Genomic DNA, 111597 nt, shown 5'->3' with positions numbered 1-111597 from the left:
TCATTATCAACCCGTATCGACCGTCATCGGCCGCTGTGGGCCGATGACCGGGAGTTTGCCGACCAGCTCCATCCCCGACGCCGTCGTCGGGAACCGATAGCTAAATGATAGACCTCGCGCGTACTGCCAGAAGGATCGATAGCGACCGACGAGAACCACGAATCCAATACTGTCAGAAATAGTTATTATGACTGATGTCAATACTACGACCGCGTGGCAATATGAGTGATCACATATGAGTGAGGCTGGCGACGAACCGACCGACCAGTTCACACAGCCCGACAGCGGCGGCCCCACAGTCGAGTTCTACGGCGGCCGCGGGATGAGTGCGTTCCCGATCGCCTTCTTCATCGTCTGGGCCATCGTCCAGACTGCCCTCTGGCGGATCGGCGATACCGGCGGACTCATCGTGGGCATCCTGGTCGGGCTCATCGTCGGGATGTTCTTCGCCCGAGGCGACTGGAAGCACTACGCCAACACGATCTTCGAGGGGATGACCCAGCCCGTCGCGGTGACGGCGATCGTCGCGTGGATCTGGGCCGGTATGTTCGCCCAGCTCCTGCAGGACGGCGGCTTCGTCGGCGGACTCGTCTGGTTGGCCGACACTGCCGGCGTCGGCGCGGCGCTGTTCCCCGCGATCACGTTCGTCCTCGCGGCCGTCTTCACGACGGGGATCGGGACCGGCTACGGTGCAAGCATCGCGTTCGTCGGCCTCTTTTTCCCGGCCGGCGTGTTGCTCGGTGCGAACCCCGTCCTCCTGTTCGGTGCGATCCTCTCGGGGGCGATCTTCGGTGACAACTTAGCGCCCGTCAGTGACACCACGATCGTTAGCGCTGTCACCCAGGACGCCGACATCGGGGGCGTCGTCGCCTCCCGGTTCAAATACGTCATCATCGCTGCCGTCCTCGCCTTCCTCGGCTACGTCGTCGCCGGCGGTGCGATGGACGGCATCGAGGTCGGCGCACAGGCCCAGGAGATCTTCCTCGAGGAGAGCGACGCGATCGGGCTGGTTCACGTCATCTCGATGGCCGCCGTGATCGGGACGGCTATCGCCGGCCGACACATCGTCGAGGCGATCTCGTGGGGGATCGTCGTCGCCGTCGCCTTCAACCTCGTCTTCGGCCTCGCGGGCCTCGGCGACATCGTCATGTTCAACGCCCCACAGGATGCGCCGCTGGCCGGTCCGCTCGAGTCCCTGCCGATCCTGACGATCGTCGAGGACCCCGACGCTGTCGGCGTCGGCGGCAGCCTGATGAACGGCGTCGCCGGCTTCCTCGAACTCTCGATCCTCGTCTTGCTGATCATCGGCGCGGCCCAGATCATGATCCGCGGCGGGGCCTTCGACGTGTTGCTCGAGTGGTCGATCGAGAACCTCGCGACGAACGTCCGCAACGCCGAGTTGACGATGGTCGGGACCGCGGCGCTGATCAACGCGATCATCACGATCAACACCGCTGCCGAGGTCGCGATCGGCCCCTACATCTCGAAGATCGGCGAGCGGTTCAACCTGAACGGCTACCGCCGGGCGAACATCTTAGACGGCCAGACCGCGGCCATGGGCTACATCTTCCCGTGGTCGGGCGGGGTGCTGGCCGGCTACTCGGCGATGCAACAACTGCCCGACGACTACAGCTGGTTCGAACAGTCGATGCTCGTCACGCCGATCGACGTCGTCCCCTACGTCTTCCAGGGCTGGCTACTGGTGGCGGTGTTCATCGTCGCGGCGTTGACCGGCTTCGGCCGCGAATACCTGATCGACCGCGAGAGCGAGGAGGTGGCACGCGTATGAGCATCTTCGGAAAGTACCTCACAGGCTGGACGTTCCGGGCGAACCGACCCTCCCTCGAGGTAGGGAGCGAAATAGACGTCTTCATCTCCGAGACCAACGGCTCGGCAGGACGGGCCTACATCGGCGACACCGAACTGCTCGTCGAGGGAGCCGGACCCGAGACCGTCGAGAAGCAAGTCCGTGTTCGCGTGACCGACTTCGACGAGACCACGGCAACGGGCGAGGGCGACCTCGTTGAGGTCGTCGGCGAAAGCTCGTACAGCGGCTAACCGTCCGGCTCGAGCGTGACGGCCTCGTCGGCCGCGTTTCGCAGCGCATCCGAGCGGCCGTACGACCCCGGCGCGATCGCGTACGTTTTGACGCCGCGGGTACCCGCGTGTTCGAGGACGGGTTTAAAGTCGGTATCGCGTGAGGCGATCGCGAGCCGGTCGATCGTAGCGTCGCCGGCCAGCGCGGTCGCGTCGACCGCGAGTTTGACGTCGACGTCGCCGCTGGTGACGATCACTTCGAAGCCGCGGGCTTCCGCGGCCTGAATGAGGCCGGGTGTCGCGTGTTCGTCGAGGTAGAGACGGATGACGCCGACGCGGCCGAGTTCGCCGGCGGCGTCCCGGAGGTCGTCGAGATCGACGTCGAACTCGTCGCGGAAGACGTTCGGCCCGTCGACGAACAGCCCGACCGTCGGCTCGGTTTCGGTATCGGGCGCGAGACGGGTACGAACGCGGTCGAACATAGTCAGTTGCCCGCTCTTTCCCGTGCCTGGAGATAGGTGTGGCGAAACGCGACCGTCGCCGCTATTCCCATCGACTCGAACGGCGTCCCGATCGCGATCGGTTCGAGATCGTGAACGGGAGAAAAATACACTGCCCGTCAACCATAGATAAACCCTGGTTGGGTTTATAATCTGCCACAACGGGGAGACAAACGGACCGCGATGGTGGTTTCTACCAGTAATAACTCCCTCATGAGAAGTGGTATTAGTATATTTATAATTTATATTAACTCCTAATAGATTTAAAAATCATTTAGTGCAAGAGTATAATCTCATCAGTTGCGTCATGACAGAAGATAACTACTCTGGCGTGAATCGACGATCAGTCCTCGAAGCAGCCGGTGCGTTCGGTGCGATTCTCGGCCTCAGCGGCATTACGTCCGCAACGCCGGGTCGTGAACCGGGGCCGAAAAAAGACGAACTGATCGTCGGTGTCGATGCCGATGTATCGGACATCGAAGCGGCAGTCGATCCGAAACTCCCGAGCAACGCGACCATCGTACACACGAACGAAACGCTCGGCTACGCGTCGGTAGAGATAGCCGACGAAGCCTCCATACAGGCCAAGGAAAACGTCCAGCGAAACCTCATGGACGTCAACGAGGTACAGTACACGGAGGACAACGTCACGTATCACGCACTCGAGGCCGAGCCGCTCGGGTCGGGAACCGACGACGAGACGACAGACGCACGAGGGAGTGCATCGCCACTGTACACGCCGAACGATCCGAGCTTCGGGAGTCAGTACGCGCCACAGCAGGTCAACTGTGAGGAAGCCTGGGAAGAGACCCTCGGCGATCCGAACGTGACGATCGCGATCGTCGATCAGGGGATCCAGTACGATCACCCGGATCTCGCGGAAAACATGGACGACAGCGTCTCGAACAACGGCAAGGACTTCGTCGACGGTGACGGTGATCCGTATCCGGCAGACGCGAGCGAGAACCACGGGACGCACGTCGGCGGAATCGCCGGCGGCGGTACCGACAACGGAACGGGTCATGCCGGCATTTCGAACTGTTCGCTCCTCTCGGCCCGCGCGCTCGGGTCCGGTGGCGGCGGGTCGCTCTCGGACATCGCCGACGCGGTCCAGTGGTCGGCCGATCAGGGTGCCGATATCATCAACATGTCCCTCGGTGGCGGCGATGCGACGAATCTCATGCGACAGGCCTGTGAGTACGCACAATCGCAGGGCTCGTTGCTCGTTGCGGCTGCCGGCAACGATTCCGGCAGCCCCGTCTCGTATCCGGCCGCCTACGACACCGTGCTGGCCGTCTCCTCGCTCGACGAGGGCGAAACGCTGTCGGACTTCTCGAACGTCGGCCCGGAGATCGAACTGGCCGCACCCGGCGGTAACGTCCTCTCGTCGATCCCCTTCGACGACTACGACACCTTCAGCGGCACCTCGATGGCGTCGCCGGTCGTCGCCGGCGTCGCCGGACTGACGCTGTCGGCCTGGCCGTCCCTCTCGAACGACGAGTTGCGGACACACCTCCACGAGACGGCCGTCGACATCGGTCTGGACGCTACCGAACAAGGAAACGGTCGCGTCGACGCCGCGAACGCCGTCACCACCGAACCCGGGACGACTCCCGATCCGGATCCGGACCCCGAGCCCGGCGACTGTGGCGACGAAGTGAACACGGCCAGTAAGGACGGCCAACTCAGCGGTGGCTGGTGGGGCAATCCGAGCGACACCTACACCTACACACTCAAGACGGCGAACCCCTGCAGCGCTACCGTCACCCTCGAGGGGCCGGCGAGTGCGGACTTCGATCTCTACCTGACTCTCGACGGACGGACGCCAACGCGGCAGGACTACGATAAACGGTCGGCCAGCAACGACTCGAGCGAATCGATCGACGTGGACCTCAGCGGCGACGAGGAGTTCGGCATCCTCGTCAGGCGATACAGCGGCAGCGGTTCCTACACGGTTGGCGTCGAAGAACTGGGCAAATAGAGCCGCTCAGGACGGAACCGCGATCAGAACGCCGTTCGACGTCACCGATCGAGACCGGCCGCTGACCGGTCGGAGTCCGTCGAAACCGCGACGGCGTTTCTCGCGTGCCGGTCGGTTCGCGTAACCGGCCGACTTCATATATTCGATCACTATTAGCAGATATTGTTTCATCCAATCATTATCGCCGCGGTTATTTCGAGAATAAATCAGACGAAGTTCGATAAGAGTTTACTAATTTCAGGGAGTGATGACTGTCGTCCCATGACACCGAACGGTCCCCCGGACGACACCGCAGAGCCGACCTACGACCGCCGGTCGATCCTGTCCGGCACCGGCGCGATCGGTCTCGCCGGCCTGCTCGGCTCGAGTACCGTCACGAGCGCGACGCCGGGTCGCGATCCCGGACCGCGGACGGACGAGATACTCCTCGGCATCTCGGCGGGTGCCGACGACGTCGCCGCCGAGGCACGCAGCGCCATCCCCGGCGACGCCGAGGTGGTCCATACCAACGAGACGATCCGCTACGCCGTCGTCGAGTTCCCGTCTGCGGCCCCCGACCGTGCCCGCGAGCAGTTCATCGACGCGGTCACCGCCTCGCCGGCGGTCGAGTACGCCGAACCCAACGCGACGCTCCAGTCGCTGCTCGAGCCCAACGACCCCTACTACGGCTATCAGCACGCCCCCGAACTGATCGGCTGCGAGCGGGCCTGGGAGACGACCCGTGGGGACGAGGACGTCGTCATCGCGGTCGTCGATCAGGGGATCCAGTACGATCACCCGGCGCTCGAGGAGACCATGGACGAGCGGATCGGCAGGGACTTCCTGAACGGCGACGATGATCCCTACCCCGGCCGCGGCGGGGACCACGGCACCCACGTCGGCGGGATCGCCGCCGGCGGGACCGACGACGGCACTGGCCACGCGGGGATCAGCGACTGCTCTCTCCTGTCGCTCCGGGCACTCGATGCGGACGGCGTCGGCTCGCTGTCGGACATCGCCGACGCGATCCAGTGGGCCGCCGACGCCGACGCGGACGTCGTCACCCTCTCGCTGGGCGTCGACGGCTCCTACCGAACCCTGACCGCGGCCTGCGAGTACGCGGCCGATCGGGGCGTCCTGCTGGTCGGTGCTGCCGGCAACAACGGCAGCGACCGGGTCTACTCGCCGGCCGCCGAGGACAGCGTCGTCGCCGTTGCCGCCGTCGACGACGACGATTCGATCGCCTCCTTCTCCAACACCGGCCCCGAGATCGAACTGGCCGCACCGGGCAGCCGCATCGTCTCGAGTACGACCGGCGGCGACTACGGCCGGATGTCCGGCACGTCGATGGCGACCCCGGTCGTCGCCGGCGTCGCCGGCCTCGCGCTGTCGGCCCATCCCGACCTCTCGCGATCACAACTCCGCGATCATCTCCGCGAGACGGCCGTCGACGTCGGCCTCGCGGACGACCAGCAGGGGTACGGTCGGGTCGACGCGGCCGCCGCCGTCGAAACGGACCCCTTCGGGGACGACGGCGGCGGCAGCGAGGACGAGCCCGAATCCGACACCGGCAACTGCGGCGACGAGACGGTTACAGCGAGCGCGAGCGGCTCCCTCGACGGCAGCGGCTGGTGGGGCGAGAGCAAACGGTACGGCTATTCGCTTCGCACCGACGACCCCTGCTCGATCACGATCGATCTCGAGGGCCCCGCTCGGGGCGACTTCGACCTCTACGTAACCACCGACGGCAGTAGACCCACTAGATGGAGCCACGACGAGGCGGCCGCGGGTGCGGGGACGAGCCCATCGCTCACGCTCGCCCTCGAGGGCGACGAGTCGTTCGGGATTCAGGTCCACGCTGACAGCGGCAGCGGGGCGTACACGCTTCAGGTGGAAGAACGGGGTCGATAAGGAGCGCCCGCGAACGACCGCCTCGAGCCGAACTGGAACGCAACGGGCGCCTCCGCCCGGTTTCGGGCGCTACTCGAAGACGAAGTAATCCCGTTCCTCGCCCTGCACGGAGATCCACTTGGGCTCGGTGAGTTCCTGCGTGATCCACTCGCCGTGGTAGCGTCCGAGGCCGGACTGCTTGACGCCGCCGAAGGGCGCGTTGTGGTCCTCGTTGATCGGCTGGTCGTTGATGTGGACCATGCCCGCTTCGACGCGGTCGGCGAGGTCGCGAGCCCGCTCGGCGTCCTCGCAGAAGACCGACGCCGAGAGGCCGTACTCGGTGTCGTTCGCCAGTTCGATGGCCTCGTCGTCGTCCGAGAACGGAATGACCGGCGCGACCGGCCCGAAGTGTTCGTTACAGGCCGTCGGCATGTCGTTGGTACAGTCCGACAGCACCGTCGGCTCGACGAACAGCCCGTCGGCCTCGCCGCCGGTCTCGAGGGTCGCGCCGTCCTCGAGCGAGCCCTCGATGAACTCGACTAAGTCGTCGCGCTGGGTCTCGTTTTGCACCGGGCCGAAGGTGACGTCCTCGTTCTCGGAGGGATCGCCGATGACGAGCGACTCGGCGTGGTCGACCAGCAGGTCGACGTACTCGTCGTAGACCGACTCGTGGACCAGATGGCGGTTGATCGAGATACAGACCTGCCCCTGATGGAAGAACGACCCGAACGCGCCGGCGCGGGCGGCCCGCTCGAGGTCGACGTCGTCGGTGACGATGAAGGGGGCGTTCCCGCCGAGTTCGAGGGCCGGCAGCGCGAGGTTCTTGCCGGCCTGCTCGGCGACGCCCTTACCGACGGGCGTCGAGCCGGTAAAGGAGACGACCCGCGGCGTCGGGTGGCTGGCGATCCGGTCGCCGATCTCCGAGCCGCGGCCGGTGACGACGTTGACGACGCCGTCGGGGACGCCCGCGGCCTCGCAGAGCTTCGCGATGAGCAGCCCGCCGGTGATCGGCGTGTCCGTCGCCGGCTTCAGGACGACGGTGTTGCCCAGCGCGATCGCGGGTGCAACGGCCCGCAGGGAGAGATGCAGCGGGAAGTTCCACGGCGAGATGACGCCGACGACGCCGACCGGCTCGTAGACGATGTGGTTGTCCTTGTCGTCGACCGACGGGGAGGGGCGGACCTCCTCCTCAGGCGGCTCTAACTCCAGGGCCATCTCGACGTCGCCGGTCGCAGTGGCGAACTCGCCCATAGCGCGATAGCCCGGGGTGCCGGCCTCGGTCGCGAGCAGGCCGGCAATCTCCTCGAAGCGCGCGTTGAGTTCGTCCAGCAGGTTCTGGACGATCTCGTTGCGCTCCGCTCGAGGGGTCGCCGCCCAGTCGGACTGGGCCGCCTCGGCCGCCTCGTAGGCGGCGTCGACGTCCGCTTCGGTCCCCGCGGGTACTTCCGTAAACACTTCCTGTTTCGCCGGGTTCTCCACGGGGATCGTCTCGCCGCCGGTGGCGTCGCGCCACTCGCCGTCGATATACAGCTGGTTCCAATCGGCCTGCGGCTCGAGTGTCGGCGCACTCATACTGTACCTCGGATACGTTATTTCCGAACATATGTTTTCGGCAACCGGAGACAGTAGCTCGTATCGTTGTAACCCGAATCGGTTACCTGTCCGGACCGGGGTCGGTTTCGACGCCGAGCCGGCGTCATGCGTCTCCTCGCGCCGCGGGCGATCGGCCGCGTGTTCGGTCGACGAAAAGACATTACTACTCCGCGGATGACGGTGTAGATATGCCGCTTCAGACGCCGCCGTTACGTGGGTTACACGACGAGTACGGGGCGAAGTTCACGGAGTTTGGCGGCTGGGACATGCCGGTCGAGTTCGAGTCGATCCGGACCGAACACGCGGCCGTCCGGGAAGGCGTCGGGATCTTCGACGTCTCACACATGGGCCAGCTGCACGTCACCGGCCCGGACGCGACCGAGCTGATGCAACGGCTGACGTCGAACGACGTCTCGCGGCTCGCGGTCGGCGACTCCCAGTACGCGACGATCACCGACGAGGACGGGATCATCATCGACGACACCGTCGTCTACCGGCTCCCCGACGGTGACGGCAACGCGACGGACGACGCCGACGGCGACCCGACGTACCTGTTCGTTCCCAACGCCGGTACCGACGAGGCCACCCACCAGCGCTGGATCGACTACCGCAACGAGTGGGACCTCGAGGCGACCGTCGACAACCGGACCGACGAGTACGCCATGTTCGCGGTCCAGGGACCCGAGGCGGTCGCGTTGGTCGATGACGTAACCGAGGAGTCGGTCGCCGATCTCGAGCGCTTCGAGGCCCGGTACGCGACGATCGAGGGCGTCGACTGCTGGACGGCCCGGACGGGCTACACCGGCGAGGACGGCGTCGAACTGATCGTCCCCTGGGCGGCCGCCGAGGAGATCTGGACCGCGTTCGACTGCCAGCCCTGCGGACTGGGCGCTCGGGACACGCTCCGCATCGAGGCCGGCCTGCTGTTGGCCGGACAGGACTTCCACCACGACGACGACCCCCGGACTCCCTACGAGGCCGGCATCGGCTTCACCGTCGCGCTCGAGACCGAGTTCGTCGGTCGGGACGCCTTGGCAGAGGTCCACGAGCGGGGCGTCGAAGAGCGACTGGTCGGCTTCCAGTTGATCGACCGCGGCGTCCCCCGGCACGGCTACGACATCACGAACTCCGAGGGGCGGGTCATCGGCACCGTCACCAGCGGCACGATGAGCCCAACGGTGGAGCAGCCGATCGGGCTGGGGTACGTCCCGGTCGAGTACGCCGAGCCGGGGACGACGCTACAGGTGGTCGTCCGTGGCCAGTCGAAAAAAGCAAGAGTTGAAACCACACCCTTCATCGATACAGTATGAGCTTCGACGTTCCCGACGACAGACGGTATTTGGAATCACACGAGTGGGCGCTCGAGACCGACGGCGTCGTCCGCGTCGGTATTTCCGACTTCGCACAGGACGAACTCGGCGACGTGGTCTTCGTCGAACTCCCCGACGAGGGCGACGACCTCGCCCAGGAGGCGGAGTTCGGCGTCGTCGAATCGATCAAGGCCGTCTCCGACCTCTATGCTCCCGTCGGCGGCGAGGTCGTCGCGATCAACGACGACCTCTTCGACGCCCCCGAACTCGTCAACGAGGACCCCTTCGGCGAGGGCTGGATGCTCGAGATCGAGCCCGACGATCCCGACGCCCTCGAGGCGCTGCTGACCGCCGACGAGTACGAAGCACAGATCGCCTGAGACGGGGGCGTTCGGCGACCGGGAGCCCGCGCTATTCGATCGAAACCAGACTGTCGAGGACGCCGTCCAGTTCCGCGTTCGTCACGGCCAGCGAGTAGCCGTCGATGCGGGCGAGTTCCTTCGCGTGATCCCAGAGGTCGTCCTCCTCGAGCCCGTGGAGGATGACGGCGTTCGGCGTCGGGTTGACCACTCGCAGGGCGATTCCGACGCCCTCGCCCTGCGTGACGTTCGTAAAGACGAGAACGCGGTTCGTACTCTGGCCGTAGAGCCGAAAGAACTCCTCGCTCGAGAGCCGCGTGATCGCCTCGATGCTGTCGATGACGGTGTGGCCGCTGACCCGGTCGGTGCCGCTCGAGGCGACCTCCGTCGCCTCGAGGTCGTCATGCAGCCGCTCGAGGGGGATCGAGGTGGCGTACTCCCGGAGGTCGTAGACGACGTCGCTCTCGAACCCCGCCGAGAGGACTCGACCGTACTGGCGGATACGCTCGCCGCCGCGGCGCTCGTCGATCGCGAGCAGTCCCTCGACGAGCCGGCCGACGACGCCGATGCCGGGGCTCTCCCGGCGGCCGCTCTCGTAGTCGGAGATGACCGAGGAGGAGACCTCGAGTTCGGTCGCCAGATCGGTCTGGGAGACGTCGAAATCGGTGCGCCACTTGCGCAGCGTCGCGCCGGGGTCGTCGCTCAGCGTGATCTCGCCGGCGATCTTCTCCGCGAGTTCCCGTTTGGGTCCGCGTCCGCTCATACCCGACGGTCGCCCGGTCGGTCCAAGTAGCTACCGGAGACGACCGCGGGCCGGCCGCTCGTTCCCTCGAACCGGAGTCGATCGACCGACTACGCGATACCGGGAGCGACCACGGACGTATTTGTGGCCGGTGTTCGAAGACGGGGTATGAGCTGTCGACCGATCGATGCCCCGCCGACGAGCGAATGAAGGGGTACTATCTCCGATACCTGCAGGTCCTCGTGCGGTTCCTCCCGATCGCGGTCGCCTTTCTCCGGGACCGCCGGCGGTTCCTCGTGTTCGGACCGCCCAGACGGGTCGCTGAGGCCACCCACCGGGAGCGTGCCCGTCGGTTGACCGAGACGATGGTCGATCTCGGACCGGCGTTTATCAAGATCGGCCAGGTGCTGTCGACCCGTCCCGATCTCGTGCCGCCGATCTACGTCGAGGAGTTCGCGACGTTGCAAGACGAGATCCCCGAAGACGCCGGCGGCGATCCGCTGACCGTCGTCGAAGCGGAACTCGGCGACGACCTCGATCTCGAGACGCTCGAGCCGGTCGCCGGGGGATCGCTGGCGTTCGTCTACACCGTCGACTACGAGGGCGAACGGATCGCGCTGAAGGTCCGCCGGCCCGGCCTCGAGCCGATGATCGAGCGGGACCTCCGCGTCGTCAGGGGGCTCGTCCCGCTGCTTCGGGCCGTCGCCGACGAGGACCAGCGCTACTCGATCGAGAACGTCGCCGACGACTTCGAGGCGATCGTCCTCGAGGAACTGGACTTCGGACGCGAGGCCGAGATCATGCGGACGATCGCGGACAATTTCGCCGACGACGACCGGGTCCGCATTCCGGCGACCTACGATGCCCTCTGCTCGGACCGGATCGTCGCGATGGAGTACATCGAGGGGACGAAGATCACCGACGAGGACGCGCTCGCGGAAGCCGGACGCGACCGGACCGAGATGGCCACGCTGCTGGCCCGCACGTATCTGAAGATGGGGCTGGTCGACGGCGTGTTCCACGCCGATCCACACCCCGGCAATCTCGCGGTGACGGCGGAGGGCCGACTCGTCGTCTACGATTATGGCATGAGTCGGCGACTCACCGAGGCCGAACAGGAAGACATCACGAGCCTCTACCGGCACCTCGTCCGCCGCGACATCGACGGCCTGCTGAACACGCTGATCGCGCTCGAGGTGTTAGATCAGTCGGTCGATCGAGCCGCGGTCAGGCAGGTCCTCGAACTGGTGATCGACAACCTCGAGGGGCGGTCGGAGATCACCTGGCGGCGGATCATCACCGAACTGTTCTCGACGCTTCAGGAGTTCCCGTTCCGGATCCCGCCGAACGTCATGTTGCTCGTCCGGGTCGGCACGGTCGGCGAGGGGGTCTGCCGGAGCCTCGACCCCGAGTTCGACTTCATCGCGGCCACGCGCTCGTTCCTCGTCGACCACGGGTTCATCGAGAGCGAGGTCGACGCGCTGCTTGCGGACGTCCGGACCGACCTCCGCGAGTCGGCCCCCGTCCTGGCGCGGGCTCCGTCGCGGTTCGATTCCGTCTTCGGCCAACTCGAGCGCGGCGAACTGGTCGTCAGGACCGAGCCGGTCGAGCCCAGCGACGGCGGCGATCCGGCCGTCGGGTACGCCGTCGTCGCCGGTTCTCTGGTACTTGCAAGCGCCGTCTTGACGTTCCACCCGGCACCGCTCGAGATCGGAAGCGCCGTTCTCGCGCTCGTCTTCCTCGGGCAGTACGTTCGCCACCGACGAGCGGGGTAGGGACGACCGAGGCAACGGCGGCGACACCGGCCAAACAATCAAGCCCCCGCGGTTCGAGTCGCCGAGATGTGCCATCGACGGTCGTCCACGTCGCGTTCGCGGGACTGATCGGGATCGCCTTGCTCGGCGACGAGTTCGATACGAAGGCGATCCTGCTCGTGATGGGCACGAGCGCGCTGCTCGATCTCGATACGCTGATCGGCATCGTCGTCCCGGGGACTCACCGCGCGGCGTTGCACAACCTCTGGATCGTCCTTCTCCCCGCCGCTGCCCTGTTGTGGGACACCCGATACCGCGAGGAGTCGCTCGTCCGGAAGCGGTGGGGCGTGTACGGCCATCGCCTCGCGTGGACGACGCTCGCCGCGTTGCTGTTCGCGCACGTCCTCCTTGACGCCTTCTTCAACGGCGTCAACCTCTTCTGGCCGGTCCACGACCGGTTCTACGATCTCTCGGGCGAACTCCTCGTCACGGATCAACGCGGCCTCGTCCAGACGTTCGTCGAACTCGAGGGCAGCGGCATCGCCGAGACTACAGCGCGGGGCACGACCGAGGACACCCACTACCGGACCGGCGTCGATCCGACGCGAGACGAGCCCGCGACCGGGGTCGAACGGATCTTCCCCATCGCGGCGACCGGCGAGCGATTCGTCCTCACTATCGCGGGGCTCACCGCAGTCGCCGTCCGAATCCTCGAGGACCAGCAGGCGGACTGACCGGGCGGCGGCCCGACGGGACCCGACGCCGCCGAGGGCTCGATGCGATGTCGCCAGTCACTCGTGTTCGGACGGCGGCTCCGTCGTCTCGACGCGGTCGCGCAGCCACTCGATGGCCGCGTCGGCCGTCTCGAGGTCGGTACTCGAGACGCGGATCCGACCGGGACGGTTCTCGCTGCGCGGGTAACTGCCGACCGCCACGTCGAACCGCTCGGCCACGCCCTCGAGGGCATCGTGGAGCGAGCCCTCGGGCGCCGGCGTGTAGATCGTCCGAGCGACGGCGTCGCCCTGAAACTCGTCGGCGACGGCCTCGAACATGGCCTGCATCTCGTCGGGGATGCCCGCGAAGACGTAGACGTTCTCGACGATACAGCCGGGGGCCCATCCCTCGTCGATGACGATCGGCGTCGCGCCCTCGGGGATCGAGGCTGCCGCGTCGATGTCGAGTTGCAGGTCGTACTCCTCGACCAGGTCGGGGTTCTCGTCGCGGAACGCGGCGGCTTTGTCGACCAGCCGCTCGCGGATCTCGCCGTGGACGACGAACGCCCGGTTCAGGCCGTCGGCGACGGCCTCGACGGTCACGTCGTCTGGTGTGCCGCCGATACCGCCGGTGACGATCACGGCGTCGAACGCGTCGCTCCAGCGGGCGACGGTGTCTGCGATCAGGTCGCGGTCGTCGGGAATCGTCAGGATCCGCTCGACGCTGCTGCCCCGTTCGGTGATCCGCGCTGCCAGCCACGACGCGTTGGTGTTGGTCGTCGACCCCGCGAGGATCTCGTCGCCGACGGTAACGATCGCGACGTTCATGGGCGGCGTTGGGACTCCGTGCAGTTAGCCGCTCCGGGATGTGACCGCCGGGCCGGCGGCGGGCGACCGCCCTCGAGTAGCGGGCCCGTCTCGCCCGTAGCGCCACGGTTTTGACAGCCCTGTTCCAAGTGTCCGTATGGTAGTATTCAGCGGCGATCGGACGCCGACGGAACTGGCTCGCTTGGAATCGCACGGGTGGAACCGATGGTAGACCTCGCCTTCTCGGTCGGACGGCTCCTCTTCGCGTTCTTCCTGGTCTTCCTGAACGGCTTCTTCGTCGCGGCCGAGTTCGCCTACGTCCGGATCCGACCGACCCAGATCGAGGCCCTCGTCGAGGAGGGACGGCGGTCGGCGAAACTCCTGCAGGAGGCCGAGGAGAACCTCGACGACTACCTCGCGACGACCCAGCTGGGCATCACGATCGCCTCGCTGGGGCTCGGGTGGGTCGGCGAACCCGCGATCGCCTCGCTGCTCGAGCCCGTGCTGGGGCCGGTCCTGCCGGCCGGAACGTTGCATCTCGTCTCGATCGCGATCGGATTCAGCGTCATCACCTTCCTGCACGTCGTCTTCGGGGAACTCGCGCCGAAGACGCTGGCCATCGCCGACGCCGAACGCATCGCCCTGCTGGTCGCTGCGCCGATGAAGTTCTTCTACTACATCTTCATCCCGGGAATCATCGTGTTCAACGGGACGGCGAACTTCTTCACGCGCCTGCTCGGCGTCGCGCCGGCCTCGGAGCGCGACGAGAGCCACAGCGAGGAGGAGATCCTACGGATCGTCGCCAAGTCGGGCGAACAGGGCGTCGTCGACACCGACGAGGTCGAGATGATCGAAGCGGTGTTCGATCTCGGCGACACGGTCGCCCGCGAGGTGATGATCCCCCGACCGGACGTCGTCACCGTCCGCGCCGACATGCCCCTCTCGGAACTCCGCGGGGTCGCCGCCGGCGGGAACTACACCCGCTACCCCGTCGTCGACGACGACGCCGACGAGCCCGTCATCGGGTTCGTCCACGCCAAAGACGTCCTCCAGGCCATCGAAGCCGCCAACGGGGAAGACACGACGGCGGCCGAACCGACCGCACGCGACCTCGTGCGGGATGCGATCATCGTCCCCGAAACGCGCCGGATCGACGGCATCCTCGCGGAGTTTCGACGGCAGGACGCCCAGTTGGCCGTCGTCATCGACGAGTGGGGCGCCTTCGAGGGGATCCTGACGATCGAGGACGTCATCGAGGAAGTCATCGGCGACATCCGCGACGAGTTCGACGCCCCCGACGCGGAGGCGTCGATCGACGAACTCCCCGACGGCCGTTACGCCGTCGACGGCGGCGTCACGCTCGAGACGGTCAACGAGACGCTGGGCACCACGCTCGAGGGCGAGGCGTTCGACACCGTCGGCGGCCTGGTCCTGAGCCGCCTCGGCCGCGCGCCCGAGGTCGGCGACTCGGTCGCGACCGACGGCTACGAGGTCACCGTCGAGGAAACCGAGGGGACGCGGATCTCGCGGGTGATCGTCGAGGCGACCGCACCGGCCGAAGAGTCGGCGGGCTGATCGGCCGCCGGCCGATTCGATCCCGTCCGATCCGGGGACCGTCATCGAATCCGACCGACGCCACTCCTTTTGCTTCCGACGTGGTGGCCTCCGTATGAGCTACCCGACGCGCGCCGTCGTCAGTCGAGGTGTCTCGCGATGAGCCACGACACGAACGACGGACCCGGATCCGTCGACGACTCGAGCCACGAAACCCGATCACCGACGGTCGACGGGCGGGACAACGACGACGAACCAACGACGATCGAACGGGCCGACCGAACGATTACGTTTCACTCCTGTTCTCGAGCGACGGTGACCGGCGACTTCGAGGACGGCGATATTGCCTACGCGAACACCGGCTTCTACGACGACGGGCTGTTCGGGGACACGATCCTCGAGGACGGCGTCGCGTTCGGCGACGACGTCGACGCGCCGTTTTCGGGGACGGTCGTCTTCGAGATCGGCGACGAACCGGGCGTGACCGTCGAGTCTGATCGCGTCGTCGTCGGGGTCCCGGACTACGGGAGCGACGGGACCGCAATCACGTCGCTGACGACCCAGCGGGCGGACTACCGGATGGGCGCGCCGACCCACGAGCATCCTCGGGCAAGTGAGTGCCTCGAGGCGATCGGCCCCGAGTAGGCGAGGGCGGCCCGGACCCGGAAACCGATCGGCGACGAGTACCGCTCCGCAACCACTAAACGCGACTCACCCCAACCACGGGGCAATGACCGACTGGACGGAGAAGTACCGCCCGACGACGCTGTCGGAGGTACGCGGCAACAACAAGGCCCGCGACCAGTTAGCGGAGTGGGCCGAGACGTGGGACGACCACCGCGAGTCGGTGATCGTCCACGGCAGTCCCGGCGTGGGGAAGACCTCCGCCGCCCACGCGCTGGCCAACGACATGGGGTGGCCGGTGATGGAACTCAACGCCAGCGACAGCCGGGGGGCCGACGTCATCGAGAAGATCGCGGGCGAGGCGTCCAAGAGCGGTACCCTCACCGCCGGCGAGTCGGGACGACGGCTGGTCATCTTAGACGAGGCCGACAACTTCCACGGCAACGCCGATTACGGCGGCTCGCGGGAGGTCACCCGCGTCGTCAAGGACGCCAATCAGCCGATCGTTCTCGTCGCGAACGAGTTCTACGAGATGAGCCAGTCGCTTCGCAACGCCTGCGAGACGATCGAGTTCCGCGACGTCTCGAAACGCTCGATCGTCCCCGTCCTGCGGGACGTCTGCCGGCGGGAAGGCATCGAGTTCGAGGAGGAAGCCCTCGAGAAGATCGCCGAGTCGACCAGCGGCGACCTGCGCTCGGCGGTCAACGACCTGCAGGCGGTCGCCGAGGAGGCCGAACGCCTGACCGTCGACGACGTGGTGACCAGCGAGCGCGACACGACCGAGGGGATCTTCGACTTCCTCGACGAACTCATCAAGGAGAAAGACGCCGAGGGCGCGCTGCGGGCCTCCTACGACGTCGACGAGACGCCCGACGACCTGCTCAACTGGATCGAGGACAACGTCCCGAAAGACTACGCAGGCGCGGAACTCGCCGACGCCTACGAGTTCCTCTCGAACGCCGACCGCTGGCTGGGGCGGGTACGCGCGACCCAGGACTACTCCTACTGGCGCTACGCGACCGACAACATGACCGCCGGCGTCGCCGCCTCCCGCCGAGGCGACAAAGGTGGCTGGACCCGCTACGGCCCGCCGAGCTACTGGTCGAAGCTCGGCCGGACGAAGGGGACCCGAAACACCCGCGATTCGATCGCCGAGCGTATCGCCGAGCGGGAGGGCGCAAGCGTCGCCACCGTCCGTCGGGAGATCCTCCCGTTCCTCTCGGCGATGACCCACCACTGCAAGAACCGCGACCTGACCGTCCGGATGGCCGCCGCCTACGACCTCGACGAGTCGGAGGTCTCCTTTATCACCGGCAGCGGGAAAGACACCAACAAGGTCCAGTCGATCGTCGCGGACGCCGAGGAACGCAAGGCCGAACTGGCCGTCGAACACTCCGGCGACGCCTTCTTCGAGGCCGAGCGCTCGAGCGGGGACGCGCCGGCGGAGGCCGACGCCGACGACGGCGAGAGCCAGCAGCCCCTCGCGGCGTCGGACGCCGAGGACGAGAGCGAGCAGGCCGGTTCCGAGGGCGGCGACGACACGGCGACGGTCGACGAACCCGACGACGATCAGTCGGGACTGAGCGACTTCATGTGACCGCTCGCGGCCGGCTGCGGCCACCGACGACGAGCCGTACTCGTCCCGATATATCAATCAGACGACTAATCGATACTATTAGGTCGATAAACGGTGAGACCCTCTCTTGGTGATCGGTCGAATGACAGACCTCAACAGCTGCCCGCTCTGTGCCGAATCCTACGACGACCGCAACGGGCTTCGAGTCCACCTCGAGGTGGAACACCGGAAATCCGAGATCGTCAGCCGCCTCGTCGATCTCGACGCGGCGGTCGCCGACGGGTCTCCCGACGAGCGAGCGACCGCGGCCGACGACGAACCGCCGGCGCCGACGGCCTGAGAACGTCGTCCCGATCAGTCGTCGACGGGGAGCCGGTCGCGAAACGCCGGTGACAGCGCATCGCAGACGCCGGCCGCGAGTTCCTGCGGGGTCGCGGTTTCGTCCCCGAGCGGCGGCACCGTCTCGACCGCGTGGCCGGTCATCCGCGCTAATTCGTCGGGATTCGTCCGTTCCGCGAGCGTCTCGCCCGCGTACTCGTTGACGACGACGCCGCGGACGTCGATTCTCCGGTCCTCGAGGGCGTCGATCGAGAGCGCGGTGTGGTTGAGCGTGCCCAGCCCCGAGCGCGTGACGACGATCGCCGCCGCGTCGAGGTCGTCGACGAGGTCGATCACTTCCTTGTCGCCGGCCAGCGGCACCCGGAGCCCGCCGATCCCCTCGACGATCGGGACCGGCGTCGCTTCGATTTCGCGCTCGCAGGCCTCGCGGATCGGCTCGTATGCGAGGTCCTCGTCGGCGACGTCGGCCGCGACGCGCGGGGCCAGCGCCGGCTCGAGAAAGCGCGGACAGGTGGCGGCCTCGGGGTCGTCACAGGCCGCGGCGACGAACTCGGCGTCGTCGTCGGGCGGGTGGCCGGTCTGGGCGGGCTTGATCGCCCGCGCCTCGTGTCCGTCCTCCCGGAGCAGCCGGGTGAGGCCGGCCGTGACGACCGTCTTTCCGACGCCGGTGCCGGTGCCGACGACGGCGAGTGGCCGACTCATAGCAGCCCCACCTCTTCGCCCGCGGCCTGAAAGGCCTCGAGGCAGGCGATGATGTCGTCTCGATCGTGTGTAGCCATCGGGACGACGCGGATCCGGCTCGTCCCCTCGGGGACCGTCGGCGGCCGAATCGCCGGCGCGACGACATCGCGTTCACGGACCCCGTCGGCGAGGGCGATCGCGTCCCGCCGGTCGCCGACGACGACGGGGAGGATCTGGGAGTCACCCCAGACCTCGAACCCCATCGACTCGAGGCCGTCCCGGAGGTGGGCGACGTTCTCCCAGAGGCGCTCGCGCGCGTCGCCGTGACGGGCGACGTGGAGCGCCTCGCTGGCCGCCGCGGCAGCCGGCGGCGCGAGGCCGGTCGAGAAGACGAACGACCGCGCGTCGTTTAGCAGGCACTCGATCAGCGCCGAGCTGCCGGCGACGTAGCCGCCCTGGCTCGCCAGCGCCTTCGAGAGCGTCCCCAGCTGGATCTGGACGCGGTCCTCGAGTCCTTCGGCCTGGACGACGCCGCCGCCGTCGGCGTAGAGGCCGGTCGCGTGGGCCTCGTCGACCATCACCCATGCGCCGTACTCCTCGGCGGCGTCACAGATCGCCGACAGCGGCGCGACGGTGCCGTCCATGCTGAACACCGAATCGGTGACGATCAGCCACGACTCGTCGGCCGGCTCCCGGCCCTCGCGAGTCGCACGCTCGACTCGTTCCTCGAGTCTCGCTCGCAGGTCCGCGGCGTCGCAGTGGTCGTAGACGACCGTCTCGGTGTCGGCGAGCCGGCAGCCGTCGATGATGCTGGCGTGGTTCAGCTCGTCGGAGAAGACGACGTCCGGCTCGAGGGCGGCGATCGTGCCGACGTTGGCGGCATACCCCGAGGAAAAGGCCAGCGCGCGCTCGGTCCCTTTGGTCTCTGCGAGCTGGCGTTCCAGGTCCCGGTGAACCAGCGTATCGCCCGTGACGAGCCGGCTCGCACCGGCACCGGTGCCGACGGTCGCGGCCGCCTGCCGGGCGGCGTCCTGGACCCGCTGGTCGTCGGTCAAGCCCAGGTAGTTGTTCGAGGCGAAGACCAGCGCCTCCGCGCTGTCGAGGACCGGGAGGTCGCCGCCCGAGGGCTCGGCGAAGTAGCCGCGCTCGGCGACCCGGTCGACGGGCGAGAGGGCGCGCTTCAGATCGTGTTCCTCGAGGGCGGCGAGTCGCCCCTCGAGGTCGAACCCGCGGTCGGCCATTCGGGTGGATGGACTCAGCGCCACGATTTGACTCTCACGGTTCGGAACGGACGTCTGGTTCGGCTCGGGGACGGCTCGAGCCGGTTGATACACGGCAGTCTCGGGAATCGTCTCGTCTCATTCATAAAAACGGTCGGAGCGAACGTCGGCGTTCAGAAGCCGGGCATTAGATCTGCAGGGCCGAAGACGCCGTACTCGCCGGCGCGATTACGCCGGACGCCCGCTTTCAGGTACCCCAGCGCGGGCCCGTTGACGTTTGCCTCCATACTCGTCTCGTCGCCCAACTGGAAGGTGTTGGTCGCCGTCTCGCCGTCGAAGGTACGACCGGTCACGCGGACCGTCGTCGTCGTCGGCTTCTCGTCGTTGCGCACGTCGAGGATCCCGCCGACGGTGACGTCTTCGGCGTCACAGACGCCCGCACGCTCGAGGAGGACGTCGTCGGCGTGTTCCATGTCCTCGAACTCGATGACGCCGTCGTGGTCGTCGATGATCGCCTCGATCTCCGCCTCGGAGAGGTCGCGGGCGGTCTCGATGTCGTACTCGGGGAGGTGTGCGATGTCCTCGCGGACGGTCCCGCGGTTGTCCTCGTAGCCCGATTTGAGGCCGACACCCCAGTGGATGTCGACGTCGGTGACCTCGACGAACGACTGGGCGGCCAGCGCGGCCGCACCGGTCAGCAGGCCAGGGGTCGCGCCCGCCCCGCAGATGAACGTGATACCGCTCTCCTCGAACTCGTCGCTGCGGTCGTCGAGCATATCGATCACGCGCGAGCGCTTGAGGACGTCGATCATCACGCCGGCGTAGCCGCCCTCGGCGAACCGGTCGGCGGTCCGCGGGATGAAGTCGTGTTCGTAGTTCGGCAGGGCCAGCAGGACCGCGTCGATCCGGTCGCCGTGGTCGATGATCTCCTGAATGGAGTCCTCGCTGGGGCGGGCCTGACTTGAGGCAACGACGCCCCTGTCCTCGCCGTGTTGTTTGATGCCGCCCTCCGCTGCGGTTGTGCCACCGTCCGTCGCCACTTCGTTGTCGATGTTGCCTTCCGTCGCCGCCAGCAGTTCGTCCACGTCGAGGCCGTCGAAATCGACGGCGACGCCGTGGCGGTCACACGCCGCGACGGGCGTCAGTGCGTCCTTGTGCTGGCTCACTTCGAGCGCTCGTCGGCCGATGCCTCCGGTTCCGAGTACCGCAAACGTGATTTCGTCCATAGGTGTCGATGTGCTGAATTCGTCGTGCCGTTAGTCGTCGCTCGGTTCCGCTCCCGTACTCGCCGTTTCACTCGAGGAGTCGGCGGCCCCGCTGTGGCGGGCCTTGACTTCTTCGGGGTCGAAGTCGTTGGTGCCTCGGTTGGGCTCGAGTCCCGCACGCTCGATGATCTCGATGTCGTCGCCGGGCGACTGGCCCTCCGTCGTGAGGTAGTCGCCAGTCAGGATGCCGTCCGCGCCGGCCTCGAGCGGCAGGTGCTGCTCATCGGGTGCCAAGTTGACCTCGCGGCCGCCGGTCAGGCGGACCCGCGACTCGGGGTGAAGCAGTTTGTAGACCGCGACCGTCTTGACGATCTCTTCGGTCGTGATGTCGACCCCCTGCTCGGCCAGCGGCGTCCCCGCGACCGGGTTGAGGACGTTGACCGGCAGCGAGGAGATCCCGATGTCTTGCAGGGCGATCGCGGCCTCGACGCGATCGGTCGGCGTCTCGCCCATCCCGAGGATCACGCCCGCACAGAGGTCCATCCCGGCCTCCTTGGCGACCTCGAGGGTCTCGACCCGATCCTCGAAACTGTGGGAATCGACGATCTCGGGGAAGTAGTTCGGGGAGGTCTCGATGTTGTGATTGTAGTGGTTGATCCCCTCGTCGGCGAGGATCGCGGCCTCCTCCTCGGTGAGTATCCCGAGGGAAGCGTCGACCTCGAGGTCGCACTCGTCGCGGACGAGGCGGATCGACTCGAGGACTTCCTCCCACTCCTCAGGGCGGTGTTCCTTCGAGACGCCCTTCTCGGCGACGACGATGCCGAAGCGCTGGGCACCGTCGCGTTCGGCCCGCTTTGCGGCCTCGAGGACCTTCTCGGGCCCGAGGAAGCCGTAGGTGTCGATGCCGGTGTCGAAGTGGACCGACTGCGCGCAGAAGCCACAGTCCTCCGCGCAGTTGCCCGCCTTCGCGTTGACGATCGAGCAGGCGTCGACCGTGCCGTCACCGAAGTGATCCCGCACGGCAGCACCGGCCTCGGCGAGCGCGTCGGTCGGCTGGGCCATCAGCGCGAGCCCGTCGGTCCGATCGAGGCGTTCGCCGGCCATGACCCGCTCGAGTGCGTCGTCGACCGTCTCGTTGCCAGTCTCGTAAACCACGATTCGAATAGCGGTTGACGAGACTATAATGATTGTGGATTCTCACCGTGGGTGAAACGTACGCCCTCCCCTCGAAGCGACGCGACCGATCGGTGAGCCGCTCGTCCGGATTGCTGGAACGATTTCCCGGCGTAACCGCGACCTGGGCGGCGGTTGCGCCGGAAACGACCCACAGTAACCCGTCTCAGTCGTCGTCAATGACCCGGGCCGAGATCGCGTACGCCTCGCCGTCGTAGTGGTAGTAACGGGTGTCGTCGACTCCGAATATCGGCGTCACAGCGTTGTACTCCTCGAGTCGAACCCGGTCGGCGTCGTACTCGCGGGCCAACACGATGGCGTCCCGTAACTGATCGTTCCGCAGGAGCGTTTCCCTGATCAGTTCGGTTCCCTCCACGTCGTCGTCCGTCCGGACGAGTTCGTACGCACCCAGTCGTGTGTCGTCGTCCTCGGGAGCCACACGATCCGAACTCGCAACGATGACGTCGCCCGCCCACTCGACGCTCGTGATCGCGTCCGTCGTCGTCAGCGACAGGGAGTCGGTCTCGAGGTCAAATCGGGCACAGAACCCGACCGAGCCCTCAGCGGGGCCGTCGTCGAAGTCCACGTCGGTGCCGAAGACGTACTCGCCGCCACCGAGACCGGCGATCGGATCTGGCTCGGCGACGCCGTGGCCGCCGATCGATCGCCCGTCCTCGATCCCATCGTTATCGACGCTGAGGTCCCAGGCGAAGTTGTCGCCCGGTTCGAGGGTGTGTGCCGGCTCGTTTATCCCTCGTGGCGCGACGTAGTGCCAGCGGCCGTCGACGCGTTTGTGGAGTTGCCACGCGTACGGGTTGTACGAGAACCCGCCGCTCGACTCGTTGAACAGCGTGAACGTCAGTCGCTCGGACTCGGTGATCGACGCGGCCGACGGCTCGAGGTAGATCGCGGTCTCCCCGGGGTCGATCTCGTCGAACGCGACGAGCCGATCGACGTCGTAGTCGGGATAGCCGTTGGGATCGGTTCCCGACGGTGGGAGCGTCCGGTCGTCGTCCGGAAGCGGCGTGAGGTCGTCGTCCGGACTCGAGTCGTTCACGGGCGACTCGTCGTCACCGGCGAGACAGCCGGCGAGTGCCATGCTACCGATCGCAGCGAGGAGGGAGCGGCGCGGGCGGAGCATGACCGTTCCTGCAGACGGAACTGGTAAGTGTTTTGTCGTTATTCGGCAGTGGTTTCGGGGCGTCGTCGCGGCCAGGAGTCGGTCGACGACCGATCGGTCCCACTCCGACGGGGCGACCCGCGTCGGATCGATGACGGTGTCCGAGCGCAACAGCGACCGCAGCGTTCACATCGATTTCCCAACTTTTGTATAGTGATGCATGGTGACATGCAGTATGGTTGTTAGTGTCTCGGAGGAACACTTCGAGGACGTACCGGATTTCGACTACGAGCCCCAGTACGTCGACGTCGGCGAGTTGGACATGGCCTACGTGGAAACGGGCGGTAGCGAGGGCAACGGCGATGCCGAGGAGACCTTTCTCTGTCTGCACGGCGAGCCGACGTGGTCGTTTCTCTACCGCAAGATGATGCCGACGCTGGCCGAGCGTGGCCGCGTCGTCGTCCCCGACCTGATCGGCTGTGGCCGCTCGGACCGGTACGAGGACCGCGACGACTACACCGTCGAGATGCACTACGACGCGCTCCGGACGTTCGTCGAGGAACTCGACCTGACGGATATCACGCTGGTCTGTCAGGACTGGGGCGGCCTGCTCGGCCTCTCGCTCGCCGCCGAGCAGCCCGAGCGGTTCGCTCGCCTCGTGCCGATGAACACCGGCCTCCCCGACGGGACTCAGGAGATGACCGACACCTGGCACGCGTTCGCCGAGATGGTCGCCACCGCCGAGGACCTCGACATCGGCGAACTCGTGGCCAACGGCTGTTATCGGAACCTCTCCGAGGACGTGATCGACGCCTACCGCGCGCCGTTCTCCGACGAGCGATACATGGCCGGCGCGCGGACGTTCCCCGGCCTCGTCCCGCAATCGCCCGACGATCCCGGTGCCGACCTGTTCGCCGACGCGCGGGACCGACTCGCGGAGTGGGAGAAGCCCGCGTTCGTCCTGTTCGCCAGCGAGGACCCGATCACCGCCGACAACCGCGATCCGCTGCGCCGGCTGCTCCCGACCGCGAGCGACCAGCCCGACGTCTGGATCGACGAGGCGGCTCACTTCCTGCAGGAGGACGCCGGCGAGGAGATCGCTGACCGCATCGTCGAGTTCGTCGATCGGACCTGACTCGGCCACCGAACCCGGGTCGATCGCGCGAGAGCGGTTCCGGCCCGACGGCCGACGACTACTGACGGTCTTCGAAGAACTCCCGGAGCAGCGGATACCACGCACCGCAGACCGCTCCGAACACGAGCAGCGCGTAGAACGCACCCCAGTGTCGGTACGGAACCGGAGGCGCGTTCGCGGTGACGAGTCCGAACGCGAACGGCGCTCCGTAGGCGATGACGGCGACCCACAGCACGACGCCGTACGCAGTTCCCAGACAGGCACAGAGGAACGAGTTCCGATAGCTCTCCGCGAGCGGACGCGGAACGCGCCGTCCCATCCGCAGGCGGTTCACGAGCGCGACGAACGGCCCGGCGGCGAGGACGCTGTGACCGAACACGAGCGTCCACTCGTTGACGACCCCCTCGAGTCCGTAGACGGCGGCGACCGTTCGAAGGTTCCCGGTCACGTGTAACACGCCACCGAGAGCCACGCCGGCGATCAGCGCGGCCGTCACCGTCGTGAGAACGGTGACCGGTGAGAGAACCCCACCGCGCCGTGATCGTCTATAAGCCATGAAAACCAGTCGAAACTACACCCATAATAATTTTCCTGATTTCTAGACAAATGTCTAGTTTTATGACGAAACATAGCCAACCATCGAACAGGGTCGAACCGCTATCGCGGCGTCTCCGATCCCCACTTCTCGAGGGCCGTCGCCAGTTCGGGGTGGTCCTCGGTGTAGTCCTCGAGAGCCGTGCCGGCCATCGACGCCTCGACGGATTGGCGGAGCGCTTTCGCGCCCGCGTGGGTACCGTCAGGGGTACCCGTGAACGCCGCCGGCCTGGACGATGATGTCGGTCCCCAGCGCCTCGAGCAGTTGATCGACGACGCCGGGATGGAGCCCACCGGAAGCGACCGGCAGGACCGGCCGCAGGTCGTGACAGTCATCCGTGAGCCACTCGTTGATCCCCGGCGTGTCCTCGTTCGCGAGTTTCCCCAGCCCTGCAGTGCCGGTGTGGATGTTCGCCGACGGCGAAGGGACGGCCGAATCCACGTCGATCACTCCGAACCCCTGATTCTTCGAACCAGATCCCGAACTGGCGTTTCACTGGACGATTGTCCACCCCGCTTCCGTCAGACGCTCCCGACGGCCAGTAGAGTAATCAGACAGCAATATCGTCCGCCGTGACTGAAAAAATTCCAAAAATTAAAGTCGCGTGATAATCCATTGATAGAGAGCGAGCGTATGTACGATAGTACGACGGACATCACTCCGGGCGAAGGCGCGTTCGAGACGGGCTCGAACGCCGACGACCACCTCGGAGACCTCGAGGCGGCAGCCGAGTCAGGCGACGAACACGCGTCCGGAATCGACGCCGCCGAGGACCGGACGGCGGCGGATGTCTTCGATCAACTCCGAGACGACGCCGACGTGGGTGGGACCGACGACATCCTCGCCGACGAGAGTCCGGACGACATCATCGCGAGCGCGAACGACCCCGAGCCGGAGACGGAGACGGTCGACGACGCGCTGCTGGCCGACGACGACGAACTCACGGACCTCCTGCTGACCGGCCGCTCGACCGACGGCGAGGGCGAATTTCACTGGGTCGATCCCGATGGCTCGGGGGGGTCGACGGCGACTGCTGGTTCCCAGTCGGCGTCGGATGCGGAGTCGACACCGGCCTGGGAAGCCGGCGGGACGGACCTCGACGACGTCTTCGGCGATGCGGTCGACGATAAGGGGGCCGCGTCCGAACCCGACGACGCGGCCGAATCGGGAGCTGCCGACGGCGCGGCGGACGAGTCCGAGACCGGGGCAGACACGGCCCTCGAGTTCGACGATGCGTCGACCGCTCCGGAGACGGACACGTGCATCGAGGACGAGCCCGACGCCACGATGTCCACCGAATCCGAACCGTCGTCCGAGGGCGACTCGGCTCCCGGGACAGACGACGCGAGTTCGGACGACGACGTCGCGGTATCGCCGGCGGACACCGAGACCGAGGTCCCCCTCGAGGACGCTGGCGCCAATACCGCCACGAGCGAGAGCGACGCCGAGAACGGTGCCGACCCCGACCTCGCGGACGGCCTCGAGGGGACCGCGACCCGCGCCGACGATGTGCCCGACGCGATCCCCTCTCTCGGGACCGACGACCGGGATACCGCCGCGAACGAGGGCGACGGTCCGACGGACGACGCCGACGAATCCACGGCCGAGGACGACGGATCGACGACGGATTCCGACGGCTCGAGCGGACCGCTCGCCCGGCTCCGATCGGCGCTGAACGGGTTGTTCTGATCGCTCGCTGCCGTCGCTTCGCCCGCACAGTCCGGCGGATCGTCCCTTTTTCGGATCGGAAGCCGGCCTCGAGCGAACCGACCGTCACGGATCGGGATGCCAGTCGAGTCCCGACCGTCGAACCGAGAACGCCCGTTCGCCACACGACGGGCAACGCGTCCCGCCGCCGGGTACGACGTCTCGCTCGGGGATCGTCCCTTCGAGGCCGCAGTCGTCGCATTCGATCCAGACCGGCATAGCCGTGACTGCGGGCCCCATCAGTCTGAAGCTATTGCAGGAATTCGACTGCAGTCGACGCTCGAGCCGGTCGATCGCGACACGAAGAGAAGAACGCAAAGAGAGAGTCACCACGCCGGTCACGGACCGACGCGGGGGCCGACGGCGTTAGTCGAGGAAGCCTTCGATGTGGTCGGCGACTTCCTCGGGGGTGTCACCGACGGGGACGCCGGCGTCGTTGAGCGCCGAAATCTTGCTCTCGGCGGTCCCGGTGCCGGAGCCGGAGACGATCGCGCCGGCGTGGCCCATCCGCTTGCCCGGAGGTGCGGTGCGGCCGGCGATGAAGCCGGCGACCGGCGTGTCGACGTTCTCGCCGATGAACGCGGCCGCTTCCTCCTCGTCTTCCCCGCCGATCTCACCGCACATGACGATGGCGTCGGTGTCGGGGTCGTTCTCGAACAGCTCGAGGGCGTCGACGAAGTCGGTGCCGATGATCGGGTCGCCGCCGATGCCGATGGCGGTGGTCTGGCCGATGCCGCGGTTGGTCAGGCTGTCGACGACCTGGTAGGTCAGGGTCCCCGAGCGGGAGACCAGACCGACGTTACCCTCGGAGAAGATGTTCCCCGGCAGGATGCCGAGTTTGGCCTCGCCGGGCGTGATGAGGCCGGGACAGTTCGGCCCGATGAGACGGGTGTCGGTCTCGGAGAGGCGCTTGTTGACTCGCGCCATGTCCTGGGTCGGGATGCCCTCCGTGATCGCGACCGCGAGGTCGAGATCGGCGTCGAGCGATTCGAAGACGGCGTCGCCGGCGAACGCCGGCGGGACGAAGATGACCGAGGTGTCGGCGTTTTCCTCCGCGACCGCTTCGTGGACCGTGTCGTAGACCGGGACGCCGGCGGCCTCCTGCCCGCCCTTGCCGGGGACCGCGCCGGCGACGACGTTGGTGCCGTACTCCATCATCTGTTCGGCGTGGAACTTCCCTTCCCCGCCGGTGATGCCCTGTACCACGACGCGCGTGTCGTCGTCGACTAGTACGCTCATTGTTCGTTCACCTCGTCAGCGTATTCGACAGCACGCTGGACCGCGCCCTCGAGGGTCTGATCGACCGTCACGAGGTCCTCGTTCAGAATCTCCATGCCTTCCTCCCAGTTGGTGCCGGCCAGTCGGACGACGACCGGCTTGGGAATCTCGTCGAACTGCTCTAGGGCCTCGTTGATCCCGCGGGCGACCTCGTCGCCGCGCGTGATGCCGCCGAAGATGTTGAAGACGACCGAATCGACGTTGTCGTCGGAGAAGACCATATCGAGCGCGTTCGCGATGCGGGCGGCCTTCGCGCCGCCACCCACGTCGAGGAAGTTGGCGGGTTCGCCACCGTAGTAGTCGACCAGATCCAGCGTCGTCATCACGAGCCCGGCACCGTTGCCGATGATGCCGACGTTGCCGTCGAGTCGGACGTAGTCGAAGCCGTACTCGTCGGCCTTCTGCTCGAGTTCGTCGCCGCCGGCCGCTTCCTCTTCCATCTCGGCGAGTTCGGGCTGGCGGAACAGCGCGTCCTCGTCGATGTTCATCACGGCGTCGGCCGCGATGACCTCGTTATCGCTGGTGACCATCAGCGGGTTGATCTCGGCGTCGGCGCCGTCCTTCTCGTCCCAGAGTTCGTACAGCGTCGTCAGGACGCTCGAGACGTCGCGCGCGATCGACTGATCGACGCCGGCGTCGTAGACGGCCTTGCGGGCCTGGTAGGGATGCATCCCGAACGCGGGGTCGATGTGTTCGCGGGCGATCGCCTCGGGGTCCTCCTCGGCGACCTCTTCGATGTTGACCCCGCCCTTGGTCGAGACCATCGCGACGGGTTTGCCCTCGCCGCGGTCCATCGTGATCCCGACGTAGAGTTCGTTCACGAAGTCGACCGCTTCCTCGACGAGGACCCGGTCCACGTGATAGCCCTTCAGGTCCATCCCGAGGATAGACTCGGCGGCCTCGCGGGCCTCGTCCTCGTCCTCGGCGAGTTTGATTCCGCCGGCCTTCCCCCGGCCGCCGACCTGTACTTGCGCCTTGACCGCGACTGGATAGCCGATCTCCTCGGCCGCGGCGACGACGCCGTCGACGTCGGACGCGAGCTGCGAGTCCGGCGTCGGTACCCCGGCATCGGCGAAGACCTGCTTCGCCTGGTACTCGTGTAATTTCATACCATTCGAACGGCCGTTCCGGCCTTGCTTAAATCCTGCCAGTTTCCACTCGCCACGGGTGATCCATCGACGTGCATTAACGACACTGCCGCCGGATTCCCCCGACCGTCGTTTCAGTCCCCTTCTTTGTGTGGGTTCTCAACTGAACTGACCGTCTACGGGGGGACACGTTCGAACTCCGACCCGAAGCCTCGGCACGACTGGTCGATTTTCAACCCGCCGGCCGACACGCCCTTGGCACAGCATTCAACCCTCGGCTCTTCTAACGGTCGAGACGAACACCGCTGTGACGAATCCCACCGCGACCCGGCGTCCCTCGAGTTGGGCGTCGTCGCTCGCCGCCGTGGCCCGATTCCTGGTCCACAGTAACCTCTTTATCTCGCTGGCGACGGTCAGCGTCGTCGTGACGACGACGCGGCTCGCGGACCTGCCCCTCGAGGCGCTGCCGGTCTTCATCGTCTTTGCGGCGACGATGTTCGTCTACACGGTCAACCGGTTTACCGACCTCGCGGAGGACGAGCAAAACGTCCCGCGGCGTGCGGCGTTTACGAAGCGGTACGGCCGGTACTGGCTGCCGATCGGGGTCGGCCTCTACGTCGTCGCGGTCGCGGTTGCCATCGCGCTCGGGCTCTCGGGCGCACACTATCTGGTTCTTCCGCTCGCGGTCGTCCTGTTGTACTCCGTCGGCGGGATCAAGCAGGTCTTCCTCGTGAAGAACCTCGTCGTCGGGTTCGCCTGGGGCGCCATCCCGCTGGGCGTCGGCTACTACTACGGACGGGTGTTCGCCCCCGAGATCCTGTTTCTGGCCACCTACGTGACCGTCATGATCACGATCGCCGCGGTGGTCTTCGATGTGAAAGACATCGAGGGCGACCGCGCCGAAGGGATCCCGACGGTACCGAACCTGTTCGGACCGGCCCGGACGCGCCAGCTGTCGCTGCTGGCGACCGCAGCCGTCGCGGCGGCGGTCGTCGGCGGCGTCGTCAGCGGCGTCGTCCCCGGCGAGTTCCTCGCGGTCCTCGCGATGAACGCCTACGTCTGTGCCTACATCCCCTTCGCGACGCCCGATCGGGGCCCCCTCTACTACGGCTTCGTCGTCGACGGCGAACACGTCTTCCTCGCGGCCGTCGTCCTCGCCCTCGAGTGGCTGGTCTGGTGACCGCCTCGCGCCGGTCGAGGGGGCACCATGCCTGTCCCGGCCGGATCGACAGCCCCTCGACCTACGTCCCAACGTTTATTCGGCTGTCGTGACTTGCAGGAAAAGAGATGGGTGTACTCGATTCGTTCGGCATCTTAGCCGCAAGTATCATCACGGCGTTGGTCATGCTCCTCTTCGCCGTCCTCAGTTTCTTCGTCACCGTGTTCATCGTCCAGGCGGGCGCCGGACTGGCCGGCTACTCGCCGGGCGCGGACTTCGTCGTCCTCTCGGCCGCGATCCTCTCGACCGGGGCGATCGTCGCGGGCGCGTCCCCGGTCTCGGGACTCGCGAACACCGATCAGTAACGCGTTCGACCCCTGATACAGACCGATAGCGCATACCTCCGTCTTCAGGCGGAGGTCAAGCGATAGGCATAGTGCGTCAATCCACGAGTCCTGCCATTACTTGATTTCCCACGCTTCACCGAAGGTATTAACACGCCGACGAACTACAATGTGCAATACGGATGAAGACCACACGGCACGCGACCTACAACCTCAACTACCACATAGTGTGGTTGCCGAAATACCGCAACTCGGTACTCAAAGGCGAGGTCGCCGACCGTGTGCGAGCCATCCTCCACGAAATCGCCGACGACAAAGGCACAGAGATAATCGACCTGACCGTTCAACCCGATCACATCCACCTGTTCGTCAGTAGCCCACCGAAACACGCCCCCTCGCTTCTCGCCAACTGGTTCAAAGGCATCAGTTCGCGGAAATACAACCACCGCTACGCCGACAACAAAGGTGAGAAGATTCGATGGGCGCGAAGCTACTACGCAGGAACGGCGGGACACGTTTCCAGCGAGACGGTGCAGGACTACATTCAGCGTCACGAGGCGGGCGACCAATGACCGAACTCACCAAGACGCTGGAACTCAAACTGGTAGACCCGAACGCGCACAAACGGCGGAAACTCCGCGAGACGCGGGAAGCCTACCAGCAGGCCCTTCGAGATGCCTTCGACGCTGGCTGTCGCACACAGACCGAAGCGAACGACGTGGTAGTCAACTACGACCTGTCGGGGTACGCGAAAAACGCCCTCAAGAAGTACGTTCCGCAGTTGACGACGACGTACAACGCGGGCGACTTACACGACGACCACCCTGTTCGATTCACGAACGAAGGGCTACAGATCGACCACAAGCCCGAGAACGCTATCGAGTGGTACGTCAAAATCCCGCACCATGAGGACTACTACCTCTGGATGCCAGCACAGCCGAATCCCGACCAGCGAGACTGGTTGGAAGCGTTGAACGCTGGTGATGCGGAGATGGGTGAGAGTCGCCTGTTCGAGCGGGACGGGACGTGGTATCTCCACGTCACCGCGACCCGCGACGTGGAGGAGTGTTCCGAAGCGTCTAACGATGAACGGACGCCTATTGGAGTAGACATCGGGGAAGCGTCACTCGTCACGGTGTGTCACCGTGACGACCACGGTTCTCCGACTCGCCCCGAACTATGGGCCGACGAGGGCAAGACCGTTCGTCAGCTACGCAAGACCTACTTCACCGCTATGCGACGGCTTCAAGAACGCGAAAGCGACCGTATCGTTGAGTCGTTCGGTGACGACCTGTGGAACCAGATAGATGACGTGTTCCATCGTGTCACCCGCGAAGTCGTAGAGTACGTTGAATCCGTCGAGAATCCTGTACTGGTTCTGGAAGACTTGACGGACATTCGGGAGTCGATGGACTACGGCGAGTACATGAACCGCCGTCTTCACGGCTGGGGATTCGCCAAACTCCACGCCCAGATACGGTACAAGGCCATCGAGAAGGGGATTCCCGTCGAGACGGTGAATCCGCGCAACACGTCGAAGGAGTGCCATGCGTGCGGTGGAGTCGGGTATCGCCCGAAGCAGGCGACGTTCAAATGCACGAACGACGACTGCTGGATGGGCGAGTACCAAGCGGACGTGAATGGGGCGATAAATATTGCAGACCGCTACCGCAGCGGAGAGAGTCGTTCCAGAGAACACGAGAACGACGATGACTCGGCTGCGGATGGGGCGCGTTTGACCGCGCCACAAGACAGCCACGCCGATGCTGAAACTCAGCAGGTGACGCGTGGATCGTATGCGTCTTGAAACCACAGGGTCGTTGCACTCGGCCTGGAATCCCGTGGCGGGATTCCCGCGTCTTCAGGCGCGGGAGGAGGTCAATTTCGAGCCGAGATACGGCTCACGGAGCCACCGTCGATAGCTGCAGTGTCCAGTCGACCGGTCGGTCCCGGGCCTAGTCCCGGTCCGTCTCGCTCCAGTCGCAGTCCTGGCACTTCCAGCCGGTAACGAGTTCGGTCACGGAGGGCATGTACACCACCTTCAACGCGTTGCCCCCGCAGTCCGGACACGGCTCGTCGGCCTCCTCGATCGAGTCGACCTCCATCACCGACTCGCCCTCGATCAGTTCCGCGAGTTTTCCTGCCGTCACCATTCGTCCCTGAACGACGCGGTTCTCGCTCACGGTCGGACTACCGTCCGCGATCGACTAAGCGTTTCCTGATACGGGTTGCTGTAACGGTTTCCCGGTGGGACCGCAGGGCGGTCGCGGTCCCACCGGCAATGACTGACAGTAGGCCGTCTGAACGGATCGCGCCAGCCGTCGCTCGAGGCAGTCGAGTCAGTATCGAAAGAGCGTTCGGCCGATCGGCGATCGCTCACGAGTCGGCGTCGCCGATCGGCGAGTCCCAGTCGATCGGTGCGGCCCGCGTGCGTGTACTCCCCCATCCGTGGGCCGTCAGCGCGGTCGTCGATCCACCTACCGCGATCGAACGGACGGGTGCCGCGGATATCAGTGTATTCCGCACATCGTGTGCGTGCCATGCACGGCCCGCGCCGCTATCGTCTCCCCTGTGTCGCTACGGCTCCAGTTCGAACGGCCGCGCCTCCCGGCGGAGGGTGTCGAACCGCGCTATCGCCCACTCCCTGACGCGGTCGTCCGTCGACTCGAGCAGCGCCGTTGGCAGGCCGGTGTCGTCGTGGACGCCGATCTGGACGGCCCGATCGACGACGCCCAGATAGACGGGAACGTCCCGATCGACGACGGACACGGAGACGGACGGCTGGTCGACGATCGACTCGAACGCGGCGGCGAGTGTCGGGTCCGTCCGGACGCTCTCTACGACCGGTTCCGCAAGTAGCATCTCGAACTCCGCGCCGTTCTCGATCGCCTCCGTCGAGGCCTCGAGCGGGTCGGCGCCGGCCGCCGGCAACACCGCCCGCACGCGATCGGCCTCGGCCAGCGTCGTCGCGTGGTGGGTAACCGGCGCGTACGGGTTCGCCATCGTGGCCTCGACCACCGTCGCGTCCGTCAGCCTGTCGGGATCGACACCGAGCCACTCCTCGTCGAGCCGCTCGAGGACCGGCCGCAGGCGGATCGCCGCATCGGTCCGTTCCAGCGCCGCGGTCACCCCGTCGGCGACCAGCGCTCCGGCCGCCGTGATCTCGTAGCGTTGCCCCCGTTCGCGGATCAACCCCCGGTCGACCAGCGCGGACAGGCTCCGACTCAGCGTCGTCCGCACGACGTCGACCTCGGCCGACAGCGCGTCCCGCGAGACCGCCCCCTCGGCGTCGAGTCGCTCGAGGATTCGGACTCTGCTCGGCGACCGGGTCACGAACTCGAGGGTATCGACCGCCGCCTCCGTCCGCTCGGACATCACATCGACCCTCTCGTCGCCCCTACTTTATCGCACTGGCCGTCCGGGGAATCGATCCGGCTCCCGGAGCTGAATTCGGCCCGAGCATGGTTCTGCGCGCACAATCGTATAGCAAGTCCGCTCCGAACGGTCCCACATGGAGACGCGCTGGGCGACCGTCGACGGCGTCACCCTCGAGCTACCGGACGACAGTACCGTGAGCGAGCTTCGGGACGCCCTCTACAAACCCGACGACGCAGTCCTGATCGCAGTGACCGGCGACCTCGTCTCGGTAGTCCACGACGAGGACCGGCCGCTCTCGGAGCTGGTCGCCGGCTGTGCGGACACCTACTACTTCTATCGCCCCGGCGAGCCCGACCGCAACGAACTGCTGGCCGCGACTGAACTCGAGGCGGCGCTCGAGTCGGGAACCGGCGGTCGATCGGACGCCGAGACGACGTTCCAGCGGCCCGGCATCGATCACTGACGGCGGGTGTCGACCGGATCACCGACCTCCAGAGCGCGGCCGCGGTCGCGCTCGGGAACGCGCGTGATGATCATCAGCGTGTAGTAGTGATCGAACGCGTCCCGGTCGGCCCAGTCGGGGAACGTTTCCTCGCGCCGTTCGACGAACCGCCGTCGGAACTCGTCGGTCGGCTCGCCGGTGTCGGGATCGCGCTGGGGGACGACACACCGGCCACAGGGCGTGACTCCCTCGAAGCGGACGTCGCCGATCTCGAACGCCGGGGCGTCCTCGCCGACGAAGCGATCCTCCCAGAAGGGGTCGACGCCGCCGATCTCGACGTTGGCTCTGAGCCGCCGCCGTGCGCCGTCGACGGTCATCCCGTCGAACCACGAGGCGACGGTCTCGAGCGTCGCCGTGCTGATGACCGACGGCCCCATCTCGCGGCGATCGACGAAGCCAAGCGACGCGTCACGCTCGAGCGACAGCTCCGCGTCGAAGAAGTCACCGAACCAGTCCGCGGCGGCCTCGCGGTCGGTCTCGAGGTCGAACTGCCGGCGCTCGCCGTCCGGTGCCGTGACCGAAAGCGTCGCCGTCGACGGCTCGAAGTCGGTCTCGAGGTCGTGGACCCGGTCGGTCCGCTTGCCGTTTACGACCTCACCGTCGGCGTCGAACAGGGCGAACTCCCTGTCGTGAGCGAGCGTGCCACCCGCGAGGACATCGGTCGCCTCGAGGTCGATGCCGTCCAGTCCCTTCACCGGATACACGGTGAGCCGGTCGAGTCGTGTCATTGCGAGGAGCTATCCGCCGATGATCCATTAGTCTTCGTTCGAACGGAACCGCGTCGCAATAGAGCGGCGATCCGATCGGGCGGTCGTCACGTCGAGAGCCGCAGTCAATCGATCGTCACGACGGGGTCACCGCGTTCGTCGAACTCGACACGGACCTCGTGGCCCGCGTACGTGAAGCCGACGTGACCGGCCCGGCGATTGCCCGATTCGGTGGTCGCGAAAAGCGCCGCGAGCGCGTCGGGGTCGACCGCGTCGAAAAGCGGCGGTAACGCCGTCGGGTCGGCTCCCTCGAGCGCCGCGATACCGGCGACGATCCGTTCGTGTACCGCATCAGTATCTGCCGCCATATGGTGGGTCTGGTCCATTGCCGACTACGGCCACACCGCCACATTAATAGGTTTTGGAATACCGGCGTGTTCTGGGCGCGGTCAGAATACCTGTTCAGCAGTATTCGGCCGTCACGTCTCTGAACCTGATGGACCAGGACCGATGCACTCGAGCGTCGATATCGATCGCTGTTTCTGCGCTCGGCTCCGTCCGCTCGGTCGACGCACCGACGTGTGAACCGATCGGTCGTCCCTCGGACACCGACTCCAGCACCGGCTTTTTCGGTCCTAATCGTCGAATTAACGCCGTTTCTCGAGGTCGTGACGACACCGCACCGACACCCGATTTAAGCCGGTCGGCGTGGAAGCCCGCCCGATGGACGTCCGGACGTTCCCGGTCCTGACCGACGAGGACGAGCCGGTAGTCGACCGGCTGTCCCTCGGGACGGGCGAACGGCAGGCACGGGTGCTAGCGTACCTGTTGTGTCGGCGGGCGGATCCGGACCTGTCGGACGCGGCGAGCCGGACGGCTGCCCACATCGGGGCCGGACTGAGCAAGCACGCGACCGCGGACGCGCTGACCGAACTGGCGGCCGCGGGGCTGATCGCCGAGACGACGGCGACGACCGGTTCCCCCGGTCGGCCGCCGAAAGCGTGGCACGCGGTCGCCCCCAAAGCCGAGACGGTCCGGCGGGTCGACGCCCGCCACGCCGACCGCCTGCTCGAGCAGGGCGAGCGATACGCCGGCCTCGAACCAGCGGGGGCCGAATCCGCCGACGACGAACGGAACGGGGGCGGTACCGACGGGCCGGCGTCCGAATCGGCCGAGCGATCGGACCAGGGGCGGGTCACCGTCGCGCTCAACTGGCGGCCGAACGGACTGCACCTGCCGCTGCTGGCCGCGCGAGACACCGACGGCGGCGTGTCGCTCGCGCTCGAGTCCGCCGACGGCTCGCGGGCGGCCGCGCTGGCCGTCGCGTCCGGGGAGTGTGCCGTCGGCGTCGCCGGCGCGGCGACGGTTCTCCGGGCGCGCTCGCTCGGCCACCCCGTCGTTCCGATCGCGGTCTGTTTCCAGCGGTCACCGGTCGTCCTCTACACCACGCGGTCCGCGTTCGGCGACCCCCTCGAGGCCGTCGGACAGCTCCGCGGGCGTCGGATCGGGATGCCGAACGGGACCGAAACCGGCCTGTTAGGGCGGCTCCTCCTCGAGCAGGCCGGCATCCGGGACGCGGTCGAACTCGTCGCCGTCGACGGCGAGGAGTGGGCGGCGCTGCAGTCGGGCGTCGTCGACGCCGTGACGGGAATGGCACCCGATCCGGTCCGGCTCGAGGCGGCGGGCCGAACCGTCGACTCCCTCGCCGTGTCGGCGGCCTACCCGGCGTACGGACCGGCACTGATCGCAGCGGAAGATCGACTCCGGCGGGATCGGGACCGCTTCGCGGCGTTCCTCGAGACGACGCTGGCAGGCTGGGCGGACGCCGTGTGCGCGCCCGAGTCGGTCGCTCGGACGGCCGCGAGCGAGACCGACGAGTCGGCCGACCGCCTCGCCCGGACCTTCGAGCGGGCGACCGAGCGCTTCGCTACAAGCGAGGGGGCCCGGCGACACGGCTGGGGCTGGCACTCGCCCGACGCGTGGCGAAGCCTCCGGGACGCACTGGCACAGGGTGGCCTGCTCGAGGGCGAGTGATTCCGCGAGAACCACCGCTACCGGACGGAGAGGTCCTCGCCGCCCGCCGGGGCAGTGAACTCGAGTTCGACCTCGAGTTCCCGGTCGCGCTGGTCGCCGAACTCGATCTCGACCTCGATCGGGTCGTCGTACTCGAAGGGGATCTCCCACTCCGAGGCGGAGATCGTAAACGAGGATCCAGCCTCGAGTTGCTCGGCCAGTTCGTGGAGGAACGCCGCGGTCTCCTCGCTGGAGAGGTAGACCTCCTGTTCGAAGAAGCCGCTGGTGATCGTCCGCCGGTCGCCGGTCCGATCGTCGGGGAAGTCGACGCGGTCGCTCATGGTCCTCGCTCCCACGCCGACACCGATAAAACCGCAGTCAGGGACGTCGATACGTTCGAAGCGGCCGAACGCGGCGGGTATCTAGCCGAATCGAGGAAACCCTTCTTGTGGCCGGCGAGTGAAAACTAGTGGCATGGATCTTCTCGAGGCGCTCGGTAACGGCACTCGCCTGGCTATCCTCAGGCAACTCTCGCGGGAACCGATGTACGTCTCGGAACTCGCGGAGGCGACCGGGATGGACGGCACGACCGCCGTCCATCACCTCTCGACGCTGGAGGAGGCCGGACTGGTGACCCACTACAGACGCGGCAACAGGAAATACTACGAACTCGTCCAACGGGTCGAGTTACGGATCGCGCCGCCACCCGAGCGGACCTTCGTCCTGCAAGCCGACGAGGCCGACGAACACGACACCGCGGCGGACGACTGACCCGCTCCGCCCGGGCCTCCCGTCGGACGCGAGCGTCACGGACCACCGACCACGATGCGTGTATAGATTTCCAACGGACGTTCCTCCCCGGACTGTTAGCTATATGTGACCATGCACCGTGGACCGATGGTATGATCGAGGCGGCCCTCGAGGGTGTGGTCGACTCCCAGGGAACGTGGTTCGCGTACCTCGTTCTCGCCGTCGGGGCGATCGCCCTGACCTATAGCGTCGAGAAACTCATCAGCTACCTCACGCGGGCGGCGATGGGGCTTGGCGTTTCGATCTTCGCGCTGGCGATCGTCTTCACCGGCATCGAGTTCGACGACACGGTCGTCGCGCTGGTGTTCGGGGCCGGCGACCTAGAGGGGGTGGCGCTGGGCACCGCGCTCGGAACCGCGCTGGCGATCACCGGTATCACGCTGGCCGCCGCGGCGATCTACAAGCCGTTTCCCGTCGAGGTCCCACGGGACTACCTGCTGTTGTTCGCGATTGCGCCGCTCTTGCTGGTCCCGTTCGTCGCCGTCGATCGACTCGGGCTCGCCCACGGGCTCGTCCTCGTCGCGATCTTCGTCGGTCTCTTCGGGTATATCGTCGCCCGAGAACTCCAGCGCGACGTGCCGGTGTTCAGGGACTCCGAGATCGCCGAGCGACTCGAGGCCGACGGCGGCGTCCCGCTCGACGACCTCGCCATCGGAGACGTCGACAGTCGGACGGTCTTAGAGGAGATCCCAGAGGACCGGTACGTCGCCGAGCGACGCTACGCGGGGGCCTTCTGGCTCGGCCTCGCCGCCGTCTCGCTGCTCGGCGTGATCGTCGGGGCCATGCTGCTCGAGGCCGGCTCCGAGGCGATCGTCGAGTCGTGGGGGATCGAGGAGACCGTCTTCGGGGCGACGGTGTTGACGCTCGTGTTGACGGTCGAGAACCTGCTGTTGACGATCGAGCCGGTCCGGCGTGGCATCCCGGAGATCGGGATCGGCCACGTCATCGGCAGCGTCGTCTTCTCGGTGACGGCCAACGTCGGCGTCATCACGTTCGTCGCCGACGTGACGATCCCGCGTGCGGTCCTTTATTTTCATCTGCCCGCCGTCGTCGTCCTCACCGCCGTCGCCGCCGTCTTCGTCTCGAGCGGACGGCTCCGACGGCGACACGGGCTCGTCTTGCTGGGCCTCTACGCCGCCTACTGGCTCGTCTCGCTGCTGGTCTTCGGCGGCGTTCCGATCCCGGAGGCACTCTGATCGGGGCGACGCTCCGCCGGAGCGGGGCTGCCCCACACGCCGGTCCAGCGGTCGAAAATTAAGTACTCCGACGATGTAGCTCGGCCGCGATGGTCGTCCCCAGTTCGACGGTCGCGCTCGTGGCCCTCTTCCTGTTCGGGGTCGTCCTCGTGATCTGGTGCGTCGAGGTCTTCATCGAGGCCGTCGCCAGAAGCGCCGTCTCGCTGGGACTCTCGGGCTTTTTCCTCGCGGTCGTGTTGGCCGGCATCGACCTCGAGAACGCCGTCCTCGGCGTGGCCGCGGCGTTCGTCTCCCTCCCCGACCTCGCGCTCGGGACGGTGTTCGGGGAGTCGCTGTTCGTCCTCGCCGTCGCCCTCGGGCTCGCCGGACTCCTCGTGCCCTTTCGAACGGCCGTCCCCCGGGCGTACCTGCTCATGCTCGTGCTGGTGCCGCTGCCCGCGTTCGCGCTGTCGCTCGACGGCCGGCTCACTCCCCTCGAGGGCGCGGGGCTGCTCGTGTTGTTCGTCCCGTTGCTCGCCTACATCTTCCGGCGCGAACGCCGGACCGAGACGACGTTTCTGCTCTCGGCGGAGGTTCAGGAGGCCGTTCCGCTCGAGGGCGGCGCGGAACCGAGACCGGAAACGCCCGATGGCGGAGATCTGACGGCCCCCGAATCCGACGGGCAGACGGCGGCCGACGGCTGGGACCTCGACCTCGACGAGTTCGTCCCCGCCTTCGAGGACCGGAGCGGGCTCTTCAACCTGGGCGTCGCCGCTCTCGCGGTCGTGGGGATGACGATCGGCTCCGGGATCACGGTCGTCAGCGCCGAGGGGCTCTTCCTCGCGCTCGGTATCTCGGGATTGGCCTTCGGGGCGACGGTGTTGAGCTTCATCGCCTCGCTCGAGGAACTCGCGCTTACCGTCGAACCGGTCCGGCGGAACCGGCCGGAACTGGCGGTCGGCAACGTGATCGGCAGCACGGTCTTCTACGTGACCGCCAACGTCGGCATCGTCGCCGCGGTGCATCCGATCGAAACCGGTGGGGACGTGCTGACGATCCACTGGCCGTTTCTGGGCGTCTGTCTGCTCGTCGCGACCGCCATGCTCGCCCGCGGACGCGTCGGCCGCGTCGGCGGCCTCCTGCTGTGTGGACTCTACGCCGCGTACTGGGTCGCGAACTACCTCTGACGGGACCCGCCGTCGGACGGCCGGACGGCCGCGATTCTCAGTGTGAGGGGATACGGTAACGATTCACGTCTAGAGGCGGCCGGATCGAAAGGAGTAATTAGGCGATGGCAAGCCGGTGTTGGAACCGCTCGCGCCGCCCAAGTCGACCTTGAGCGGGGAACGATCGGACCGGTTTATTGCGCACTACCGAGACCCCGTATCCAGTACGCGGGCGGGAACGGATCGCTACCCGGCGTACTGGTTTACTATGACACGGAACGACGATCACGCGTTCTCGAGGCGGTGGCTCCTTCGATCATCGGCGGCACTTTCCATAGCCGGCGTCGCGTCGACGGCGCTGGCACAGGAGGCGCTCCCGAGCGAAATCGAACTCGGCGGCCGAGTCAGTAGCTGGGTCGGGCAAACGCCCGACGCCATCGCCGACGAGCGGAACCCGACCCTCCGGCTCGAGGCGGGCCAGGAGTACACCCTCACGTGGGAGAACCTGGACGGCGCGGCCCACAACTTCGTCATCGTCGACGAGAACGACGAGCGGCTCCTCGAGACGGATCTCGTGGCCAGTTCGGGCGAGACCCAGACCGTCGAGTTCACCGCCGAGGAGGGCATGGTCGGGTACTTCTGTGGCCCGCATCGCTCCTCGATGAACGGCGAGATCGAACTCGTCGGAGGCGATGGCGGCGACGGGGCGGCGACCGACGACGGGCCGCTGATCGGCGAGGGACCGACGGTCGGCCTCGAGCCCGTCGCCGACGGGTTCGCCAACCCGATCACGCTCGAGACGGCCGACGAGGACGCCGATCGCCGGTTCATCGTCGATCAGACCGGTACGATCTCCGTCCACGGCGAGGACGGCCTCGAATCGGAGCCGTTCCTCGACGTCTCGGACCGACTGGTCGAGTTGCGGGAGGGATTCGACGAGCGCGGACTGCTCGGACTGGCCTTCCATCCCGACTTCGCGGAGAACGGCCGCTTTTTCGTCCGCTACAGCGCACCGCCCCGCGAGGGTACTCCCGAGGGGTACGATCACACGTTCGTCCTCTCGGAGTTCCAGACGGCGGACGACGACCACGCGAGCGCCGATCCCGACTCCGAACGGACGATCCTCGAGATCCCGGAACCGCAGTTCAACCACAACGCGGGCCCGATCGCGTTCGGCCCGGACGGCTTCCTCTACGTCGCCATGGGTGACGGCGGCGGGGCCAACGATTCGGGCGAGGGACACGTCGAGGACTGGTACGACGAGAACGAAGGCGGAAACGGCCAGGACACCGAGGAGAACTTGCTGGGTGGTATTCTCCGGATCGATGTGGACGGCGGGACGTCGGAGACGTCCCGAGACGGAGACGGCGACGCCGCCGACGAGGGCGACGAGCGTGCCTACGGCATCCCCGACGACAACCCGCTGGTCGATATGGAGGGACACCGCGACGAGTACTACGCATGGGGGCTGCGCAACCCGTGGGGGATGACCCTCACCAGCGAGGGGGCGATCCTCGCTGCCGACGTCGGTCAGGAACTGTTCGAGGAGGTCGACCACGTCGAACGCGGCGGCAACTACGGCTGGAACGTCAGGGAAGGGACCCACTGTTTCAGCACCGAATCACCGACGGAGCCGCCCGAGGAGTGTCCCCAGGAGACGCCCGAGTCGGTCCGTGGGGGCGAGCCACTGCTCGATCCGGTCCTCGAGTACCCCCACGAGGCCGACGGCGAACCGGTCGGCGTCTCCGTGATCGGGGGCTACCTCTACGAGGGCGAGGAGGTCGACCCCCTCGCCGGCACCTACGTCTTCGGCGACTGGAGCAGGGACGGCCAGAGCCCCGGCCGGCTGTTCGTCGCCCGCCCACCGACCGCGTGGCTCGAGGAGAACGCGACGGTCGAGACGGAGGAGGAGGACGACGACCCCTTCATCGATCCGCCGGGCGAGGGCGACGACGGCGATGACGGGGGTGACGGCGGGGAAACCGAAAGCGAGGGCGGACTCTGGCCGATCGAGGAACTCGAGGTCGAGACCGCAAGCGGGGATGACGACGACGGGACCGAGGACGATGACGGCGAGCCGGTCGCTGTCGACGGGAACATGAACCGCCTCGTCTACGGCTTCGGCCGCGACGACGCCGGCGAACTCTACGTCCTGACGTCGGCGACGCCGTCCATCGAAGAGGACGACGGTGCGGTCTACCGGATCGTTCCCCAACAGCGATCCGAACACTGATCACGTCGGACGCGACGCTGGGCGTCGGGGCGATCGCTCGCGTTTCCGTCGACGCGCCAAAAAATACCGGCCGGCCGCTCAGATCTCGAGCGAGAAGACAGCCAGCGTGGTCCCGAGTTCGACGTCGGTGTGGTGGCCGCCGCCGGCGGGCATCGCGATGTACTGTTTCTCCTCGTGTGGGTCGACCCAGGAGATCGGCGCGCCGTCGACGCCGTGGTCGCCGACCTCGAACTCGGCGAGGCGATCGCCCGACTCGACGTCGTAGGCGGCCATCACGCCGTTTGGCGTGCCCGCAAAGGCCAGCCCGGTCGGCGTGGTGAACGACCCGCCGCGGGGGTGGTAGTTGGACCAGTCGTACCATTCCTGCCACTTCACGTCGCCGGTGTAGGGGTCGATCCCGGCGATGACGCCGATCGCACCGTTCCACTCCGGCGGGTAGGCGGGTCGGCCCGACGCGTCGCCGTCTTCGCCGTTAGTGGATTCGCCGTTGTCGCCCTCTCCCTCGTCGACCTCCGCCTCGAGGTGTGGGTCTTCGCCCTCGGCGACCTCTTCGGCATTGAGCGTCGGCTCGTCGGGCTCCTCGATGTCCTCGGGCGGATCTCCACCGACGATGTCCATGCCCATGTATCGCTCGCCGGCCTCGTACTCCTCCTCGTACCACGACAGTGCCATCGGCTCGTTGGCCCCCTTGACGACCATCGTCCGGGTGTTGGGATCGAAGGAACTCGGCTGGGGGTTGGTGCCGCCGGTGAGATGGGGCATCATCCACTCGGCGCTGTCGATGTCGTCGTACGGCGGCAGGGAGAAGGTGTTGACGTGCTGGACGTACTCCTCGCTGCGCTGGTGGAGCTGTCCGGTCTCCATGTTGACCGTGTAGACCCAGCCGGTCTTGCCCGGCCACGCCGCGAACCGCGTCTCTTCGCCGTCCGCTTCCTCGCGGAAGACGATCGGCGGGCTCGGCGAGTCGTAGTCCCACCAGTCGTGGGGCGAGTCCTGGTAGTGCCACTGGTACTCGCCGGATTCGATGTCGATACCGACCTTCCCACAGGTAAAGGGGTTGTAGCCCGGCCGAACGGTCCCGTACCACGGCCCCGGGTTGGCCGACGGCACGATTACCGTCCCCGACTCCGGCTCGATGGCCGCCGAGGCCCAGGCGGTCCCGCCGCCGTGTCGCCACGACTCGCCGACCCACTCCTCCGACGGTGTCATGTTGAACCGCCACTGCGGGTTCCCCTCGAGGTCGATCGCGTCGAAGAAGCCGCTGACGCCGAACTCGCCGCCGAAGCTGCCTTTCAGCAGCGTGCCGTCGTAGATCAGCGGCGGGAACGAGGAGGTCGACCCCCGCTCGCGCACCCACTGCAGCTCCTCGTGGATGAGGTCCTCGGCGACCTCGCCACGGTAGGCCGCCGCCCCGTTGTAGTACCACTCCGTCTCGCCGGTGTAGCGATCGACCGCCAGCACGCCCAGATCGAGCGTACTCTTGTAGACGGTGTCGCCGTAGACCGCCGGGCCGCGCTCGGCCGGTGGCGCGTCCTCCGAATAGCCCACGGCCGGCTCGTAGTAGTGTTCCCACAGCTTCTCGCCGGTCCGGGCGTTGAGCGCGTAGAGCTGGTCGGCCCCGACCGTCGTGTACATGATCGGCGGATCGCCGTCGACGACCAGCGGCGACCCCTGGAACTCGTGGCTCGGGTTCGGCTCGAGCGCCTGCGGCGGCGCGAGGTCGATTCGCCACTCGAGTTCGAGCTGGTCGACGTTGTCCGGCGTGATGTGTTCCGCCGGGGTGTGGCGTTGGTTCTCGTAGGCCCCGCCGAACAGCAGCCAGTTCGTCTCGTCGTCCGCGGTCCGGCTGAGGTCTTCTTGGGTGATTTCGCGCTCGGGAATGGTATCGATATCGCCCTGTGCGACGTGTGATTCGCCCGGTTTCTCGTCCCACGGTGCGTCCGACGGCAGGTCCATGTGTTCGGTATCGAAGGTCATGGGTGACTCACCTCCCGGGGTGCCCGCATCCGATCGTCAATGTGAACCACGTCGTTGCGGAGGAACTCCTGGCCGATGATCGCGATCGCGGCGCTGCCCGTGATCAGCGCCGAGAGCTGTTCGTCGGGGATCTCGCCGCTGGCGAGGTCGCGGGCGGCCGACCCCAACAGGTAGTAGCCGCCGAGCATCGACTTGACGTCCCAGAGCCCGCGGTCGATCATCTCGTCGGTTACCAGCACCTCGTTCTGCCAGAGGAAGTGATCCAGGCCGTCGATCCACAGCAGGGCACCCTCCGCGGCCCGCCGGTGCAGCGGCGCGACGAACTCGTGAACGACCCCGTCCTCGACGGCTTCGGCCGGCGGATAGTCCGGCGTCTTCATCCACCACGAAAGCTGCTCGCGCGAATTGACGATGTTCGTCACCAGCGCCGTCCGCTCGCCCTCGGCGAACCCGACCTCCGCGAGGGTCGCCGGCAGCTCCTCGATGTGGAGCAGCTGTCGGGTCGTCTCCTCGATGTGATCGGGGGTAAACGCCGGCAGGTTCTCCTCCGCGCTCGCGAAGAACCCGACCTCCGCGAGGTGGTCGTTGATCGCCCATGCCGGCGTCGTCAGCTCCTGATAGGCCGACGCCCCCTGCTCGGGTACCCCCATCGACGCCAGCTGGGGCAACAGTTCGAAACTCCCCTCGAGTCCCGTCAGTTCCTCGGCCAACAGCGCGCCGTCCAGCGTGCCGGTCAACCCGGCCCGTACCGCCTCGCCCATCTCGGCGAGCCCGCCCGCAGCGCCGCTTGCGACCTCCCCGCGGAGATCGTGGAGCGTCGCACCGGCAACGCCGCCGCCGGCGACGACGCCCAGCGCCTTCAGGAACTCGCGACGGTCCTCGTCGCTTACCTCCCCGTAACTGTATCGCTCTTCAGGTGCAGTTCCATATGCCATGGTACCAGTTAACGAACACCACACTGGCCATTAGAAGCGTTCATAGTTGCATCGTTTGCAACATATTTATTCCGGTGGCCCCGTGGGCTGCATTTACGGACCGAACACCCAGCATATGATGGGGGCCGGCAACCACTGATTAGAACATCGCTCCGAAACGCAATCACTGGTTTCAATGTCCGTTGTGGCAGTAATCCCTATCCAGAACCGGGGACGAGTGATAAATAACGCTTCGTCGACGACGGCCCGATTCGGTACGGTCCCACGTTTCCCCCGACACGATCGACGGCGAGGACCAGCCCACGTCGCCGGTCTCACGGGGCGGCGTGAGCCAGCTGTGGCAACTCGTCAGGAGACCGCGGGCCGAAGCCGCCGCTGATCGATGCAATCGGTCCCGGCCGTCGGTCGACCGTTAGCTGTCCCCGTCCGTCTCGAGTTCGAACTGCTCGTTCTCGCTGACGGCGTTGAGGACGATACTGGTACTCGACTGGTTGATGTCGGGATCGGTGATCAACTGCTTGATCTGATCGTTCATGTCGTCGGTGTCTTTGAACTTCCCGATGGCGATCACGTCGTAGTCACCCGTGACCTCGTAGACCGAGATCATCTGGCGGTGGTCTTTCAGCGTCTCCGTGATCTCGGGCAGGGCGTTCCCTTCGGCCTTGAGTTGCATCACGGCGGTCACGTCGTAGCCGACCGCGTCGTAGTCGATCTTCGGCGTATACCCCTCGATCACGCCCTCGTCCTCGAGGTCGGAGAGGTGGTTCGAAACGGTCGTCACGGAGACATCGAGTTCCTCCGCGAGGCTGCGGAGACTCGAGCGGCCGTCGTCGAGCAGTTCGTTTACTAGATCGGAATCCAGATTCTCGTACGTCATTGACTGATCTAAACGGCTTCTTATATTAGGAGTTTACGGATATCAACTTCTATCTCGGGCTTGGGTCGGACTGTTTCGGCACCGACGGTTTCGGCTCACCCCCTGTCCACCTACGGGTCGAAAACGCGACCGTTCCGACGACTCCCGCGGCGCTTCGACGGACAGGAACGCTCTAGTGGCGTCGCTCCTAACGGGTCGGTATGACAGAGCCAGCCAAACCGGTTGTCGGCCGCCTCGAGACGGTCGCAGTCAGCGGCACCGACGCGACCGAAACGGTCGTCGCGAAGGCCGACACCGGGGCGGACCGGACGACGATCGACGAAACCCTCCTCGAGCGGATCGGTAGTACCGGCGCGATCGACGACGTCACCGTCAGGTCCGGCGGCAGCGCCGAGAGTCGCGACATCGTCGCGATCAGCGTCGACGTCCGGAGCGTCGACCGGGGGCCTCGAGTCGTCTTGGCCGACGTGGACGACCGCCAGCCGTACACGGGCGAGGTCCTGCTCGGGAGCGATCTACTGGACGGGTTCTACGTCGATTGCGAACTACAAAACACCACCGTGAACGCCGATTAGCGGGGGTTTCGACGAGTCGCCACACGAGCGGGTACTCCGATCGTCCCGCCGCGGTCCGCGACGGCGTATATGACTCGCGAACGATTTCACGGGCGCGGTTACAGTGGCCGAGACGAACTGCTTTCTATGAGCCTCGTACTCCTGGGTGCGGTCCTCTCGCTTTGTCTGCTCCCGTCGCTTTGCTTTCTCGGTCTCTGGCACGGACTCGGCCGACTGCAACGCAGTTCGCTGATCGAACGCGTCACCGACCGTACAGGGAACGCCGATACGGATCCGGTGGTCACGTGGGGCGATGTTCTCGATGCGTACTCCGACCCCCGGAAACGCCTCTTTGCGGCCACCCCGGAATCGCGACCATCGGTGGCTCGTGACGACCAATGTGCCGTCTGTGCCGCGGCGAACGACCCCGTCGCATCGTACTGTCACAACTGCTTCCGGAAACTCGAGTAAGACGGGGTTCCTCCCACGTATCGAGGCGGCTGTGACTGTGGTCGTCGAAGAAGACACTACCTCGATGGACTAGGTGGTCCAGTTCTTCCGCAGCTTATGATGCAATCAATAGTTATAGTTTATACTACCAATAGCGGATGCATCCGCGATCACCGGCGGAGAAGCCGAGGAAAGAGAACTTACTGTACCTGTTTGGATATTCATACTCTGTATTGTACCGGTTCTGGTGGCTGGGTTGATATATTTAATAAGAAGATAGCAAAGGTGTCATCGTATAGTTATCGAAGGTAGATATCAGAAATATTTGTTTTCCATCTTTCGATCATAGCGTTTAGATTGTTGAACCACTTATTCATATTTGTAATGAAATCAGATGCCACTTCCTTAGCAGATTCTATGATGTCCGTCTGCTTCTGGCAGTTCTTCCAAGCAGTGTACTCGGAAAGATATCCTTCCTCTGCGATCCGTTCTACTTGGTCTGATGCTTGCTTCTTAGCACACGACTTCGACATATCTGTCTTTTTAGCCAGGTTTCTAGCTACTGTCTCCGTTGATTCTGAAATCGCTACATCCATAGACTCCGAGTAAATGATGCGGATGCACCAATGGATCTCGCTTAGGAGCCAGGAGTACACATTCCAGCCCACTTTACGGCCGACCTGAGTTATCAACTTTTGATTCACTTTCCCTGTCAATTTGAACGCTAGGCTATATCCTCCGCTGCCGAAGAGAAGCACGATTTCAACTATAAGCAATCCAATATGCTCAAATAATTCTTTGAAACTCCCTTTCTCAATACTCTTACCTTTCTCGTGGTGTTCATGGATACTACAGCATACAGTGAGTAACCCATCTAAGTTCCAAAGAAACGGAACATATCTCTTCCAACCACGTATCTTGGATGCGTCAAAACTTCCTGCTATATTCGTAACTGTATCCGGTAGGAAGTCAAGGTGAGAGACCACTTCGAGAAGATCTTCAAGTCGTTCTAGGATCCAATTTTGTTTTTCCTGGTTCTCATCTAGGTTCTCAAAGTCGATGTCATTGAGTCCTGGGATTTGAGGTAGTTCGTCCGGTAGCTTGTCTGCCAGATCGGATGCTTTTTCAAGGACGTAGCAAGGTATCTTCGCCCAGTCGCTTACTTCTTCTGCGAGTTCTTCACGATTCCATCTTCCTTTGACTAAGTCACCTACTAGGAAGTGTTGAACTGAATCAAGTATTTCCTCCCTCTTTTGGTATTCAACTTTTCCGTCTTCGAATCTACAGTTGTCGGCTCTAACGGGCCGAATAGTAGAAGTTGCGGCGGCGGTGGAGGCTGCTAAGAAACGCCGACGATTCATTTATCAGATCATTCATTCTCCGATGCTAATAATCTACTCCTGGATGCTCGAGCCCGGAGTCACGATAGGATAACGTCGCGCGCCACGGCTCGCCCTCGAATTCGAACTCGGCATGTTGACTCCCGTCGCCGTCCTTGATCCGGCTATCGCACGGGAAAAACGGATCGAGACCATGCTCGGCAAAGAGAAGTGAGCTGCAAACTCGTGGGGTGCGGTCTCGATCAGTTGCACCCGCACTCACCTCCGAAATACCGGTCGTAGGTAGACCGGTTGCTATCGAAGGTCGTTTGGGCATCTAAACCCAGAAGGGTGTGCTCCGTCTGGGATTTGAACCACGCGAAGACGTTCCTGCTCACTCACTTCGTTCGCTCGCGGGCTGCGACTTCTCTACTTCAAATCCCAGAGCGTGCGCTTCCTTCTTCACTCACTTCGTTCGTTCAGAAGAGTGCTCCGTCTGGGATTTGAACCCAGGTCATCGGCTCGAAAGGCCTGATCCAGCCCTCGAGCAAAGCTCTCGGCCTGGACCGCATGATTGGCCGGACTACACCAACGCTGGTCCGTTCCTGGCCCTCTACTCTATACTCACCGTACCCAGCTCCATAAAAACGCGCGTCGTCGGCCTATGGCCTATCGCGGCTCTATGGTCCTATAAAATAGGCCGTTCTAGTCATTGGGTTGATATATGTTAGCGGCCTACCCCTGCTATGGAGGCCGAATGCTGCGTCACCGCCAACACACTCGGGACAACCCACCGACGCCAACTCGAACGGTACTGTAGCGGTCTCCCCCAGAAATCCATGGTCCTCACCTGCTACGACCCAATCCACTCCCTCGACACACTCGAACCATCACTCGACATCCGGGACTGGGAAGATACCCTCAACCTCGGCTGGGAGTACGACGCCATCGCAGACCTGGACTACGGAAAAGAGAGTACCCTTGTCGATGGGCCGACTGGCGAAGACTGGATTACTGACCGAATTATCGCCCTCCACGACGGGGTCTACGCCCGTCGACTCGAAGACCCCGACCAACTCGAGATGATCACCGCCCGGCTCAAGGAGGGGATGCACGGGTCGTCGACGAACGGGCTCGTCGCACAAGTCTTCCAAGAGAAGGACCTCGAACGGGCCTGCGTCCCGCGGCCGAATAGCGACGGCATGGCCTGCATCACACAACTCCAGTTCCACCCGGTCAAAGACAGACTCCACCTCCACCAGACCCTCCGGTCCCAGTACGTCGACCTCAAAGGCTACGGGAACCTCGTCGCCGCTGCGACACTCCTCGCACGGGTCTGTGACGAAACGGGGTACGTACCCGGCTCCATCATCGAACACGTCAACAACGCCACAGCGCTCTCAGAACCGCTCGCAACCAAAATATACCGTACAATGAACGACTATGCCGCCAGCCACGCTTGAACAACTCCAAACCGACCTCGACTTAGACGACCAGACCACGGAACTCGCCGACGTCTTCTACGGCGCGTGCGACGTCTCCGGAATCGGTAACGGCCGGTCGACAGAGGCCATGGTCGCCGGGTGCGTCTACCTCGCCGTCCGTGAACTCGAGCAGCCCGTGAGCCTCTCGGATATCACGGACGCGACCACGTTAGAGATGAATACGATCCTCGCCGCGTACCAAGAGATCATCGGCAAACTCTCGATCCAACTCCAACCGGAGGACCCGATCAAATACGTCCCCGAATTCGTCCAACGACTAGACGAGGAATTCGACGCCCACCTCGGGACCCCCGTCGTCGAACGGGCGAAGGAGATCATCGACATCAGCAAAGGGTTCACGTCATCGACAGCGATCGGGGTCGCCGCCGGTACCGTCTACGTCGCAGCCGACCTCGAGAACAAACGCCTCACACAGGCGGAAGTCGGCGAAGTCGCAAACGTCTCGCCGGATACCGTCCGAGAGAACGCGTTAGCACACAGAGCCCAGCTATGACAGACGGTATTGATAAATTAACTAATTTAGGTAATAGCGCTGATACTAGCGTGGCGCTACATCGACTTGAGGAATTCCTCTGGTTCATGTGTGAACGGCAGCGGATCTACGAACGCCGGTTTATCGACGACCAAGATCCACCGTGGACAGATTCCGACGTCCTACAGGAATACCACTTCTGCAACGTCTACCGGCGACTGGACTATACGACACAGCACCTGCTCGACGAGGTCCTCACTCGAGAGAACGACCGGGACGTCTTCTTCAATACCGTGATCTATCGCTTCTTCAACCGGCCAAAGACGTTCCAATCGATCGGCGGGTTCACCCCAGTCGATCGGTTCGACCCGGACGGGATGTGCCACGCGCTTCGGCTCTACGAAGAGGACCACCCGCTCTTCTCGTCAGCCTACCGGGTCACGACACACTCCTGGGCGGACTCCGACTCCAAGGCCGTCAACATCGTCAAAGGGATCATCCGTGATGACCTGCTCGCGAACTTCGACTACTACTGCGAATCCGTACTCGAGGCCGAGTCGATGGAAGACGCGTTCGAGGTCTTGTGTGAACTGAACGGTGTCGGGGAATTCCTCGCGTATGAGATGGTCATTGACCTGAACTACGAACTACTCCCGTTCTCGGAGAACGACTTCGTCAATATCGGTCCTGGGTCATCGTCCGGGCTGATGATTATCTTCAATGAGGTCCACGAAGACTGGTTGCACTGGATGGTCGATCGACAGGAGGACCTATTCGCGGAGTTTGATCTGACCTTCCCATACTGGGAGAAGCGGCTCACGTTACGGTCGTTCGAACACGCGCTGTGCGAGTATCAGAAATTCGTCGGCATCAAGGAACAGGACGAAGTCCGACGGAAGTTCTCCCCACGAGACCACGCGCAGGATACGCTCGAAGATTTCGCTTAGAAGTTGACCTCAGTGTCGATCTTCGGGTGATTGTTCTTCTCCCGCCAACACGGGATGCAGTCGCCGTTTTGCTGGTAGTCTGGTGGATAGACCTTGTTACATGACGTACACCGTCCTCCGACCTTCTGTTCTACATCAGCACCCACTTCATCTGATAACCGTTTATCGATCTCCATCATTCGCTCAACGATATCCTCCATCTGCAGCATCTTCTTCGTAAACTCGTTCATATCGGTTACAGTCAGATAGCTACAATAAGTGTTGCGTCGATAGCAGTCACTACGGGACTTGTTTCAAAAGGCGAGGTGAGGGACGCCGCAGTCAGGGACGTCTCACCGCGCTCAACCGGTTATAGCTACGTTCGCCTACTACTTAATACCAATGGTACAGAACTCCATTTAGGTACAAAGTGTAGCGAAATCATTAAGTTACCGGGGGCCTATATACTATACGTAAGCGCCGAGGGACGCCGCAGTCAGGAACGCTCATCGCTCTCAACCACTGTTCCTCGGTGCTTTCAACGGGAAATAGCACCAATGACGGAAGTAAACATCAGCGGTGGCAAACGCGTTTGTGTCAGTTGTGGGGACCCACCAGTCCCGGTAGGTGACACTAAGCTACAGTGCTTCAACTGTGGCAAGAAGATGCGTGATATTGACGTTCCTGACGAAACTCACATCTACGTGGGTGGGGCCGGATACGCTGTCTGGACTCGGAACGGGAATAAGAAACACATTCTCCGGAAGGAGTCGTCGGAGTTGACGATCTGTGGACGGGTTCGTGGCGAGCCGGTACATGAGTACACGGAACTGGGCGACAGCGAAATCTGTGGTAACTGTAGAAAGGAACTGAACAAGTAACAATGAACGGATACGAGTGGTATCGGATCGCGAGTCAGTCAATGGTTCCCCACATAGAGCGCAGTGGGGATAATTCGGCGAGAGAACCTTCCGTGTTAGATCTCACGATCGAAGTCGGAGAAAATCCGATTGGGTATAGGAACCTGACACGGTCGCCTTACGCGAAGGGATCATCCCTGATCGATGGTCTAAATGGCACGAGCCAGATATCCATCGACAGTTCGGTTACACCGGACTGCAAGCCCCAGAGCCAAGTCTAAGACTCGACTCGTTGCAACGACAAGCCCTTTCACTCCGAATGGAGTCCCCCTCCATTCTAGAGGGTGGGCGGTCCCCAGCTCTACCATGCCATCCACCACAGGTATTCGCGTCCGGTCGCCCCTTTCGTTCCGGCCCGAAGCATCCTAACCGAAGCGTCCGCCTGAGAAACCCATAAATCGGCTAATCCACCCAGACAAGCTGGGCGGATATATGGACTCAAACAGGTCCCCCATAAGAACCGGTCTTGCCGCACAAGAACCATCACTTATCCGGTAGGAATTTGACGTTTCGGGGCGTATACCTACGTATGAGCCGGGTTCTTGGCGACTACGATATCGATCCGTCTTCTGACCCAATCGTCAGAAACCGGTCTGGGCACAGCGCCAATCCTGGTCTATCTGACCCAGACCAATCGGATCAAGACCCGTTGTCTAAGCCAGTAGACGACTTTGATAGACGATTCCTCCACAGACAAGATTGCTCTCCTCCGGAGAAGACGACCACGAAGGTCGACTATCCGTCTTGGGTCCACCACTCCCTCAAGACCAAGTACTCGGCCGAGACTATCCACTACACGCTCAATTTCCACGACGGGCAAGACCCGCTCCAGATCAGACAGCTCACGAACGTTTCTATCCCGGCCCTTATCGAGTGTCTGACCTACATGAAACTGATCCACGGCGATGATCTGTCTGGTGGGTAGGTCTGGTCTCTCGAAGGTATACGCGGCCGTATCGGTCAGACAGACCCTTGATTTAAGGTAGCAACCCTACGCCGTCTTAGCGTAATGTCCGATAAGATAGAAGTCTACTCCAACTGTGAACGTTGGGGAGACGAGTTTGAGTGTGAAATCTCAGGTGTAATCGACGACCGAGACGACCCTGCTATGAGCTATGCAGTTTGCAGAGGCTCAGACGATCACGAGTGGGTCAGTTCTCGAGGAGATGGACAAGGGTACTGTCGGAAGTTACCTGTTCGTTAGCCTCGAATACCGCAGACCAACTGGTCTCCGATTCCGATATCCTCGTTATTCCGGTACTCGCAGGTCGCGTGCCTGTTAAGACCGACTTCGATTGTATCCGGGGACACCTCAGACCACTCGGTCGCAAACGGGGCGAGGTTGAGGTATTCAACCTCGAGTTCTCGTCCTGGAGCCTCGTCCTCTGTAGTTGGATCATCGATTGTACACCGGAACGTCTCCTCGTCTTCTCGCTCACAGACGATGTTCTCGGTCGGACCGAGCCGTTCGATATGGTCCTGCGTATGATGTTGGTATTCAGCCATACTACGGGCGATACCCTACTATCGGTCGACTTAGTGATACGGGCGAAGTCGACTGTCATCCGGTGTACTGCTCCGTCTGGCGAGCAAGAACGGTCTCGCGACTCTATTCTTAATAAATTAACACTAAGTGGTAGTCGGCCCTACCCCTACTTGGTGGCTACCTAGTCACCAATACAAACGTCGGAGGCGGAATTCCCGTTAGAGGATTTCCGCCAGTACGCTCCATGTGGCCTTCGCCACGGACCACAGTGCCTTGGCAAGCTTGAGTAGTCCGTATGTGCGAAGGACGGTTTGGAGCCACGAGCGGTCTCCGTCGTCGTCGGAATTCACCGGTTTTCACCTCTGGGCCTTTCCTCTTGTACGTGCCCTTCACCGCGGACCACAGTGTCTTGGTGAATACACTGCGTAGTCTGGTCTCTCGAGGGGTATACGCGACCGTATCGTTTCTTGATATAGAGATTTTGCCCCGGCCTCATGACACCATATTTAAAACTCTACAAGAATAACAGACGGCCATGAGCGTCAAGAACGGTTCTACCGTCAATACTGCCGTTTCGATAGTTCTTCTAACTGCTATACTCGGTTACGTGGTCGGTAGTCTATTTACCGTTCATCTTCTGTCTGGTCTGACTGAAGCGGTATGGACAACGACGGTCGTGTTCGCTGTGACAGGGTTGTACCTCTGGGATACCTATGGCTCGTGATTTGACCCTCAGAAACTTCTTGAAGGATTTAGGAATGCGAATTGCCGCTGCAGCCGTTGTTCTGGGTATCTTCTTTGGTCTCGGATACCTCAATGGAACGGATTTCCTCAGCCTTTCTGGTAGCCAATTCTTTGCGATCGCGTTCTTGTTGGTGGGGATCGCCTCTCTTGGTTGGATCGGAATTCAGCGCCACAGAGACTAAACGGCACACGCAGGAACGCATCATTCGACCTCTTTAACGAAATAGGGAGGTTATATTAGCCATTATTTTTCGATGGTACAAAAAGAGGTCAATATACACTGTATAGGTCTATTTATATTCGAGATTTACACTAGTCTATCAAAGCAATTCGAACTGCTTTAATAGGTGTAAACAGACATATGTTTGACTGTGAACAGCGTACCGCCTCCAGAAGGACACCGGACCTTGGTGGATAACTTTCCAAACGGTGTATTAGTCCTCTTTGACGCTGACCTCTACTATCGGATTGTCGGCCCAGAAACCCTCCCGTTCTCAGGACGAACGGCAGCGGATATGGCCGGGAAACAACTCTACGACCTCTTCCCGGAGGAGACTGCAACTGAACTCGAACCGAAACTCGAGGCCACGATCGATGGGGAGCCCCGTTCGTTTGATATTGAATTTAAGGGGATGACTCACCACGTTGAGACGAAACCGGTCCATATCGATAGTGAGCCGTATGGTGTTCTGGTGACCCAAGACGTAACCAATGTCCGTCAGACTGCGGAGGTACTCGAGCAGCAGAACGAACGTTTGGACCAGTTCGCGAGTATGGTCTCTCATGATCTCCGAAACCCACTTTCGATTGCCTATGGGGAGCTCGAGCTGTACCGGGAGACAACGGAGGACACCCATTTGGACGAGGTCAAAAACGCCTTAGGACGGATTGAGGATCTGATTGTCGATCTTACGGCGCTTGCTCAGGCGAATACACTCTCGGAGGAGTACGAGCCCGTCTCGCTGACTGCCGTCGCTGAGGACGCATGGGAACTGATCAATACTCGATCAGCCAGTCTCGAGACGGAGGAGGACGTTATCGTCGGTGACCGGAGCCAGCTCCAGGCACTTTTCGAGAACTTGTTCCGAAACGCAGTGGGCCACGGCGGTGAGGACGTTACTGTTCGGGTCGGCCCCGTAGACGAGGGTTTCTACGTTGAGGATACGGGCGATGGAATCCCACCGGAGAAGCGGGATCACGTATTCGAACACGGGTTCACGACAGGGTACGGCGGCAGTGGCGTCGGGTTGACGATCGTCAAGCGCATTGCTGCTGATCACGATCTGGAGGTTTCCATATCCGAGAGCTCCGAAGGTGGTGCGCGATTCGAGTTCCAAACTGCTCAGTAATTGGCCGGTCGCAGGGTATTCGGGGACGTATCGTCTTATGCTTTGGATCCGGTTGCAGAGCCTCATGCCTTATTGGTAAGCATCATTGCGAGCCCGATAAGGGAGACCAATGCCAGAAATGACCCGAGCTCGGCAAACGGGGATGGAACAAGTAGTGGAAAGACTCCGGGGACGCCGAACCAGAGCCCGAGTCCCACGACGACAACTCCGAAGGTATACTTGACATTCCAGTATTTTGCTCTCGTGTAGATCCCAAGAAGGATGAGAGCAGTTAGTCCAACATAGATCAGCCCGGCCTCTTGCGGTCCATAGACGACTCTGATTACCCCCACAAGTACCAAGAGAGCAATAGGTGGAAGTCCGAATTCCTCGATCGCTCTTCTGATACCATCGAAGAGTGAGGGAGCAGCCATCAGTACGAGAACCAATTGGTTCTCTGACCAGATAAATCTGTATAGCAGAAAGTCAGGTATACTTGAAGAATAGTCTACCAAGTTCTCTCAGCGCTTCGCTGTGATGATCTACTAATCTTGTCGGATAACCACATTTATTGTCTCTTATTGGAATTATCGAGATATGGGTCGCAAAACTAAGAAAAGCCAGAAAACGTGCCCTGAATGTGGTCGCAGCGTCTTGCGACAGAAACGAAAATGCAAGTGCGGGTACGAGTTCTAAGTATGTCTGACGATAAGATACCCGAGGAAGCGCGTCAATGGAAGTGTTCTGAGTGTGGGTCCAGGAATCTTGTCCAGTCTGGTGGGGAAAAGCGGTGTAGTAACTGCGGCCACGAACCGTAGAGATGCTCTCCCAGCTCGGGATTCTGTTCGTCCAATGGTTCCTGTTGCTCCTCTTCACGATTGAGGTCGGTAGCAAACTCTATCTGAACTGGGATCACCAATTCGGAATCGTCGAAGACCCCAGTCTCTATGACGAGATTTCGCAAGATCAACGAGGGACAGCACTCGCAGTAGCCAGCCTGGTCTTCGCGGGATTAGCGATTATTCTCTCTGATAGTCCCGGACAGTACGTCCTGCAGATAGAGATATTCGTAGCTGCATTCGGGATGTTGCTGATCGCCGCGTTTGCTCACGAACTGACGCTTACGTATCGTATCGTCTTGACCCTCCAAGAGATGACGTTAGAGTACGGACTAATGCTGATGGTCTGGGGTATCTTCCTGTTGATCTATGAACTATCGCCAGAGACGGGACCAGTCTTAGCGCTCGTTTCGCTTGCTGTCTTCTTGTTCCGATTCGCGAGTCTGAAGGGCGAACTCGAAGCCCATGCTAACGAGTAACTAATCTTGCCTGATTTCGATATCTTCTCGAGTGAAGCTGTTATAAAGAATCGACACTGCTCCAGAGAAAACCACCAGACTGCGTCGGGGTTTCTCGCTAATGACAAGTATTCTAGTATCCATTTAAAAGTGTTTAGGACGTGACGTTGTTGCGCCATGCAGAGAGATGGCGTGAACGGCGTTGTTGAACAGATCGCTAAGAATATGGAAATCTCCGCAGGGGACGCTCTGGCAGTCTACCATGAACTGAGCGCCGAAAGTGCAGACGAGATAGACATCTCCCCGGCACCATCCCGTTTAGAACGGGTTCTGCTTAAGATCACTCGACAGAAGTTTGATCAAGACGGCGCATACAGCGATCCCCGGCACCTCGCTGTACTCGAGGGAGAAAGCCGTCAGGAACTCCTCCCGATCGTTGATATGAAATCGGATCCGGAGGCCAAGGACGCTGCTGACCCGATCTACGGCGAGATGACCGGCGACCTGTACAATGCAGGGCAGTGGCTTGAGCCGGTCGTCGGGATCGGACTCCCCTACCAGCGGGACATCCGCTATGCGTACATCTACGATGGGGCAGTAGACGAGATCACCGTCGACGATGTCTACGTCCATGAGATCCACTCGGTCGACGTCAACCTCGAGCTGATCTGCGCTCACCCGGACGCGAAGATCCTCCAGCTCTGGTAGCGTAGTCCCTCCCCGACTTTTTGTTAGGGTAGTATCGAGGGACTGTACGAATACGCGATTAGGCTTAAGTAGCGGGTCATACGTTCGGTACGGTAGTAGTCATGTCGGATCAGCCAGCCCTCGAGTACGAGACAGCAGTGCGTAACGCGAAGAAATACCTGGATAACCCCAAGACCGAGTTGTTCGTCTTCGGTGCTGCACAGACCACTGGGACGGCGAAGACGATGATCGCTCGTGACCTGAATGGCGAAATCGACGAGGACGTCTACCTGACGGTGACAGCTGCGATCGTCGCCCGGCTCGCCGATGCTACTGATACCTCCCTCGAGGAGATTGGGGAGAACATCCTAACCCGTGCTAACAGGATGGAGCTGAGACAGGATGTTCCTTGACGCGATTGGCGACTGTGACGAGTGCGGGAGTGACGCATTCTTCGAGTATATGGACACGACGTATTGCGTTCGCCACTCGAGTGCGATCAACAGCGTTGACCCGGACAAAGTCGACCGGATCGCAGACAACCTGGAAGATATCGACGGTGTAGCAACGGTAGAACCGTGGTCAATGGCGTTCATTGTTGTTGTCCCTGCTGGTGACGAGATCCCGTGGACGGTCCACGACGTGGCTGATGAACACGGCTACCGGGTATCTAATGGGGAACCCGAGCAGGGCTCCATAGTAGAACCGAAGGACACTACGTTCCCGTACCGGGACATGGAGGAGTATCTGAGCCGCTGACAGGCTCATGAGAACGCTCCCTGACCGGACTTACGTAAGCGCCCGCGCTACCTACGAGTCACGGTTCAACGGTAATGGTAGGAGTCTCATCGAACTCAATAGTGATAGTGTATCCTGCGTACGAAAATGTGACCGATCCGCTTCGTCCCTTAGCGAAGATCGCCTCGAGCGCATCCGGATCTACTGCATCAAATAGTGGCGGTAATTCGACCGGGTCACTGTTCTCGAGTACTGCAACGCTATTGATGATCTCCTCATTAAGCGTACTAGCGTCGACCCTTTGAGATTGAATCATAGGCTATGGGCCACGTTCCCTCAGTAATACTTTTCGAAAAGTGTATGGCCGTCAGTAATTGTTCTTGGGAGAGCCTTGCTCCACACTGGGAAGAGGGAGGGAAGATACTGCCGATGGGAATAGACGAACGGGCAGATATACGCCCTCAATATCGACCGACAATAGACGTTCATTGACTATCATCGCAGAAATATTGAATACGTTCCAATTGATACAGTGTGGTATGAGTCCAAGCCTCACGCTTGAACAGGTTGATGAGATCCCCAGTGACTCTCGAGTATGCCACTACGACGAACTGGGCGAAGACGCAAAGGAAGAACTCCCGACTCTCACCGGATCCGATTCGGCGTCTGTCGATCGGTCAACTGCAGAGGGGTTCCAGGAGTGTGATCTCGTGAAGTACACCGACTACTACGAGATCTCTGTCGCCTAATCGAGGAACTGGGATTCCCATTCACGTCGTTCCTCGATCACTTCCTCACCCCCGTCCGCAATTGCATAGTAGTTCGTCCGCCGGTTGAGTTGCCCCTTCTCGACGAGGTCCTTGTTGACCAAGGTATCGAGATTGGGATAAAGCCGCCCATGATTGATCTCGCTGTCGTAGTACTGCCCAACCTCGTCTTTGATGTCTTGTCCTGACGGTCTGTCGGCGCCAGCGATCACGTACAGCAGGTCGCGTTGGAATCCGGTGAGATCGTCCATCTCACCAGAAAATCCCAGAACACTGGTATTTGTTATCACTCCCGTATTCGACTGTGAGTCCACGTAACCGATGAGTACAGGTCAGCAATCTCTTCTCCGCCACCATTACGAATTGCAATTGAGACCGTCCGCCAGAGATCAGTGTTTCCTGTTGGAACCTCGGCGACAGTCCCCTCTTCTGGTGAGAGGACGATCCCTGTATGGTTCTTCGAGACGACTACCTTCCCTCCACAGGAGGGACAGGTTGCTCTGTACATCGTACCACCATACCCCCAGTAGTAGCCGCAGTGGGAGCATGTGACAATTGGATCCCCTGCTTCGGCGTTTTTCGGAAGCATGGTCCACCCTGACTGCCCGACTATCTTAAATAATTCGAACAATACGTCGGAGAATGTAATTGTTGCATCTTCTCCGTGCAACGAACTATTGCAATTCTCCTCATTTCGGTTGGTAATGTAGATTCCAATTGGACCCGGTTCTGGTGACCATATACGCCTCCGTATCGCCTTCTAGAGGCCGAATTCATCAGTAGCGGTCCAATTGGAGGCATAACTATTATATCTAAATTGATACGTTCGCCTAAACGGTGACGCGAGTGTCGGAAACAGTCCTACTTGATGATATCGAGATCGAGGATACGGACCCTCGATTCGAAACAATTGGAGCGATCCAGAACAACGCGGAGAACAAGATCGACCACGACCGGGTCTCGATCAAATACACTGACGAGACCCAGTCCGAGGTCGACTCAATTGCAATCCAGCCCTTCGTCGATAAGAACACGCCTCATGGAGGGATGGGCACCCAAATCGACCCCGGCCGGATTGGTGAACTGATCGACCGTCTCGAGATGATCCAATTGGAGGTGTGATTCGATGGACATCGATATCGACTGTGACGGATGTGACGAGAATACGGAGGCTGAGCTAGAGGCAAAGCAGGAGCGCGGTGAGGAGTTGACTGAGGAGGAACAGGCAATTGTAGACGGCGAGGAAGAGGTCCCGACGTTCAATGGTCCGCTGTCTCCTGCCAATGTCGAGTACTGTGACTTCTGCCACACCGTCGGTCAATCTCTCGCCATAGCCTTCGGTGCAATTGGAGGGGGTGCTACATTCCTTTCCACGAACATTCAGACGGGTATCGGAGCTGGACTCGCCATTTGGTTACTCCTTGCCCTTGTCGTAGGATACGTCGGGAATTTCCCGATCCTCGGTCCAGTATTCGGTCCAATTGTAGAACGGATCGCCGCCTCCCAAGGCGTGTATCTGACGGAGAAGGCAAAGCGGAAATACAGGAGAGAGACGGCCACAGACGGTGGAACTGCAGTAGACACTTCTTCTGACGAAATTGAGGACGTTGATCTCGATGACGAGGATGTCGCTCTGGAGTATGACGAGACGGAGGTCAACACCGATGCCCAATTGCAACAGCTCGAGAAGGAGAAAGAGCGATGGAAGAAACTCGCTGAGAAACGGGGAGACGAGAAGGCCGACCTCAAGTCGAAGGTCGAAACGACCCAACAGAACCTCGAACAGTTAGAGGGAAAGAAGGAAGACCTCGAGGACGATCTCAAGAAGGCAAAGAAGCGAAACGAGAAGTTAGAGGGCCGTCTCAACCGGGAAGTCCACAATGGTGTTCTCGGTGGTAGTGACGAGTATATGGCGTTCCACCCACTTCACTCTGAGAATCTCAAATACGCCGATGATACGGGTGGGGCGTTCGTTGGGCCTGTCTTCGTCAAGAAGACGGTCGAGGTCTATATCGAACGGTTCAACCAGACGGTTGAGCTAGCGTACATCGTTACTGATGAAGATGACCTGACGAAGGGTGCACCGGACTATATCGGCTCTGAGGACCTCCCAGAACACAATGACCACCTCTTCCCGAAGCCAGAGACCTTGGATTCGCCGATCACCCACAAGCACCCTGGTAAGGCGGGATACGACCCTGATAACCCGAACCACAGGGTGCTCTACTGGAACAATCTCGGGACAGTCAATGAGACGCGGAAGGCGCTGCTCGGTGACGATAGCGTCGACTACTACCGGTCTCCGGTCGGCATTGCATGGGATAATGAGGGGAACTACTGCCCGCCCCCATACGATCCACGTGGGTTCGAGAACATTCAGGAGCTCCGGAGCAGGAAAGATAAAATCGAACGGTTGCTCCGGCAGACACGGTCCCAGCTTAACAATGAGAAGGACCGGAATGGAGCTCTCCAGCAGAACATAACTGTCCTCGAAAACGAACTCGACAGCGTTCGGACTGAACTGGAACACGCTCGGGAACGGGAAATGGAGGCTATCGAGGCATCCAAAACCCAGGAGCATGCAAACCGGGTCATATCCGACGCAAAACAGCAGAGTGACCGTGAACTCGAGCGCCGTGAAGAGGAGAAACAGCAGCTCAAGAAGGACCGGGATTACCACCGGAAGGAGAAGTACGACGAAACGGACAACATCCAGACAGAACGTGCCGAGGCCGAGGAACGTGTTGCGGCGAAACAGACGCAGGTCGAAGCAGTCGGCTATCTTCTCCGTGTTGGGTACCAACCACCTGAGGCGGATATCGACTACGACCGGCTGAGCGACGATTCCTACGAGTATGATCACGGCGACGTGATCCAGATGGCGTTGGGCGATGATGAGATGCCCAAGAAGATCGAGCAACAGCTCCAGAAAACTCTCCAACCTGAAATGATGGAGGGGATGAACTGATGAAGCGCGTACTCGCGGCCCTCCTTGCCCTGTCGCTTCTCACGCCCGCTGCAGTAGCGGCTGACACGGCGGAGGACTGTACGGGGGAGGTAGGTAACGCGACAGTTGACGACCTCTGTGACCGCGTTGAGAGCCTTGAGGAAACGAACGATGAACTCTCCGACGAGAACGTCGAACTCGAACGGGAGGTCGCGGAACTCGAGACCGAACTGAACGACTCCCGGGGTTTCCCACCGGCGATGAAAGAGGAGATGAAGGCGATGGGGGCGTGGAACCCCTACGAGGACGAACCGGCGACGATCATCGTCCGGGAGACCGGGTTCTTCCCGATGGTCTACCAGTACGTCGGTCCCGGGAATGGCGATGCCAATGGGATCGGTGGTGAGAATACTGGTGGCAACTTCAACGGGATGAACGCCTGGAAGCGGGTTGCCGAAGCGGAACAAGCCAAAAACCAGATCGAGAACAATGGGACGTTCTCCTTCTCGATCGAGTACGGGCTCGCGGGGATGAACACCACATATACGGCGAATACGATGGGCGAATACGAAGCGACCCTCGATAATCTCGAACGGGACCTCAACACGCCGCAAGGGTTCGCTGCGTGGGCCGACTGGGAGAACGACAACCGGCAGTCAGCGGAGACCTGGAGTACAGTTGGTCTCGTTGGTGGAGCCGCTGCCATTGTCGGGGTCGGCATCGCGAGCGCCCATATCGAGTCACGAGTCGGGATCGTCAGCCGCCGCCAACAGAAGAAGAAGCGGGAGAAGGTTACAAAGCAAGCAGCGGGGGCACAGAAACCCTCCCTGATTGAACGGCTCAAGAGGCGGTTTGGGCGATGATTCTGAAGTACCTCTACGCGGAGGACTGCCCGGTCTGTAATGGCCTCAAGAATGAAGGGATCGTCTTCGACATCCAGCGGTTGCTTGAGCCGTTGCCCGACGTCCACTGGGTCTCCGGTCCGGTTGGACAGTTCCATAGCCGGTTCACGCTCACTGATGATGGCGACCTCGGCGATACGTCGATCACTGAAGGACAGATGATGCACGATGTCGCTCGAGACAGCCCAGATGACTACCAGAACCTTGCGACACCGATGCTCCAAGTGACGACAGCCCGCTCTCCAGAGGCCCGTGAGGAATTCTTCCTGAGCAGCGTCCTCGGGGACAACAGCCATGAGATCGGACAGAAGCTCGAGCAGAAGCAGTGGCTCTGTAAACGGCTCATCGCGCGGAAGATCCTCCAGTGCTATCTCCAGTACGAGTTGAGTCTCGACCCGATCCCAGCGGAACAGATCCGTGAGGTCGGTACCCGCGAAGAACCGCCTTTGGAACCGGAACTGAACCACGGCATCTTCCAGATCAATGAGTGGACACATGCATTCATCAGGGCAGACCAGCTACGTTACTGAACGGACCGAGCCCAGTACGGACGAGCAGGCCTACGATGTCCTTGACGGGAAGGCCAAATACGTGGATATCTACTACCTGATGAAAGGTGGGGAGACCTACACGGCCCGCGAACTGTGTAACGAGATCTCGATCTCGTACCAGAAAACCTCGACGTATCTTAACGAGATGGAGGATCGGGGTGTCGTCACCTACGAGAAGGACGGCAATACCAAGATTTGGTTCCTCGACAGGCCATACTCGAAGTATGACCCTGAGCGGATTATCGAGGAGCGCACTGTCGTCGAAGAGATTATCGAGGAACGCACGGTCGTCGAGGAGGTCTCGCCGTACAAGGAATTCGAGGACTTCCTCTGGGCGTACCGGATGTTGGTTCTCCCGAGCGTGTTCGTCCTCCTGTTCGGGGTCTCGCTCTTTGTCTACAAGTACGTCTTCTACGATCTCTACCCGACCGCAATTGGGAGCTGGCCCGAGGTCATTACAACGGCCGGTCTGGTGTGTCTACTGACGATTCTCGTCACTGCAGGTAACGAGGTGAGATAGCTCATGGTTCAATCAGTTCATCCGACGGATCGACATCTGCCCGATCACGACAAGTCCCTGCTCCAACTGTACGATGACAAGCTGCTCGACGCGTTCACGTACTTCTTGGAGGAGGACAACCATGCGTGGTTGAGTGAAGTACTGGCGTCCGAGTACTGGACCGGCGATATCCCAGATAAGATCCAGCCGTACATCTCCCCGGACTTCCAGGAGACGAAGAGTACGACCAACAGGAAGAGTTCGGACTCGAACGCGACGAAGGACGAGTTCGACCAGCTCTCCAAGAAACGGCGAAAGCTCCTCACGACGATCGAGGATGACCTCGAGGACGAGTGGACGGTCAACGAGGCCGCCGATGAGTCGGGGATCTCCGATAACACAGTCCGGAGTTACGTCAACGACTTCAAGGAGAACGGGTGGGTCACGGAGACGGGCGACAAGAAGAACCGGAGCAAGGTCTACACACTCATCAAGTCCCGCTACAAGAAGCCATCAATCGCTGCTGATGGGGGTGTCAATTGGGACTACCGGGAACGGTGGCCCACGGCAGTTCGGCATATCAGGTCAGAGAACTACCTGAAGCTCGCGGATTCCAAGTACCAAGACGAGGAGAACTACGACCGGGACTGGTTCCTGAACCGGAACGTCGAACCAGTCGCGACGATCTTCGAGCATATCAGCGAGGTCAACGACCTGCTCTGGGAGATTCACCAGAACCGGAAGGAGCTGGATGAGGATTGGAGTTGGTTGATGGAGTTCACGCGGAAGGAGATGATGGACGAGATCTGGTCGTCTCTCCAGTCGCTCGCTGATGAGTTCCGGGATATCTTCACGAAGTTCAAGCAGTTAGTGGGAACGGGGTTCGACAACTGCTCGAAGTGGCTCGATTCGAAGACTGGCAAAGGAGCTTCGAACTCGATCGAGAAAGAACACAACCCGGAAGGGAAGAAGCAGAAGTGCAAGCAGCGCCTCGACGCCAAGCAGTACGCGCTCATTCGGACGCATATCCAACCGCTGCTCAAGTTAGATCCTGAGCATCAGAAGAACAACCCCGACTACGTCGACCAGGTGTACGACCTCGAGAAGTCTGTCCGGGCCTTCCTGCACTGGGCGTGGGACTTCTACAAGCACCTCGTCGACGGGACGTCTCCCCCTGCCCCCGAAGAAGAGCAGGAGGACAGTGACGAGGATCCAATTGCGGAAGAAGATCGCCCGGTACCAGAGGTGATGAAAGAGGAGGAAGAGTACTCGCTCCCACAGCCGACGAAAGTCCTCCAGACGACGCTCGAGAACGCTTGGGAGGGGCCGATCTCGTTGGGCGGAGACGGATTCGGTGATGCCCTCTCGTGGGATGAACTCGTCGATGAATACACCGGGTATATCAATTCCCACCGGGTCGACGATACTCCAACGGATACGACAATTGCGACCCGTCTCGAGAAGCTACAGGACTACTACTGGCGGGGAGAAGGCGATCACGTTGGCGTCTACGTCTGGGACAAGAACGAGTTCGACCCGACAGAGGAGCAAGAACTCCAGATCAAACTAGTGAAGTCGGTTGACGAGTCGTGGGCAGCGGACAATGACCGCTACATGGACTGGCCGGAGCATCGCGACCTCGAGATTCCTCCCTTGTAGGTCGTCTTCTGGGCGTCTACTACGCTACCGCCCAAGGCGTACTATACTACCCAAAACCCCCGTACGGGAAGTAGGTAGTATACAGTATTACCGTTACACATACCGCTGCACGTACTGGCAATGGCTGTCCCTTCGTGCTGCCGCCTTCGGAAGTAGTTGACTTCTCAAGTAGGTTTTCTCCTACTTCTCAAGTTCTATACCGGGGGTTTTCCTATAGTAGCGGTAGTTCTATAGGCTTCTACTTCCCCCTTATTCGCCCGCTCAAGGGGGTAGAAGCCGATCGTCTTCCTGAGAAGTTCCTCCCGGCGGGGCGCGGGGCCGCCCGATTACCGCGTAACGCCGGATCTATATGGCAACTGTTCAACACACCACTATGGTTAGCAATAAAGAATGGTTCACTGCCAAAGGATTTTCACAGGAGAATTGGGAGGACAGAGTCCAAACCGATATTGAATATCTCGAAATGCTCCGCAAAAGGCTCGATCTCACAATGAATGAAGTGGGTGAGAGATTAGCTGATTTAGACAGTTGGTACGCAAATCGCCAACGAGAAGGTTCTAGTCACCACTTCACGGTTGCTGATTATTACAAGACCAAGGTCTACTTAGAGATTCAGTATCTTCGTGAATTAGCAGACGTATCTCCTGATGATCTATACAATGCAATAGATGACCCACAGACTCACGACCAGAATGATCCACCGATTGATTGGGAGAACGTTGGATTGAACCTCAAACGATACACACAGGCGAAACTCTTCTTGGTCACGTTGATCGCCAACAGAGACGAGGAACTCGCCAAAGAATTAGTTCATGATGGAATCATTGAGGCAGACACCTTCAATGAGGCCCATCAGAAGCTAGAATAAACACCAGTATAATCAACACGTGGTTGGACGGGGATATATTCTCTTACGGCTATACCCCGCGAAATCGGCACCCGGTAGAAGCGTTGTACCCGCCGTAGAGTAAGGGAAGAGAACGGGGTTGAGATTATTCGGATTCGTCTTCTGGTAGCCGTTGGCGTCGCTTGATGCCATACCATGATTCAAGTTGTTGGGAGGAGAGTGTAGTTGAGCCAAAACCTGCTGCGATCGCACCAGCAGGCCCAATAGCAACAAAGGCGATTGTTCCAATGAGAAGTCCAACAGAAAGCGCTAGACCAAGACGGATTCCTTTCTTTTTCTCTTCGGAGATGTCAGAAGAGAGTTCCCCACTGTCGTGCGCAGATGCTAGAATATAATTCGTGATGAGGATCTGAATCTCAATAGCTTCCTCCCGAACAGGCTCATACGGCTCAACCGTTTGGTTGTAAATTGAAGCTGTGGGACTCGGTGGTTCCACTTCTGGGACACCGGTATTGTCGATTTCCGGTTCATAGGTATTTGTGTGAGTATATCTCGGCGAGATCCGGGCGAGTTCGTCCAGTGAATTCTTGATTGTGGCTGACTGCTCTATCGCGTCGACAAATGCTTGGTTATTGATGATCTCAGTTGTGATGTTATTGTATAGTTTAGCACTTTGAGCAGCTACCTGGAGAACCGACGGTTGATATAATGTCTGTTGTGCAGCGGTGATCTCCTGAATAGGCATTGACTCAAGGAGTTTCTGGGCACGGAATACGCCTGACTCCTCGAGTGTTTTCTCGAGTTCACGCTGCTGCTTAGCTGCTTCAATAACATCGGAATCAAGATATAGTGTGTCCAGATTTTGCTCGATTTCTCTCTTCGTCTCGGCGAATCTCTGGATAGAATCCCAGTAGTTCTGGGAAAACTTCATTTGCAAAAGATCCGGGAAGAGCGTATAAAACGATTTCGCCGCTAGAACTGGACCACAATATCAGAGACATCGAAGTTTTCGTCTTGCCGTCCGTTCTCGAGCGCTTTCCGGTAGTCATCCCTGTTGTCCCACATCCGCTTGATCGTCGACGACGGCGATCCCATCCCCTGCTCTTTCGCGTAGGACCAGAGCCCGTCGGCAGTGCCGTGTTTGCGAGGGTTCCCGACGTCCGCCTGTTCGTTGAGGATAGCAACGGCGATCTCGAAGTTCTCCCCCGGAAGTCGAGTCGTCGACTTCTCGAGGTCATAATAGAGCTTATCGGTCGTAATTCCCCACGGCATGTTTCCGATGCGTTCGTCCCGCTCTTGCTTGGACTGGAGCCCATCACGGGTACGCTTCGAGGTCATGAGCATCTCCCAGAGTGCGGAGTTGCCCTGGAGCATGAAGACTTGCCGAAGGTTATACGCGATTATTGGCTCCTCCTCCTGCTTCAGTTCGTTCGGGAAGACCGGCGGAATCGTTCGGTACGGCGGCATCCAGGGATCGATCTGCAAAATCTCGATCTCCCGACCGACGTGGTAGCGACGGAGCTTGTCCTTGATATTGACCTGCCGGATGGAGTCACGAGCGAGCCGGTCGAACTCCCAGACAACAATCCCGTCAATCGACTTGTCTTCCTCGAGATGATCCACGAGCTTCGGAAACTCCTCTCGCTTGTCCCCGAATGGGTAGGTCGACCCGGACACCTCTTCGGCGTACCACCACTCATCTTTCTCCCCGACGAGCTCGTGTTCTCCCCCGTATTCATACTCATCCGTTTCTGCGCAGAAGTTCTCGATCCGATCCTTCTGATCGTCAAGAGACATGTCCTGCTTACCGGTACTCCGTCGGCCATAGCCGAGTAACCTCATATAAGCGACAATAAATCCATAGAGTAAGTCTGTACCGCCATCGAGTATATTATCTCGCAAATAGAGTGCTTCTATCCCTAAATATCGGCAAAAGCGATACGATTCGTATACGATTTGCTGTTTATCCGTGTTCAGTCCGTAGGGTATGTGGACCAGATTATATGTCATATAACCGATAAGACTAAGTCGTACGGGTACGTACTCGTAGGTACGGGGTAGCACCCTGAGGTAATAGAATGGAAGAGCTACAGCACTCTCGGCTTGACGTCGAGTACAAGGAAGACTCGCTCAGCGTGCTCCGCAGTATCAGCGGTGAACACGGACTCAACCGGAAGCGGGTCTACGGACTTGCGCTCGACTTCGCAGCCGCGAACGAGGAATCGTTTGAAAACTACGCGGAAGAACACGGTGACAACTAATGTACAAAGAAACCTACCGACAGAACTGTGAGAACTGGACGCGGGCAGTGATCGAGAACGTGGACTTCGAATGGCATCAGGGCGACGACGAGGACGAATTCGTTGAGGCCGTAATGAACGACGTAGAATTTGAGATTGAGCGGGAGGGCCGTCTGATTAAGGAGTACGCTCCCGCTGAGGTGACTGCGTATCACCTGTTCATCAAGACCGGTAGCGATGCCGGACAAGATATTGATCCCAATCTCGATGACGCACTAGACTTCTTGCGTGTAAGTCGATCTGACATCAAGGAAGTTGACAAACAGATGTATAGAGATGAGGGGGAGATGACGATCCCCGGTACAATAACGAAACACCTCTGAATAGTCCATAATGACTAACAAGAACACTCAGACAGGTATCGCCAACGACCACTCTACAGAGAACACAATGACGACGAATACAGACTACACGCCGACCGAACCGAACTACAACTGGGACCGGATCATGTCCACCAGCTCGATCAAGACCCACCGCCTGTTCTTGATCAATCTTGAGCGGTACATCCCTGACAAGGATACGTTCTACCAGATTATCAAGGTCTTCAAAGAGAACGAGGACAAGCGGCCACCAAAGACGAGCTTCCGGGAGTTCATCGGAGCGATCGCGTACATGGTCATCTACGAGCAGGACCCACGGATCGCGCCGATTGACATCGTCACTGCTGCCGGGAACGAGTTTTCGAAGGGAGATCTGATGGAGACCGCCGGGAAGGTCCAGTACGAGACGGAGATCCACAACCCGTTCGTCTACCTGGACCGGTTGAAGAACATCGCCGGTGAGGAGCAGAAGGAGGTTGAGGAGGCGATCACCTACCTACCCAGTGAGATCCTCAACGAGTATGACGACCACCACGAAGCGATCGTCGGAGCAGCGATACACATCGCTCTTGACGAGTCGGTCGGTGCGATCTGCTACGATCGACTCAATGGGAACCTGCTCCCCGAAACTCTCGACTCGATCGTTGAACAGCTTGATAACCGGACCTTCGAAGAGAAGTGGGAGGAGTTCGCTTCGGATCTCGACGGGGAACTCCGCCCCGAGTTCGATACTGTGTCTCTCGAAGACGCGAAGCTCGCCGTTGAGATCGAGAAGACGTACGGAATCGGGAAGTGGTTCCCGACGTCCGCGATCGATGACGACAAGCTCCCGTTCCCAGTGGAGGAACACATCCGAGCGCTTGAGAGAATCGGTATGCTCGATGAGGAGAACGATACCTGCCAACTGGTCCAGTCCTGCTTCCAGTAACTGAGGGAGTCAAACCACTCTCTGAGAGGTAGGGAGACCGTCGCTTCGTAGTGTTTGCGGGTAGCTGAGTAGTCGAATTCTGCGGGGTATAGCCCTATGCGAACTCAACCCGTATCACACACGGTTCAATTATACCAATGTATTGCCAATTATGTAGATCACACATCGGGGAGCAAGACCCACGAGTATTGTTCAAGAATAGGCACTTCTGTTCGCTCCAGTGCCGTGATGTCTGGAGTGTGCAGTACCGAGTACCGACCAACGACTGGACAGAAATCGAAATAGAATAGCCTACTCGAGTCCGACTTCTTCAGGATCGGGGCAGCCGTCCGCATCCTCGTAGAAGTCCGCCTTCGAGTCGTATTGTTTCTTGTATTTCGTGTGGTACTGTGCGTCGCACTTCAATTTGGTAGTTCGTTCTCCCATGGTTAGCGTTTGACGTCGAATGTTGCTTCGACTGTCCCGTGATCAGTCTCGATGTCGCACTTGACCCCAAGGCCGTCACGTTCACAGTCGGCGTTCTCAAATTTGTCTGAAACCTGTTCCTTGACCTCGTTCGCTGTATCGATACCTGCCTTTGCGGTTGCACCTCCTGCCGCTGCCTTCGTCGCTCCTTTCTTGAGTCCAATACGTGAGGCCGCTGCGCCAGCGGCTCGTGCGCCTGCGCCGAGTAGTGGAATTGCCATTGTTACGAATACCCCGACGGAAGTGGATCGCCGACACCACTGAGACCAGACGACTTCACGTCGAAGTCACTGTACTGCTCGAGGCACTCCTGTTCTGCCTCGTCGTCCATCATCTTGCACTCGATCTGCATCGCGACAGCGGTGCCAGTCGTTGCTCGAGTCGGGAGGGAGATATCCTCCGTCTCGGCCAAGTCTTCGATCTGGTCCAAGGTCCGATTCACTTCATCCTGGAAGACCCGCTTCTGGTTCTCTTCACCGGCGATGTCGTCGTAGACCATATCACCGCTGTAGATGTAGTCCGGGGTAGTCGCTCGAACTCCCGTCCCAGCCTCATCGACTGCGGTGTAGGCGTCGTTCACTACCCACCCAGAGATATCGTCATCCGGTGGGGTGAACTCTGTCTCGGTGTGTTCCCGATAGTCCAGTCCACAGCCGAGGCTCGTTGTATAGCGGACCTTCTCTTGGACCCGGTTCAGCTGCTCAAGCTTCTCTTGATCAATATCCGTTTGCGCTAATGCGTCCGCCAGATCATCGTAGCTGACATCATCGACCCCTTCGAGTTTCTCACGGACCTCCTCAGTATTGTCCTCGATGATCGCTTGCTTGTTCTCCTCGAGTTTGCTATGGGCCTCTTGGAGTTCTTCACAGGTCGACTCGTCGAGTCCTTCGATTGGTTTCATCACTAATCACATCTGAACGTCACGTCGCCGGGGTCATCGTCCCAGTCGACTTTGGCTGCCCCTTTCATCAACGCCCCATTCCGGGCGACTACTTTGCTACTATTCGCACTGTTTCCTGTTACCTCGCCGATCTTCTCTCCGTCGACGAGAACTTCGCATGTGGCTCTAGCCATGATGGATACCTTCCGTATCCATACACTCCTCGACGCAGTCCTCTGCTTCGTCAGGACATCGAGAATGTATGGCGCATTGTCTTTGACACTCGGTACGCCGGTCGTCCATTAGTTCAGTTCACAGTAGGGACCTTGCTTGGTTCCGTCATCCCTCCGTCCACCGTCGTTCCATTCGCCACCACGATTCTCACACTCTTGCTTCGAGAGCATACTTAGTTGGGGTTCTTCCGGCAGTGTGGTTTCAGCTCGCCGCCATCCGCCCAGTAGTGGTCGTCACTGTTCTCGCACTCATACTTGGTATCAGGATTCTCGCTCATCGGTTTGGCTTGATTCGGCAGTGGTTTTCCAGCTCGTCACTCTTGACCCAGTAGTGGTCGTCGCTCTTCTTGCACTCGCTGTAACTCAGGTCAGTGCTGTCGCTCATACGCTACAATTATCAGTAAAATGAAACCAGACTTAAGCCTACTCCCTCTGGCATTCTCACCGAGACGGCTTACCGTGGGTCAGACTGAAGCAAGTAACTCTCCCTCGAAAAACGCCGACAGGGGGTCGGCGCTAGCCCCCCATCCTTCAGGTGGTGTGTCAATCAGGTGGGTGGCTCGAGATCGGATGGCTATTGACCTGCGATCGTCGATCTCGATGGCGGCAAGGGTGTGTCTCGGAATCGTCTGGTGATCTTATCCCTCGCCAGATGCGAATTTTCACGGTGATTGCATAAGACTACTGGCTAACATCCGAAATTCCCCTTAGAAGCAACTGTACTCGCTCCCAAGTCCACACTCGAGGAGGCCCATTCCGACTACGGCAGCCAGTGTCATCACCGCCGCGAGGACGAACGTCCCAATGAACACCTTTGCCTTGACGAACTCGTTATCCGTCTGCTTCGGGACTCGGAACCACGAGAGGAGTACCCCCGGAATCAGCAGGAACGATGTCTGGAGCAAGACGATGATTGTCCCCTGACTGAGTGATACCAGATTCACGGGATAGTCCGCGATCCACAAAGCCGGGGCTGCCATCAGCACATAGGCGACTGTTGAGACGTTCTCGAGGAGGCTATCATTGAGCCAGAACTTGAGTACACCAAAGACCAGCGACATCAGCGAGAACAACGTCCCGAAATTGAGAACATGTTCCGCGATCTGGGACGTGTACATCCACTCCCAGAGGAAGTAGATCAACGGATACTCCCGGAATCCGAGCTGCCCCATCAAGATCGTGAATCCAGACCCACCGAGGAAGGCAACAGAGACCAGTGGAACGAGATTCGTCTTGAGGGCGCGTTCCGAGAACGTTGTCTCGTCAAGTTCGTCAACGGCGCTCACAGCGGGATCACCTCCGTAAGGGCAACGGGCCGTACCGATGATGGCGATAGCTCCACGGGTCTCACACCCCGTAGAGAATTACCGTGGACACTGCTACTCCGGCCCCGAAGCCGAGGGCGAGCCCGTAACTGGTCTTGAACCGGATGTGCGAGGCAAGGGCAACGGCAGCAACACCGAGTATCCCGACCGTCATCACGAGGAACTGCTGTCCATCGTGCCCGAAGTCATAGAGCCAGACCCGCGGAGCAATCAATCCAACCCCGTACATCAGAAGCGTCCCGTAGGGATCCTCGTCGATCTTCTGTGTTACTAGCCTAACCGACCCGCCAGTCACGGCACCGACGATCCCGAGCAGCGCGATCTGTTGGGCGGTCGTACTCGCAAATGTGAACAGAAGCCCGAGGACAACGAGTACGCCACCGACAAGCACTGTCCGGCTCGCTCGCCGTTGTGTCTGATACTCCGTAGCCATTAGGTCAACGCCCCCGGTTCGGGATTAAATTGCTTACTCATAGACGGCACCCACAGGGCGGGTACACTTGGCAAGACGATACGGGGCGTATACGATGCCAATCCGAGGATCATACGGTGACAACTGACCCGTCAGGTTCGTTCTTGAGGTGAGTCAGCGTGTAGGTGGTTGCAATCGAGACGACTGCAAACGTCCCGGCGATCAGGATCGCACCGGAGAGGAAGTCGAACACGGATAACCAGAGCGCGGTTGTCCCGATCCCGGTTAGGGTGAACGAGTAGAGCCCCGCCTTCGTATCGTCCTCGGATGCGGAATAAAGGATGAGGGCGATCCCACCGAGGGACATCATCATCGCAACTGGCGTTGGTGCGATGTGGAAGAAGACGAAAATGAACCCGACGACGATCCCAACGAGATCGTCGACGGTATCGTTCGCGAAGCTGGCTGGCCGGAAGAACTGGAGCGAGCTGATACTCGTGAAGATGTCGACGATGTTGAGGATCACGAGTAGGACACCGATGAAGATGAACGCGCTCTCGACGCCAGTGAGTGCGCCAGTATACCCGACGAATCCCGCGGAGAGACCGAAGAACGCAGCAATCGGGGAGAAGATCGAATTGAGGATGATCCCCACAGGGACAAAGATGATCCCGGGAATATAGAATATGAACGTAACAATGCTCTCAAGACCGCTTAGAACGGCATTGAAGGCATCAATCAAATTCGTGAACCATGCGAGCGGTTGGAGATCCGTGAACGGGAGTGTTGCATTAGCAGCTCCTTCTGGCGTAGCCAGCCGAGGAACATCTGGAACGATATGTGAATTCACGTAGGAGGGCCAATTTGCCCACGTATTCCCGACACCTGCGACCCATGCAAACCCTCCTTGGATCGTTTCGAGTCCGGTTTGGAAGGCACTGAACAGGCCATCACTCCCCTGATCCAGTGTCTGGTTCACTTCGCCAGCGATGAGGTCAAAACGCCGGTTGATGCCGTCCTCCCATGCGACGAATCCGTTCGCCCACCCAGTCAGGGTCTTGTCGATCAGGAAGGCGACCCGGTACAGTTGCAGGAACTCCAAGGCTCCTGTTGTGATGCCGTTGATGAACGCGAGTACCGTCGTAACGATGTATCCGAGTATTCCCATGTCAATCACCTATCTCACAGATTCCCTGTTCGTCGTTCCAATTCTCAGGCTCACAGTCCTCGCGAGAGGGTATACCTGAAGTATCGTTCTCGTCGGATTGGGTCCCGAGAACTTTCTGCCAGAGGTTGCGGTCGACAGCGAGCTTGTACGAGAACCACGCAAAGAGTGATAACGTCGCCGTATAGGACGTGTGCAAGAACGCCAACGGGAGCAGAACGAACACGGTCCCATCACGGGTGTATTTGACCATATCCGGTTGCTCGAAGACGCCCCACTGTCCTGCGATGAAGTCTGACGCTGCCCGCCAGACCTTCCCCAAGACCAACGCGAACAGGGTCCCAACGACCAACCACGCGAAGAGGACATGGCCAACGAATACCGGCCAGATATCGACCGGGAAGACGTCGATTCCAAGCCGAGGGAACGTCACATACGCAAGCAGTGACCCCGTGAACAGTGTCACGAATAGCTTCCCAGCCGAGTCAATCACTGGAACGTAGTAATGGGACAACGCTGAGATCATGATCAGCGAGATCACGAGCATGGCCCCGACTTCGACGACCGGATCCTCGAGGAGGCCAAAAGCAACGAGGTCTAATCCGGCCTGGATATCGGTGTTGCCGGTGAGGATCTGACGGACAACGAAGATCCACTCTGTGTTCTTCTTCGTCATCTCCCAGACGAAGACCTGTCCTCGAAGGACGCTGTCTATTGTCGTGAGTACGGCCCAGATCCCACCTGCAACGACGACCTTTCCGCGGTCAGTGAACCCGACTCCCGTCACCTTGGCCTTGGCGTACGACAGCAGGTTCATCCCGAAGTACATCATCGCGATGACTCCGGCGACGTAGATACCTGTGAACAGGAACGAGAGTACGAGGTCGATCTGTCCGGGGTCGACCGTGAGACTCTCCTCAGCTGCGCGGTATGGGTCTATGACGCCACCGAACAACGTCCGGAAGGACGCCTCATTGCCCTCAATTATGGGGCCTGCAGGGGAATCTTGTAGCCACTCGACGATCCATCTTCGTAGTATCATCCCGCTTAAATTTCATAGCCGTATCCCACCGACTTAGCTGCCGGGGTCAGGGTATACGGGATGACTGCCCTACTGAGTCGGACTTGCTGGTTCTTCTACTAGTTCGTCGTACTTCTCAAGGACTAGATCGAAGTACTCATCGGTCATCACTCGCGGGCTCTGTACTCGATGGAAGTCATCAAGGATGAACTCCGTTTCGTCTCGATCAAATCCATAGGCACCAAACATTGCTGCATCGATCTCAGCTTGGAGTTCTTGTCGCGTCTTCTCGTCTGTCACTGGATCAATATCCAGTCGATTGGCGATCTCCTCGAAATCATCTCCATAGCAATTCAGTCTCGCAGCCCGGTTCCAGACTGGTTCAAACCATTCATCCCCTTTTGTTAAGCGGGGTGCTTGGCACTCTTCGAACATATTCATACTCAGACTAGTATCGAGCTTTGTTCGGACGATATAATCGAAGGGAACGCTATTCAATATCCCAAGGACAGCAAAGAGTTCTTCATCAGAGAATATGCGTTCATAGACTCCATGTGCAGGTGTTTCCTTGAGGTCTTCTTCAGAGGGATTGATTTCATAGGGACGGATTGTCGGACATTTGTGGTGACAAACAACTCCCTGTGGGAGTACAGCTGCTACACTGCTTCGTTCATTAGTATTGTTAGAGATTTCTCGAATACCGATACGATGGGTGGTTGAGTCGAGAAGCACATCCTGTTCAGAGAACTCGGTTCCTCGATGGTCTTCGAGTAGTTCTCTCACGAAACCTATCTGGGACCCTGTCCCATCAAATGCCTCATACAGGGCTTTCTTCAACCGTTTCGAATTCTTTTCTCTAACCCGCTGTTTTGCGCTCGCATCGGGATTCACATCTTCCTCTACACTCCACAATGTCGGGGCTTCAATATTGTCCCAGAAGGTGTTATCGTAGGCGAATTGCCAGATATTCCCGCCACCATAGACAGGATAATCGCCGTCTGATTTATTTTCGACAAACCGATCCGAATCACGAGTTCGGTTGAGTTCTTCTTTATAGAGATCAATATACCACGAGTCTTCCTTCGGTTCATTGATTGGCGGATGTTGTACGATCTTCCGGAGAAGTGGGACCTCTTCTTCTTTCGTGATTTGTGGGAAGATCGTCGTTTGGGGCGAATAGTCCCTCAGAACCTCAACTGGAACATCAAAGGTTTGCTCCTCGACGTTCTGCAGGACTTCAGGATCCCGGTTGAGGAATTTGACGCGCAACTGGTCCGTACTCCCGGAGTTCTTGTAAGTCACTACTCCGAATTTATACTGGTTGTGGATCTCTTCAAAAATCCCCTTGTTTTCAAAGCCGACAATATAGCCAACTTCCGTATTCGAGAGAAGGTGGTTTCTCAGATCCTTGTTCCCGGTTCCAGTAAACAATTTACCGGGGAATAGCTTAGCCACGTATCCGTCCTCATCAGTTAGAGAGAACACACGTTCCATGAACAACATTGAGAGGTCAGCTTTCGCCTGTCCACCGATATCTGGGCTTTGGAGACGGTAAGATTGACTCTCCTTGAAATACGTGCTAAGAATATCCATTCGACGTTGGTGTTCGATCCATCCTTCTGCTTTCGCTGGGTCCTCTAACAATTCTGCTTCGATCTCATCTTTTTCGCTCAAGGGACGAGTTCTGAACTTCGCATCGAATTTGCTGAAATATTCTTCACGGTTTGAAGTAAGAACTTCCCACGGTGGGTTCCCAACAATAACATCAAATCCACCCTCTGCATACACCTCTGCAAATTCGAGAATCCAATGGAAGGTGTCAAACTCGTCGATATCCTCTTCTGCTATACCTGTTGTGATCTGCTCCTCAATCTCATCCAAAACATCTGCTCCGATCTCTTCTCCGTACTCATCACGGATCGTCTCTGAATCAATACTGATGTTTAGGTCTTGGAACTCATCAAAGACCAACGTATCCAGTTCGGGTCGATATTTATCAAGTAATTCATTTGCCTTCCGACGATGTTCCTCCGCTTTCTCGGAGAATCCTTGTTTCCCTGCCTCCTCATAGAGATTGATCTGCTCAATGACGTCCTGATACCGAGACCGGACACTATCTTCACTGAATGCTTCAAGAGTATACCCGCCGTCGTCGGTTGACTCTGGGAAAGTTGTGAAACCAATGAGACTATTTCCTTGTCGGAGATTGAAACCAATGTTAGGCAGAGCAAGTTCAGAGGTGTCAAAGTTCTCTATATCCTCTTCCGATAATTCCGCAATAATCGAAAGCCAGCACCGAAGCTTGCCGATCTCTACTGCTGGCCCAACGATATCCACCCCGTAGATGTTGTTCTGAACGGTCGCTTTCTTCAGGCGGAATCGGTTCGGATATGAGTCCATCTGGGCATAGAGAGCAGCACGGACAGATACAATCTCTTCAAGAACTGATGTGAGGTAGTGACCACTCCCACAGGCGGGGTCAACGACGTAGAACTGGTCAACAACATCCTGTAACAGTCCAGTGATGAGGGAACTGCTCGCTGGCAGATCTCTGATCAACTCGAGGACGGTATCGCTTCGCTTTGCTTCTGCCTCTGGCCAATCTCGTTCTTCGATCAAATACTCCTGGAATCGCTCGTGCAGTGCCGGTCGGACAGTTTGTTCAGCAGAAAATCGCGTGATCTCACTTGGTGTATAATACGCACCCAGTTCCTTGTTCTGGTCGCCAGGATCTGTTGTGAGATAGTTGATCGTCTTCTCGAACACGTTCCCTAGAACACTTGGATCAATATCAGCTGGCCCACCGTCAGCTGAGAACCGATACTGTTCCAGAAGCTCAATGATCGAGGTTAGAACGGTATCTCGGACGTCGAAATCACGCTCGTCAATATCGGGGTTTCCATTGAGTTCTGGCCGGAATAGCCCGCCGTTCAAGTAGGGAATATCGCCGTATATCTCGATACTCTCAATCTGAGGATCTCGAGGCGGCTTCTGATTAAAGACATCATAGAACAATGGATCGAGGAACGTCTCGTAGAGCGTTTGTGGATATACTCCGTCCTCATAAGTCTCGACGATCGTGTCCAAGAGATCAGGCCGGACGATCCGTTTGTCCTCGAGGAATTTGATAAAGATGAGGCGGTTCATCAGGTCAACAGCGAAGAGACGGACATCATCACCGGCCGCATCATCTGGAGCGATAACACCGTCACCGATTAGGCTTCGGGCACGTCTCTCGTCATCTTCGTCAGTCACCCCGAAGACAACATTGATGTAGTCGTCATAGAACTCATCCGTGATCTCTTCTTGTTTGCGCTTGATGACCTCCTGTGCGTCATCAATGATAGAAGTGAAATTCTCATATGCAAAGGTCCGGAGTAACCGGGTGATCAGTTCCAGTTGATCCGTTGAGAGAACCTCCTTTGGTGGCTGGCGCTCGGTCGCCTCATTCTCAAATAGCGACAGGAAGACCGAACTGAGGTCAATCTCCTCGATATAGCTGTGCGTGTAAGTATCCGGATCATAGCGGATGAAGATCCAGCGAAGACCATCTGTTGCGAACCCAAAGTCAGATTCAAACTCACGTTGACTGAGCCAGCTCTTGACTTGATCTACACCGTGACCTCGGTTCTCAAGGGGTTTGTTGGTGGGTTCTGCCTCAATTAGTAGGCGTGTCGAGTCAACAGTATCTATATCACGTAGAGAGACCGCGTAATCCGCCTGTTCGCCGCGTTCAGAAGAGAAGTCACCTGCCTCATAGCCATAGTCATCATAACCGAGTGTTTCGAGGAGGGGTTCAATAACGCGATTTTTCGTGAGTGGTTCTGGGTCAAGTTGGTCCTGCGTAAAGTCGCTTCGGAGCTGGTATGTTCCGGGATCAGCTCGAAGCATCGATTCCAGGATATCGTCCTCAATTTGGTCTCGAAGTCGAGAAATAGACTCTGCGATTGCTTCGATTACTCGGTCTCGGTCCTCTGCCGTAACTTCAGTTTCGAACTCCGAGATGTCGAATTCGGTCTGGGTCCCCTGTACCGACATTGAATAGTCGGCCTCTACTCAGACCGGGGTAATGAAAGATGGGATGATAACTTCCACTGTGGCAGGATCGCCTTTTTCAGGGTATACGTGGACGTATCGGTTGGAGTCATGGATTCCCTGTCACACGCTCCATGGCTCTATCCCCATGCCAGTCGGACGTGATCCACTCGGCGTCTGCCCGCTCTGTGAGTCACCCGTCCCTGCCTACAAGACGATTATCGAGTACGAGAATGGTGTATTCGCGGAGTGTCCCGAGTGCGAGGAAGTCGTTGACCCGACTCAGTGAGTCTTGGCCCACATCCGGCCCATCGTCGACAGTGACGTCTCCAGTCGGTTGCCATCCTTCTCTCGGTTGACGTAGCCTTTGCCCTCGAGCTTGCCGACGTTGTACTGGACGCGGCTCCGGAAGGAGTCGTCGTACTCTTCCTCGATCTCGCTCGCTAACCGCTCAGCAAGTTCTGACGTCGATTCGATCGTATCCTTTCCGTTCAAGAACTCAAGAATCGTCTCTTCGAAATCGTCGAGATCACTTCCAGGTGAGGACGGAAACTCGATATGCATCGGGTCTTCGTGCTTCGTCCCTTCTGTGACACCGCTCTCATTGAGCCGCTCAAGGATATCGCTAATATCGGCATAGAGATCGTTGAATTGATCGGATCCCTCGAGTTGCGCTTCTGCCTTCTCCAAAGCCTCGATCATATCCACCACAAGATAGTTCTCGGGTCCAACGTAGTACGTGTGAACCCGATTTCGTGCGTCATCTATCCGGTCTTCCGTGGCTAATGAGTCAGCAGCGGTAGCAAATGCGAATGCAACCGTTCGCGGCATGGAGGAGATGTTGACGTAGACCTCGTTTCCAGCCTCGAGTTCATCAAAGATGTACTCGTACGCCTTAGCATAGATTTCCTCGTAATCATATAATGAGTCGATCTCAATCCCCTTCTCTTGGGGTTCCACACCCATTAGTTCGAACGACCGAGATAACTGCTCATACATGTCGGTCGCGAGTTCTGCGGCTCTGTCGGTCGGCTTGTCTGTTGGCTCGCCTTCGTGCGTAATCAAGACGACACGGTCAGCATTCAATTCCCCCTTCGATATTGGGAGAATAAGACGGTCAAAGTCAAACCCGACTGGGATGAAATGAACACTCTCACTCATGACTCTCCCTATCTAGTGGTCATTGTAAATACCTTCGCTACAGATTGCTCACCTGAGAGTGGCAGCTTTCGGCCGCCCTAGAATATAGATGTAATATAGATGTTTACCGGCCTTGTAGAAACACAGTCCACAGACTTATGGTGGTTGAGAATGTATGTAGCACCGAGTGCCAAAGAAACAAGAAAGAGCACTCGAGTGAGAGACAATGAGCGACAACACGTTTCCGAGCGGTTTCGTTGCAAAGGCGGACCCGTTCAACGCGGACGAACGCTACGTATTCGGCGACCCTGATGTCAGTGAGTACGTCCAAGTAAAGCTCCACGAGGCCCACTGGTTCCAGAACAATCCACGGGATGATTTCCCTCATCCAGATCAGAAGGTTGTTCTCAACTCCATGGAGAACGACAAGTATCTCCTCGGGAGGACACCAGAAGAGGAGGTCGAGATCATCCGACCCCTCGAGGACGTGGCAAACGTAGTCTTCGCGGGCGACCGGATGACGTACCCACAGATGTCCACTCGTGAACTCCTGAAGGAGATCCGACGATCCGTCGAGGGTCAGAAAGCCTTCTACAAGATGATGTCTGACGTAGACATCGCGGTCGGAGCGACGATCGTCGGATGGGAGGACTGGATGTACGAGCACAGCCTCGAGCTCCTGGACCTACTCGACACTCGTTACGTGGCCTTCGACGCAACCTCGTACAACTCAAAGTACACACTCGGAGAACATATCGACACACTCAACGACGTTATCGATCCGGATGGTATCTATCTCAACGGATGCTTCTCGGAAGAAACCCTCCGTGAGATGCCACGAGAAGTCGAAGCGTTCTCCGGGAAGATCACTCCACTCAGTGAAAGCGAACGTGCTGACGGGACCCACAGTCGTGAGTTGATGAAACAAAGTGTTCAGGAACGGACCCCTGCCATCAACAACTGGCAGGCGAAGATCAGCGAGTTCGGCTACGGACACGCGACGGGGGACGACTAACAATGGCAGAGAAAGGCGGCGACCCACGAGACGACCGCAGTGATGAAACACCATGGACACCATCTGGTTCGAAAGAACCATTGAACCGCTCCCTCGACAACGCTCTTCAGATCGGGGATGATGAGGACGACGAACCCGACTTCATCTACGGAGACATTGCCCACGACGATGAAGTAGATGAACCCGAGGATCTCGTTGTGGTGAACCTCCCACCAGTTACCGCAGATGAGTGGGAACTTGAAGACGAGACGCTGGCCGATCAAAATCCCAAGTATCCGGCAGATGACGACGTTGTCATCACCGTTGAGTTTGAGACCCTCGACAAAGTCATGCCGGACTGGGATCTTCGGGAGACGCCGATCCCACTCGATGAACTGGAGGAAGCTGAGATTGCGTACGAGCCATTCCCAGAACACCGGCTCATACGAGAAGAGGACTCCCACCTGCGCTGATCCGCAGGACGTATTCGCCCCGTATCACCTGTCAGTATAACGAACCACGGGATCATCCCGGATAGACAGCGTTAGGGCTATACCCCGCGATTATCGCCCCGGTTACAGCGCCTGAGTAGGCCGATATCAGTACTTTCGAGGGCCTGATTCAATTTTTCCAACGGGCGACAAGACCGACCATCACGATAGCGGGCACGCCAACGTATTCCAGCGGAATTCCATTATCCGATTCCGTCGGGATAACGATTCCACCCTCGCTCGGTCCATCGATCGATCCCGGAGTGGATTCCGTGTCGCTTTCGTTGGCTTCAGCACCAAAGACCGTGGTGTAGGAAGCCGCCGAATCCATCCCATAGATCGTTCGTGTCGTCTCATTGTAGAGCGGATAGTCGGAGGTCCCACGAACAACGCTCATAGTCCCGGAGTCCACCTCCGGATAGAACCGGACATCAACCACCGTCACCTCACTCCGCTGCTCGTCGATCTCGAGTTGGGTCTCGATCTCCTGTCCCAGTTCTTCGGTCTGAACGAGCGGGAGCGGTTCCCCTGTTTCGAGGGATCGGCCGATCGAATGCTCAGTACCGTTCAGGTCGAACGACTCGATGTAGACTGACTCGACATCGGCTCCCGTGTACTCCCACTCCAGCGTCCCACTATCCGTCTTGAACTCGAACTGGTGTTCCCCAGCTGGGAGTGTCTCGACCTCCGGCTCGACAGTCACGGACTCGTTGAGCGTGCCATTGTATGCTGCAAAGACTTCGCCCCCTCGTATGAGACGAGGATTATCGACAGATCCGTCCGGTGTGAAGGTAACCTCCATGTCGGTCTGTTCAGTATCGAACTGGAGTACATCCGTATATCCATCAGCCGCAGCAAACGGCCCATATTCGACAGTGTTCACGCCAGCACCCTGCAGTTCGGCAACAGGCTCTCGAGCAGAGACGATGTCTGTCTTCCCCGTTACTCGTTGGTCTTCGCGTGTGAATTCGTAAGCGAGCCTCACATCACCAGTCGTGTTCCCCTGGAAGTCTACCGTAAGCGGGTATGCGTTGTCGGTCACCAAGTCGGCGAATTCGGTCTCATCACCGAATGAGACCTCGCGCCCACCGAGCGTCGCCGTGAGATTCGTTCTGTTGACCGTCGTGTCTTCGTGGAGAGAGATCGTCGCGGTCTCAGCGTAGTCGACGTCGAAGGCCACCTCTGCCTCACTTCCGGTCAAGACGACATCGTCCTGTTCGGCTAAGTCCGCACTGAAGACGGGCGTCAATGCAAAGTCGGCGACCGTCGTATCCCCACCGCCAGTCGTCACTTCTCTCGTCTCAGATTCATAGGTCGCCGCCTCGACATTCAGGGTATACTCGGCGTATGAGTTGACAGTAGCCGTGAATTCGCCGTTGCTGTCGGTCGTCATAGACTGGGCTCCAATCTCAACGGTGGCGCCGGAGATCGGTTCGCCGACACTGTTCTCGACTGTCCCAGTAATCGTCGATTCTTCGTCAGCCGTTGCGACTGCACTCAGGCCATCGATCCGTCCTTGACCACCACGGATATCCCCATCGTGACCGTCGGCAGTATCCATCAGGATTTCTTTGACATCTCGATTGTCCAGGTCCTCATTCACGGATAGCATGAGTGCAACTGTCCCGCTGACGTGGGGCGCGGCCATACTCGTCCCCTGCATCGACCCATAGCCGCCTCCGGAAACCGCACTGGTGATGTCAACACCGGGAGCCGCGACTGAGGGCGTATGGTACTCGTCTGGCCAATGGTCTCTGGCGGTACTTCCCCAGTCCTTGTCCGTATCAATCCAAGCGCCGCTCGAGAACTCAGCGATCTGATGACTGTCATCGTGCGCACCGACACTGATGACATCGTAGATATTTCCAGGTGTTCCTGCCTCGCCGACGCCATCGTTCCCGATCGAAGCGACGACAGTGACACCGACATCGTCCGCGTTCTCGACGGCATTCGCGTAGAACGTTGAAAACCCGTCTCCGGAGAGGCTCATACTGATAACATCAGCGTTGTTTTCGATCGCCCACTCCATCCCGGACACGATATTACTGGTATAGCCAGAACAGCTCCCGTCGCTGCAGTCCGTCAGTACAGCCCCATGGAACAGATTCGCCTTCGGAGCAACACCGATATACTCACCACTCGAGTCGCCGCCAACGACCGTGCCGCTCACATGGGTTCCATGGTTGTCGTAGTCCATCGGCGTCGCTGATGGTGTATCGTCGAAGTCCTTCCACTTCGCTACATCAATATCTGGGTGCGAGTCATCGACACCAGTATCGAGTACGGTCACGTTCACTCCCTCTCCCATCGTATTGTACTCTTCCCAGACCTCGGGGGCACCAACAGACTCGACTCCCCATGCGCCGCTTTCAGTGGCAGCCGACTCCGTCTCTTGAACCGAAACCTCTGAGTTCTTCTCGATGGTCTCAACGCTATCCAACGCAGCCAACGACTCGATATCGATAACAGTCGTATCTACCTCGAGCAAGACGGCATTCGTCAGCCAGAACCCCTCTTTGAACTCGATTCCGTCCGTCTGATTCGCGTGTTGTCTAATCGGAGCCTGCGCGCCTTCTGCCTGTGCCTTCAGCTCCTCTATCTTCGAATCGTCTTCTGCGGTCACTCCAAAGAACGGGTAGTCCTCGACACCAACGATCACTTCAACTGTCCCGTTCGCGTTCTGGAGTTCCGAATCCACCTCCGTTCCTCCATCAGTTGCAACGACTGGAAATGGAACAAATAGCGAAACAAGGAGCAGTGTTGCCACTGTCAGACTTAGAGTACGGTTCATTACTTCACCCGGCTAACTTGCGATACTTAACTGATATGCCGGGTCTTACCGTCGGGCATAGAGGACACCAAGAAGCCCGAGTACCAGCGCGAGAGTTCCACCGAGTACCACCGTATCCTGTGACACAGACGGGACCAGTCCTCCACCGCTACTGATCGGGATTCCACCAGAGTTACTGACGAGATTGAACTCCCACGAGTCGCCCTCCGTCACGCTGTAGATCGTCAGGGTGTCAAACTCGTAGTTATCGTACTCAGCGTCGTTCTTGTAGACCTGTGCATTATCGTACTCCGAAAGGCCATCTGCTCGAATTGTGAGATTGATCTCGGTCCCTTCGACCTCGGAGTCTCCCGTAGACAGGTCGATCGTATTCCCGTTCTGGGTGATGTTATTCTGCATCACGAGACGGACCGGGTCCTCAGAACTGACCCGAGAGTCTACGTCATACTGGTGACCATTGAGATCCAGCGTGTCGACGTGAGTGCGCCCGTCGGTATAACCGACATATTTCCATTCGACCTGTTCACTCCCTCCGACAGAGACTGAGAGGTCATGCTCACCAGCGAGGACGTCGACACCGACGTTAACAGTCGCTGACTCACCAGCGCCAAGATCGCCGTCGTAGCTGGCATCAGGATAGCCGTTGCCCGTAAAGTCGATTTCCGGATCAACCGACTTGAGGTAGTTCGGAGTGTATTCAGATACCTCAGTACTGGTCGCTGTATAGAAGGAACTCCGATCCGCATAGAAACCAGAGATGTTCTGCTGTCTGGTCTCTGTCGACCAATCATCGGTCGATACTTCGAGAAGGGAGCCGGTCTGCTCAACGAACAGCGTCCCTCGAGGCGAATAGTAAGCAACGGAGTCCGTTGTTACTGACGTGACTGTCGGGTCTATGAGTTCCCCACTGTCGTATTGAGTGACAACCACCCCATCACCGGATACGGCAGCGATCTCGTCTCCCGAGGGAGACCACGTCAGGTTGTCCAGCGATGAGTCCGGACTCTCGACTCGGTCGCGTTCAGATCCTTCCCAGACCGTCAAGTGGTCTTGCGTCCCGATCCCGAGTTCACCGGTAGGGGAGTACGAGAGTCCCGTTACGATCTCGGTTGTATCAATGGTCTCGTCGACTCTCCACTCCTCGGCGTAGATCTTGACTTGGTACGGGGTCGAACCGTCGACGAGGGCCAGCTCACCGGCAGGCGACCAACTGAACAGCTTCCGGTCACCAGCTGAAACGAACTCGAGGGTCTCAACCTTCGTATAGTCGTCAGTCTCGTAGATGTGGAGTGCGTCACTCTGGATTGCAAGGTAGTCGCCATCCGGGGAGAACTCGAGGTGGGATACATCTCCGACCTGAAGCGGAGAATCCGTATTCGTGGCGTATACGTTCCCATCCGCCGCAGCGGCGACGGTTCCGTTATGCGCACCGATCACACTCCCGCTGATTGCTGCTGTATTGACTTCCTCCCAAGACGTGAACTCGCTCACTCCCGTGAACTCGATCTGAGGAGCGACCTGCTGGTACTCAAACTCGAGCGTCTCACTGTCTCCGGTGCCAGTTACAACGGGGTCCGTTTCGACGGGTGTCCCCTTCTCATCCGGTCCTTCGATTACGATCTCGCTTGACGCCTCAGCACCCACTCCCGATGTGAGTACGAGGACAACGATCGCCAGTGTTGCCACTGCTTGTTGTGTCGATCTCATGGTTATCTACGTCGGTACGCGATTACGCCTACAAGACCTCCGATACCAACCAGACCGAGCGAGACGTACATCGCCCACGAACGGCCACTGTCTGTCGGAAGGAGGCCGCTGCTCTCAGTTACTGTTACCGAGAACTCGGTCGAATCAGTCGCCATTTCGACTGAGTAATTGTACTCGCCCGGTCCATCAATGGGGAGGTCAAACGAGACGGTCCCCTCGGTCACTTCGCGGTCGTCCACGAGTTCGCCATCGACATAGAGCCGGGCCGTCTCCGTCGTCGCTACACCACCGACGTTTTCGAACGTAATATTGGCAGTTGCGTTCTCCCCGTTGTCCACTGTCTCGGGAGTATCTACATCGGTAATGCGGAGGTTCCCTTCAGCGAGGGCGGTGACATTCGCCTCATCCCAGTCATCCTCTGATGAGACGGTATACTGGTACTCTCCCGGCCCATCAGCCTCGAGATCGAAGTGGACGGTCTCGTAGCTATCTCCCTCGAGTTGGATCTGTCTCGTCGCTACCTCTGTCCCGTTGAAGGAATAGGTGAGGTTCTGCGTATCCGCCGTCTCGCCGGTATTGATCACATCAACTCGGACCGACACAGGGTCACCGGCGACGATCTCCTCAGGCGGCTCTTTGATGACGACGTTGAACGCGGACTCGCTCAGAACGGTAACGGTCTCGTTCCGTTCGTCATCAGCAGTTGTGAACGTCGCCGTGTACTCGCCTGCCTCAGTCGGTTGCCACTCGAAGTCGACGGTAGCCGATTCGCCGCCCTCGAGTGTGACTTCAGTCGAGTCCACCTGCGTTCCGTCTATCTCGAAGGTGACGTTCTGTGTGGCGTCCGTATCGCCGGGGTTCACCAGATCAACCGATACGGGCCGTATCGTCTCCTCGACCCCATCCTCGATACCTATGGTCTCAATCTCAATCGCTCCCGGCTCCTCAACGTAGGCAAGGTCAGTTCCGGAGTCGTCGTCAGAGCGAACTGTGAGGTCGTAACTGGTCCCACCGGTCGCCGGTTCCCAGCCAAAGGTGACGTTCGTCGGTTCGCCTTCTGCGAGCGTCACATTAGTCGAGTCGACCTGATTCCCGTCAGCTTCGAGGACAACCGACTGTGTTACCTCGTTCTCGCCGGTGTTCGTGATCGTTGCGTTGACGTTCATCGTCTCACCGACGAGAACAGTGTTGCCCGTAACTCCAGAGACATCGAAGTGCGCCTGTCCGACGATGTAGGCTTCACTGGACATCGAGCTGTTGTCGGACGACGCAGTCATCGTGTACGTCTGCCCGCCGTCACCGTTCTGTGTCTGCCACTCGAGGGATACAGTTGTACTCGCTCCGCCAGCGAGCGTGACATCCGTTGCATCAACCTGTGAGCCGCCGACCTCGAGTGTGATGTCTTGTGTCCCTTCAACTTGACCGAGGTTCTCAACGGTGACTTCGGTCGTGACCGGATCACCCTCAACAACGTCCGTAGCAGGGTCAAAGCCGGTGATATTGAAGTCTGGTGGGGCTTCGTCGATGAAGACTAGGCCAGTAGCTGAATCGTCCTCAGAGGAGACCTCAACATCATGTGAGCTTCCCGCGTCATCCAAAGTAGTGGTCCACTCGAGTGGGACCGTCTTGGACTCCCCAGAAGCAAGGGTTACGTTCGTTGAATTGACCTCCTCGCCGTCGACTGTGAGTAGAAGGTTCTGTGAGACCGCCGTATCTCCAGGATTCTGAATATTGGCAGAGACAGTTGCTGTCTCTCCCGCAGGTACGTCTTCCGTCTCGATATTTCCGATCTCAACTGAACCAGCTACATCCCACGAGACTGTATACTCATCAACCGCGTCGCTCGCATTTGTGAGCGTGTACTCGACATAGACATACCCGGATTCATAGTAGGTATTAGATGTGACTCCACTGCCTTCAGTCACATCAGAGAGAGTTATCGTTGATGCGGAATCAGCAGGGTACCGTTGGATGTATGATCCAGACTCGTACTGTACTTTGTTATCGTACATGGTAGCAACCTCACCATCATTCAATTCGGTATTGCTGGTGGCCCCATGTTTGTCCTCTAGTGATTCAGTGTAGTAGAGTTCTCCAGACCAATCACCAGAGTCTGACTGTGTAGTGACATTCCCTTCAACGTAGATTGACGGTCCGTTGTAGATTGAGTTACTCCCCATCCAGAATTCGATGTTATCAGATGATAATGGGCTGCTTTTAGTTATATTGTCGTCACCCCGAATATACACTTCTCCACTGAGTATCGGTGTACCTTTCCCTGACATCTCTATGTAGCCTTTTACATATGTATTATTGGTGGTGAGCTCAGAACCATCTATCGTCACACCCCCATCTACATAGAGTTTATCAACGGTGGTATCCGAAGAAATAGTCACATCACCATTAACGTAATAGGCACCACCAGAGTCATTCATCCCATCAAGCTCTGAAGCAGTTATCTGTGTTGCTTCACTTTTTGGGTCTGAGATTCTGAGCTGTCCGTTCTCAACGGTCACATTGTCGCTCTCATACGGATCGAAGGTCCCAGTGAAGTCTTCTGTCTCATTCTCTTCCGCCGCTGCTATCCCTGTTATTCCGACCGCGAGGAGACACCCCACGAGGATAGCGAGCGTTGCCACTCTTTTGTATCTCATTAGTTTATCACTTAGTTGTCATCACTTAATCTATACGTCCGGTATAATCAGAACCGGGGGAGGCGGCTTCACCAATTGCGGGGTATAGCCGTAGGGGAATTCGGGATCCTCACCGCCCGGAAGAGAGCCCACAGACGCGGTATTCGCGGTCATACGATCGCCTCCAGCTGATACGTAACCCACCGGATCATCCAGGTAGTCACGACGACGATTCCGACCGTCGCGATCATTTCACCGAGGACCCCAGCCATGTACTGGTCCGTCCCGGCGATCGGAACCAAGCGAGGCTCGAGCGTGATGTAGCCCTTGGCCCAGTTGATGAACGGCGGATTGATCCAGACCTCGAGGAACGCAGCGAACCCGATCTGGGTGATGCCGATTACGACGAACCATGCACCCCGAACGGAGCGGCGGACCCCTTTGTGGAGCCCCATCCCGACGAAACAGGCTCCAATCCCAACGAGCATGATCGCCATGAACTCGTGGAACGTATGCCCGAGGATGAGCAGCCCCATCGACGACAGATAGGAGACTGGGCCAGCGAGCAGCGCCTCGAGCGGGCCGCCAGCGATCCCGATACTATTCCGAATTAGAATTCCGGTGAACGCTCCGAAGAGGACACCCGCGTTCACAGCCATCACGAGGATCAACGGGAGGAGCAATCCGGCAGTCGCTACACCAGCACCCAACCCGATCACACCTGCACCGAGGGAGAGACCAGCGTTGTTCTTGAAGAGCAGGACGGTATGGTCGACCGCCGCTCGAGGGAGCTGAGGGATCGTCAGCCCAAGGATCGCCTGAAACTGCGAGAGGAAGTAGAACGCCATCGTCAGGTGGTACTGGAAGAGGTCACGGAGGAGCGCCGTATCCGGGTGCGTTCCGATGACGAAGGCGACGCTGAACCCGACGCCAAAGAGGATCGACGTATAGAAGCCAGCGAGCCGGACAAGGGTCGATCGAGCGTCCGTATCGCTATTGTAGAGCGTGCGCTGGTTTGCGAGTAGCCACCGCCCAAAGAGTAGCAGCCCAAGTACGACAGACCACATCGAGATGTCGACATCCGCTAACGGAATCGTATATGTTGTCCCAGCTGGACCAATGAGGGACGTGAGCCAGACAAGAAGGTATACCTCGAGTATAGTCGTGACGAGGATGTACAGCTCCTCTGAGTGGCGAAAGCTCTTATCGCGGACGATATGGTAGCCGTCCTTCAGTGGGTTTGTCCAGAAGACGTAGAGGGCCGCCCGCAGGACAATCGCGAGGGCGAGATATGGGTCTGTGAGTAGCGTCCCAATCATACGGGCGAGATCACCTCTTGGAAGCGAGCAGCGATGGAGTCCCAAAAGTACCACCCAAGTCCAGTCAGGACCGAGACCAGACCGATCCACGGCAGGACGAAGCCGACTCCTGCCACACCGATGATCGCGGAGAGGCCGACCTTGGTACGCGTCTGAAGCTGTCTGAGTGTCCAGTCGCCAACGGGGAGCGCGATCGTCCCGAAGTGGTGAAGCCAGATCACCGAGACCAGACCACCGGTCAGGATCGTCTGTGTCTGGATGTACGTCCCCTGCCCGAGGTCTACGAACCCACCGAGAGGCCACTCGAGCCACGTATTCGCTACTACGCTATCCGTGAAGTCCGCCCCGATAGACCCAACAGCCCCACCAGACGTCGCCGTCGATATCGAGATCGACTTCTCGACTCGAACATCGTCGTGGGTTGCAGTGATCGTGATCGGTTCCCCAGTGTAGTCTTCGGCAACGACCTGGAACTCCCAGGACTTGGACATCCCGGAGTCAACAGTCCCGTTATCGGGGCCAGAGACCTTTCGAACGATGTCCTCGTCGTACTCGAGTTCGTACTCGATCTCTGCGTCGTCGATTTCGAAGACCTGGAACTGTTGGGTGACGTGTATCGTCCCACCGGGCGACTCCGAGAACGAGTCCTGCCCACCGATGAGGATATCGTAGACGGAGACTTCCCAACTCTGCGTATCTGTCCCGTGCCCACCGTGGAACACTTCGGCAGTAACCGTGTGTCTCCCCGACTCGTTCCACGTCTGCTCTAGCGGTGGAATGTCGCCGACAGGGACGTCTGTATAGTGTTCGACCTCATCTCCATTGACGTACCAGCGGACATCGTCGACGTTGCTGGTGATGTCATTACCCTCGACGCCCGTGATCTGGAATCTGTCAGTCGAGTCGATCGCCGACCGGAACTGAGTCTGCTCGATATCACGCGGGGTGTCCGAGTTGTACCCACCAGTCACCTTCCAGTCCGTAATCTCGACATCCTTTGTACTCTCCTCGTAGGTCAACTCCCACGACTCGAGTGTGTCAGTCCCACTCTCAGAGATGAATTCGAAATCGAGGAAGAGGTGCTGGTTCTTGTACTCGGTGAAGTTGATCGCACACTCATTACGCAGATCAACACGAGAATTGACTACATCGGGGACCGTACAGACCACCTCATCCTGCTGGTTGACGAATTCAGCCGTAATCGATGCTCCCGTCGTATTCGTCCCCTCAACTACAAGTTCGTCCAATGCACGTGCTTCTGAGAAGTCGAGCCCTTGCTCCGGATCAAACTGGTCATGGGCACGAACGGTTTCATTCGAATCGTAGTGTTCGTGGTCTAGTGAAATATCGGTGATTTGGGGAGCATTCCCGTTGTCTGCGAGTCGTACTTCTCCACTTGGACGGAATTGGACCCGAAGAGAAACCTCGCCTGACCCGTTGAGTTCGGTATTGAATGTAAGCTCCTTACTATCACTTTTCCCATCCGGGATATCGAACGAATCATGCGTTTGCCATGATCCAGATCCAGTTCGTGTTTGGACTTGGAACTCATACTTGTCGTATACATCCCCTGCTACATCGACGGTTCCTGAAACGGTTCCATTCGGTCGGTCAAACTCGATCGGTTCGCTTGTCCATTCGGCAGTAGTCGATTGGGTCTTATCGTATGAGTCGTACCTCGCATATCCGTTCGGAAACACATATCGGTAGCGCCCATCGACATTAGCACCGATCGCACCAACACCGTAATCATTACCATACGATACCGGTCGAGTCTCAATTATATTTCCACTCTGGTCAAATTCGACATACTCTCTGTCGTCTTCATCATACGTGATGAACGTATCAGACCCCTCTCTGTAGCCGAGTCCACGATGATTGTACAGGGTACCAACATCGTAGTCACGAAGGATCTCGGCCTCGATATTACCGGCCGATTCGTAAATACCGTCAATCTCTACCTCAAGGATATTGGTCGTCCCAGAATCGTAGTCACTCGCTGTTGAGTCCATAATGAAGTAGCGGTCATCACCACGGGGAGACTTCGTGATACCGAGTTCCTCAGTCCCAAACCCAAAATCCACGTATTTGACTTCCGGGGTACTCCCATCTCGGATCAACACAAAGTCATCCGATGGTCCCCAATACCCTGTCATCAGATCTCCTAATCCACTCCCGGAGACGTCGACTAATCCACCAGTGTCATAATTGTTACTCCCGAAAGGGCCATGGATAGAAGCGATTTCATCCCCATTTTCGTCGTATATCAGATCTGGAGAATTGTAGCGGGTGATAAGATGCATAAGCTCGCCATTATGGACGGTTACAGCCGTTCTATCCATTGGTCCCGAATAATATGCAGTTAGCCCTTTGTACCCGTAGAATCGGTGGTGTTTCACATCAGTTCGGTCAGAATCCACAACAGACCCAGAATTCACGGCCAACCGACCAGATTCGGCTGTATTATTCAGGATCTGGGACGTGTTATACGAGTCCGACGTTCGACCCACCTCGTATCCACTGGACGTATTGACTACGTTCCCCTGAGGCGTCGTCATTGACCAGTCTTCCTGGGCACTATCGCTGATCGTATTGGTGGAGTTCGACTGGGCGTTGCCCACCCCGATCGCGCCGAGCGAGGTGACCAGTAAGACGGCGAATACGGCCGCCGGGATTGTTGAGCGTTTCATAGGGCGTTCGTACAGGAGTCAGCCGGGCGTTGCAACTCGGCGTAGGGAGCGTACCGTTTCATTGGAGAGACGCCTCTGGGCGCTGTGACACGCGCCAGAGGTGAGGTGTGTCAGTTCTATTCCGAGCTATTCAGCGTGATTTCCGAGCTGCTGGACGACTCCCGCCGCCAGTTGATGATGTCCACGATCGCCACCAGCGCGTACACCATCACCGCCGAGACCATCGCCGGGAGGATGTACTCCTCGAGGGCGTTGCCACGGGCGATGTTGAACACGATGTACGCGAGGACGTTGTAGACGAAGATCGTGATCGAGTCGTCGATCAGGTTCACCTTCCGGGGCTTGACGAATCCATGCCACACCGCCAAGACCAGCGGGATCAGGAGGAACGACGTCGTCGCGATCAGATACGGGAAGACCAACGCCTCACCGCCCATTACCGGGACCGGAATCGTCTGGGTGAGGATGAAGTCGTGGACCTGCTGGGCGTGACTGATGTCGGTCAGCGCGAAGAGCGCCGACAACAGGAAGCCGAGGGACACGATCGTCCCCGCGGCAATGGACGCTGTGATGAACCAGTCCATCCACGACTCTCCCGGGTCCTTCGTGAAGTCTCGGGCGAGACCTCTCAGGTCCGGGACCAGCTCGCTAATACTCCCGCGTGCTGAGGTTACGAGTGACATTGGTGATCACTCCATCAGGTTGTAGGGTCGCGTACTTGCAGCGGCACTTACAGTGGCGACAGCGAACCCAGCGAAGGTGACGATGGTATCGTCTACACCAACGTACTCACCGACGACAGAGCCACCAGTGAAGCCGTCAATGACGAGTGCGATACCAGCGCCAATCCCGACAAGCCAGATGAGGACTTTCGGGTTCGTCAGGCCGCCCTCATTGATCGAGAATCCACGGAGACCGAATCGCTCGGGGTCTCGAGAAACGTAGAGGGCACCACCGATGATCCCGATGGCGCCGATCCCGAGTACAGCGGTGATCCCGAGTACAGCGGTGATCGGTACAACGTCGCCGATGTTGGCGAACATCGCACCATCGCCGCCTTCATCGATCTCGTACGCGTCCTGAGCTTCGCTCGTCGGACCGTCGGTCGGGGTCTGGATGCTCCCGACAGTAATCGCGTCGTCACTGTTTGCGGCAGTGACCGTCCCGTTCAGTTCAAGGGTATACGTCACCGTATCGTTATTCGGCTGGGCGGCATCGTAGACGTACTCCTTCTGGCTGTTCTCTTCACTGATCTCCTTCAGCGTGAGGGTATCAGAGTCGAGTTCCGTGTTGTCCTCAATATCGCTGAAGACGTTCTTGTCGAAGCCGAACGTCAGCTGGAGGTCACTCAGGTCGAGGTCCTCGTACGGCGTCCCGTTCCGCGTCATGTCGACGGTGAACTGGACGTTCTCGCCGGTCTCGTTCGGCTCGTAGGTCGAGCCATTGAACTCGCCGTTGTCAGCTTCGAGGGAGTAGTCAACGACCTTGTCGGTGTGGTAGACCATGTACTCGGCCGTCTCTGTCCCCGGTCCATCGACAAGGTTCGCGTAGTCGGACATCACGACTTCGTCGACGGTGATCTGCGCCATGCTCGAGGCACCGTCAATCGGGGACCCGATCTCACCGTCGTTGCTCGTGTAGAGCTTCGCAGTGAGGTCTGAATCGTTCTCGAGACTGTCATCAAGGTCGACGTTGACCGTGTCGTAGTCGCCCGCGAGCGCGTCAGAGGCACCGACGTAGGCCAGCTCACCGTCGTCGTTCTCCGTGACGGCACTCCCGTTCTCGACCTCGTGGACGACAACGAAGAACTCGTTCTCGTTCGCAGCGCTCAGGGTAAGCCGCTCACCGTCGGACTGCTGGTCCGCGAAGGAGATCGAGGCGCTACCAGTGTAGTTCTCGTCGACGGGTTCTGCGTCAGTAGAGACATAGGGGAGCTGCGCCGTGTCGAACGTGACACGGAGGTCCTCAACCGTCACCGAGTCTGACCCAGTGGTCTCGGTGACCTCGACGTCTCCAGCTGCGGTGATGGAGACATCAAAGTCACCAGCACCGCTCGAGTTGACTACGTCGGCGCTAGCCGCGTAGGCGTCGGTCTGATAGGTGACCGTCTCGCCTGCCGTGAGGTTAATGTTCTCCGTTAGTGCGACGGAGACGTTCTCTTCGTCGGAGTCCACGCTGATGTGGACCGGATCGTCGTATGTCTGTACGTCTGTGTCGGATTGGGCAGCGGCGCTCCCTGCGAACGCCGCGCCACCGACACTGAATGCCATGATCGCGACCATGAAGATCGCGACGAGTTTGTTCCGTTTCATGAATTTCTACCGGTTGCCCATGCTGTATACCCTATTCCGACGACGGTGAGCGCAAGCGCAGCACATACCAACGCAACGTGCCACCACTCGCCGAGGAACGAGATACCGGGGAGATCAACGCTCGAATCACTCGAGAGAAGTCCACCGTCCGAAGTCTCGATATGGTAGTCGAGGGTCGGGTGTGCCTGATTGTCGACCTCGTCAGCACTCAGGTCGACCGTCCAGGTCTCGCCCGGCTCCATCGGCTCACTGTACTGGACGACGTACTCGCCGTCGTCCCACTCACCAGACGGATCGCTCTCGATGTTCTCGCCGGACCACGTCGCCGTCACTGAGTTGTCGTTCAACTCGGGGACGGTCCCGAAGCCGATGTTCCGGATAGCGACTTCGAAGTTCCCGTTGCCCTGGTCCTCGACGTCAGAGACGAGTACACCGTACTCGTGGCTCACCAGAAGCCCCGTTCGGAGGTCGGTGAACTCCGCGATCGACGTTACAGACGCGTTCGTGTGGGACTGAACGTCGACAGGGTTATTCGTCGAGTATACCTTTGTAGTGTTCTCCCACGCGTCGAGCGTGTCAGTAACTGCGGAACCGAGGTCATCGGTCTCCGTCACGAGCAACGAGGTGTTCTCTCCGGAGCCGACCTGTGACACGTGGTGAACGAGTGTCGGACTCGTCACAGCGACATGCTCCGTGTCGTGTGCGAGGTCACTCGCAACTGCCTGCGGTGACCCGTTCAATGTCGCCTCGTCGACGGTGTAGTTCGCCTCGAGTTCTCCGATCGTGCTATCCGAGACACCGGGGGTCACGTAGACCGTCTGTGCCTCCAGCGAGTCGAGAGCGCTCTGGATGTCGTCAATACCTATGGACTGTTCCAGGACAGGACCGAGATCGTCGTTCGCCAACGCCGCACTGACCGTTGCTCGATCACTATCGACCTTGGAGGTCAGGACGACGGAGTCCGCCGACTCCCATTCCATGGCCGATTCGTAGAGCAGGTGGCGGTCCTCCGCAGCTTCGATCTCGGTGGTCACGTCGATCCCGAGGGTCTCGAGGTCAGTGGCAGCCGAGTCGAGGTCGTTCCCGACTACGATTGCCTCGTCAAGATCCCCGTTGTCAACGCGCTCAGAAAGAGTCTGCACTGCCTGTACATCGAGTCCATCGGCGTCAGCCTGTACTACGGTGTAGTCGTTCGCACTCGCGATCGTATTTGCCGCGAGTAGAGACGAGTCGGCTTCGCCAACGGCGACGACTACAGTGTCGCTCGTCGCAGCGTCTGGTGACGCGCCCGCTACGGGCATTCCACCAGCCGCGAGGGACAGCATAAGCACTGCTATCAGCACAAGTTTTCTCATATAACCGACTCACCCGGAGCTACCGGCTACGGCGACTTAAATGAGCTAAACGGAATGCGTTAAACAAGGAATATGCGACGTTAAACGTCGTCCTCCAGGTGAGCAACGGCAGTATCGACGAATATCGGCTCAACAAACTTCTTCATAAGATCACTGTCGGACAGATCGTACTTCTCCTTCATGGCGACGAAGAGTTGGGCAGCCTCATCCTCGAAGGAGACCGCTTGCAAATTCCGCGTCTTGAGTTCATCAGCCGACGACGCCATATCGTCATCAACCAGCACCTCAAGATCGAACTCCCGCATCTCGGTCCGGAGGTCTAGTTCCTCGGTTTCTGTCTCTTCCTCCTCCTCTGTACTGTCATCAACTGGCTCGGGGACAGTGTCATCCTCGAACTCGAGGTCGTCACCGTTGAGCATTCCCTCCTCAAAGTCGCTTTCTTCTATCTTCTCAGTCTCGTTGTGAGCGTAGTTCTTCTCGAGATTTGTGAGGAGTCGGTTCTCGTCCCATCCCTCCTGTGCCCCCTTCTTAGCCTCATTCCGGATCTCGTTCAGACCGACACCCTCCATATCAGAGATCTCATTGGCAACGAATTTGCTCTGTCCTATTGGGACAACACGGCTGCCCTCATCACCACCCCGTTCCAGGTAGTCGATCGTCTCATCGATCACTTGTACTGCATCGGCATCGGGGTAGTTCCCGGACGCCTTACCCCCGAGAGCATCACGGAGCGGGTACTTGTCACGGAGCGGGTTCTGCCAGACGGAAATCGTCTTCTGAGCTACCCCGACCTTGTCCGCCATCGCCGTCTGCGACATCCGTCGCTCATCGGTTATCCGTTCACCCGGCGGAAGCAGCCATGGCCCACAGAACTTCGCAACTGCCCGTGCCTTCTGCTCCTTATCGCTCTCTTTCCGATGCTCGTTCGCCGTGATCATCCGCATCGTCTTCTCGGCCTCCCGTTCCGACTCCGAGAGATCCTCCCCGTCTTCGAGGATGAAGCAGGCGACGGTGTCTGCCTCGTTCTCGGTCAGGGCACGGTACCGACGATCCCCGTCGACGAGTTCGTAGCCAGTCCCGTTCTCGGCGACCTCGAGCGGCTTGTTCGGTTCGGTCCCGACGGACTGTCGGAAGGCTTCCCACTCGGGGAGTTCGTCGTCGTTGGTTGTCTCCGTCTCCTCGTTCTCGTAGGGATGGAGCTTCTCGCTGCGTTCTGGGGGCTCGATCTGGTCAAGCGGGACTGCTGCGTTGAATCTCATTGTTCCTCCATGTACTGCTGGAATTCGTCGCTGTTCTGGACGGCAAACTCGATGCAGTGGCCGATGATCCGGTGCTTCGGGACTTTCGTACTCGCCTTGATGTGCGAGAGTTGGTCATAGGCCGACTCGTCGACCGTCACGCGGTCAGGCTGCTTTGAGACTGTCATTATTCTAACACTTACCTACGGTTACGGGTACGTACCGGGGGCACTTAGTTCCCCCTATTAACTAACAGGTCAGAATAGTGGTGAATATCTGGGACGGGAAAGCGATACCCAGCGTATCGTCTCCATATACGGCATATATAGAGACCAGTATAATCAAACGGTAGACAACAGGTCATATACTCGACTACGGCTATACCCCGTCGAAGCCGCCCCGGGTAGAGGCCCTCATCAGCTCGATTTCACGGGTGCTGACCGGGGACTTTCAGGTACTGTAGACTCGATCGAGTCCAGGCACTCGGTTACGAGGAACGAATCGGCCGTGGGATAGACCCAGCCGTCGTCCCGCTCGAGGATTCCGTAGTCCACGAGCAGCGGGACGTGGCTCTCAGGGATTTCCTCGTCGACGCCTTTGCCATTGATCGCGAGCGCAAGATCGGATACAGCCGTACACCCATTCCGGTTCACGTAGCGGAGGACTTTCTGCCGTGTCGGATCCGAGAGTACGTAGCAGGCCAGTGCGGAATTCATAGGAGTAATACACTTCTCAGTCACTATAAATCGATTTCAAGGACCTCATAGTCGGAAATACGGTCAAACCGCAGGCTCATCCTCGTCGGGTCGAGTTCCCGGAGGGTCAACTCCTCGACCGAGAACGGCTCGCCGTAATGGGGCGAGACGAAGACGAACGTCCCCGTGGTCGCCTCTCCGACTGCGTGGAGTTGCCAGATCATTTCGAACGTACCGTCCGGACGGTCTTCCCAGAGGAGCGGCCACTTCTCGCTCGACTCTCCGGTCAAATCCTCAATCGGGATCCCGTACTCGGAACCGATCTGTTCCCAGTTACCGCCCGAACTCGACTTCCCCTTGATGAGCGTTATCGACTCAAATTCCGTATGCCGATTCTTACATAGTTCTTCGATCCCACCAATCAAATTATTTGACATTACTCGGGCTTCCTACTTGGCCCTCGCTGATAAAATGGTAGCCCGGTAACCAAGTAGAGCAGTCAGAGGTCGACGTACTGGGACTCCCACTTACGACGGGCCTCGAGTTCACGAGTCCCACGGCTCGTTATCGTGTAGACGTTAGTCCGCCGGTCTTTCTCTCCCTTCTCGACGAGACCCTTGTCTACGAGTGTGTCAAGGTTCGGATAGAGCCGTCCATGGTGGATTTCTTTCTCGTAGTAGTTCTCGAGTTCCTCCTTGATCGCCAGTCCGTGTGGTTCCTCCTGTCCCGCGATCACGTAGAGCAAGTCGCGTTGGAAGCCAGTGAGATCGTACATAGTATCTGAATCTTGGAGTAGTCGTATAAGAATTGTTTTACGAGGTGACCGTTGCTGAGATGGTGCCGATCAGCGAACCCTATGGGTTACGCTCAATCAGCAAGTCAATACGGATATCTTGGGTATCGTCTTCGGTATTGTTTCCACTGTCATCTTCACTACTGTTTTCACCAATCGTAACAGTCTCTACATCAACCGTAGTGGTAGGAACCAAGTTGATCGCATATTGACCATCGGAGTCTGCTGTTTGTTCAGTTTCAATACTCGACCCTGTCTCACTAAAGAGTTCATTCTCGTCCGAGTCAGTGATCGTGAGTTGGAAATCGTTTCCACTCTCTTCTTCTGCCTCAACCGCTATGGTGTCTCCCTCACTGACTTCCACCGGTTCGACGTAAGTCGGTTCTACAACTTCATCTCGGATGGTCTCACTTGTAGACTCGTTTCCATTATCTGAATTGGGCTCATCTTCGGAGTCGTCATCAGATCCCCCGGAACAACCCGCAAGCACTGTCGTCAATACCCCGCCCGTTCCGATCAAAAGGTTACGTCGATTCACACGCCCCTGTTCTTTCATGCTAACAAAAATCTGATGGTATCTATTAGTTTCAGTTCTGATGTTACGGGTGAAAATGCGACCTTGGTGCGTGTTATCAGACTATACTCGACGAATAATCTGGGTGAAAATCGGCAGAGAAGCCAGCCAATACCGGGTGAAAATCGGCAAATGGGATTCTAATAGCCGGGTGAAAATACCGGGCGGGGGCGGGTGAAAATGTGTGAACGCACGCAGACCACGGGTGAAAATAGAGTCGAATAGCGCACACGGCGGCTGAAAATCGTCTCAGTAGAAGTCACGCGCCCGCGCAACAAGAACCAACACCGGGTAAAAATAGCTAGAGGCCGAAGTCCTCGAGCGAGGTTTGTTCGACTTCGAAGGCCTCGCGTGCCTCCTCGACCGTGATGTCTTCTTGGGACTCGGTGAAGTCTTCCTGGGACTCCGTCGTCTGGGTGTCTGTTTCGTCTACTGGTTCGGTCTCGTACGAGTCCGGTTGTGTCGCTGCCCGGTCCCGACCATATCGGCAGGCACCGGCGACGGACGGCTGGTAACTCTCCTGGATCGCCTTCGCCGTTTCTGGTTGGATCGGCGGATCGTCTTGTTGGCTCATCGACTTCACGAGGTCGACGTCGTTCCGGAGTGCCTCCTTCAGGATCCGCTTCGTCTCTGGGCTACTCACCCGCGACCAATCCTGGACGCGATCGTAGCCCTGCAACCACTCCCCGCTATCCGTGCGTTGGCACTGGGCCTTGGTCAGGTCGCTCACGTGGACCTCGTTACCATCGACCTCACAGTAGAGGTCATCGTCCCGTTCACGGCACTCAATATCATCAGCCATTACTCACGCTACCGCCGTCTGCGATTTAGTGTTTATTCCAGACGAAGGCCCTCGAATTTACGTTTATAAGCACGGAGCTTCTATGATATGCGAACCATCCAGAATGACAGAATTTCCACATTGGATGCATCCACGAACCGCAGGCGATTGGATCGACGACCCCGACGATATCGAGGTCGACATCAAGGCAGAGTACGAAGACAGCAATAGACGAGGGGCGACCTACGAGAACTTGGCGGAGACCCTCTCGCACGTCGCCGCCGTGAGCCGCCCGGACTTCCTCGACGAGTGGGACCGGGTTATCGCCGTTACCAACGGCTACACGCCACGGGATGACGCTCAGTGGAAGTCAGACGCCGACTTCGACGCCGCAGAAGCGTTCGACTACTGCTACCGGTACGTTACCCGGCAGGGAGCTATCTACCTGTCACACGTCGTCGCGGCGCAGGGAGAGAACGAGCGTGGCGACTTCGACCGGCGACCGTGGTCACCGCGGTGGGACGGACGCGACCCGTACCAGAACCCGGTGGAGCTGTTCACGGACATCATGTCGGGGGACCAGATGCCACCGACGCCGTTCATGCCGATTGGAGAGGGCCAGAACTACACGAGCCTCGACGACCTATACGAGGATTTAGTCAGCTGCGACAAGCTTGCGCTACGCGACCACGAGGGAGACTGGTACGTCACGCCGCGCACGGCGTGGATCGACCCGAAGCGCGAAGAGGACGACGACGTCCCCCTGCTGCCCGACCGTTAGGCCGCTTCGACGATTTCTTCTTCCGGCTTCACGACGTCGCCCGGTTCAGACGCGACCCCTTGGCTGTGTCTATAGATTTGGTAGTGAGCGTCTCCCGCATGGAACACGGCCCCGTAGGTCAAGTCGTCATGGAGGTCAGACACACGACCATCACCGTCCTCACCGGGCCGGAGTTCATAGCCGATCAACTCACCGGATTGGTCAACGACCTCACGGTAGGGGAGGTGGTGGAACTTACTATACAGGTAGTCACCGGCGACCGAGTCGAACGGGAACGGATCCATTGTTGCGGGCGAGTGTAACGGGAACCGTCCATCGTCATCGAAGAGGGTCCCATCATCATTTCGCGTGTACTCCTTACATTGGCCGGCATCCTCCGTAAAGAGGATTAGACCACCGTTGTTCCAACGTGTCAGCCAGTGGTTGTCAACATGGTCATAGAACGCATACCACACATGGGTACTGTTCTTGACCATCCCATGGGCCGCTTCTAAATCCTCAACGTAGGTGCCGTCTGGCCGATAGACGGCCGCTGGTTTCCCTTCCGCGATTCGGGACTTTACACCTTCGACCAACTCCCGACCGGCTTCCTCGATAGGAAAGACAACCTCACTTTCGGGATACCACTCCTCATTAGCGTAGGTCTCGTGGAATCCTTTCTCGCGGATGTACTCACAGATAGCCGAGTCATCAGCCCTGGGAATATCCAGGTACACCGTTGGCGATTCTGGTATCATTCCATGTATTACTTGTGTGCATAACCACTTAACTTTTCTTACATTCATTTACCAGATAACACCAAGTATAGCCCATAATAGAACATACGCGTGACAGACTAGTCAGCCCAACAGACTTTACCCTCAGAAGGTACAAGAAACAGGTAATGCGGAAGTTCCACCTGCTGGCATTTGCGCTTATATTCACGGGTGGAATGGTAGCGTTCAATCCAGCGTTTGCTTTCAGTACACTTGCGGCAGACCGTGGCGTCGATGTCTCAGTCGCAGGGGAGAACAAGGGACTTATCGAACTTACCGAAGCGGAATACAATACAGTAGAGTCACAGGACACGTTTACGACCGTCGCGTCTGTCGAGAACAACCTCAAGAACGGAGCAGAGATTAACTATCGAATCACAACGAACAGCACGCTAACCGTTCAATTCGACGGACAAGAAGGAGAGACAGTCGAAGGCAGTACGACGGTTCTGTCTGGGGAGGGGCAAGATATTGGTCTCCGGTGCCCGAGCGGGAACGATCGGATAAATCAAGCGGGTCTAACCGTCGAGATTACCGCAACCTCAGACGATGTTTCGGTTCAGAACATTCAATTCCAACAAGGGCTCGACGTCGCCTGTTCACCCGGGAACTCGCCACCCGGAACAGGCCCGCCGGGAGGAACGCCACCCGGACAACAGTAGTCAGGCTTCACTCAAGACCCGGAGTACCTCGAAGAGGATAATCAGGAAGTTCAGATAGATACTCAACTCCTGCTTGGCGGGTCTTGGGACTTCTGTGCGCGTTCTACCTCCCACGCCGTAAATATCGAGAAGAAGACGATAATCCCAAACGAGATCGTCAGATCCAGCGCCGACGGGAGCTCGAAGAAGGCTCGAGCAATAACGATTCCCAGAATACCCCACAAGATCGTCAGAAAGGGGCCTCACTCAGCGAGGGTCTTGTAGTACGAGTTCCAGTTCATATCACAGACAACCTCACCCATCTCTTCGTTGACCGCCTCACAGAGACTGTCCTCATTGAACTTAGCGACGTGGTGCGAACCGCCTTGGAGAACACTATCTGTTGGCATGACTTCTATCGCTCGCCACTCAAGCAGTTCGTGTAGGAGACTTTTGGTAGCCCCTCGTGGACGATACCCAGCCAAGTCTTCGTCTACGATGATTTCTTGGGGCTCTGTATCACCATCCGGATATTGCTCACCATCAACCTCTCTGGTTGGAGTAAACGCCCGAGTATACGCTGCTCTTTCTTCGGCAAGAAGACCAGACTCAAACGAGAATTCGTCTGGCACAGTCTCGTATTCGCCATGGTGTTCCTGGACAATCTTCTTGCCCACCTCGAATGCTTCCTCCATCCTTTCCTGATCAAGAGTACAGCGGAGGACCCCATCTTCTGATTGATGACACTCAAGCCCTGCATTTTCCGTCATAGTATTGATAGTAAGTTTGCGCAGTTAGTCGTTTTGCATAACCGGACAAGACCAGTCGATCAAGACCGAGAAACAGCTACTGGTATGGAATAGGGGAGGAGTTTTTGGCACCGGTGAAGCGGGAACACGAGGCGAGGTCGCGCTCGGAAGGATTGGTTGAGCGCTGAGCCGCAGTGTATACTCCCCTCAAGGAGAGTTTATTCTCCTTGCTGATTCCCGTGTCCCTTTCGGGGCACGGTCCTTATCGACTCAGGCCGTACCGTGCGTCCGACGCCGTCTTGTCTCACGTTCGGGGCGACGCTGGGAGTTGCACCCTGCCGTTAGATCTTTGCTCCTCGCCGGGATGGTTTATCTCCAGTTATCAGCTCTCGGGTCAGAGTAACCCCGACTTCGGCCATGGCGGCTGCGTCCTTCGTTGGATGTCCCATGGCACGTGAAGTCGTCGGATACAGTGTTGGAACCGACCGAAGTCCTACTCCGGAAATCCTCGCGGATTCCCTCTGAGAGCCAGATCCACTCGATGGGACCTGGCGGCGTACTTACTATGTATAGGGGCTACGCGAATATATACCTTTTCGTTACAGTAATGGCTACGTGGTATAATGGAGCTAGGCGGCACAAGACGGCCACCTAGACCTGTTTCGGTCGGTTCCAAGGACGTAACAGGCCCCCTATTAGGGGTAGCTACTAGTACGGGGCAGGGCGACTTATTGCTATTGGTTACGGCGGTGTCCGGGACCGCTCGCCACCGCCCAGTTCAATATCCTTACAGACATCGAGGAAGCGCTCGAGGAGCGGGCAGGGGTCGTACTCGATCCGCTCATCGTCGTGCATGATGTAGCCGACGTCGGCTAATCGAGGGAGGTCCCTGTGGACCATTTGCGTATGCTCGACTTCCGATCTCGCGAGCTCTTGGATCTTGGCGCTGCCGTGGTCCTCGAGGTAGTAGAGGATGTACCGGCGTCGGTGACTCGACAGGACCGTGAGTACTGTGTCGATATCCGTCATACAGAACTAACCTAGCTAATCTAACATTAGTGCGTTTCGCCGCGATCATGGGTTTTGAGTTACAAATACGGGTATGGAGAAGTGCCCCTCCTGTGGAGAGGAACCGAAATACAATAGCGAAAACTGCTCACATTGCCAGTATACGTACCGCTATGACGATGTTGCGGATTACGACCCAGAAGATATCGTCTTTACTGTGACGTTCCGATGTAAGAATTGTCATCGGACGTTCAAACACGGCTTCGGAAAGGGAGACGAAGTCCGTCCGAAGGGGATTGGGAAACCCGGCTTCCACATCAACGAAGTAACCGGGAATCCGTACTTGGCTACAGTTGATGGCGACCGCTGCCGTCCCCAGTGCCCAACTTGCGAGAGCGACAGCTCACTTGCGGTACGGAAACGAACTCCTGTTCGCGAACGCTAACGGGCCGCCCGACACTCGCCACAGATATCGGCCTCATTGACCCGAATCTCTTTCCTCGTCCCACCAGACCACCCGCACTCCGCTGTATTCGACTCCGCATCCTGGCAGAGGTGGATAGCGCCAGTGTTCGAATTGTAGATCGCCTCGATCTTCTTCTCGCCACCCGAGATGACGCTACTCCCCGATCGAATCCGCGGGACCTCAGCACCACACTCGGGACAGACTCGCTTGAGTTTCACTTCGTGATGGCCTCGGGCGCTGCGGCCGTCACCGATATCGATCTGTTTGACCTTCCGCTTGTGGACCGGCTTCCGACAATTCGAGCAGCCCTCGTCCTGTTCTGGATCACGATTTGCCCTGGCAGCGTCCAGGTGCTGCATCATTGCGGAGATGTCACTGTCGGAAGTCGACATACGACAAATAGTTAGTCGAAGAGACCTATAGTTTTCTACGGAGACGATACTTCTAGGTATAGCCTTACAGATACCGTCTCGTTTTACCGCCGTTCTTCACACGGAGATACTTCGCGTACTCACAGAGCGAGTGTTCGACATCGCGGGCCGTGAGGTAGGGGAAGTCCTCCGGAAGGGACTCGTCTTGTTTGCTCTGGAGGTCCCGAAGCTTCGCCTCGTAATCGCTGATGTCGTCGCCGTAGATTTGCTCGAGCCCCTTCTCTGCGCCGGGACCGACGTTGACAAAGTCGTCCTCGTGAAAATCGAACCAGATGTAATTGAGGTCGGTAGCGATCTCGTAGACGAGGAACTCACCGAAGCCGGTTACGTCGCGAAGTGGCTGGTTCGCCTGCTCGAGTGTGTCGGCGTACATCGTCCCCTCACACAGCTCGTCGAATCGCGGCATGAGGTCGTCGCGGAGACCACCGTAGAACAGTTGCTCGAGCTTCCCGTTGTAATCGGTGGTGTTGTTCCCGCCGACCCGGTAGGCCGAGGAGAAGACCCGTTCCTCTCGGTCTTCTAACGTCGCGACGATCGCCACAAGGTCGGTATCGCGCCCGTCGATCAAGTCCTCGATCTCCCGATAGGAGTCAGGATGGTTGAGGAGCCGGTAGACGACCGTCCGAATGAACAGATCCTCCGCGACCTCTGTCTCATCGGTGAAGGCCGTCTGCGAGGGCGGGGCGACATGCTCGAGGTAGAACCGGGTTCCTCGGTCGTGGCGCCGATCGATGTTGCAGAAGTGGTACTGCTGTAGGATCTCGTCGGCCGTCCACGGCGGATTCTGGTTAGCGATCTCCTTCCGTCGACGGATCTGCTCTCGTTCGTCGACGTAATTGTAGAAGCCCGGTTCGGTATCGTCGATCTCGGGTCCATTGGATCCCGACCCGCCGAACGTATCTTGGCTGCTCATTCTTTCTCCTCACCGAAGTCGAGTTCTGATCCGTCGAGCATTCCCTCCTCGATACCGTCGGGCACTTCGATCTCGTCGGTCGATTCGTCGGCGAAGTCGTCGAGCATATCCTGGTCAGGGTGACTTGGCTCGTTATGCATGAGCGATCTTTCTAAGCGTCTTGTGGTGGAGGTGTTCGGCGTACTGTTCGTCGATATCGCGGAGCGCGTCCTTCAGTCGGTCCTCGTCGAGATTGTCTTGGCCGACGACGCTGGTGGCGAGGTCGGTGTAGCCGTGATCGACGAGTCGTTCGATCAGCTGTGCTTTGTCATGATCGTCCAGCAGCGGGACGATTTCGGTTTCTTGCGCCATGGTATAATTGAAACGTGGATGGTTTCGTCTGTTATTTGCTACGGCTATACCCCGTGATTTTACCCCTACCCAAAGAGTTCTCCGAGGCCTTCTTCGGTAGTCTCAGGCTCCGTATCAGAGCCGTTGGGAACTTCCTCATCGGGAAGCTCAGCGATGTAGTCATCGTGTACGCGCCAGACCGTGGAACCGGGGTGAACGCTCTCCGTCGACTCGACATCGTCGTGCAGGAGCGCGACCCGCTCGGGTTCGAATAGACTCCCCATTTCGGTGACTTCGATATTCTGGACGGTCGGGTCCTCGCCTAATCGGAGCGAGAAGAACACGTAGCCAGTCGACTCGTGAGTACGAGCAAGACCGAGGATCGATCCCTCGACAGTAGAGTCGGGGTGACCGATCGGCATAACCGGGACCGTCTCGTGGTCGGCGAAGGCGTAGACCTTGTACACGTTGGTCAGTTCTTCTCGCCGTGCGACGGCGATGAGCTGTGCGAGCAGTTTCGTGTAGTGCCACGCGGACATTGCACCCATGGGTACCCCCCGCTGGTTAAAAAGCAGAGTATAAACCGTGACACATTAGAACCATGGCAAAGGTTGTCGCAAAAGTCTAGTTTAGACCTATCTAAATATCTCTGATTCTCATATGTCGTTTCTCGATTTCTATTTTTCTCTCCCCTTCGTCCATTTCGTCCCGATCTTCCCAACCAGACTCAAGTGAACGAGCAAAATCTTCATCAAGGTCCCAAATGAGATCCCAGACTTCGTCTTTTGTCGTACCCTCATCGAGTAGTACCTTGGTTCGCCAGATAGTCGACTCCTCGTCTTCTAGCTCTTCCTCGATCAACTGAAGAAGGTACTCGACTTCTTGTATACTCATCTTTCTCATCATGGGCAGAATCGTGTTCTTCTGCATAACATTCCGGTATGTCCACCCGTTACTAATGAACGTCGGGGTTAGCCCATCCGGTCCAGCGCGTCACGACGGTCCTCTACCGGAGCGTTATCATATTTCATGGTCGTGAGTTCGCTCTTGTGACGGAGCTGGCTCTGCGCTGCCGCAAGCCCCTCTTCTCGAGCCATATACGTGCCAACTGAGTGACGGATCGCGTACCAACTCATCTGTCTATTCTCGGTCGGGATGCCTGCTATCTCACAGAGCCGATTGAGGACGTATTTCAGCGCACTCGAGCCGTACGGGTTTCCCTCGCGCGTGAGCCACAGTTCATCAGAATTCCTATACTTCGGGTATAGTCCTCGCTCATCAAGCCATTCGCCCAGCATACGGGCAGTGCGTTCCTGAATCGAGACGGTCCAGTTATCCCTGTTCTTGCTCGACTCTTCCTGTGGAATTCGGAGGAGGGAGTTCTCGACGTCGACCCACTGGACGGTGGCACGTTCGACTTCGATCGGTCGGAGACCCGCGTCCAATGAGGCCCAGACGAGGGACGGGATCTTGAAGCCGTTCGCGCGGGCGAAGTCGTCCTTCCCGACTGCGCGGATGGGCTTCTCGTAGCGTTGCGCGAGGTAGGCTTTCCACTCCCGGCGTTGCTCCGGGTCTAAGGACTTGTAGTGAGGCGTACTGCCGTACTCGAGAGCGGCTTCGCGGATCTGTGTCCGTTCCTCGCGCGTGAGGAAGTCGCGGGGTTGCGTCGACGTCCGACCGGAGAAGGACATGTCCGGGTCCCAGAGGTCATCGCCGTGCTGGTGGTGTCGCCACTTGAACAGCATCTTAATCGCCTTCTGGACGTTCGCCTTGTGCGTATCACTCGAGTCGCCGTAGGCGAGTTCCCGCATGTATTCGTCCGCGTGCTCGTGCGTGACCGTCGCGGTGTACCCGTCTTCTTGGTCCCAGACCCAGCGGTAGAAGATGTCCAGTCGGTTCGCACGCGCCCGGACAGTGTCGTAGGCGTATCCCTCGGCACGGTCCGGGTTCTTGCCGATATTGAGTGACCAGTCGATCAGTGACTCGCGGAGTGACCGGTAGTCGATCAACTCGCGTTCGGACAAGCGCTCCTCAGAGGACGGTGGAACGACAGGGATATCGAGGTTATTAGACATCGGCCTGAGAAGTGAGCAGAATCGCACGACTGCGTGGTTGTCGGGCAATACGGTGAATCACGGTGGCCTGAGCGGCGTACATACTTGCATCTCCAGAGAACCAGAAACCACCAGAAGGGATGGTGTTGGGATGCTCCGTCTGGGATTTGAACCCAGGTCATCGGCTCGAAAGGCCGAAATGATTGGCCGGACTACACCAACGGAGCGTTCACTGCGCTCGCGCACCGAGCCTCGACGGACTGCGTCCGTCTCACCAACGGGAGCGCGTCTCGCAACTCATTGTTGCCGAGGCCTAATGAAAAACGTTCCGTTCCGGGCCGGCAGTGCCACGATATCACGCACGTTGACTCATCAGGGTGCTAACAGCAGCCCGCTCGAGCGACCCGTTTCACCCGCAGGCGGTCGCTGCCGAATCCGCGAATCGGCCCTCGAACTGACCGGCTTCTCAACGCTTTTGATGCCCGGTGTCCATTCCACCGAGCATGAAATACGCCCGCTTTCGCGACCCGGCCGGTGCGGTCCGCCGCGGCGAGTACGAGAACGGCACTGTCCACTTCGGAACGGAAAGCTACGACCTCGAGAGCGACGAAATCGACGTGTTGCCGCCGACGGAGCCGTCGAAGATCGTCTGTATCGGGCGGAACTACGCCGACCACGCGGCGGAACTCGACTCCGAGGTTCCGGATCGACCCTTGCTCTTCCTGAAGCCGCCGAACGCGCTGGCGGCCCACGGCGATACCGTCACCCTGCCCGCGGGCAAGGAGCGGATCGACCACGAGGCCGAACTCGGCGTCGTCATCGGCGAACAGTGCCGCCACGTCGCCGAAGCCGACGCGATGGACGTCGTGGAGGGCTTTACCTGCGTCGACGACCTCTCGAACCGCGACGATCAACGACAGGAACAGAACTGGGTCCGCGGGAAGGCCTTCGACGGCGCGGCTCCGATCGGGCCAGTGCTGGCGACCCCCGACGAAGTCCCTGCGGACGCGTCCGTGCAAACCCGCGTCAACGGCGAGTTGAAGCAGGACGGCTCCCGCGAGCAACTCATCTTCCCGATTCCGGAACTGATCGCCGAGATCACGACCTACCTCACCTTGGAGCCCGGCGACGTGATCGCGACGGGCACGCCCGAGGGCGTCGGCCCGCTCTCGGACGGCGATACAGTCGAGATCGAGGTCGACGGCGTCGGTACCCTCGAGCATTCGGTCCGGATCCCCTGAACCGGCCGCGCCGGAGCCGACAATCGATCGACTAGCCCAGCGTCTATCTCCCTTGAGAGAAGCCTTTTCGGATCTCTCGCTCGTGTCTCCGGGCATGACCGTCCGATTCGACGCGGTGACCGTCGACTGGCTCGGCCACGCTACCGTTCGTCTCGAGGGACAGACGGGTGCGGTCGTCTACACCGATCCCGGCCCGGAACGGGTACTGGAGGGGCTCGAGCCACGGGACGGCGACCTGATTCTCGTCTCTCACGGCCACCACTACGATCCCGACGCGATCCGACGGGTCGCCCGGGACGACGCGCTGGTCGTCGTTCACGAGTCGGTCGACGCGAGCGAGAGCGACGGTGTCGACGAGCGGCCGGAAACCCTGCCGTTCGACGTCGAACGCGTCCGTGCCGACGAGTCGTTCGTCCTCGGCCCGCTGGATCTGTTCACGACGCCGGCGTACAACGACCCCGCTGGGCCACATACCGACGCCGACGGGACCGTTCCACATCCCGAGGGACGGGGCTGTGGCTTCGGCGTGACGATCGACGGGATCACGGCGTTCTGGCCCGGCGGCACCGACGCCCTCCCGCTCCACGAGTCGCTCGAGATCGACCTCCTGCTCCCGCCGATCGGCGGCGCGGTCACGATGGACCGCCACGAGGCCGCGTCGCTGGCGGGCGAGATCGATCCCGATCTGGTCCTGCCGGTCCACTACGACGCGGACGGGACGCTCGCGGCCGACGCCGAGGCGTTCGTCGTCGACGTGGCGACCCGCGGCGTCCCGGTCGTCCTCGACGAGTAGGTGC

Annotated in this window: 117 protein-coding genes, 2 tRNA genes and 1 pseudogene; 53 read left to right on the top strand and 67 right to left on the bottom strand. The window is 59.7% G+C overall.

The features are described from left to right. The first annotated feature begins 235 nt into the window (after window positions 1–235). Together NP511_RS18335 and NP511_RS18330 are read left to right on the top strand one after the other, a co-directional pair. Window positions 236–1789, top strand: a complete 1554-nt coding sequence (locus NP511_RS18335; protein ID WP_006650613.1) for a Na+/H+ antiporter NhaC family protein — start codon at window positions 236–238, stop codon at window positions 1787–1789. Further along, a complete protein-coding gene (locus NP511_RS18330; RefSeq protein WP_006650612.1) occupies window positions 1786–2058 on the top strand; it encodes a DUF7513 family protein in 273 nt (90 codons plus the stop codon). The genes NP511_RS18335 and NP511_RS18330 overlap by 4 nt, the downstream gene beginning before the upstream one ends. Here the strand turns inward: NP511_RS18330 and NP511_RS18325 are convergent. Then, window positions 2055–2519: an NYN domain-containing protein gene (locus tag NP511_RS18325; RefSeq protein ID WP_049966603.1), complete on the bottom strand. Its 465-nt coding sequence runs from the start codon at window positions 2517–2519 to the stop codon at window positions 2055–2057. The genes NP511_RS18330 and NP511_RS18325 overlap by 4 nt on opposite strands. A 325-nt stretch (window positions 2520–2844) precedes the next feature. Here NP511_RS18325 and NP511_RS18320 point away from each other — a divergent pair, with 325 nt between their 5' ends. After that, window positions 2845–4518 (top strand): S8 family serine peptidase, encoded by a 1674-nt coding sequence (locus tag NP511_RS18320; RefSeq protein WP_049966602.1) that lies wholly within the window; start codon window positions 2845–2847, stop codon window positions 4516–4518. A gap of 261 nt (window positions 4519–4779) precedes the next feature. Further along, on the top strand, window positions 4780–6408 hold the full coding sequence (locus NP511_RS18315; RefSeq protein WP_049966601.1) for a S8 family serine peptidase: 1629 nt from the start codon (window positions 4780–4782) through the stop codon (window positions 6406–6408). A 69-nt stretch (window positions 6409–6477) separates the two neighbouring features. Here NP511_RS18315 and NP511_RS18310 read toward each other — a convergent pair whose 3' ends face one another. Further along, window positions 6478–7959, bottom strand: a complete 1482-nt coding sequence (locus NP511_RS18310; protein WP_049966600.1) for an aldehyde dehydrogenase family protein — start codon at window positions 7957–7959, stop codon at window positions 6478–6480. A 209-nt stretch (window positions 7960–8168) separates the two neighbouring features. Between NP511_RS18310 and gcvT the strand changes: the two genes are divergently transcribed. Then, a complete protein-coding gene (gene gcvT / locus NP511_RS18305; RefSeq protein ID WP_049966599.1) occupies window positions 8169–9290 on the top strand; it encodes a glycine cleavage system aminomethyltransferase GcvT in 1122 nt (373 codons plus the stop codon). Next, window positions 9287–9670 carry a glycine cleavage system protein GcvH gene (gcvH, locus tag NP511_RS18300; RefSeq protein WP_006650606.1) on the top strand — a complete coding sequence of 128 codons (384 nt, stop codon included), beginning with the start codon at window positions 9287–9289 and terminating at the stop codon, window positions 9668–9670. Before gcvT ends, gcvH begins: the two co-directional genes overlap by 4 nt. A gap of 31 nt (window positions 9671–9701) precedes the next feature. Here the strand turns inward: gcvH and NP511_RS18295 are convergent, their stop codons facing one another. Next, window positions 9702–10412 (bottom strand): helix-turn-helix domain-containing protein, encoded by a 711-nt coding sequence (locus tag NP511_RS18295; RefSeq protein WP_006179333.1) that lies wholly within the window; start codon window positions 10410–10412, stop codon window positions 9702–9704. A gap of 185 nt (window positions 10413–10597) precedes the next feature. On the opposite strand from NP511_RS18295, the gene NP511_RS18290 reads away from it, so the two are divergent. Further along, on the top strand, window positions 10598–12166 hold the full coding sequence (locus NP511_RS18290) for an ABC1 kinase family protein (RefSeq protein WP_049966598.1): 1569 nt from the start codon (window positions 10598–10600) through the stop codon (window positions 12164–12166). Window positions 12167–12234: 68 nt separating this feature from the next. Then, window positions 12235–12879: a metal-dependent hydrolase gene (locus NP511_RS18285; protein ID WP_049966597.1), complete on the top strand. Its 645-nt coding sequence runs from the start codon at window positions 12235–12237 to the stop codon at window positions 12877–12879. A 57-nt stretch (window positions 12880–12936) separates the two neighbouring features. On the opposite strand, the gene NP511_RS18280 is transcribed toward NP511_RS18285, so the two are convergent. Beyond that, window positions 12937–13686: a competence/damage-inducible protein A gene (locus tag NP511_RS18280; protein WP_049966596.1), complete on the bottom strand. Its 750-nt coding sequence runs from the start codon at window positions 13684–13686 to the stop codon at window positions 12937–12939. A gap of 204 nt (window positions 13687–13890) precedes the next feature. On the opposite strand from NP511_RS18280, the gene NP511_RS18275 reads away from it, so the two are divergent. The 4 genes from NP511_RS18275 to NP511_RS18260 all read left to right on the top strand — a co-directional run bounded on the left by NP511_RS18275 (window position 13891) and on the right by NP511_RS18260 (window position 17759). Continuing rightward, window positions 13891–15240 carry a hemolysin family protein gene (locus NP511_RS18275; protein ID WP_049966595.1) on the top strand — a complete coding sequence of 450 codons (1350 nt, stop codon included), beginning with the start codon at window positions 13891–13893 and terminating at the stop codon, window positions 15238–15240. 138 nt (window positions 15241–15378) lie between these two features. Continuing rightward, a complete protein-coding gene (locus NP511_RS18270; protein WP_049966594.1) occupies window positions 15379–15864 on the top strand; it encodes a hypothetical protein in 486 nt (161 codons plus the stop codon). 85 nt (window positions 15865–15949) lie between these two features. Then, entirely contained in the window at window positions 15950–17440 is a 1491-nt protein-coding gene (locus NP511_RS18265; protein WP_049966593.1) for a replication factor C large subunit, read from the top strand. 121 nt (window positions 17441–17561) lie between these two features. Then, a complete protein-coding gene (locus tag NP511_RS18260; protein WP_049966592.1) occupies window positions 17562–17759 on the top strand; it encodes a hypothetical protein in 198 nt (65 codons plus the stop codon). Between the two features lie 14 nt (window positions 17760–17773). On the opposite strand, the gene bioD is transcribed toward NP511_RS18260, so the two are convergent. The 5 genes from bioD to NP511_RS18235 all read right to left on the bottom strand — a co-directional run bounded on the left by bioD (window position 17774) and on the right by NP511_RS18235 (window position 23178). Then, window positions 17774–18460, bottom strand: a complete 687-nt coding sequence (gene bioD / locus NP511_RS18255; RefSeq protein WP_049966591.1) for a dethiobiotin synthase — start codon at window positions 18458–18460, stop codon at window positions 17774–17776. After that, window positions 18457–19680, bottom strand: a complete 1224-nt coding sequence (locus NP511_RS18250; protein WP_049966590.1) for an aminotransferase class I/II-fold pyridoxal phosphate-dependent enzyme — start codon at window positions 19678–19680, stop codon at window positions 18457–18459. Before NP511_RS18250 ends, bioD begins: the two co-directional genes overlap by 4 nt. A 152-nt stretch (window positions 19681–19832) precedes the next feature. Next, window positions 19833–20885: a (S)-8-amino-7-oxononanoate synthase BioU gene (gene bioU / locus NP511_RS18245; protein WP_049966589.1), complete on the bottom strand. Its 1053-nt coding sequence runs from the start codon at window positions 20883–20885 to the stop codon at window positions 19833–19835. Window positions 20886–20915: 30 nt separating this feature from the next. Beyond that, complete coding sequence (gene bioB, locus NP511_RS18240; RefSeq protein ID WP_049966588.1) at window positions 20916–22019, bottom strand: biotin synthase BioB; 1104 nt, start codon at window positions 22017–22019, stop codon at window positions 20916–20918. Between the two features lie 184 nt (window positions 22020–22203). Further along, entirely contained in the window at window positions 22204–23178 is a 975-nt protein-coding gene (locus NP511_RS18235) for a hypothetical protein (protein ID WP_233274366.1), read from the bottom strand. Window positions 23179–23392: 214 nt separating this feature from the next. Here NP511_RS18235 and NP511_RS18230 point away from each other — a divergent pair, with 214 nt between their 5' ends. Then, entirely contained in the window at window positions 23393–24292 is a 900-nt protein-coding gene (locus tag NP511_RS18230; protein WP_049966587.1) for a haloalkane dehalogenase, read from the top strand. A 58-nt stretch (window positions 24293–24350) separates the two neighbouring features. Here the strand turns inward: NP511_RS18230 and NP511_RS18225 are convergent, their stop codons facing one another. Both NP511_RS18225 and NP511_RS18220 read right to left on the bottom strand, forming a co-directional pair. Next, window positions 24351–24848 carry a hypothetical protein gene (locus NP511_RS18225; RefSeq protein WP_233274365.1) on the bottom strand — a complete coding sequence of 166 codons (498 nt, stop codon included), beginning with the start codon at window positions 24846–24848 and terminating at the stop codon, window positions 24351–24353. A gap of 101 nt (window positions 24849–24949) precedes the next feature. Next, window positions 24950–25298 (bottom strand): annotated as a pseudogene (locus NP511_RS18220) (RuBisCO large subunit C-terminal-like domain-containing protein); the annotation flags it as partial. A gap of 222 nt (window positions 25299–25520) precedes the next feature. On the opposite strand from NP511_RS18220, the gene NP511_RS18215 reads away from it, so the two are divergent. Further along, window positions 25521–26576, top strand: coding sequence for a hypothetical protein (locus NP511_RS18215; protein WP_049966584.1), 1056 nt, complete (start codon window positions 25521–25523; stop codon window positions 26574–26576). Between the two features lie 84 nt (window positions 26577–26660). Here NP511_RS18215 and NP511_RS18210 read toward each other — a convergent pair whose 3' ends face one another. The 3 genes from NP511_RS18210 to sucC all read right to left on the bottom strand — a co-directional run bounded on the left by NP511_RS18210 (window position 26661) and on the right by sucC (window position 28981). Next, window positions 26661–26813 (bottom strand): hypothetical protein, encoded by a 153-nt coding sequence (locus NP511_RS18210; RefSeq protein WP_162834901.1) that lies wholly within the window; start codon window positions 26811–26813, stop codon window positions 26661–26663. A 147-nt stretch (window positions 26814–26960) separates the two neighbouring features. Beyond that, the gene (sucD, locus tag NP511_RS18205) at window positions 26961–27833 is read right to left on the bottom strand and encodes a succinate--CoA ligase subunit alpha (protein WP_049966583.1); all 873 of its coding nucleotides are present in this window, start codon (window positions 27831–27833) and stop codon (window positions 26961–26963) included. After that, window positions 27830–28981 (bottom strand): ADP-forming succinate--CoA ligase subunit beta, encoded by a 1152-nt coding sequence (gene sucC, locus NP511_RS18200; protein ID WP_006179352.1) that lies wholly within the window; start codon window positions 28979–28981, stop codon window positions 27830–27832. The genes sucD and sucC overlap by 4 nt, the downstream gene beginning before the upstream one ends. A gap of 286 nt (window positions 28982–29267) precedes the next feature. Here sucC and NP511_RS18195 point away from each other — a divergent pair, with 286 nt between their 5' ends. From NP511_RS18195 to NP511_RS18180, 4 genes are all read left to right on the top strand, one after another. Beyond that, window positions 29268–30140, top strand: a complete 873-nt coding sequence (locus NP511_RS18195) for a UbiA family prenyltransferase (RefSeq protein ID WP_049966582.1) — start codon at window positions 29268–29270, stop codon at window positions 30138–30140. Between the two features lie 107 nt (window positions 30141–30247). Continuing rightward, on the top strand, window positions 30248–30484 hold the full coding sequence (locus NP511_RS18190) for a hypothetical protein (protein ID WP_006650587.1): 237 nt from the start codon (window positions 30248–30250) through the stop codon (window positions 30482–30484). Window positions 30485–30645: 161 nt separating this feature from the next. Next, a complete protein-coding gene (gene tnpA / locus NP511_RS18185) occupies window positions 30646–31035 on the top strand; it encodes an IS200/IS605 family transposase (protein ID WP_049966581.1) in 390 nt (129 codons plus the stop codon). Continuing rightward, window positions 31032–32270 (top strand): RNA-guided endonuclease InsQ/TnpB family protein, encoded by a 1239-nt coding sequence (locus tag NP511_RS18180; protein ID WP_049966580.1) that lies wholly within the window; start codon window positions 31032–31034, stop codon window positions 32268–32270. The genes tnpA and NP511_RS18180 overlap by 4 nt, the downstream gene beginning before the upstream one ends. A 148-nt stretch (window positions 32271–32418) precedes the next feature. On the opposite strand, the gene NP511_RS18175 is transcribed toward NP511_RS18180, so the two are convergent. Beyond that, window positions 32419–32646: a DUF5795 family protein gene (locus NP511_RS18175; RefSeq protein WP_006179356.1), complete on the bottom strand. Its 228-nt coding sequence runs from the start codon at window positions 32644–32646 to the stop codon at window positions 32419–32421. Between the two features lie 394 nt (window positions 32647–33040). Beyond that, on the bottom strand, window positions 33041–33838 hold the full coding sequence (locus NP511_RS18170; RefSeq protein ID WP_049966579.1) for a helix-turn-helix transcriptional regulator: 798 nt from the start codon (window positions 33836–33838) through the stop codon (window positions 33041–33043). A 136-nt stretch (window positions 33839–33974) separates the two neighbouring features. Here NP511_RS18170 and NP511_RS18165 point away from each other — a divergent pair, with 136 nt between their 5' ends. After that, a complete protein-coding gene (locus tag NP511_RS18165; RefSeq protein WP_006179358.1) occupies window positions 33975–34304 on the top strand; it encodes a hypothetical protein in 330 nt (109 codons plus the stop codon). Here NP511_RS18165 and NP511_RS18160 read toward each other — a convergent pair. Beyond that, window positions 34298–35071: an MOSC domain-containing protein gene (locus NP511_RS18160; RefSeq protein ID WP_049966578.1), complete on the bottom strand. Its 774-nt coding sequence runs from the start codon at window positions 35069–35071 to the stop codon at window positions 34298–34300. The genes NP511_RS18165 and NP511_RS18160 overlap by 7 nt on opposite strands. Window positions 35072–35175: 104 nt before the next feature. Continuing rightward, window positions 35176–35436: a HalOD1 output domain-containing protein gene (locus NP511_RS18155; protein ID WP_049905924.1), complete on the bottom strand. Its 261-nt coding sequence runs from the start codon at window positions 35434–35436 to the stop codon at window positions 35176–35178. A gap of 337 nt (window positions 35437–35773) precedes the next feature. Here NP511_RS18155 and NP511_RS18150 point away from each other — a divergent pair, with 337 nt between their 5' ends. Then, entirely contained in the window at window positions 35774–37084 is a 1311-nt protein-coding gene (locus NP511_RS18150) for an ABC transporter substrate-binding protein (RefSeq protein WP_049966577.1), read from the top strand. A gap of 17 nt (window positions 37085–37101) precedes the next feature. Here the strand turns inward: NP511_RS18150 and NP511_RS18145 are convergent, their stop codons facing one another. Further along, entirely contained in the window at window positions 37102–37404 is a 303-nt protein-coding gene (locus tag NP511_RS18145; RefSeq protein WP_006650578.1) for an amphi-Trp domain-containing protein, read from the bottom strand. Window positions 37405–37537: 133 nt separating this feature from the next. Here NP511_RS18145 and NP511_RS18140 point away from each other — a divergent pair, with 133 nt between their 5' ends. From NP511_RS18140 to NP511_RS18125, 4 genes are all read left to right on the top strand, one after another. Then, window positions 37538–37834: an ArsR/SmtB family transcription factor gene (locus tag NP511_RS18140; protein ID WP_006179363.1), complete on the top strand. Its 297-nt coding sequence runs from the start codon at window positions 37538–37540 to the stop codon at window positions 37832–37834. A gap of 131 nt (window positions 37835–37965) precedes the next feature. Continuing rightward, the gene (locus tag NP511_RS18135) at window positions 37966–39069 is read left to right on the top strand and encodes a sodium:calcium antiporter (protein WP_049966576.1); all 1104 of its coding nucleotides are present in this window, start codon (window positions 37966–37968) and stop codon (window positions 39067–39069) included. A gap of 89 nt (window positions 39070–39158) precedes the next feature. Next, window positions 39159–40235, top strand: a complete 1077-nt coding sequence (locus tag NP511_RS18130; protein WP_049966575.1) for a sodium:calcium antiporter — start codon at window positions 39159–39161, stop codon at window positions 40233–40235. Window positions 40236–40482: 247 nt separating this feature from the next. After that, window positions 40483–42447: a PQQ-dependent sugar dehydrogenase gene (locus NP511_RS18125; RefSeq protein ID WP_049966574.1), complete on the top strand. Its 1965-nt coding sequence runs from the start codon at window positions 40483–40485 to the stop codon at window positions 42445–42447. 78 nt (window positions 42448–42525) lie between these two features. Here the strand turns inward: NP511_RS18125 and NP511_RS18120 are convergent, their stop codons facing one another. The 3 genes from NP511_RS18120 to lrp all read right to left on the bottom strand — a co-directional run bounded on the left by NP511_RS18120 (window position 42526) and on the right by lrp (window position 46236). Further along, the gene (locus NP511_RS18120) at window positions 42526–44424 is read right to left on the bottom strand and encodes a pyrroloquinoline quinone-dependent dehydrogenase (protein ID WP_049966573.1); all 1899 of its coding nucleotides are present in this window, start codon (window positions 44422–44424) and stop codon (window positions 42526–42528) included. After that, window positions 44421–45359, bottom strand: coding sequence for a hypothetical protein (locus NP511_RS18115; protein WP_049966572.1), 939 nt, complete (start codon window positions 45357–45359; stop codon window positions 44421–44423). The genes NP511_RS18120 and NP511_RS18115 overlap by 4 nt, the downstream gene beginning before the upstream one ends. 412 nt (window positions 45360–45771) lie before the next feature. Next, window positions 45772–46236 carry an HTH-type transcriptional regulator Lrp gene (lrp, locus tag NP511_RS18110; protein ID WP_006179369.1) on the bottom strand — a complete coding sequence of 155 codons (465 nt, stop codon included), beginning with the start codon at window positions 46234–46236 and terminating at the stop codon, window positions 45772–45774. 200 nt (window positions 46237–46436) lie between these two features. On the opposite strand from lrp, the gene NP511_RS18105 reads away from it, so the two are divergent. Together NP511_RS18105 and NP511_RS18100 are read left to right on the top strand one after the other, a co-directional pair. Beyond that, a complete protein-coding gene (locus NP511_RS18105) occupies window positions 46437–46811 on the top strand; it encodes an aspartyl protease family protein (protein WP_006650572.1) in 375 nt (124 codons plus the stop codon). Window positions 46812–46937: 126 nt separating this feature from the next. Next, a complete protein-coding gene (locus NP511_RS18100) occupies window positions 46938–47261 on the top strand; it encodes a hypothetical protein (RefSeq protein WP_049966571.1) in 324 nt (107 codons plus the stop codon). 278 nt (window positions 47262–47539) lie between these two features. On the opposite strand, the gene NP511_RS18095 is transcribed toward NP511_RS18100, so the two are convergent. The 3 genes from NP511_RS18095 to NP511_RS18090 form a co-directional block, all read right to left on the bottom strand. Continuing rightward, window positions 47540–48601, bottom strand: coding sequence for a hypothetical protein (locus NP511_RS18095; RefSeq protein ID WP_136396913.1), 1062 nt, complete (start codon window positions 48599–48601; stop codon window positions 47540–47542). 25 nt (window positions 48602–48626) lie between these two features. Further along, complete coding sequence (locus NP511_RS23055; RefSeq protein WP_478212184.1) at window positions 48627–48896, bottom strand: DUF7845 domain-containing protein; 270 nt, start codon at window positions 48894–48896, stop codon at window positions 48627–48629. A 151-nt stretch (window positions 48897–49047) separates the two neighbouring features. Further along, window positions 49048–49154 (bottom strand) — tRNA-Glu (locus NP511_RS18090). Between the two features lie 151 nt (window positions 49155–49305). Here NP511_RS18090 and NP511_RS18085 point away from each other — a divergent pair. From NP511_RS18085 to NP511_RS18075, 3 genes are all read left to right on the top strand, one after another. Beyond that, a complete protein-coding gene (locus tag NP511_RS18085) occupies window positions 49306–50022 on the top strand; it encodes a thymidylate synthase family protein (RefSeq protein WP_211249118.1) in 717 nt (238 codons plus the stop codon). Beyond that, window positions 50003–50557 carry a transcription initiation factor IIB family protein gene (locus NP511_RS18080; RefSeq protein ID WP_049966569.1) on the top strand — a complete coding sequence of 185 codons (555 nt, stop codon included), beginning with the start codon at window positions 50003–50005 and terminating at the stop codon, window positions 50555–50557. The genes NP511_RS18085 and NP511_RS18080 overlap by 20 nt, the downstream gene beginning before the upstream one ends. Before the next feature lie 86 nt (window positions 50558–50643). Next, complete coding sequence (locus NP511_RS18075) at window positions 50644–51483, top strand: nucleotide kinase domain-containing protein (RefSeq protein WP_049966568.1); 840 nt, start codon at window positions 50644–50646, stop codon at window positions 51481–51483. On the opposite strand, the gene NP511_RS18070 is transcribed toward NP511_RS18075, so the two are convergent. After that, on the bottom strand, window positions 51480–51713 hold the full coding sequence (locus tag NP511_RS18070; protein ID WP_049966567.1) for a hypothetical protein: 234 nt from the start codon (window positions 51711–51713) through the stop codon (window positions 51480–51482). The two genes, NP511_RS18075 and NP511_RS18070, sit on opposite strands and share 4 nt — an antisense overlap. A 1198-nt stretch (window positions 51714–52911) precedes the next feature. Between NP511_RS18070 and NP511_RS18065 the strand changes: the two genes are divergently transcribed. Further along, window positions 52912–53307 (top strand): hypothetical protein, encoded by a 396-nt coding sequence (locus NP511_RS18065; protein WP_049966566.1) that lies wholly within the window; start codon window positions 52912–52914, stop codon window positions 53305–53307. A gap of 275 nt (window positions 53308–53582) precedes the next feature. Here NP511_RS18065 and NP511_RS18060 read toward each other — a convergent pair whose 3' ends face one another. After that, window positions 53583–53888, bottom strand: coding sequence for a hypothetical protein (locus tag NP511_RS18060; protein WP_049966565.1), 306 nt, complete (start codon window positions 53886–53888; stop codon window positions 53583–53585). A gap of 1134 nt (window positions 53889–55022) precedes the next feature. On the opposite strand from NP511_RS18060, the gene NP511_RS18055 reads away from it, so the two are divergent. Next, window positions 55023–55961 (top strand): sensor histidine kinase, encoded by a 939-nt coding sequence (locus NP511_RS18055; RefSeq protein WP_136396911.1) that lies wholly within the window; start codon window positions 55023–55025, stop codon window positions 55959–55961. 62 nt (window positions 55962–56023) lie between these two features. Here NP511_RS18055 and NP511_RS18050 read toward each other — a convergent pair whose 3' ends face one another. Beyond that, window positions 56024–56374, bottom strand: coding sequence for a DUF8216 family protein (locus NP511_RS18050; RefSeq protein WP_049966562.1), 351 nt, complete (start codon window positions 56372–56374; stop codon window positions 56024–56026). 386 nt (window positions 56375–56760) lie between these two features. On the opposite strand from NP511_RS18050, the gene NP511_RS18045 reads away from it, so the two are divergent. From NP511_RS18045 to NP511_RS18030, 4 genes are all read left to right on the top strand, one after another. Continuing rightward, window positions 56761–57258, top strand: coding sequence for a hypothetical protein (locus NP511_RS18045; RefSeq protein ID WP_049966561.1), 498 nt, complete (start codon window positions 56761–56763; stop codon window positions 57256–57258). Window positions 57259–57414: 156 nt separating this feature from the next. Beyond that, window positions 57415–57945, top strand: a complete 531-nt coding sequence (locus NP511_RS18040; protein WP_049966560.1) for a hypothetical protein — start codon at window positions 57415–57417, stop codon at window positions 57943–57945. A gap of 101 nt (window positions 57946–58046) precedes the next feature. Then, the gene (locus tag NP511_RS18035; protein WP_049966559.1) at window positions 58047–58337 is read left to right on the top strand and encodes a hypothetical protein; all 291 of its coding nucleotides are present in this window, start codon (window positions 58047–58049) and stop codon (window positions 58335–58337) included. After that, on the top strand, window positions 58327–58683 hold the full coding sequence (locus NP511_RS18030) for a hypothetical protein (RefSeq protein WP_049966558.1): 357 nt from the start codon (window positions 58327–58329) through the stop codon (window positions 58681–58683). The genes NP511_RS18035 and NP511_RS18030 overlap by 11 nt, the downstream gene beginning before the upstream one ends. A gap of 58 nt (window positions 58684–58741) precedes the next feature. Here NP511_RS18030 and NP511_RS18025 read toward each other — a convergent pair whose 3' ends face one another. Further along, on the bottom strand, window positions 58742–58978 hold the full coding sequence (locus NP511_RS18025; protein ID WP_049966557.1) for a HalOD1 output domain-containing protein: 237 nt from the start codon (window positions 58976–58978) through the stop codon (window positions 58742–58744). Window positions 58979–59201: 223 nt separating this feature from the next. Between NP511_RS18025 and NP511_RS18020 the strand changes: the two genes are divergently transcribed. Further along, entirely contained in the window at window positions 59202–59411 is a 210-nt protein-coding gene (locus NP511_RS18020) for a DUF7979 domain-containing protein (RefSeq protein WP_049966556.1), read from the top strand. Here NP511_RS18020 and NP511_RS18015 read toward each other — a convergent pair. After that, complete coding sequence (locus NP511_RS18015) at window positions 59408–59680, bottom strand: PadR family transcriptional regulator (protein WP_049966555.1); 273 nt, start codon at window positions 59678–59680, stop codon at window positions 59408–59410. The genes NP511_RS18020 and NP511_RS18015 overlap by 4 nt on opposite strands. Before the next feature lie 35 nt (window positions 59681–59715). Next, the gene (locus tag NP511_RS18010; protein ID WP_136396910.1) at window positions 59716–60018 is read right to left on the bottom strand and encodes a hypothetical protein; all 303 of its coding nucleotides are present in this window, start codon (window positions 60016–60018) and stop codon (window positions 59716–59718) included. 257 nt (window positions 60019–60275) lie between these two features. On the opposite strand from NP511_RS18010, the gene NP511_RS18005 reads away from it, so the two are divergent. From NP511_RS18005 to NP511_RS17975, 7 genes are all read left to right on the top strand, one after another. After that, on the top strand, window positions 60276–60551 hold the full coding sequence (locus NP511_RS18005; protein WP_049966554.1) for a hypothetical protein: 276 nt from the start codon (window positions 60276–60278) through the stop codon (window positions 60549–60551). 4 nt (window positions 60552–60555) lie between these two features. Further along, window positions 60556–62397, top strand: coding sequence for a hypothetical protein (locus tag NP511_RS18000; RefSeq protein ID WP_049966553.1), 1842 nt, complete (start codon window positions 60556–60558; stop codon window positions 62395–62397). After that, the gene (locus NP511_RS17995) at window positions 62397–63239 is read left to right on the top strand and encodes a bZIP transcription factor (protein ID WP_049966552.1); all 843 of its coding nucleotides are present in this window, start codon (window positions 62397–62399) and stop codon (window positions 63237–63239) included. The genes NP511_RS18000 and NP511_RS17995 overlap by 1 nt, the downstream gene beginning before the upstream one ends. Further along, window positions 63236–63808, top strand: a complete 573-nt coding sequence (locus NP511_RS17990) for a hypothetical protein (RefSeq protein ID WP_049966551.1) — start codon at window positions 63236–63238, stop codon at window positions 63806–63808. Before NP511_RS17995 ends, NP511_RS17990 begins: the two co-directional genes overlap by 4 nt. Beyond that, the gene (locus tag NP511_RS17985) at window positions 63762–64349 is read left to right on the top strand and encodes a helix-turn-helix domain-containing protein (RefSeq protein WP_308986946.1); all 588 of its coding nucleotides are present in this window, start codon (window positions 63762–63764) and stop codon (window positions 64347–64349) included. The genes NP511_RS17990 and NP511_RS17985 overlap by 47 nt, the downstream gene beginning before the upstream one ends. A 3-nt stretch (window positions 64350–64352) precedes the next feature. Beyond that, window positions 64353–65987 carry a helix-turn-helix domain-containing protein gene (locus NP511_RS17980; RefSeq protein ID WP_049966549.1) on the top strand — a complete coding sequence of 545 codons (1635 nt, stop codon included), beginning with the start codon at window positions 64353–64355 and terminating at the stop codon, window positions 65985–65987. A 373-nt stretch (window positions 65988–66360) separates the two neighbouring features. Then, window positions 66361–66855: a hypothetical protein gene (locus NP511_RS17975; RefSeq protein WP_136396907.1), complete on the top strand. Its 495-nt coding sequence runs from the start codon at window positions 66361–66363 to the stop codon at window positions 66853–66855. Window positions 66856–66979: 124 nt separating this feature from the next. On the opposite strand, the gene NP511_RS17970 is transcribed toward NP511_RS17975, so the two are convergent. Together NP511_RS17970 and NP511_RS17965 are read right to left on the bottom strand one after the other, a co-directional pair. Then, entirely contained in the window at window positions 66980–67765 is a 786-nt protein-coding gene (locus NP511_RS17970) for a hypothetical protein (protein WP_049966547.1), read from the bottom strand. 41 nt (window positions 67766–67806) lie between these two features. Beyond that, entirely contained in the window at window positions 67807–68676 is an 870-nt protein-coding gene (locus NP511_RS17965; protein ID WP_158413759.1) for a recombinase family protein, read from the bottom strand. A gap of 236 nt (window positions 68677–68912) precedes the next feature. On the opposite strand from NP511_RS17965, the gene NP511_RS17960 reads away from it, so the two are divergent. The 3 genes from NP511_RS17960 (at window position 68913) to NP511_RS17950 (ending at window position 70382) form a co-directional block, all read left to right on the top strand. After that, window positions 68913–69095 (top strand): hypothetical protein, encoded by a 183-nt coding sequence (locus NP511_RS17960; protein ID WP_049966545.1) that lies wholly within the window; start codon window positions 68913–68915, stop codon window positions 69093–69095. After that, complete coding sequence (locus NP511_RS17955) at window positions 69095–69457, top strand: hypothetical protein (RefSeq protein ID WP_049966544.1); 363 nt, start codon at window positions 69095–69097, stop codon at window positions 69455–69457. Before NP511_RS17960 ends, NP511_RS17955 begins: the two co-directional genes overlap by 1 nt. Before the next feature lie 67 nt (window positions 69458–69524). Then, on the top strand, window positions 69525–70382 hold the full coding sequence (locus NP511_RS17950; RefSeq protein WP_049966543.1) for a hypothetical protein: 858 nt from the start codon (window positions 69525–69527) through the stop codon (window positions 70380–70382). A 291-nt stretch (window positions 70383–70673) separates the two neighbouring features. On the opposite strand, the gene NP511_RS17945 is transcribed toward NP511_RS17950, so the two are convergent. The 8 genes from NP511_RS17945 to NP511_RS17910 all read right to left on the bottom strand — a co-directional run bounded on the left by NP511_RS17945 (window position 70674) and on the right by NP511_RS17910 (window position 79921). Next, window positions 70674–70808 carry a hypothetical protein gene (locus tag NP511_RS17945; protein WP_257720314.1) on the bottom strand — a complete coding sequence of 45 codons (135 nt, stop codon included), beginning with the start codon at window positions 70806–70808 and terminating at the stop codon, window positions 70674–70676. A 2-nt stretch (window positions 70809–70810) separates the two neighbouring features. Next, window positions 70811–71068: a hypothetical protein gene (locus tag NP511_RS17940; RefSeq protein ID WP_136396906.1), complete on the bottom strand. Its 258-nt coding sequence runs from the start codon at window positions 71066–71068 to the stop codon at window positions 70811–70813. A gap of 2 nt (window positions 71069–71070) precedes the next feature. Beyond that, entirely contained in the window at window positions 71071–71748 is a 678-nt protein-coding gene (locus NP511_RS17935; protein ID WP_049966542.1) for a hypothetical protein, read from the bottom strand. 919 nt (window positions 71749–72667) lie between these two features. Beyond that, on the bottom strand, window positions 72668–73246 hold the full coding sequence (locus tag NP511_RS17930; protein ID WP_049966541.1) for a hypothetical protein: 579 nt from the start codon (window positions 73244–73246) through the stop codon (window positions 72668–72670). Between the two features lie 61 nt (window positions 73247–73307). Beyond that, window positions 73308–73718: a hypothetical protein gene (locus NP511_RS17925; RefSeq protein ID WP_049966540.1), complete on the bottom strand. Its 411-nt coding sequence runs from the start codon at window positions 73716–73718 to the stop codon at window positions 73308–73310. A gap of 109 nt (window positions 73719–73827) precedes the next feature. Next, window positions 73828–74865, bottom strand: a complete 1038-nt coding sequence (locus NP511_RS17920; RefSeq protein WP_049966539.1) for a hypothetical protein — start codon at window positions 74863–74865, stop codon at window positions 73828–73830. Between the two features lies 1 nt (window position 74866). Next, window positions 74867–75904, bottom strand: a complete 1038-nt coding sequence (locus NP511_RS17915) for a hypothetical protein (protein WP_049966538.1) — start codon at window positions 75902–75904, stop codon at window positions 74867–74869. A 69-nt stretch (window positions 75905–75973) separates the two neighbouring features. Further along, window positions 75974–79921, bottom strand: coding sequence for an Eco57I restriction-modification methylase domain-containing protein (locus tag NP511_RS17910; protein ID WP_049966537.1), 3948 nt, complete (start codon window positions 79919–79921; stop codon window positions 75974–75976). A gap of 31 nt (window positions 79922–79952) precedes the next feature. Between NP511_RS17910 and NP511_RS23050 the strand changes: the two genes are divergently transcribed. After that, window positions 79953–80207, top strand: a complete 255-nt coding sequence (locus tag NP511_RS23050) for a DUF7837 family putative zinc-binding protein (protein ID WP_136396905.1) — start codon at window positions 79953–79955, stop codon at window positions 80205–80207. Here the strand turns inward: NP511_RS23050 and NP511_RS17905 are convergent. After that, window positions 80201–81079: an HFX_2341 family transcriptional regulator domain-containing protein gene (locus tag NP511_RS17905; protein ID WP_049966536.1), complete on the bottom strand. Its 879-nt coding sequence runs from the start codon at window positions 81077–81079 to the stop codon at window positions 80201–80203. The genes NP511_RS23050 and NP511_RS17905 overlap by 7 nt on opposite strands. A gap of 205 nt (window positions 81080–81284) precedes the next feature. Between NP511_RS17905 and NP511_RS17900 the strand changes: the two genes are divergently transcribed. Both NP511_RS17900 and NP511_RS17895 read left to right on the top strand, forming a co-directional pair. Beyond that, a complete protein-coding gene (locus NP511_RS17900; RefSeq protein ID WP_049966535.1) occupies window positions 81285–82073 on the top strand; it encodes a hypothetical protein in 789 nt (262 codons plus the stop codon). A 2-nt stretch (window positions 82074–82075) separates the two neighbouring features. Beyond that, the gene (locus tag NP511_RS17895) at window positions 82076–82525 is read left to right on the top strand and encodes a hypothetical protein (protein WP_233274364.1); all 450 of its coding nucleotides are present in this window, start codon (window positions 82076–82078) and stop codon (window positions 82523–82525) included. Between the two features lie 148 nt (window positions 82526–82673). On the opposite strand, the gene NP511_RS17890 is transcribed toward NP511_RS17895, so the two are convergent. From NP511_RS17890 to NP511_RS17820, 15 genes are all read right to left on the bottom strand, one after another. After that, window positions 82674–85334, bottom strand: a complete 2661-nt coding sequence (locus tag NP511_RS17890) for a S8 family serine peptidase (RefSeq protein ID WP_084158314.1) — start codon at window positions 85332–85334, stop codon at window positions 82674–82676. 45 nt (window positions 85335–85379) lie between these two features. After that, window positions 85380–87041 (bottom strand): WD40 repeat domain-containing protein, encoded by a 1662-nt coding sequence (locus tag NP511_RS17885; RefSeq protein WP_049966532.1) that lies wholly within the window; start codon window positions 87039–87041, stop codon window positions 85380–85382. 2 nt (window positions 87042–87043) lie between these two features. Next, complete coding sequence (locus NP511_RS17880) at window positions 87044–89695, bottom strand: CARDB domain-containing protein (protein WP_084158313.1); 2652 nt, start codon at window positions 89693–89695, stop codon at window positions 87044–87046. Window positions 89696–89844: 149 nt separating this feature from the next. Further along, window positions 89845–90993, bottom strand: a complete 1149-nt coding sequence (locus NP511_RS17875) for a hypothetical protein (RefSeq protein ID WP_049966530.1) — start codon at window positions 90991–90993, stop codon at window positions 89845–89847. After that, window positions 90990–93683 (bottom strand): hypothetical protein, encoded by a 2694-nt coding sequence (locus tag NP511_RS17870; protein ID WP_136396904.1) that lies wholly within the window; start codon window positions 93681–93683, stop codon window positions 90990–90992. The genes NP511_RS17875 and NP511_RS17870 overlap by 4 nt, the downstream gene beginning before the upstream one ends. Before the next feature lie 116 nt (window positions 93684–93799). Then, window positions 93800–94267 (bottom strand): hypothetical protein, encoded by a 468-nt coding sequence (locus NP511_RS17865; RefSeq protein WP_049966528.1) that lies wholly within the window; start codon window positions 94265–94267, stop codon window positions 93800–93802. Between the two features lie 105 nt (window positions 94268–94372). Then, entirely contained in the window at window positions 94373–95995 is a 1623-nt protein-coding gene (locus NP511_RS17860; protein ID WP_049966527.1) for a DUF7282 domain-containing protein, read from the bottom strand. Further along, window positions 95992–97350, bottom strand: a complete 1359-nt coding sequence (locus NP511_RS17855; RefSeq protein WP_308986945.1) for a hypothetical protein — start codon at window positions 97348–97350, stop codon at window positions 95992–95994. The genes NP511_RS17860 and NP511_RS17855 overlap by 4 nt, the downstream gene beginning before the upstream one ends. Before the next feature lie 80 nt (window positions 97351–97430). Beyond that, entirely contained in the window at window positions 97431–98609 is a 1179-nt protein-coding gene (locus NP511_RS17850; protein WP_049966525.1) for a ParB N-terminal domain-containing protein, read from the bottom strand. Next, window positions 98606–98776, bottom strand: coding sequence for a hypothetical protein (locus tag NP511_RS17845; protein WP_158413758.1), 171 nt, complete (start codon window positions 98774–98776; stop codon window positions 98606–98608). Before NP511_RS17845 ends, NP511_RS17850 begins: the two co-directional genes overlap by 4 nt. Before the next feature lie 228 nt (window positions 98777–99004). Continuing rightward, the gene (locus tag NP511_RS17840) at window positions 99005–99304 is read right to left on the bottom strand and encodes a helix-turn-helix domain-containing protein (RefSeq protein WP_049966524.1); all 300 of its coding nucleotides are present in this window, start codon (window positions 99302–99304) and stop codon (window positions 99005–99007) included. Between the two features lie 23 nt (window positions 99305–99327). Next, window positions 99328–99720 carry a hypothetical protein gene (locus NP511_RS17835; protein WP_049966523.1) on the bottom strand — a complete coding sequence of 131 codons (393 nt, stop codon included), beginning with the start codon at window positions 99718–99720 and terminating at the stop codon, window positions 99328–99330. 62 nt (window positions 99721–99782) lie between these two features. After that, window positions 99783–100058: a PadR family transcriptional regulator gene (locus NP511_RS17830; protein WP_049966522.1), complete on the bottom strand. Its 276-nt coding sequence runs from the start codon at window positions 100056–100058 to the stop codon at window positions 99783–99785. A gap of 79 nt (window positions 100059–100137) precedes the next feature. Next, the gene (locus NP511_RS17825; RefSeq protein ID WP_136396903.1) at window positions 100138–100632 is read right to left on the bottom strand and encodes a hypothetical protein; all 495 of its coding nucleotides are present in this window, start codon (window positions 100630–100632) and stop codon (window positions 100138–100140) included. Between the two features lie 319 nt (window positions 100633–100951). Then, window positions 100952–101452, bottom strand: coding sequence for a hypothetical protein (locus tag NP511_RS17820; RefSeq protein WP_049966521.1), 501 nt, complete (start codon window positions 101450–101452; stop codon window positions 100952–100954). Between the two features lie 82 nt (window positions 101453–101534). Between NP511_RS17820 and NP511_RS17815 the strand changes: the two genes are divergently transcribed. Next, window positions 101535–102212 carry a hypothetical protein gene (locus tag NP511_RS17815; protein WP_308986944.1) on the top strand — a complete coding sequence of 226 codons (678 nt, stop codon included), beginning with the start codon at window positions 101535–101537 and terminating at the stop codon, window positions 102210–102212. Here NP511_RS17815 and NP511_RS17810 read toward each other — a convergent pair. Continuing rightward, on the bottom strand, window positions 102209–102949 hold the full coding sequence (locus NP511_RS17810) for a hypothetical protein (RefSeq protein WP_136396902.1): 741 nt from the start codon (window positions 102947–102949) through the stop codon (window positions 102209–102211). The genes NP511_RS17815 and NP511_RS17810 overlap by 4 nt on opposite strands. 146 nt (window positions 102950–103095) lie before the next feature. On the opposite strand from NP511_RS17810, the gene NP511_RS17805 reads away from it, so the two are divergent. After that, complete coding sequence (locus tag NP511_RS17805; protein ID WP_136396901.1) at window positions 103096–103629, top strand: hypothetical protein; 534 nt, start codon at window positions 103096–103098, stop codon at window positions 103627–103629. A 242-nt stretch (window positions 103630–103871) separates the two neighbouring features. Here NP511_RS17805 and NP511_RS17800 read toward each other — a convergent pair whose 3' ends face one another. The 9 genes from NP511_RS17800 to NP511_RS17760 form a co-directional block, all read right to left on the bottom strand. Next, window positions 103872–104378, bottom strand: a complete 507-nt coding sequence (locus NP511_RS17800; RefSeq protein ID WP_049966518.1) for a hypothetical protein — start codon at window positions 104376–104378, stop codon at window positions 103872–103874. Window positions 104379–105098: 720 nt separating this feature from the next. After that, complete coding sequence (locus NP511_RS17795; RefSeq protein WP_049966517.1) at window positions 105099–105386, bottom strand: HVO_A0114 family putative DNA-binding protein; 288 nt, start codon at window positions 105384–105386, stop codon at window positions 105099–105101. A 420-nt stretch (window positions 105387–105806) separates the two neighbouring features. After that, on the bottom strand, window positions 105807–106223 hold the full coding sequence (locus NP511_RS17790) for a hypothetical protein (protein WP_049966516.1): 417 nt from the start codon (window positions 106221–106223) through the stop codon (window positions 105807–105809). A gap of 64 nt (window positions 106224–106287) precedes the next feature. Beyond that, window positions 106288–107175, bottom strand: a complete 888-nt coding sequence (locus NP511_RS17785) for a nucleotide kinase domain-containing protein (RefSeq protein WP_049966515.1) — start codon at window positions 107173–107175, stop codon at window positions 106288–106290. 132 nt (window positions 107176–107307) lie between these two features. Further along, window positions 107308–107526, bottom strand: coding sequence for a hypothetical protein (locus tag NP511_RS17780; protein ID WP_049966514.1), 219 nt, complete (start codon window positions 107524–107526; stop codon window positions 107308–107310). Between the two features lie 65 nt (window positions 107527–107591). Then, window positions 107592–108044, bottom strand: a complete 453-nt coding sequence (locus NP511_RS17775) for a hypothetical protein (protein WP_308986943.1) — start codon at window positions 108042–108044, stop codon at window positions 107592–107594. Window positions 108045–108144: 100 nt separating this feature from the next. Continuing rightward, the gene (locus NP511_RS17770) at window positions 108145–108435 is read right to left on the bottom strand and encodes a hypothetical protein (RefSeq protein WP_049966512.1); all 291 of its coding nucleotides are present in this window, start codon (window positions 108433–108435) and stop codon (window positions 108145–108147) included. 41 nt (window positions 108436–108476) lie between these two features. Next, complete coding sequence (locus NP511_RS17765) at window positions 108477–109580, bottom strand: tyrosine-type recombinase/integrase (protein WP_049966511.1); 1104 nt, start codon at window positions 109578–109580, stop codon at window positions 108477–108479. 131 nt (window positions 109581–109711) lie between these two features. After that, a tRNA-Glu gene (locus NP511_RS17760) sits at window positions 109712–109786 on the bottom strand. A gap of 276 nt (window positions 109787–110062) precedes the next feature. Between NP511_RS17760 and NP511_RS17755 the strand changes: the two genes are divergently transcribed. Continuing rightward, the gene (locus NP511_RS17755) at window positions 110063–110800 is read left to right on the top strand and encodes a fumarylacetoacetate hydrolase family protein (RefSeq protein ID WP_049966510.1); all 738 of its coding nucleotides are present in this window, start codon (window positions 110063–110065) and stop codon (window positions 110798–110800) included. 94 nt (window positions 110801–110894) lie between these two features. Then, a complete protein-coding gene (locus tag NP511_RS17750) occupies window positions 110895–111593 on the top strand; it encodes an MBL fold metallo-hydrolase (protein ID WP_049966509.1) in 699 nt (232 codons plus the stop codon). Window positions 111594–111597 lie beyond the last annotated feature (4 nt).

It is taken from the genome of Natrinema thermotolerans (genome assembly GCF_031165565.1).
In the GTDB taxonomy this organism is placed as follows: Archaea; Halobacteriota; Halobacteria; order Halobacteriales; family Natrialbaceae; genus Natrinema; species Natrinema thermotolerans.
The sequence above is the reverse complement of the archived record's forward strand: the minus strand, read 5'-3'. Positions and strand labels throughout refer to the sequence as shown.

Coding starts and splice junctions, on each gene's coding strand:
- NP511_RS18170 (WP_049966579.1), bottom strand. CDS start 33,838: ATGTCCGAGCGGACGGAGGCGGCGGTCGATACCCTCGAGTTCGTGACC.
- NP511_RS17955 (WP_049966544.1), top strand. CDS start 69,095: ATGTACAAAGAAACCTACCGACAGAACTGTGAGAACTGGACGCGGGCA.
- NP511_RS18135 (WP_049966576.1), top strand. CDS start 37,966: ATGATCGAGGCGGCCCTCGAGGGTGTGGTCGACTCCCAGGGAACGTGG.
- NP511_RS18015 (WP_049966555.1), bottom strand. CDS start 59,680: ATGGACGATCTCACCGGATTCCAACGCGACCTGCTGTACGTGATCGCT.
- NP511_RS18225 (WP_233274365.1), bottom strand. CDS start 24,848: ATGGCTTATAGACGATCACGGCGCGGTGGGGTTCTCTCACCGGTCACC.
- NP511_RS17945 (WP_257720314.1), bottom strand. CDS start 70,808: ATGGGAGAACGAACTACCAAATTGAAGTGCGACGCACAGTACCACACG.
- NP511_RS18045 (WP_049966561.1), top strand. CDS start 56,761: ATGCTCTCCCAGCTCGGGATTCTGTTCGTCCAATGGTTCCTGTTGCTC.
- NP511_RS18315 (WP_049966601.1), top strand. CDS start 4,780: ATGACACCGAACGGTCCCCCGGACGACACCGCAGAGCCGACCTACGAC.
- NP511_RS18130 (WP_049966575.1), top strand. CDS start 39,159: ATGGTCGTCCCCAGTTCGACGGTCGCGCTCGTGGCCCTCTTCCTGTTC.
- NP511_RS17820 (WP_049966521.1), bottom strand. CDS start 101,452: ATGGCTGATGATATTGAGTGCCGTGAACGGGACGATGACCTCTACTGT.
- NP511_RS18310 (WP_049966600.1), bottom strand. CDS start 7,959: ATGAGTGCGCCGACACTCGAGCCGCAGGCCGATTGGAACCAGCTGTAT.
- NP511_RS18160 (WP_049966578.1), bottom strand. CDS start 35,071: ATGACACGACTCGACCGGCTCACCGTGTATCCGGTGAAGGGACTGGAC.
- sucD (WP_049966583.1), bottom strand. CDS start 27,833: ATGAGCGTACTAGTCGACGACGACACGCGCGTCGTGGTACAGGGCATC.
- NP511_RS18035 (WP_049966559.1), top strand. CDS start 58,047: ATGTCGGATCAGCCAGCCCTCGAGTACGAGACAGCAGTGCGTAACGCG.
- NP511_RS18210 (WP_162834901.1), bottom strand. CDS start 26,813: ATGCCGGTCTGGATCGAATGCGACGACTGCGGCCTCGAAGGGACGATC.
- NP511_RS17810 (WP_136396902.1), bottom strand. CDS start 102,949: ATGATACCAGAATCGCCAACGGTGTACCTGGATATTCCCAGGGCTGAT.
- NP511_RS17985 (WP_308986946.1), top strand. CDS start 63,762: ATGAGTGGACACATGCATTCATCAGGGCAGACCAGCTACGTTACTGAA.
- NP511_RS18020 (WP_049966556.1), top strand. CDS start 59,202: ATGAGTCCAAGCCTCACGCTTGAACAGGTTGATGAGATCCCCAGTGAC.
- NP511_RS17830 (WP_049966522.1), bottom strand. CDS start 100,058: ATGTACGATCTCACTGGCTTCCAACGCGACTTGCTCTACGTGATCGCG.
- NP511_RS17865 (WP_049966528.1), bottom strand. CDS start 94,267: ATGGACTGGTTCATCACAGCGTCCATTGCCGCGGGGACGATCGTGTCC.
- NP511_RS17900 (WP_049966535.1), top strand. CDS start 81,285: ATGAGCGACAACACGTTTCCGAGCGGTTTCGTTGCAAAGGCGGACCCG.
- sucC (WP_006179352.1), bottom strand. CDS start 28,981: ATGAAATTACACGAGTACCAGGCGAAGCAGGTCTTCGCCGATGCCGGG.
- NP511_RS17825 (WP_136396903.1), bottom strand. CDS start 100,632: ATGAAAGAACAGGGGCGTGTGAATCGACGTAACCTTTTGATCGGAACG.
- NP511_RS17860 (WP_049966527.1), bottom strand. CDS start 95,995: ATGAAACGGAACAAACTCGTCGCGATCTTCATGGTCGCGATCATGGCA.
- NP511_RS18080 (WP_049966569.1), top strand. CDS start 50,003: ATGCCGCCAGCCACGCTTGAACAACTCCAAACCGACCTCGACTTAGAC.
- NP511_RS18140 (WP_006179363.1), top strand. CDS start 37,538: ATGGATCTTCTCGAGGCGCTCGGTAACGGCACTCGCCTGGCTATCCTC.
- NP511_RS17995 (WP_049966552.1), top strand. CDS start 62,397: ATGAAGCGCGTACTCGCGGCCCTCCTTGCCCTGTCGCTTCTCACGCCC.
- NP511_RS18150 (WP_049966577.1), top strand. CDS start 35,774: ATGGACGTCCGGACGTTCCCGGTCCTGACCGACGAGGACGAGCCGGTA.
- NP511_RS17795 (WP_049966517.1), bottom strand. CDS start 105,386: ATGACGGATATCGACACAGTACTCACGGTCCTGTCGAGTCACCGACGC.
- NP511_RS17950 (WP_049966543.1), top strand. CDS start 69,525: ATGACGACGAATACAGACTACACGCCGACCGAACCGAACTACAACTGG.
- NP511_RS18165 (WP_006179358.1), top strand. CDS start 33,975: ATGGAGACGCGCTGGGCGACCGTCGACGGCGTCACCCTCGAGCTACCG.
- NP511_RS18325 (WP_049966603.1), bottom strand. CDS start 2,519: ATGTTCGACCGCGTTCGTACCCGTCTCGCGCCCGATACCGAAACCGAG.
- NP511_RS18270 (WP_049966594.1), top strand. CDS start 15,379: ATGAGCCACGACACGAACGACGGACCCGGATCCGTCGACGACTCGAGC.
- NP511_RS17785 (WP_049966515.1), bottom strand. CDS start 107,175: ATGAGCAGCCAAGATACGTTCGGCGGGTCGGGATCCAATGGACCCGAG.
- NP511_RS18095 (WP_136396913.1), bottom strand. CDS start 48,601: ATGAATCGTCGGCGTTTCTTAGCAGCCTCCACCGCCGCCGCAACTTCT.
- lrp (WP_006179369.1), bottom strand. CDS start 46,236: ATGACGTACGAGAATCTGGATTCCGATCTAGTAAACGAACTGCTCGAC.
- NP511_RS18145 (WP_006650578.1), bottom strand. CDS start 37,404: ATGAGCGACCGCGTCGACTTCCCCGACGATCGGACCGGCGACCGGCGG.
- NP511_RS17965 (WP_158413759.1), bottom strand. CDS start 68,676: ATGAGGTTACTCGGCTATGGCCGACGGAGTACCGGTAAGCAGGACATG.
- NP511_RS17765 (WP_049966511.1), bottom strand. CDS start 109,580: ATGTCTAATAACCTCGATATCCCTGTCGTTCCACCGTCCTCTGAGGAG.
- NP511_RS18040 (WP_049966560.1), top strand. CDS start 57,415: ATGCAGAGAGATGGCGTGAACGGCGTTGTTGAACAGATCGCTAAGAAT.
- NP511_RS17970 (WP_049966547.1), bottom strand. CDS start 67,765: ATGAAGTTTTCCCAGAACTACTGGGATTCTATCCAGAGATTCGCCGAG.
- NP511_RS17770 (WP_049966512.1), bottom strand. CDS start 108,435: ATGCAGAAGAACACGATTCTGCCCATGATGAGAAAGATGAGTATACAA.
- NP511_RS23050 (WP_136396905.1), top strand. CDS start 79,953: ATGAAAGATGGGATGATAACTTCCACTGTGGCAGGATCGCCTTTTTCA.
- NP511_RS17935 (WP_049966542.1), bottom strand. CDS start 71,748: ATGAAACCAATCGAAGGACTCGACGAGTCGACCTGTGAAGAACTCCAA.
- NP511_RS18070 (WP_049966567.1), bottom strand. CDS start 51,713: ATGAACGAGTTTACGAAGAAGATGCTGCAGATGGAGGATATCGTTGAG.
- NP511_RS18260 (WP_049966592.1), top strand. CDS start 17,562: ATGACAGACCTCAACAGCTGCCCGCTCTGTGCCGAATCCTACGACGAC.
- NP511_RS17800 (WP_049966518.1), bottom strand. CDS start 104,378: ATGACGGAAAATGCAGGGCTTGAGTGTCATCAATCAGAAGATGGGGTC.
- NP511_RS17750 (WP_049966509.1), top strand. CDS start 110,895: ATGACCGTCCGATTCGACGCGGTGACCGTCGACTGGCTCGGCCACGCT.
- NP511_RS18010 (WP_136396910.1), bottom strand. CDS start 60,018: ATGCTTCCGAAAAACGCCGAAGCAGGGGATCCAATTGTCACATGCTCC.
- NP511_RS18290 (WP_049966598.1), top strand. CDS start 10,598: ATGAAGGGGTACTATCTCCGATACCTGCAGGTCCTCGTGCGGTTCCTC.
- NP511_RS17845 (WP_158413758.1), bottom strand. CDS start 98,776: ATGACAGTCTCAAAGCAGCCTGACCGCGTGACGGTCGACGAGTCGGCC.
- bioU (WP_049966589.1), bottom strand. CDS start 20,885: ATGGACGAAATCACGTTTGCGGTACTCGGAACCGGAGGCATCGGCCGA.
- NP511_RS23055 (WP_478212184.1), bottom strand. CDS start 48,896: ATGCCCAAACGACCTTCGATAGCAACCGGTCTACCTACGACCGGTATT.
- NP511_RS18250 (WP_049966590.1), bottom strand. CDS start 19,680: ATGGCCGACCGCGGGTTCGACCTCGAGGGGCGACTCGCCGCCCTCGAG.
- NP511_RS18330 (WP_006650612.1), top strand. CDS start 1,786: ATGAGCATCTTCGGAAAGTACCTCACAGGCTGGACGTTCCGGGCGAAC.
- NP511_RS17850 (WP_049966525.1), bottom strand. CDS start 98,609: ATGAGATTCAACGCAGCAGTCCCGCTTGACCAGATCGAGCCCCCAGAA.
- NP511_RS17815 (WP_308986944.1), top strand. CDS start 101,535: ATGATATGCGAACCATCCAGAATGACAGAATTTCCACATTGGATGCAT.
- bioD (WP_049966591.1), bottom strand. CDS start 18,460: ATGAGTCGGCCACTCGCCGTCGTCGGCACCGGCACCGGCGTCGGAAAG.
- NP511_RS17910 (WP_049966537.1), bottom strand. CDS start 79,921: ATGTCGGTACAGGGGACCCAGACCGAATTCGACATCTCGGAGTTCGAA.
- NP511_RS18280 (WP_049966596.1), bottom strand. CDS start 13,686: ATGAACGTCGCGATCGTTACCGTCGGCGACGAGATCCTCGCGGGGTCG.
- NP511_RS18320 (WP_049966602.1), top strand. CDS start 2,845: ATGACAGAAGATAACTACTCTGGCGTGAATCGACGATCAGTCCTCGAA.
- NP511_RS17890 (WP_084158314.1), bottom strand. CDS start 85,334: ATGAACCGTACTCTAAGTCTGACAGTGGCAACACTGCTCCTTGTTTCG.
- NP511_RS18025 (WP_049966557.1), bottom strand. CDS start 58,978: ATGATTCAATCTCAAAGGGTCGACGCTAGTACGCTTAATGAGGAGATC.
- NP511_RS17925 (WP_049966540.1), bottom strand. CDS start 73,718: ATGGCTACGGAGTATCAGACACAACGGCGAGCGAGCCGGACAGTGCTT.
- NP511_RS18085 (WP_211249118.1), top strand. CDS start 49,306: ATGGAGGCCGAATGCTGCGTCACCGCCAACACACTCGGGACAACCCAC.
- NP511_RS17880 (WP_084158313.1), bottom strand. CDS start 89,695: ATGAGATACAAAAGAGTGGCAACGCTCGCTATCCTCGTGGGGTGTCTC.
- NP511_RS17905 (WP_049966536.1), bottom strand. CDS start 81,079: ATGAGTGAGAGTGTTCATTTCATCCCAGTCGGGTTTGACTTTGACCGT.
- NP511_RS17775 (WP_308986943.1), bottom strand. CDS start 108,044: ATGTCCGCGTGGCACTACACGAAACTGCTCGCACAGCTCATCGCCGTC.
- NP511_RS18275 (WP_049966595.1), top strand. CDS start 13,891: ATGGTAGACCTCGCCTTCTCGGTCGGACGGCTCCTCTTCGCGTTCTTC.
- NP511_RS17835 (WP_049966523.1), bottom strand. CDS start 99,720: ATGTCAAATAATTTGATTGGTGGGATCGAAGAACTATGTAAGAATCGG.
- NP511_RS17960 (WP_049966545.1), top strand. CDS start 68,913: ATGGAAGAGCTACAGCACTCTCGGCTTGACGTCGAGTACAAGGAAGAC.
- NP511_RS18065 (WP_049966566.1), top strand. CDS start 52,912: ATGAGCCGGGTTCTTGGCGACTACGATATCGATCCGTCTTCTGACCCA.
- NP511_RS18060 (WP_049966565.1), bottom strand. CDS start 53,888: ATGGCTGAATACCAACATCATACGCAGGACCATATCGAACGGCTCGGT.
- NP511_RS17790 (WP_049966516.1), bottom strand. CDS start 106,223: ATGTCGACTTCCGACAGTGACATCTCCGCAATGATGCAGCACCTGGAC.
- NP511_RS18125 (WP_049966574.1), top strand. CDS start 40,483: ATGACACGGAACGACGATCACGCGTTCTCGAGGCGGTGGCTCCTTCGA.
- NP511_RS17840 (WP_049966524.1), bottom strand. CDS start 99,304: ATGAATTCCGCACTGGCCTGCTACGTACTCTCGGATCCGACACGGCAG.
- NP511_RS17885 (WP_049966532.1), bottom strand. CDS start 87,041: ATGAGATCGACACAACAAGCAGTGGCAACACTGGCGATCGTTGTCCTC.
- gcvH (WP_006650606.1), top strand. CDS start 9,287: ATGAGCTTCGACGTTCCCGACGACAGACGGTATTTGGAATCACACGAG.
- NP511_RS17940 (WP_136396906.1), bottom strand. CDS start 71,068: ATGGCAATTCCACTACTCGGCGCAGGCGCACGAGCCGCTGGCGCAGCG.
- NP511_RS18215 (WP_049966584.1), top strand. CDS start 25,521: ATGTACGATAGTACGACGGACATCACTCCGGGCGAAGGCGCGTTCGAG.
- NP511_RS18180 (WP_049966580.1), top strand. CDS start 31,032: ATGACCGAACTCACCAAGACGCTGGAACTCAAACTGGTAGACCCGAAC.
- NP511_RS17855 (WP_308986945.1), bottom strand. CDS start 97,350: ATGAGAAAACTTGTGCTGATAGCAGTGCTTATGCTGTCCCTCGCGGCT.
- NP511_RS18265 (WP_049966593.1), top strand. CDS start 15,950: ATGACCGACTGGACGGAGAAGTACCGCCCGACGACGCTGTCGGAGGTA.
- NP511_RS18295 (WP_006179333.1), bottom strand. CDS start 10,412: ATGAGCGGACGCGGACCCAAACGGGAACTCGCGGAGAAGATCGCCGGC.
- NP511_RS17870 (WP_136396904.1), bottom strand. CDS start 93,683: ATGAAACGCTCAACAATCCCGGCGGCCGTATTCGCCGTCTTACTGGTC.
- NP511_RS18105 (WP_006650572.1), top strand. CDS start 46,437: ATGACAGAGCCAGCCAAACCGGTTGTCGGCCGCCTCGAGACGGTCGCA.
- NP511_RS17980 (WP_049966549.1), top strand. CDS start 64,353: ATGGTTCAATCAGTTCATCCGACGGATCGACATCTGCCCGATCACGAC.
- gcvT (WP_049966599.1), top strand. CDS start 8,169: ATGCCGCTTCAGACGCCGCCGTTACGTGGGTTACACGACGAGTACGGG.
- NP511_RS18030 (WP_049966558.1), top strand. CDS start 58,327: ATGTTCCTTGACGCGATTGGCGACTGTGACGAGTGCGGGAGTGACGCA.
- NP511_RS18000 (WP_049966553.1), top strand. CDS start 60,556: ATGGACATCGATATCGACTGTGACGGATGTGACGAGAATACGGAGGCT.
- NP511_RS18050 (WP_049966562.1), bottom strand. CDS start 56,374: ATGGCTGCTCCCTCACTCTTCGATGGTATCAGAAGAGCGATCGAGGAA.
- NP511_RS18075 (WP_049966568.1), top strand. CDS start 50,644: ATGTGTGAACGGCAGCGGATCTACGAACGCCGGTTTATCGACGACCAA.
- NP511_RS18230 (WP_049966587.1), top strand. CDS start 23,393: ATGGTTGTTAGTGTCTCGGAGGAACACTTCGAGGACGTACCGGATTTC.
- tnpA (WP_049966581.1), top strand. CDS start 30,646: ATGAAGACCACACGGCACGCGACCTACAACCTCAACTACCACATAGTG.
- NP511_RS18235 (WP_233274366.1), bottom strand. CDS start 23,178: ATGCTCCGCCCGCGCCGCTCCCTCCTCGCTGCGATCGGTAGCATGGCA.
- NP511_RS17975 (WP_136396907.1), top strand. CDS start 66,361: ATGGTTAGCAATAAAGAATGGTTCACTGCCAAAGGATTTTCACAGGAG.
- NP511_RS18100 (WP_049966571.1), top strand. CDS start 46,938: ATGAGCCTCGTACTCCTGGGTGCGGTCCTCTCGCTTTGTCTGCTCCCG.
- NP511_RS18190 (WP_006650587.1), top strand. CDS start 30,248: ATGGGTGTACTCGATTCGTTCGGCATCTTAGCCGCAAGTATCATCACG.
- NP511_RS17920 (WP_049966539.1), bottom strand. CDS start 74,865: ATGGGAATACTCGGATACATCGTTACGACGGTACTCGCGTTCATCAAC.
- NP511_RS17805 (WP_136396901.1), top strand. CDS start 103,096: ATGCGGAAGTTCCACCTGCTGGCATTTGCGCTTATATTCACGGGTGGA.
- NP511_RS17780 (WP_049966514.1), bottom strand. CDS start 107,526: ATGGCGCAAGAAACCGAAATCGTCCCGCTGCTGGACGATCATGACAAA.
- NP511_RS18155 (WP_049905924.1), bottom strand. CDS start 35,436: ATGGACCAGACCCACCATATGGCGGCAGATACTGATGCGGTACACGAA.
- NP511_RS18335 (WP_006650613.1), top strand. CDS start 236: ATGAGTGAGGCTGGCGACGAACCGACCGACCAGTTCACACAGCCCGAC.
- NP511_RS17895 (WP_233274364.1), top strand. CDS start 82,076: ATGGCAGAGAAAGGCGGCGACCCACGAGACGACCGCAGTGATGAAACA.
- NP511_RS18115 (WP_049966572.1), bottom strand. CDS start 45,359: ATGGCATATGGAACTGCACCTGAAGAGCGATACAGTTACGGGGAGGTA.
- NP511_RS17755 (WP_049966510.1), top strand. CDS start 110,063: ATGAAATACGCCCGCTTTCGCGACCCGGCCGGTGCGGTCCGCCGCGGC.
- NP511_RS17990 (WP_049966551.1), top strand. CDS start 63,236: ATGATTCTGAAGTACCTCTACGCGGAGGACTGCCCGGTCTGTAATGGC.
- NP511_RS18120 (WP_049966573.1), bottom strand. CDS start 44,424: ATGACCTTCGATACCGAACACATGGACCTGCCGTCGGACGCACCGTGG.
- NP511_RS17875 (WP_049966530.1), bottom strand. CDS start 90,993: ATGATTGGGACGCTACTCACAGACCCATATCTCGCCCTCGCGATTGTC.
- NP511_RS17915 (WP_049966538.1), bottom strand. CDS start 75,904: ATGATACTACGAAGATGGATCGTCGAGTGGCTACAAGATTCCCCTGCA.